The organism is Novosphingobium mangrovisedimenti (assembly GCF_025153475.1).
Classification (GTDB): Bacteria; Pseudomonadota; Alphaproteobacteria; order Sphingomonadales; family Sphingomonadaceae; genus Novosphingobium; species Novosphingobium mangrovi_A.
Genome location: NZ_JANZXA010000011.1, coordinates 57,199 through 169,142, shown reverse-complemented (window position 1 = coordinate 169,142; position 111,944 = coordinate 57,199). Strand labels below are relative to the sequence as shown.

Here is a 111,944-nt window from a genome sequence, read left to right as displayed (position 1 = left end):
CGTGGCCGGCCGACAAAGAAAGGAAATCCTGATCCCGAATACGGCTGATCACCGACCGTCCTGAACCGCCAGCATAGGGAATTTTAAGCGCCCACATCTGCGGAAACTTCGGTGCCCATTGACAGCTGATCGCGCTGACCGCCGAAGGTATGCTTTTTCCGCGCCCGTCGGACGGCAAGATGATGGTCTCCTTCGATTGGGTTCCGATCCGTTATCGCAACGTCATTAGCGTCCTCAAGAACCCGTTCTACGCCGGTGCCTATGCCTATGGCAAAACCGAGAAGCGCACCCAGATCGTCGATGGCCGAGTGGGCAAGAGCTATGGGCATCGCAAGTCGCCTTGGATAATGATTCGACTCTCGTCGCGCGTGAGCTGCGGAAGGGCACACCGATCCTCTACGGTGACGCTGCCAGTCGGTAGCTGTTGCGTCGTCTCGGTATCGCTTCGGCCCAAACTCTCGTCGTGACGATGGCCAGCCCGCCCGTGGTGGAGTCGGTGGTCACGGCTGCGCGTGCCGAACAGCCCGATCTGGTCATAGTTGCACGCGCCCGCGATGCCAAGCACGCGGCCCGGCTCTATGATCTGGACGTCACCGACGCCGTGCCTGAGGCGATCGAGGCAAGCCTCCAACTGTCAGAAGCCCTCCTGGTCAATATCGGCATTCCTATGGGGCGAGCTATTGCTTCCATCCACGAAAAAAGGGACGAATTTCGAAAAGCTCTTCAGGGACCTGACAAGCATGGCCGCACGCGCCGAGCGATCCGCACCTCCTCTATGCAAACCGGACGCGAGGTTCGTCCCGATCACAGTGAAGGGTGACAGCAGCGTTCGGAGCAATGAGCGCCTGCGAAGTGTCGCCCGCGTCTACGAGCCCAACCACGTTGTCCTGGCAATTTTTGGACCTGCTGTCCACAACCTGCCAGCTGCCCGGCCGCGACAACCCGTCACGACCGCTTTACTGCAGGTGAGCAATTCGGCATGTGGCGCCGCGCCCCCTCGTGGCGGCTCTGCGCCCCGCCCACTTGTGCCGGGCCGCACCTCGCCTATGGCTCCGCTCTTAATCTGGAGAACGGGCAACAGCTGCGATCCACGCGTCGATTTCCGCCTCAACCCACACCGCACATTTGGAACCGAGCGAGCGGGATTTGGGAAAGCGCCCTTCGCTCATCCGCTGATAGATGGCCGAACGACGCAGGCCGACGCGGTCGATGACTTCGGGCAGCCGCAAGAGCCGAGCTGGCGGGGGGCTTAGTAGCGAAGCCTGGTCAGCGTTTGCGCCGTCCTCGGTAGGCTGGGGCTGTGCATTCATGATCGTTCCTGTTGGGTCAATTTCTCGGTCCCCTCCGAGGTGAATTGGATCAGCGCGGCAGCGACATCGAAATGTCGCGGTTGGCAAAATCATCGATGTGCTTGGCAAGCATGCGGGCGACGAGCTGTGAAGTGCCGTTCGCCCACCGGGGTCGCAAATCTTCGACGCGTCGCCCAAGCGTTCGTTCGAGCTGACCTGGCAAGGCCGTGAAGAAGTCCTCAAGAAACTCCCCCATTTCGCTGCGCATCCATTCGCAGGCGAGATCCTCCTGACCAGCCAAGGCCAGGATCATGCTGGCGCGGGGAAAGGCGCCGCAGACATCGAGAACGCGCGCGGCTTCATCAAGGCCGATCGGCCGATCGCCGCGCATGACACGAAGCAGGGTCTCGCGGTGGATCCCGACTTCTCGAGCGATCTGGTGCTTGGGCTTGTCAGACGACTCGATTGCATGGGCAAGAATGTGCGCGAGGCTGGTGTTGGCTTCGCCTCGGAATGGCGCGGGCTGATGCATCGACAAAAACTCCAACGATGAGGAACTGAGTCGTAGCCATATCGCGCGCGGTTGATGTAGGAAAACGAAAAGAACATTTACGGAACATCTCGTTTCTAGGCGAATCATCCCCTAGGCCCGAGTCGCCGACAATCACCCCCACTTTTGTCGGAATTCGTCGACGTTGATTACCAGATAAGCCGCTGTTTCTGCGTATTATCGCCGACGCCGGCCAATTGATGCGTCCATATCCGTCCGCCACTTCAGCCCCAGCGGCAATCCGACTTTCCTACATCGATTTCCTAGATGCATGTGGAACACACAGCGAACGAAAAAAACGCTGGGTTCACCCCCGCCAGATGGAGCTCCATATGCAGTCTCTCACCCTCTCCCGGCGTTCCGGCGCCATTGATCAGAACCCCTCGAAGTTCGGGCGGGCCATGACATTCGCGGTACCGCTTGCGGTCGCAGCACTGGCCGCCAGCGCTGCCTACGCTGGCGCCGACACGACCTTCACCCCTGCCCTCACGAAATTTACCTACATCGGATGTTCTATATATGTTCTTTCCCGATTCGACACCAAAGGATTCGGGAATGAGACTGAAATGGGCAGTAGTTGCAGGGGCAACGACAGGACTTGGGTCCGTCCTCCCCGCTCACGCGCAGGAGATGGAGCCCCCTCAGATGACCGTTGCCTCGGAGTTGACGACCGACGGCTTCCGCGTTGCAGAAGGGACTGATGGCTTCCTTCTCGTCGAACATGGCATTTGGAGAAAGCCTCCAACGGTCTCGTCCGAGCCGCCGGCTACCGATACGGGTCGAACCTATCTGCCCTATCGATATCCAAAGCCCCAAGGCAGCGCGCCATCGGGATTCCGTCGGGCAAGCTACCTTCCTCATGTTTACGCTGCTGAGGCTCAATACTCGCTACCAAGCGGCCTTCTCGACGCTCTTGTCTGGACGGAATCGCGGTATAATCCTTTGGCGATCAGCAAGGCTGGCGCCGCCGGTCTGGGTCAGCTGATGCCGGGGACCGCGCGGGACCTTGGCGTTTCAAATCGCTTCGATCCGATGGCGAACATTTTCGGTGCGGCCAAATATCTACGCCAGATGCTCGACAAGTTCGGGGTAGTTCATCTGGCCCTCGCTGCCTACAACGCAGGTCCAGGTGCCGTCGAGCGCGCAGGCGGTATTCCTCGCAATGGCGAGACGCCGGCCTATGTGCGTGAAGTGCTGCGCCATTGGCGTTTTTAAGCGGGGGGCATTGTGAGTGCGGGTCGAATACGTGTGTCGGGGACATTAAGCCATGGCAGGCGCGGAATGATCCTGACTACTGCTGCTGACGATGTCTGGATTATCGAAGGCGATGATGTCGGTGAGGACTTCATCGGATCTACAGTGACCGTTGATGGCGTTGTCGCGGGCATGGATCGAATACGCGCCGACTGGCTCGGGGTGGAGAGTCATTCTTCCTGACTGTCCTGCGGCGGATACTTCGCGACGAGCATTAGAACCTCCTTGCCCCACAGCGCGAGAGCTTCGCGTTTTTCATTCGTGTACTGATGCCGATGATAGACCCCGGCGACACCAGCCATTGCCGAGCCGGACTGATGATTGAGAACGGCCTCTGAAACGACCAGTGGTATTCCAATCCTTTGCAGTCCGGTCGCCACCGTCCGGCGAATGTCATGCATGGTGAAATGAGCGGCTTCATAGCCGAGTTTCTCGTCCACCCTTGCCCTTATCCGCTTCCAGGCCTTTGACAGCCCACTGACACTGTTTGTGCTGGTGACCTTGGATGCCAGTAGAATTTGGGATTGCTTATGAGCATCTTCAGGCGCGATCCCGGCGGTCGCGAAGATGTCGGTGACGACCTCGAGGGCCTGTGCGGATAAAGGCACCACATTTGCCTTGCCGTTTTTCGCTCTATCTCCTGGTACAGTCCAAACTTTCCCCTTGAAGTCGAACTCGTCGCAAGTGGCGTCGAGCACCTCTCCCCGGCGCTGGGCTGTGAGAATTAACATCTGCACAAGATGGCCAAACGGATAGCCATCCTCGACGGCGGCTTGCCACAGTGCAGCGACCTCTCGATCGCTGAGCACCCGGTCGCGAGGCTCGCTCCGTTTTGGGCGCCAGGCGTCCCGGCACGGATTGGCTGGCAGATTTTCAAGTCTGGTGAGCGCCCATGAGTAAAACGTCGAAAGGTGCCGATAAACGATGCGAGCCATCGTCAGGGTTTCCTTGCCCCGCTCAAATGCGATCTTCTCCACGAAGCGGCTGACGTCGCTTCGGGTGACCGAATCGGCGAGGCGGTCGCCTAGCTCAGGTTCGATGTACTTGCGGAAAACCCGGTCGAACTCATTCGCGCTCCGCTTTTTGCCGACGATCTGTTGAGCCAGGTATGTCTCGTATAGTTCGGCGACGGTGCCGACACCCTTCGCCCCCTTCCTCTTAGCTCCCGGCTTTCTGGCGATGCTTTTGCCTTGCTCAACGTCGACGAGCAGGTCCCGCGCCTTCCGACGGGCGTGTGCGAGAGTGAAATTCGGGCCATGCCGCCCGATAGTCACGTTCAACCATTTACCTTGAACGCGCTTACGCAAGATATAAGTTTTGGTGCCGCTCGCTCCCATTCGGAGCCGCAGACCGGTCACGATGCCATCAGCGACCTCAATTTGCCCGCTTGCAGGCGCTTTCAAACCTGCGATCCGAGCATCCGTCAAACCAACTTTGTTCGCCATATGTCCCTGCTACCTTAGGTAGCTTTTTGTAGTGGATACTGGCGAACATTTCAAGAACAATACGGACTATGAATCGCGGATTTCAGCCGTTTTTGGACGCATGCGGAAGCGTAAGGACCCTCTGATTTCAGCTCTTAATCAGCGGGTCCTAGGTTCGAGCCCTAGTGCGTCCACCACCCTTTCTTCGAAAATCCATTCATTCCACGCGCCGAGGTTACTCACCTGGGCCGTCAGGCGCGTCGGGTTCGGGCACTCCTGTTGCGGCGATTCGGTCGTCTATCTCCCTGGCCGTCTGGGTGACTTTTGCGCTGGCCGCCTCGTAACGCTCATTGAAGTCGGGTTCGCGCTTGCAGGCCGCGAGTGTCAGCGCGAAGGTCAGGGCCGCCAGTGTCGCGCGCGCTCGATAAGCGAGCCTGCGCATCAGTAGTCCTTCTTGATGCGCAGGTTTACCTTGTTGGCGCCCGAGCCGCCCGCCTGGCTGAGCACGGAGAGCCACTTGGTCACGCTCACTTCCAGCTGCGTCGCGGTGAAGCCGCGCGCGTCGGTGATCAACTCGACGTAGATATCGTCGGTCAGATACTGACCGGCAGCGACCGCGGTGCCGCGTCCGGTCTTTTCGTCGGCGCCGAGGATGCGCAGGCGGTCGATCCCCGTGGCAGACGTCAACTTGCCAAGCGGATTGAGCCCGCCGCCGCTTGCGCGCAGCGAATTGAGCGAGCTGGCCAGCTGCACCGCCTGCAGCGCGGACAGGTTGGCCACCGAGCTGCCGAAGAGGATGCGCGAGAGGATCTCGTCGTCGGGCAGCGATGGCGCGGAACTGAAATCGATCTGGGGGTCCATGGCGCGGCCCGACACGTTCACGCTGACGTCCACGTCTTCGACGGTATCTGTCGCAGTGATGGCGACGGTGGGATCGATGGCCGGCCCGCCGGTGAAGGAGATCAGGCCATTCTCGATCGTGAACGACCGACCGGCAAAGCCCAGCGTGCCCCGAACGAGCTTGACCTCGCCGGTGAGTCTCGGCGCCGCGCTCGTGCCGTCCAGATCGAAGTCCGCACTCCATTCCGATTCGAGCCCCATTCCCGAGACATAGAGCCGGTCGGGCGCTTTCAGATGCAGGTCGAGGCGTATCCGCGAGAAGATTCTGGACATCGACGGGGCTGTCTCGTCCCCCGTGATGCGCACAGGGCCCAAGGGAGGTTTGAAGCGCACCCCGGCAAGGCGAGGTACCTGTGCGGCCCCCTCGCGCACGATCTGGTATCGCGTTTCGGGCAGGCGCAGGTCTCCGCTCAGCAATGCGGTCTCGCCAGCGGCCTTGGTCAGGCGCAGCGTCCCGGAGGCCGTCGCGGCAAGGGCATTGCTCCTCGCAAGCCGGGCCTTGTCCAGTTCGACCGAGATGTCCATTGGATAGCCGCTCTCGGCCGCGAGGCTCATCTTGCCCTTGGCACTGACGCTGCCATCCCCGGCCTTTGCCGTGAGCGTGGTCAGCTCAAGCGAATCGCCGCTGAACTTGCCCGACATGGTCATCTTCGTGAGACGCGTACCGTAAGCCAGGTTTTCGTAAGTCATGTCCTTGCCTTGCACGAGGCCGTTCAGGCACGGGTCGGACAAGTGGCATGAAAAGTCGGCGGCCATGCCCACGGAGCCCGTAAGCGCCTGTCCGGCCAATCCGGCGAAGGAGAACAGGGTGTCAGCAGGCCCGTTGTAGCGGACGCCGCCGCTAAGCGGCGCTTCGAACAGGCGTGCCAGCCAGGGGGCGTCGCCCGGAGGTACCGGCTTCAGGTTCGCCACGAGGCGGCCAATCACGGATCCGCGCTGACGGATGACCGCGTGCGCCTCCCCTCCGTCGGGCAGCAGCTTGCCTACCAGACTGACATCTACCGGCTTGCTGATCGTCGTCGCGCTGGTGCGCGTGAAACCGTCGAGCGTGAGCCGGGCATCGGCGCGGGGGAAGGCCCCCGGATCGCTCTGTTCGAAATCGAAGCTGCCATTCGCCTTGCCGCCGAACCCCAGGCCGGGCGAGAAGGCGTCGATCAGAGCCAGGTCGACGCCTTCGAGGCGGCTCTGCAGTTTGAGACCGGGCCCGTATGTGCCCGCGAGCCTTACCGTCCCACCCGCAAGGCTGACAGTCGTGGGCCGCAGCTCGTAGCCTTCCGCCCCCGGCACGATCCGCGCCGGACTGACGGTCTTGACCGTCTGCCCGCGCACCCGCCCCTGAAGCGCGACGCGCCACAACTCGGGCGTCATGTCGGCGTTGAAGCCGAGACGGAACGGGACCCCGCTGATCCCTTCTATCAGTCCCTTGGCCTTGCCGCGCCCGTCACGATAGTCGATCAGCATGCGCCCGGCGGCGAGGTTGAACGACCCCAGATAGGTATCGGAAAGTTCTGCATCGGCAACCAGCGTGGGCTGGTCGTACAGCACAACCCGGCCGTCGATCCGGGCCGAACCTATCACCAGCTGGGCGGGGCCCTCGAACACGGTCTTGTTCGCGCGCAGATTAAAATCGGCCGCCTGGTATTCGCCTTCGGCATCAAGCCTGAGGACACCGCCGACGCCATTGCCGAGCGCTGTCAGTTCGCCCGCGAAGGGGCCTTGCGAGGTCTGGACGAGATCGCCCGCGAAGTTGATGCCGGAAAGATTGGCACTGTTGACGTGCAGCGACGTCGGGGTGCGGGTGCCGAGCGTCACGTCGGCCTTGAGCGGGCCGTAGTCGGTATCGCCGGTAAGGCCGAGGCGATAGCCTCCCTCCGCGCCGGTGACACGGGCATCGAGGTTGGCAAGGCCGATGCCCAATCCGGGATGTTCGGCGGTCAGGTGCGCGTCGGGATCGGCCACGGTGCCGGAGACGCGCACGCCGATCGCGCCATAGCGATCCGAGCTGCCATCGGCGGTGAAGGCGATGCGTCCATTCGGCGACCAGCTTCCCTGCCCGTTGGTCACGCGCAGGTCCGGCGCCGTCAGACGCAGGTCGGTGAAACGCACCAGCCCGTCGGATGTGTAGCGAAGGTTCGTCGATGCCGCGAAATTGCCGCCGAGATAGCCTTGCAGGCTGTCGTTGAGCAGCTTCTTCGAACTCGCCTTCACCGTTCCTTGGAGCGCGAAGCCCCTGGCCTCTGTCTTGAGGTCCATGTTGGTGCTGACGGTGAAGATGCCGACGCTGGCGAGACGGTAGTTGTCCACCCGTCCGTCGATCGTCCCGGTATAGAGCCCCTTGCTCATGTCGGCGACGAGGATCAGTCCGGCATCGATGCGATCGGACCGGAGCCGCATGTTGTCGGAGAGCAGGCGCGTGCCTTCGATGGCGATGTCTCCGTTCAGCGTCACGTTCGGCAAGGTTCCGCCCGCAGCGGTATCGAGCCCGGTCACGCGTTGCACTCTTGCCGAAACGGGGATCATGACGTGATTGCCATCGACCCTGGCCGCGCCTTGCGCCTTCAGGTTTTCGAGACCCACGCCGTTCATGACCAGCCGCTTGGCATCGATCTGGTAATCGACGGCGGGCGAGGTGAAGGCACCGTCCAGCGTCAACAGGGCTCGCAGCCCCGCGCCGCTCAGGTTCGGAGCCATTGCCGAAGGCTTGAGCAGCACGAAGGCGAGCTTGAGCTGCTCAAACCGGTTCTCGGACAGATCGACAATGCCATTGGGCGTAAAGTCGAATGCATCGCTGGACATCATGCCCGAAAGCGTGGCGCGCCGTTCATCCAGTGCCGCGGACAGATCGAAATTGGTGATGGGACCGAGAAGCCCCGCCGTCGGCCCGGTGAAGAGGCGCGCAAGGTGCGTGGGCCCCTTGATGGCGAACGTGCCGTTGCGCGCGGTCAGCGCCAGACGCGCCAGTTCGTTCTTGCCGAGGTCTGCCCGGAACGTTCCGTTCCAGGCCGCCCAGTCACCCTTGCCTGCAATCTTGAGCGTCATCGGCTGGTCGAGGCCCGCCAGCGAGGCGATCAGCCCTCCTCTCGGTGCATCCATGTCGAGATCGATGCCCAGCCGATTCTTCGATGGAACCGCATCGAGCATGAGGGTGAACGTGTCGCCGCCCTCCTTGCCTGCGATGGCGATCGTGCTCCCCCTGGCATTCACTTGCGCCCGGCCGTCGGCGATGTGGGCGCTGCCGTCGATCGAGACGATGCGGCGTTCGCCCGAAACCGGCGGCTCGGCGATGAAGCGGTCGATGCGCAAGGTACCGACGTCGATGTCGAGATCCGGCAGAAGCGGTGCGTCGCTGGGCGGTGTTTCCCTAAACTTCGGCGCGCGGCGCAGGACCATCCGTGCCGCGGTGGCGCTGCGTACGTCGACGTGGTCTCGCAGGTAGGCGAAGGGCCGCCAGTCGACGTGGATCTCCGGCGAAAAGAGGAATTCGCCCTTGGGGTCGCGCACCGAAAGGTCGTGCAGCGTCATCTTGCCGTAGAGCGACCCCTCGATGCGGCCGACGGCGATGCGCATGCCATTCTCGAAGCTGAGCCCGGCGATCTGGTTCGCCACGAAGCGGTGCCCCGGGCCGGTATCGATGCCGAAGATGATCGCGACGACCAGCGCGACAAGCCCGAGCAGTCCGAGCACGACCGTCTTCAGGGCCCGCACCTTGACGCGGTACCAGAGCGAGGGCCGTTCCGTCGCGGTCTCCTCGATCGCGGTTTCCGTTTGGTCTTCTCCGCTCATCAGAACGCCTGCCCGATCGAAACGTAGACATTGATCCGCGATTCACCCGGCTTTCGGCCGAGCGGTGTCGCCACGTCCAGGCGAAATGGGCCGAAGTTCGTGTAGAAACGGCCACCGATGCCCACACCGTACCGCAAATCCGAGAACTGGGGCATCGTCTCGCGATAGGCCTGGCCGACGTCGACGAAAGCGACCACGCCGTAGTTGCCGAAACGGTAGCGTGTTTCGAACGAGGCTTCGTTGAGGCTGCGCCCACCGACCGGCTTGCCGTCCGGTGCCTGTTCGCCGAGGCCCTGATAGGCATAACCGCGCACCGATCCGCCGCCGCCCGCGTAAAGGCGCCGCGATGGTGCGATGTCGAACAGGCCGACCCCTTGGATCGTGCCGAAACGCACCCGGCCCGCAAGTACCAGGCTATCGCTCACCGAGTAGTAGGTCGATGCATCGAAACGCGCACGGACGTAGGGATGGAACCCTTTGTTGACGGTCGTCTCAGGCTGGACGAGCGCGGTCAGGCGAAAGCCGCTGGTGGGGTTCAGGAGATTGTCGGTCGTGTCGAAACCGAGCTGTCCGTTGATGCCGGCGATGTAGTAGGTACGGCGATTGCGGTCGCCGGTTTCCGCATTGTAGTCGGTTTCGGCCGTGCCCAGCAATTCGACGCCATAGCCATATGTGTAGCGCTTCTGCCAGAGCGGCGTTGAATCCCGGCTGATGTGGGCCGCGAGGCGGCCTGTATAGGCGCTGTAGGCGTCGTAGTTGTTGTGAAATGCCTCGGCCGATACTTCGAACGTGCGATCGCGCTTGCCCGCGTTGGAGCGGCGGAACGTCGCGCCCACGCCCTGCTGCTGGGTGCCGGCTGTCGCATGGCCGATCAGTGCGCCTTCGGGCGGGAAGAAGTTGCGGTGCGTCCAGGACGCATCCGCCGTAAGCCCCTCGCCTGCCGCATAGCCGAGCGAACCGGCGATGGTACGCGGCGGCCCGGCCTCTTGCCGCACATGAAGCGTCACGTATTCGGTGCCATCGTCCGCGGTCTCGCCGCTGCGGACAGGCTCGACCGATACCGCGTTGAAGAGGTTGGTGGCGACCAGCGCCTTGCGCAGGTCGTCGACCTTGCGACTGTCGTAGATTTCGCCGCGCTTGAAGCGGGCGAGGACGCGGATGTGACGGGCATCGAAAGCCTGGTCGCCGTCGGTGGTGAAACTGTCGAACCGTCCGCGCGGACCGATGTCGACCGGAAGCGTATAGACGCCGTCGCCGGTGCTCTTGTCGAGCAGGATGTCCCGGTCGCCCAACTCCACGAATGGGTAGCCGTTCTCGGGCAGTGCCACGGCTACTTGCGCCTCGGCACTCTGGACCTCGTCCGCGATGATCGGACTGCCGACCTTGAGCGCGAGGTTGTCGGAAATGAGATTGGGCGGCTCGGTCGGGTCGGCCTTGATGACGATATCCGAAAAGACGTAGCGCTTGCCCGGATCTACCGAAAGCATTGCGGCCAGCGTCTTGTCCTTGTCGTCGCGCGACGGCCTGAGCCGCGTGCGCACGCTGGCCGAATACCAGCCTTCGGAAGCCAGGATGGTTTCGAGAAGCTGGCTGTCTTCCGCAAGTCGGGCGCGCACCATCGCGGCGTTCGATGCCTTGCCACGGCCTTTCCTGAGAGCCGACAATGAATTGAACGTGCCCTTGAGGCTGGTGGCGCTTTGCTTGTCGGCCTCGTCCAGTCCTTCGATGTCCACCCGATAAGCCACTTGCGCGCTCTCATCGCTGTCCGCTGCATCGTCGGCAAACTCGATCGGGGTCACTTCGAATTGTTCGATCGGGGGCAAGGGCGCGGCAAGTTCGCTGTCGACGACGGGAGCCTCGCCGGTCTTCTCTGCCTCCTCGCTGTCCACCTTGGCGGCCGTGTCAGATGTCGCAGGCTGCTCCGCTTCGGTCTGTTCGCCCATCAACCTGCGCTGGAACGCCTCGATCGATTCGAGAGGCTTGTCGAGTTCGGCATCGTCTCCGGGCGCCAGCGCCGGGATCTTCGAATTGAACTCGGTATCGGAAATCACCGGCACGACCTCCGGCAGGTCGATGTCTGCGGGCGGCGCGGGCACGGCAACGTGCCCCGCCTCGAGCGGATCCGCTTGCGACTCATCCGCGGCGGAATCCGTCGTGGTATCCTGAGCGAGCGCGGACGTTCCCGGCAATGCGAGCGCGAGGGACAGTGCAAGAAGGCCAACGCCGCCGCGACAGCGATGGGAACAAGCCGGTGGGTAATCGATTAGCCAGGACATGGGCAGCGAGACGAATCACCCCTTTGAGATCACGGGAAACATCATCCTTCCTGAACAAACCTATCGCATTGCAACAGTGAAAGTTCCCGTGCAGATTTGCTCCCATGACGAAAAGTGACGCTTCGGCACCCGGACTGCCTCCCGGAGCCAACGCCAGTGCGCCCTGGTCGATGCCCTGGGCAGGCTGGTACAACGCCTTGAGGCGCGTCTGGGTGATGAAGGGTTTTCACGAACTGGGGCTGTTGTCCGCAGGCCTTGCGTTCTACGTCTTTCTGGCGCTGACACCGCTGATCGCGGCGACGGTAATGGTCTATGGACTCGTCGGCGATGTGGACACCGTGAGCCACCAGATGGAGCGGCTGACCGACGTTCTCCCGCCCGAAGCGGCAACGATACTGGAGTCGCAGCTTGTACGGATCGTTTCGACCAGTTCCGGCGTGACTGGCCTCGCGCTGGTGATCGCGCTGTTTTTCTCGATCTACGGCGGGATGCGGGCCGCCAGTGGCATGATCAGCGCGCTGAACATCATCAACGACGAACATGAGACGCGCGGATTCATCGCCCTGACCCTGCGCGAGACGGGCCTGACCCTGGCAGCGGTCCTGATCGCGCTGACAGGCGTGCTGTCGGGAGGCATTTTCGCCTGGCTGCAGACGCAGACAAGCGTGTACCTGGGTGGCGCCACGCAGTTGCTGTTCAAGTTCCTGACATGGGGGCTGGCCGTCGGACTTGGAACCGGCGGTTTCGCGCTGATCATGCGCTACGGGCCCGATCGCCGTCCTGCCCAATGGCGATGGCTGCTGCCCGGATCGGTGCTGGCGACGTTGCTATGGATCGCCGTGTCCTTCGGTTTTTCGCTCTATGTCGCCTACATCAGCGACTACAATGCCACCTACGGTTCGCTGTCGGCCATCGTCGTGTTTCTGATGTGGCTGTACTTGTCCGCCTATGGCGTCCTGCTCGGCGCCCTGCTCAATGCAGAGATCGAACGACAGGTTCATGCCGACACCACGGCGGGTGCGCCGCGACCGCCCGGAGAACGCGGCGCGGTGCTGGCAGATGTCATCGAAGCCGCCATACCGACATTGCATGATCTCGAACGGCGCAAGCGCCAACGCGCGGATGCCGTTCGCAGACAGGCCGAGAAAGGCTGAATTTCAGCGGAGGCGGCGGATTTCGACCGGGCACCGCCTTGCGTCCAGCTGGACGACCAGATCGGCACGACCGGGCATTTCGCCAAGGATGTGGCAGGTCAGGCGCTCGTAGTGTGCTATGAACCGGGCGATCGCGGCCTCGTCCATGACCCGGTCGGCCGGGGCCGCGTGTTCTGCAAGGTCCCGTTCCTGTTCGAGACGCCAGCCGTACACGACATCGAATCCGGGCGCGGCGAGCAGAATCAGCCGATCGATCCGCGCGAACAGCGACTGATAGGGCCCTGCCAGCGCGGTGTTGGCATAGCTGCGCCACACCGCATCGGCATCTTCCCGGGCCTCGAGGGCGTTGACCGGCTGCGCCAGATGCTCCGCCGATTGCGCACGCGCGCCCACGCACCAGCCTTCGAACAGCAAGACCTCGCATGCGCGCGGCGCCAGCGGCCATTCGCTCTCTGGCGCCCTGTCGTCCCGGGCCTTGTCGAAGCGTGGCAAGCGAGTGCCCTGCCCTCGTTCCAGCGTATCGATCACCGAAAGCCCCAGAGCGACATCATGCGTTCCGGGAACCCCGCGGGTTGCCAGCAGCGGGTGAACGTCCTGCGCCAGTGCCTGCCGCTCCGCGCGGGTCAGATAGAGATCGTCTATCGACAGCATGGCGGCACGAAGGCTCTCGTCCGAACAGGCCGCGAGCACGGCGCGCGCCAGTGTCGTCTTGCCTGAACCCTGCGCTCCGCACAGGCCGATGACCACGGGGCGCCTCCCGGTCTCGGTAAGCGCGGCATGCACCTGCGCCATGACCGCAGCGACGACCCGGGGATCGGCCTTGCTCATGCCTCCACCATCACGGCGTGAAGCAGGCCGCCTGCCCGTGGCGCCTTCCGCTCTCGTCGATCAGGTTCCACACTACCGCCGGTCCGATACGAAAACGTCGCCCCCTGGCGCTGATGCGCACGCCCGCATAGTCGTCGATGAACCCGTTCGCCGTCACGCGGTCCAGCAGGGCCTGACGTTCCTCGCGCAAAGGCGCTTCCGCCGACAACCGGGACGGCATTCGCGTGAAAGCCTCGACATCGGTTTCGAACGCCGCGAGCGCGGCCTTGTTGCCGAAGAAGAACACCGGATCCTGCTCCGTCCCGTGCGCGAGGATGGCGAGCGGCGAGTCCCACAGTGCCGCTACGACGTCGTCTGCCGGCCCGCTCAGGGGACGGCCCAGCAGGCGTGCATGGCTATCTGCGATCAGGGCAATGCGTGCCGCCCGTTCCGGCTCGCGGTAGAGCGATGGCACCGCCATGGTCACGCCTGCCGCATAGCCGCCGGGATCGGCTCTCCGGCACGCCCGGCGGAACGCACTGAACGCAGGGCGAACCCGGTGTAGAAATCGGTCAGCGCTTCCAGAGAATATTCCGCCATGGCATCGAGCGGCGAGCCGTCTTCGTGGCGGTACCAGTCGGCGCCGGTATTGAGCATGCGCATGATCGTGGAAATCGTCAGGTAGCTGTCGATCCCCGCGTGGAACAGGCCTTCCTCCACGCCTTGCTCGAGCACCGCACGCCAGGCCTCGAAAGCCTCCTTGCGGGCCTTTATCAGGTAGAGAAAATCGGGGCTGCGGCGAAAGAACTTTCGCTCGTTGAAGATGATCGCATAGGCCTCGATGCGTTCGGCCAGAGCGGACAGCTCCTCACGGATCAGGGTGACGAACTTGGTCTCGGCATCGAGCCTCGAAGCGGCGATGCGCTGGGCCCGTTCGCGCTGGTCGAGGACCGCGCCGCGCACGATCTCCCCCAGCATTTCCTCCTTGGTGGCGAAGTGATGATAGAGGCTGCCGGACAGGATGTTCACGTCGTCCGCGATCTGGCGAACGGTCGTCGTCTCGAAACCGAATTCGGCAAAGCGCCGCGCCGCCGCGTCGAGGATTACCTGACGGCGATCCACACTCTTCTTGTGCGTGCCACCCTGCCTGCTTGCCACCTGAGAACCTTCCGCCGTTGTGTTCCAGCATCTGCCCTAGCAAGCGCGCGCCGGCAATGCGAGCGGGCGAGATACGATTTACAACGGATCAAAACGCCTTAGACAAGGCAATCGAACAATTGGGCAAACAATTGAACGAACAACCGGGAAGGGAAGCGGAATGAGGCGCAAGGTCCTGCCGTTGATGGCCGCCACGGCATTGGCACTTACCGGCGTGCTTCCGGGATGCTCTGGAATGAACGGCGGTTCCGGGAGCACGGATGCCGCTACCGGCGCCGGAGATGACTGGAAGGCGGTTGGCGGCGGCTTCGACGAAACCAGCTATTCCCGCCTCGATCAGGTTTCGACAGGCAACATCGGCAAGCTGGGCCTTGCCTGGTCGCTGGATTTGCCGGGCGAGGTCACGCTGGAAGCCACGCCGATCGAGGTGGACGGTACGATCTATTTCACCGGTAGCTACGCCAAGGTCTACGCGGTGGGGGCAAAGACCGGGGCGATCAGGTGGACCTACGATCCCGAGACATGGAAGCACGATCCGTTGGCCATGCATTTCTCGTTCGGGGCCAATCGCGGCGTCGCCTATGAAAACGGCAGGATTTACGCAGCCTCGCTCGACGGACGCCTGTTCGCGCTCAATGCCCGAACCGGTAAGGAGTTGTGGGTAACGGAGACTGTACCCCAGGGTGTAAACGCGATCGTCACCGGCGCTCCCACAGTGATGAACGGCAAGGTCATCATCGGCAACGGCGGTGCCGATTTCGGGACGCGCGGCTTCGTCACCGCCTACGACGGCGCGACAGGCAAGCCGCTCTGGCGCTTCTACATCGTCCCCGGCTCGCCAGAGCAGAACGAGGGCGATCCGGCGATGGAAGCCGCCGCCGGGACCTGGGAAGACGGGTTCTGGAAGAAGACCGGCGGCGGCGGCGGTCCGTGGAACGCCATGACCTTCGATCCCGAGTTCGATCGCGTCTACATCGGCACCGGCAATGCCGCGCCCTATGACCAGGAAGCGCGTGGTCCGGGCGGCAACCTGTACACGGCATCGATTGTCGCGCTCGATGCCGGCACGGGCAAGTACGTCTGGCACTACCAGCCGGTGCCGGGCGATTCCTGGGACTACGACAACACCTCGCAGATGGCGCTTGCCGATCTCGAGATCGACGGGAAGTCCCGCAAGGTGCTCATGCAGGCGCCGAAGAACGGCTTTTTCTACGTGATCGATCGCGAGACGGGAAAGCTGCTCAACGAGCCCGGAAAAACGACGAAGATTACCTGGGCTTCGCGCGTCGATCCCAGGACCGGTATTCCCGAGGTCAGTCCGGAGGCGCACTACGCGACGGGAGCATCCATCGTCTGGCCGGGCGGGGTTGGCGGCCACGACTGGCAATCCATGAGCTACAGCCCGCGGACGGGACTGGTCTACATCCCGGTGCAGCAGATCGCTCAGCGCTTTTCCCGCGAGGGCGGGCCGGAGGATGCCTTCGACGTCATGGGCGTGTCGGTCAGCGCGCTCAGGCGGGACCCCGACGACGGCCACGGCTATCTCGTGGCCTGGGATCCGGTCGCACAGAAGGAAGTCTGGCGCGTGCGCCACAAGGGATTGTGGAACGGCGGCACGCTGGCAACCGCGGGCGGGCTCGTGTTTCAGGGCACAGCGACCGGCTATCTCAAGGCCTACGATGGCAAGTCGGGCAAGGAACTCTGGAAGTTCAATGCCGGGCTGGGCATCGTCGGCGCGCCGATGAGCTACAAGCTCGACGGGACGCAATACATCTCCGTCCTGGTCGGCTACGGCGGCACGACGGCCGCCTACGGCCAGCTTATGGACATGGGCTACAAGTTCGGCAAGCAACCGCGCCGCTTGCTGACGTTCGCCATCGGCGGCGACAAGGCCCTGCCGCCCTCCCCGCCGCCCGACTTCACGGTCCATGCGCTCGACGATCCGGCACTCAAGCTCGATGAGGCCGACGTTGCCGCGGGACGGGCACTTTCGGTGCAGTGCGCAGCGTGTCATGGCGTGGGGCTGCATGCGACGGGAACGCCTGGACCGGACTTGCGGGAATCGGCCATTGCGCTTGACCTTGGCAGCTTCCGCGAACTCCTGCACTCCGGCTCGCTGATGGAACTGGGCATGCCGCGTTTCGAGAACCTGACCGATACCCAGATTCGGCAGATTCACGCCTATATCCGAGCGAGGGCGCGAGAAGCGCTGGGGAAGCGTGAAAAGGACGACCGGGCGCCTTCTGCAAAGTTGTAGGCAAGGTCATCGTGCCAGCGATCAGCCCGGTTGGCAGTTGAAGCGAAGGGCACTCCCCGCCTAGCTACCGCACACGTATTTGGGGGCCGGTTGCTGCGCGCCGCGCCCGAGAGAGGAAGGACGGGAAAATGAGTGATGTTCTGGGCTACAAGGGTAAGCGCGTCATCGTCAGTGGCTGCTTCTCGGGCATGGGCGAAGCCACGGCCAAGCTGCTCGTGGAGCTCGGCGCCGAAGTCCACGGCTTCGACTTCAAGGAAAGCGCCGTTCCCATGGCGTCCTTCACCCAGATCGACCTGCGCGATCCGGCTACCATCGAAGCGGCCGTGGCCGGTGTTGGCGGCAAGGTGGATGCGCTGTTCAACTGCGCCGGCCTGCCGGGCGGCGGCGGCTTCCCGCCGATGGACGTGATGAAGGTGAACTTCCTCGGCACCCGGCACCTGACCGAGCAGGTCATTCCGCTGATGGGCGACAAGGGCGCCATCGTGTCGATCGCCTCGACCGGCGGCCTCGGCTGGAGCCGCCGCATCCCCGTGCACATGCAACTCATGATGACGCAGGGTTTCCAGGCAGGGCTCGAGTGGTGTGAAGCGAACATGGATCAGGTTTCGGAAGGCTATGCCTTCTCCAAGGAAGCCGTGATTGTGTGGACCCAGTTCATGGGCGCCCAGCTCATCAAGAAGGGCATCCGCATCAACTGCTCGCTGCCCTCGCCCACGCAGACGCCGATGATGAAGACCTTCCACGAGACCTCGGGCAAGGACGTCGTCGATGCCGCCGCCGAGCCGCTCGGCCGCTACACCACCCCCGAGGAACAGGCCGGCCCGCTGGTTCTGATCAACTCGGACCTCGCCAGTGTTGTCAACGGCATCGTTATGCCTGTCGACGGCGGCTTCATGGGCGGCCTTGCTACCGGCCAGGTCGATATCAGCAAGATGATGGGCGGCGGGCGGAAGAAGGAAGCCTGAGTCGCAACGACGCGCACAGCAGTTTGAAGGGGGCGGGTCGCGAGGTCCGGCCCCTTTCTCTTTATCAACATTCTGTTCTCAATCGGATTCTTGAACAGCTATTGCATTGTGGTGTTCGACAGATGTATCGCGTTCACATCAGAATGTGACAATGGATGCTGAAATGTCTACCAATGTGATCGAAAAGGTCCGCAAGCTCGTTTCCGACGGGGGAATGAGCAAGGCTGGTCTCGCCCGCGCTGCAGGGCTCCACGCCAATACCCTGCGCGACTGCACGGAGCCGGGCTGGAATCCGACCGCCGACACGCTCGGCAAGCTGGAGCGCGTGCTGTTCTCGAACGACGATCGCGAAGTGCTCGTGCCGATCGAGGAAATCATCGACGAAGCGCGAAACGGCCGCATGTTCGTGCTGGTGGACGACGAGGACCGCGAGAACGAAGGCGATCTTGTCATTCCCGCGCAGATGGCCACGCCGGCCGCGATCAACTTCATGGCCACGCACGGGCGCGGCCTTATCTGCCTCACGCTCACCGGCGAGCGGGTCGACCAGCTCGGTCTCGACCTGATGAGCCAGAACAACGGCACCCGGCACGAGACCGCCTTCACTGTCTCGATCGAGGCCCGTGAAGGCGTCACCACCGGTATTTCCGCCGGCGACCGCGCGCGCACGGTTTCGGTCGCGATCGACGGTAGCAAGACGAAGGACGACATCGTCACCCCCGGTCATGTCTTCCCGCTGCGGGCACGCAACGGCGGTGTTCTGGTTCGGGCCGGCCATACCGAGGCCGCCGTCGACATCTCCCGCCTTGCTGGCCTGAACCCGTCCGGTGTGATCTGCGAGATCATGCGCGATGACGGCACCATGGCCCGCATGGACGATCTGATCAGCTTCGCGCGCATGCACGATCTGAAAATCGGGACGATCCGCGATCTCATCGCCTATCGCCGCAAGCATGACAGGATGGTCGAGAAAAAGGCGGAACTCACCTTCGAGAGCCGCCACGGCGGCCAATGGACCGCCTATACCTATTTCAACAAGGCTACCGGCGACGAGACCATGGCACTCGTCAAGGGACGCATCGACCCCGACAAGCCGACCCTGGTGCGGATGCACACGCTGTCCATCTTCGCGGACATCCTCGGTGAGACCGTGGGTGATCGGGCCGACATGTTGCGCCGCTCCATGGAGATCATCTCCGAGGAGGGCTCCGGCGTGATCGTGCTCATAAACCGGCCGATGGGTCAGCTCATGTCGCGTACGATCGACATCAAGCATCGCGTGCGCGCCGGCGAAAATCCCGATCTCGAGGAACTGCGCGACTATGGCGTGGGCGCCCAGATTCTGGCGGAACTCGGCGTTCACGACATGGTCCTGCTGAGCAATACCCATCACTCGCTCGTTGCACTCGAAGGCTACGGCCTCAACATCGCCGGCGAACGCGCAATAGTCGGCGACGACGCCGAGGGAGTACACTGACATGGCCCGCTTTCTGATCGTCGAAGCCCGCTTCTACGAGCACCTCAACGACATGCTGATCGAGGGTGCCAGGGCCGCATTCAAGGCGGCCGGACACAAGGTCGACGTCATCACCGTACCGGGCGCTCTGGAGATTCCCGCGGCCATTTCGCTCGCCGATGCAGCCGGCGAATACGACGGTTACGTCGCGATCGGCATCGTCATTCGCGGCGAGACCTATCATTTCGAGATTGTCGCGGGTGAAAGTGCGCGTGGGGTCATGGCACTGACCATGGACGGCATTGCCATCGGCAACGGCATCCTTACCGTGGAGAACGAAGCGCAGGCGCTCGTTCGTGCGGATCCCGCGCAAAAGGACAAGGGTGGCGAAGCCGCGAAAGCCGCCATGGTCTTGCTGGAATTGAAGGAAAAATTTGGTGGCTGACTTTTCTGGCGATCATCCGGCCCTGGCGGGCATCCCGCTCGTTCTGGGCGGCAACGTTTTCGGCTGGACGATCGACAGGGACGCAAGCTTCGCGGTCCTCGATGCATTCTTCGAGGCTGGCGGACGGATGATCGATACCGCCGAGGGCTATTCGAACTGGGTTCCCGGCAACAAGGGTGGCGAATCCGAAGCGATCATCGGCGAGTGGCTGGAAAGTCGGGGTGTGCGCGCCGACATGCGCGTCGGCACGAAAACAGGCCAGGGCGGGCCACCGGGCGCGCTCAAGCCCGAAGCGGTTGCGAAGGCGCTGGAAGGCTCGCTCGAACGTCTTCGCACCGACTATGTCGATCTCTACTATGCCCATCGCGACGATGGGACGACGCCCCTCGATGAAGTGGTGCAGGCCTATGACGAAGCCTTCCGATCCGGCAAGGCGCGGGAACTGGGCGCATCGAACTACAGCACCGGACGCCTGGCCGACGTGCTGGCCTCTGCCGATCGTCTCGGCGCACGTCCCTTTTCGGTCATGCAGCCGCTCTACAACCTTGTCGCGCGGAAGGTTTACGAAGGTCCCTTGCAGGACCTGTGCGTGGCTCGCGGCATTGCGGTGTTGCCCTACTATGGCCTGGCGTCCGGCTTTCTTAGCGGCAAATACCAGAGCGCTGAGGACTGGGAGGGATCGAGCCGCGCCTTCTCTCTCGACGAAGCTGCGGCAAACGGCGGCTGGAATGTCCTGCGGGTCCTGCGCGAGATTGCCGGAGAACTCGGCGCCGCACCGGCCCAGGTCGCGCTTGCGTGGCTCAACAGCCAGCCCGGGGTTGCCGCCCCGCTTGCCAGCGCGACCAGCCCTGAGCAGATCGCCAGCCTCGTCGGCGCGGCACGCCTGCAATTGGCGCCCGATCACATCGCCCGCCTGGGCGAAGCCCTCGCAGGCTAGGCGCATCCACTGCGCCTGTATCGAAGGAAAGAGCCTGGGCCATTGCGTCCGGGCTCTTTCGTTCATTGCCCGGCAATTTCCATGTAACTAGTTCAGGCTTACGACTTATTCATCACTTGTGTGTTAGAAGTAAAATCGATTTCAATCCGAATGCCTCCATCCGGTTATCAAGCGATGATGGTCGTGTTTGATCCAAATCGGATACTGTCACTCGGTTTCAGGCACCTGCATGGGGTGGGTTGTAGGACGCCCATCGATGCAAGTTCCGAGCACGCAGGGAATATCGCCTAACGGAGAGTACTCGGGTGAGCAAAGCCGATATTGCGAAATCTCTTGTGGCAGAATTGGAAGCCGTGCTTCCCAGAATCGAGGCAATTGACGCGCTCCTTGCCGCTGCGCACCTCGACGCTGCCATCGATGCGTTGTGCAGCGAGTTCGACATCGCAAGAAACATCTCCGATCCGGACTAACCTTCACGCGACGTTGCTGAACACGCCTGCCAATACTGCTACCGTATTGGTGCGAGAGCCTGAACATTGATCCAAGTTCAATCGCGAATTGCGGTGAAAATTTCGGCCACCTTGCCACCACAACTCTAGTTGTCGCCACGAAACGCACAGCGGAATCCCATTCCCACCGAGCGTATATGTGGCCAGGCAGTGGTGATACCGGCCTATGGCGAACACAGACCAGTTGATGCGAAACAGGACGAAAGCCATCCGTCTCATCGGAGTCGCCAACGAGCTTCTGGCGATGGCCCGGGAACTCGAAATCGGTGAGAGCATATCGCAGATTCAGCAGGCGCTGATCGGCAATTCCAACGATCAGGACGTCCAGAACAGTCCGGTAACTGCCAGGGACCACCCGGTATGGGGCGAACTGGCCCGGCAGACATACGATGACCGGCGCCGGCGGGCCAAGATTTTCAGGTCCGAGGATCTGTTCGGCGAACCTGCCTGGGACATTCTTCTGGACCTGTTCGTTGCCGCCAAGGAGCGCCGCCGCCTTTCCGTGACCAGCGCCTGCATCGGCGCCGCCGTTCCGTCGACCACGGCGCTTCGCTGGATCGCGATCCTGGAGAAAAAGGGCCTGCTCGTTCGCGAGGCAGACCCTGGAGATGCCCGGCGCGTCTACGTCAAGCTGAGCGCGCATGGTTATGGCGCAATGCTGGAATATTTCTCTTCCGCGTCCCGTTCCGTGGTTTTGCTGGATGAGCAGTCCGTCCAGCCAATGGTGGTGCGATAGCACTCCAGGTGTGCCGGCTGCGCCTTCTCATCCCCGTGAACGGCTGAATGGCCGCCCCCGTTTCCGGAGGCGGCCAAGCCGCTCACATCGTGGCGTCTTGTCTCAGAGGAAGGCCTTGACCTTCTCGAGCACCATGCCCGCGTGTTCTTTCCGGCAGATCAGCAAATCAGGCATGTAGACATCCTGCTGGTTGTAGACCAGCGGGCTGCCGTCGATGCGGGACGCATGGAGCCCCCAGCCCAGCGCGACCGCGGCCGGTGCGCAGCTGTCCCATTCGTACTGACCGCCAGAGTGCAGGTAGATGTCCGCTTCGCCGCGCAGGATCGCCATCGCCTTGGCACCTGCCGAGCCCATCGGCACCAGCTCGCCGCCGATTGCGTCGCACACGCCGGTGGCTTCCTTCGCGGGACGCGTCCGGCTGACGACCATGCGCAGCTTGTCGGGGGCGGCCGGGATTTCTCCCGGCTGATCCGAGCGCAGCACCACGTCGAGCCCCGGCAGCGCGACCGCGCCGAGAGCCGGCACGCCGTTTACCGCCATGCCGACATGAACCGCCCAGTCGGTGCGTTCCTCGCCATATTCGCGGGTTCCATCGACCGGATCGACGATCCAGACGCGTTCCTTGGCGAGGCGTTCGGCGTTGTCCTTCTCCTCTTCGGAGAGCAGCCCGTCATCCGCGCGCTGCTGGCGCAGCGCGTGGACGAGGAACTGGTTGGCGGTCTGGTCCCCGGCCTTGCCGAGCGACTTGCCCTCGAACATGCCCGATGCGCGGACCTGCAGAAGGATTTTGCCCGCCTGATCGGCCAGGTGGGCGGCAAGATCACCGTCCGTCATGCTCATCAGGCGTCTCCCAGCAGTGTGTCGACGATAAGGTTTGCGGCCTCCTCGGGCGACAGCTTGGTCGTGTCGATCCGGATCTCTGGACTGCGCGGCGCCTCGTAGGGGCTGTCGATGCCGGTGAAGTTCTTCAGTTCACCCGAACGCGCCTTCTTGTAGAGGCCCTTGACGTCACGCGCCTCAGCCACCTTCAGCGGCGTGTCGATGAACACCTCGAAGAACTCGCCCTCGGGCAGCATCGACCGTACCATCTCGCGGTCCGCCTGGAACGGCGAAATGAAGGCGGTGATGACGATGAGGCCGGCATCCGCCATCAGCTTCGAGACCTCGCCGACACGGCGGATATTCTCGATGCGGTCGGTCTCGGTGAAGCCCAGGTCCTTGTTGAGCCCGTGACGCACGTTGTCGCCGTCGAGCAAGAAGGTGTGCCGGTTCATTCGGTGCAGCTTCTTTTCGACGAGGTTGGCGATCGTTGACTTGCCCGAACCCGAAAGGCCCGTGAACCACAGGACCGCCGGGGTCTGGTTCTTGAGCGCGGCGTGCTGCTTGCGGCCGATGTCCAGTGCCTGCCAGTGCACGTTCTGCGAACGGCGCAGCGAGAAGTTGAGCATGCCGGCCGCCACCGTGGCATTGGTCATCTTGTCGATCAGGATGAACCCGCCAAGCGCGCGGTTTTCGGAATAGGGCTCGAACACGATCTGCTTGTCGGTCGAGACTTCGGCCACGCCGATGGCGTTGAGCTCCAGCGTCTTGGCCGCCAGATGCTCCATCGTGTTGACGTTAACCTCGTACTTCGGCTCCTGAACCGTCGCCGAGACCATCTGCGTGCCCAGCTTGAGCCAGTAGGCCCGGCCCGGAACCATGGCGTCGTCGGCCATCCAGACGATCGTTGCCTCGAACTGATCCGCAGTCTGCGGCGGATTGTCGGCGACCGAGATCACCGAGCCGCGCGAGCAGTCGATCTCGTCCTCGAAGCAGACGGTGACGGACTGGCCGGCCACGGCTTCGTCGAGTTCGCCATCGAAGGTTACGATCTTGCTGACGGTGCTGGTCTTGCCCGAGGGCAGGACGCGGATCTTGTCGCCGGGCTTTACTTCGCCAGTGGCGATCAGACCCGAGAAGCCGCGGAAGTCGAGGTTAGGACGGTTCACCCATTGCACCGGCATGCGGAACGGCTTGTCGGCGTCAACCGAGCTGAGCACTTCCACCGTCTCGAGGTGCTCGACCAGCGACGGCCCCTTGTACCAAGGCGTGTTCTCGGAGAGCTTGGTGATGTTGTCGCCCTTGAAGCCGGAAATCGGCATCGGGGTGAAGCTCTCGATTCCGATAGAGTCCGCAAACTCGGTGTAATCGGCAACGATCTTGTCGAAGACCTCCTGCTTGTAGTCGACAAGGTCCATCTTGTTGACGGCCAGCACGATGTTCTTCACGCCGAGCAGGTGGCACAGGTAGCTGTGACGGCGGGTTTGCACGAGCACGCCCTTGCGCGCGTCGATCAGGATCACCGCGAGGTCGGCGGTCGAGGCGCCGGTGACCATGTTGCGGGTGTACTGTTCATGCCCCGGGCAATCGGCAACGATGAACTTGCGCTTTTCGGTGTTGAAGAAGCGATAGGCGACATCGATGGTGATGCCCTGCTCGCGCTCGGCGGCGAGACCGTCGACCAGCAGCGCGAAGTCGATGTCCTGGCCCTGCGTGCCGACCTTCTTCGAATCCGAGGTCAGCGCGTCGAGCTGGTCTTCGAAGATCATCTTCGAATCGTAGAGCAGGCGGCCGATCAGCGTGGACTTGCCGTCATCGACGCTGCCGCAGGTGATGAAGCGCAGCATCGTCTTGTGTTCGTGCTGTTCGAGGTAGGCGTCGATGTCCTCCGCGATCAGGCTATCGACGACGTAGACGGGTTCTTCAGTGGTAGTGTCTTTTGTCATTTGCACGTCATCCCAGCGAAAGCTGGGATCTCCCTCGTTAGGTTCCGTGTTGTGGCACGAGACCCCGGCCTTCGCCGGGGTGACGAACAGAGTTCGTCAGAAGTACCCCTGCTGCTTCTTGACTTCCATGCCGGCGCCGCCGGCATCCTTGTCGATGGCGCGGCCCTGCCGCTCGGACGTGGTGGTGAGCAGGGTTTCCTGGATCACCTCGGGGAGAGTCTTGGCCGTGCTCTCGACGGCACCCGTCAGCGGGTAGCAGCCAAGGGTACGGAAGCGGACCGAACGCATCACCGGCTTTTCACCGGGCTTGAGCGGGAAGCGGTCGTCGTCGACCATGAGCAGCATGCCGTCGCGCTCCACGGTGGGGCGTTCCTCGGCGAAGTAGAGCGGCACGATCGGAATGTCGTTGAGGTGGATGTACTGCCAGATGTCGAGCTCGGTCCAGTTCGAGATCGGGAAGACGCGGATCGATTCGCCCTTTGCCTTCCTAGCGTTGTAGAGGTTCCACAGCTCTGGCCGCTGGTTCTTCGGGTCCCAGCCATGCGACTGCGTGCGGAACGAGAAGATGCGCTCCTTGGCGCGGCTCTTTTCCTCGTCGCGGCGGGCGCCGCCGAAGGCAGCATCGAAACCGTACTTGTCGAGCGCCTGCTTCAGGCCTTCGGTCTTCCACAGGTCGGTGTGGAGCGAGCCGTGGTCGAAGGGATTGATGCCTTTTTCCTGCGCCTCGGGGTTGTGGTAGACAAGCAGGTCCATGCCGGAAAGCTCGGCCATCTTGTCGCGCAGGTCGTACATCGCCCTGAACTTCCAGGTCGTGTCGACGTGGAGCAGCGGAAACGGCGGCGGCGACGGATAGAAGGCTTTGCGCGCAAGGTGCAGCATGACGGCGCTGTCCTTGCCGACGGAATAGAGCATTACCGGCTTTTCGGCTTCGGCAACGACTTCCCGGATGATGTGGATGCTTTCAGCTTCCAGCCTCTCGAGGTGTGTCAGGGTCTTCATTGAGCTTCCCTTTGTTTGGGTTGGCCCCGTTTTTTGGGTCGCGACTCTCTTTGCAGGGATGACTTTTACACAAACCTCCCATATGGGAGGGTTATGGCACTAACAAGCCGAGACGAGACCGATCTGCTGCTCCCGCTCTTCCGCGGTCTGTCCGGGAATGAGGGGTTTTCCGCATTTCTCGAAACACTTAGGCGTCGAACCCGGGCCGAATATATCGGCCTGATCCAGCGAACGGGAAATGGCGCGCACGCCCGGATTCATGAATATCATGCGGGAATCGACCTTCGTGCGCGGGCTCAGCAGAGCGATCCGCTCGATGCACATGCGCTCGACCGCTTCCATTACGACGGACTGAGGCCGGGTCGCGTCTATTCGATCGCGGAGTTCACCGATCACGATCCGGTGTTTCGCATCGAACGCGCACAGCGCATGCAACGCCTGGGCATTGCGGACGAACGCGTGGTGCGGATTGCCGACATCGGCGATGTGAGCACTTGGCTCATCATGGCCCGCGCAAGGTCCTGCAGCGCCGCGGACAGCGCGCTGCTTTCCAATCTTGCGCCCTATGTGGAGGAAGCGCTCAAAGCGCGCGTCGAGTTGGAAAAGAACCGTGTGCGGGCGAGCGTCAGCGTGCAGGGACTGGCCCGTTCGGCCACGGCATGGATGGTGCTGGACCGGGATGCGCGCCTGCTTTCCATCGATCCTCGCCTGGATACCTGGATGCAGGAAACCCTGGGCTACCGGCCACGCATCGGCGAACGCCTTCGCGACCTGGGCGTACAGGCGGAACGCGAGCTCATGGCTGCGGCCGCCCATTTCACCAGCGACGAGCCTGGATCGCCGCGCCCGCTTCTGCTGTTCGACGACCCGCGCCTCGAAGCCTTGCTGACCTCGACCACCGACATGCCGCAACGCTCGATGCTGGTGCTGTGCCGCCTGCCCAATGCCCGCACCAAGGAAAGCGTGGAGCGCCTTGCCCACCTCTTTGACCTGCCCAGGCGTGAGGCCGAACTGGCTGTGGCGCTCAACAAGGGTCTTTCCATCGCCGAAGCGGCAGAAAGCATGGGACTGACCCTTGAAACGGCCCGCAACTATTCGAAACGGCTCTACGCCAAGCTGGGCGTGCGCGGTCAGGCGGAACTGGTCCGGCTCGTAAGCGATAGCGTGGCCGTGATGGCCTGAAGGCCACGCTGCCGTCGTCCCCGACTGTGCGGGGACGACGGGTAATCAAAGGGTGTTATTCAGCGCCCTCGCCCAGCTGTGCTTCCGCAGCAGCGATTTCGGAGCGGAGCCACATCGTTTCGCTCAGGTTCTTGCCTCCGCAACCCGCCAGTAACGCCTGATTGGCATCGCGCTTCACTTCGAGCGCGGAGTGGCAATCGGGTTCGGCACCCAAGGCGATGTCGGCGAGGTGTATGGCTTCCAGTGCCTTGCCTTCATCAAGCTTTGCCTTGGCCCGCGCCGCCAGCTTGTCCGCTCCGCCTGCCAGTTCGGCCAGATCCGCGTCCACGCTCGAACGCGGCACGCCGTAAAGCGCCGTGGTCCCGTCCTCGTAATGCAACCAGCCCGAATATTCTCGCCAGATCGACTTGACCGCCCAGCTCGCCTTGCCGTGGAATTCGCCGATTTCCAGCCCTTCGGGCCAAGCGAATTCGCGCATCAGCGTGTGGACGTCCTTGCCTGCCTTCATGCCATCAAGCGTGTAGTCGCGCACGTAGCTGACAGCGGCATGGAGCTTGTCGAGATCCGCCTTGATCCGGTCCTTCCCGATGATCGCATCGCCGTGGCCGGTGACCACGATTTCGGCACCCAGATCGCGGATGGTCTCCAGCGACTTCAGGTAATTGCGCACCAGACGCGGCTTGTCACCGCGCAGCGTGTTGAGGAACGGCATCGAGAGCCAGACCGGCCCGAAGACATTGCCCGTGAAGGCGACCTTTTCCTTCGGCATCCACACGGTGAGCGAATCGATCGTCTCGCCCTCGGGCGTGGAGATGATCTCGAAAGTCCGACCGCCCAGTTCGAGCGTCAGCTTGCGGTCGACGAGGATGTCGGGCTTCACGTCCGGCGGCGGTTTGGGCGAGCTGCCGCGCTTGAGTGTCGAGCCCCAGAGCTTGCCGCTGCGCGGACCGAAAAAGGCCTGCAGTCCCATCATGTCCGCAACGGCCTCGTTGAAACCGGGACCACCGATTATCTGGGTGCCTTCTTCCAGGAAGTCGGGCACGCCGCCATAGTGGTCGGCATGGCTCTGCGTCAGGATGATGAAGGCGAGCGGGCCGGTGCGATGCGGGGCCAGCAGGCGCTTGGTCCGCTCCACATTGTCCATGAAGCCGGTGTTGATCATCACGTCGCCCTCGCTGGTCGTCACGAGGTAGGCATTCGAGACATCGTTGGCCTGGAAGATGAAGTCGGTGATGGCGATGGCATCGGCCTGCTCGTCGCCCGAGCGGACGAGACCCGCAAGCTTCGGGCCGGCATCCTTGGTCTCTGCCATGGTCAGTCCTCCATCTCGATCATGACCTTGGCCGACTGCGGGGTCGCCGCGATCTCGAGGCCCTTCATCACATCGGTAAAAGGCAGCTTGTGGCTGATCATGGCCGCGATCTTGTCCTTCAGGCGCGGCATGGCCGCGATCACGTCGGGCATCTCGGTCGGATAGCCGACAGCCGTGGTAATGGTCATTTCGCTGGTCAGCATCCGGCCGACGGGGAACTCGATCGGCTTCATGTAGGCCGCCGTGATCACCATGCGCGCATGGAACTTGGCCATCATGATGACTTGCGAGAGAATGTTGGGCGCGCCGGCGGCATCGATGAACGCATCGGTGCCGACGCCCAGGCGGCCGTAACTCGGCACTTCGCCGTGAAGCCTTGCAAGCTCAGCGCGCAGATCGACCTTGGTCGGATCGAGCGCAGCCTGCACGCCGATCGCCCGAGCCCGTTCGAGCCGCTCTTCCGCGAGGTCGAGGGCCACTACGTCGGTAATCCCCCGATCGTTGAGCCAGAGCAGCATGCCCAGGCCAATTGGGCCGCAGCCGAACACCACGACCTTGTCGCCCGGCTTCACTTCGGCGCGGTTGACGCCGTGCATGGCAACGGCCAGCGGCTCGCACATGGCGGCGACGTCGTAGTCGACACCCTCGGGAATTGGCAGGATCGAGTCGCCCAGCCGTGCCTCGCGCACCAGCAATTCCTCGGTAAACGCCCCTTCCGAGCCGCCCGAACCGATGTTGCTGGGCGTCATCATCGGATTGATGATCACCGGATCGCCCACGGCGATGCCGGATACGTCCGAGCCGACCTGCAGCACCTCGCCCGCGCCCTCATGACCCAGAGCGGTCTGGCCGCCCGGTTCGGCCGGCATGCCGCCGACCTTGATGTAGGACAGGTCACTGCCGCAAATGCCGACAGACTTCATGCGCACGACCACGTCGTTCGGGCCTGCCTCGGGCCTTTCGTAGGGATCGAGCCGGACATCGCCGACGCCGTGAATGTTCAGACGCTTCATTTTCTCTCTCCTCGTCCCCGGTCTGTTCTGGTTACGGGCGGACCATGTAGCCGCCGTCGATGGTGACGGTCTCGCCGGTCATGAACGAGCTGGCGTCCGAGCACAGGTAGGCGCCGATGCCCTCGAAGTCGGCCGGGCGGCCGCAGCGCTGCATCGGGATGGTCGGCGCGAAATGCGCGGCCACGCCTTCGGCGCGGGCGCCCTCACCCATCATCGGCGTGATGATGAGGCCCGGCGCAACAACGTTGGCGCGAATGCCGAGCGGCGCGAGTTCGATGGCAAGGCAGCGGATCGTCGCTGCCACCGCGCACTTCGAGGCGGCATATTCCATCTTGCCCGGCAGGCCCTGGAACAGCGAGAGCGAGCCGCAGGCGACGAGGCTGCCGCCGCTGGCATCCCCGCCCTCTACACGCTCCTTCATCAGGCGCGCGCCCTCGCGCAGCGTGAAGAAAGCGCCGTGCAGCGCGGTCTTCTGGAAATCATACCAGTGCTCGGTCGGCATATCGAACACCGAGTTGTAGCGCGGTGAAGCGCCCGAGTTGGCGAACACGCAGTCGACCCGGCCGAAGTCTTCCATCACCTTCTTGTAGCCTTCGGTGATGTTCTCTTCCTCGGAGACGTCGACCTGATAGGCGATGACCTTGCCTGCGCCCGCCGCTTCGAGTTCGGCCTTGGCCTTGGCGCTCTTTTCCGCGTTGCGCGCCCAGATCGCGACATCGCCGCCCATCTTGGCGACGCCCATGGCAAAACCGAAGCCGATGCCGCCGTTGCCGCCGGTCACCACAGTTACTTTGCCCGTGCAGTCGAAAAGGCCGTTGGCCATCGTCGTGTCTCCTCAATCCCGAAAACGTGCGCCCACAGGAGCGCGGTTATGCCTCAGAGGTTTCGGCGGGCACGGCTTGCCTATCAAGGGTAGCGATAATAGAAATCAGGCCCAAGTATGCCATCAGGGACACAATTCTGGCCGCCGGCCAGCGACCGGAGATCAACCTTGCCCGACAGCGTAGCGCAACGCCCGACCATATCCGTCGATGCCGAGCTGAACGCTCCCGGCATCGTCGCGCAGATCGTACGCTTCGCGATCCCGGAACCGACGGCCACGCTCCACGAAGTGCCTGACCGCTACCACGTCAATATGTGCCTGACGCCGCGTCCGCTGAATTCGCGTGGCGGTTTTCGGGACCGCTGGGGGCCGCACCGGTTCGAACGTCTGGGCGACATCTTCATGCTCCCGCCGGGCGAGGAACTCTACGTCAAGGGCGAAAGCGGGCGGCAGGCTTCGCTGATCTGCAGCATCGATCCGGCGCTGGTGCACGAGATCGTGGGGCGCGATCTGGTGTGGGACGACCAGCACCTTGCCGCGACACTGGACATTTCCAGCGCGCAGGTGCGTGCCCTGCTCTTCCGGATAACCGCGGAAATCCGCCATCCGGGCCTTGCCGCCACGAAAATGCTCGAGCTGCTGGGGGCCGAACTGGCCATCGAACTCGGCCGCTACTGCTACGAAGTGGCGGAGCGGTCCGTGACCGGCGGGCTGGCCGGATGGCGTCTCCGGCTGATCGACGAACGCCTTGCGGACAGGCTCGAGGCACCATCGCTCAAGGAACTGGCTGAACTGTGCGGGCTGTCGGTCCGTCAGCTGACGCGCGGCTTTCGCGTCAGCCGTGCCTGTTCGATCGGGGACTATATCGAACAACGCCGGATGGAGGCCGCCAAGCGCCTGCTGATGGAAGGCGAGAGCGTCAAGACCATTGCCTTCACGATGGGCTTCGCCTCGCCTTCCAGCTTCACCTTTGCCTTCCGTCGGGCGGTGGGCACGAGCCCGACCACGTTCCGCCAGCGACAGGGACGCGTGCTGAGTACGACGCCGGCAGATGCCGGGTATTGACCCAATTTCCATGTAATGACCTGAATTATATCCCCTGGTGCATTGCCAATGCACGGCTGCAAGGCGTTATTTCGGCGCCTACGCAATGGCTGCCGATGCAGTCCGAAAGCACAATCCAACGGGACAGAGGATAGAGCACGCATGACCGAGCTTCTGGTCGCCGACGCCCTCATCGAACAGGCGATGAAGGAAACCGGCATCGACACCTTCGACAACGACACCTACCGCGAAGGCCTCGACGTCTTCATCGCGTCCTTCAATGAAGGCATCGAAAAGGGCTGGATGAACGAAGGCGGCACCGGCCGCGCGAAGAACGATACGCAGCACTATCTGCGCGGCCGCCTGAAGGTTTCGCAGTATCTTCGCGAGAACCCGGACCTGCTCGACCGGCCGATCGAAAAGCCCGTCTTCGTCATGGGCGTGCCGCGCACCGGCACCACGCTGATGTCGAACCTGCTTGCCGCCGATCCGGCGCGCCGTTCGCCGCTGACCTGGGAAATCGACGATCCGGTGCCGCCGGTCTCGTCGAAGGACATGCTGATCAACGACCCGCGCGCGCAGGGTCGTCTGGCTCAGGAAAAGGCGATGCTCGAAGCCAATCCGGAGATGGGCAAGTACTATCGCGGATCGGCCATCTACCCGAACGAGTGCGTGTTCTTCATGGCGCACGATTTCAAGACGCTGATGATCGAGTCCAAGGGCAAGCTGCCGCTCTACAAGGACTTCATTTTCTCGTGCGACATGACCAGTGCCTACGAGTACCACAAGAAGTTCCTGCAGGTGCTGCAGCACCATGCCGGCGGCGTGTGGAACGTGAAGAAGCCGAGCCATGCGCTGTGGCTGGAGACGATCTTCAAGATCTACCCCGATGCCCGCGTGATCTGGACGCACCGCGATCCCTTCACCGCGACCGGTTCGCTGTGCTCGATCATCTCGCTCAGCCACATGGCGCACATGGGCAAGATCGACACCGAGTGGCTGAAGGAAGACTACGTCTGGCAGGCCGCAGAGCACGCCAACCGGATCATGGATTTCCGTGACAAGTTCGGCGAGGACAAGATCATCGACGTCCACTACGCCGATCTCGTCGAGGATCCGGTGGGCGAGACCAAGAAGCTCTACGCCAAGCTGGGCGACGAGTGGACCGCACAGGCCGAGGCCGGCATCCAGAAGTGGGTGGACGACAACCCGCAGAACAAGTTCGGCAAGCACGAATACAAGCTGGCCCAGTACGGGATCACCAAGGAAGAGCTCGAGCCGCTCTTCGAACGCTACCTTTCGCGCTACGACGTCGCGCGCGAGGGCTGATACATATCGGGGGCGAGGCTGAACAGCCCGCCCCTTTCCACATGGGGGAGAGACACATGCTCGAAGGCATGCACTACCAGAACGCCTATATCTGCGACGATCTCGAAGCCGGGATCGATCTGTTCCGGGGCCGCGGCCTCACCAAGGAGCCGATCATCATCCCCGTCGACCAGACGGTGCTGACGCCTGAAGGGCCCAAGCGGCAGAAAGGCCGCATCTGCTTCATCTGGATCGGTGACCTGCAGTACGAGCTGATCGAAAACGAGATCGACGAAGTGGGCATCTACGCAAACTGCCTCTCGAACGGCGGCCCGTTGCGCTTTCACCATATCTGCTTCCGCATCGACGACTGGGATGATTTCCGCGCTCGCGCGGACCAACAGGAGTTCCCGGTAGCGATGGAGCGCGACCTTTCCGGCGACGCCGACGGCACCGGGCTGAAGTTTCTCTACCTCGATGCCCGCAAGGTCTTCGGGCACTACCTTGAATACACTTGGATGCCCGACGCGATGTGGCAGCAAATCCGGGCGATGTGACGGCCGATCAGGCGATTAATCGTCAAAGGAAATGACCTGCCAGCCCCGGGCCCGGGGCTGGCAGGTCGTCTTCAGGCACTGCGGTTCCCGAGCAGGCCACAGCTTCTGGTGCGACCCGAGGGCTTGCGGCTTGCGTGTCAGGCGCCGGAGGGAGGAGGAGGAGGGCGGCGCCCGTCGCATTGCAACTCTGGCCCAATAAGTGTCGCCGGTTTCGCGGACGAGTCCCGCACTCACGGGACACGCGTTTGCCGCAGGGGGCTTGGCAGCAATCGACGACAGTTGCTCTGATATTCTTCCATTTCCGTCACGGGAATTGGAATGCAGTCTCCTTTCCTTTAAAGGGAGAGACAGAAACCCGACTTGCCATCTTGAATTGCGCCTTTTGATTTGCTCTTATTGCAGTGCTTCGAGCGACTACGAGACCAGTCTGTTTTCCAATGTATTGTGCGGGACACGAACATGCCTGCGATAATGGAAAAAGTATTACGCAGCAGAAGTCTGCCGGACCTTCTCGAGGTCATGCCCGCATATTTCGAGGAAAACGGGTTCTCTTCCTGTTTCTACTTCTCGGCAGCTCCGGGAACACGGGGAAATGCGCCGGAAGGACTGATGGAACCGATGCACCACGGATTTAGCCCGGAGGTCGTGAGGACCTATCTGGCTGCCAATTTCCAGCGACTCGACGTAGTGCCGCGAACGGCGATGGCGCTCGGCGTTCCCGTTCGCTGGACCGAGGCCTGGGCATCCGTGGATGCGACGCCCGAGGAGCGCGGCTTCCTCCAGTTGATGCGCGAACTTGAGATCGGCGATGGCTTCACGATGCCGTGCTATGGGCCCAACGGCCGCGACGGTTACGTCGGTATCGGGAGAATGGCGGAGAACGCGCGAGTCGACGAGGATGCCCTGCGAGAAATGCACATGGCCGCTCAGGCCATGCACCTGCGCATCTGCGAATTCCTGGCCGGCCGGCAGGCCGACGACAGGCCTCTGTCCGGGCGAGAAAGAGAGGTGCTCGATTGGGTGGCCCGCGGCAAGAGCAACAGTGTCATAGCCGAAATTCTCGGTATTTCCGTGGGGACTGTCGATACCTACCTGCGCCGCATCTACGACAAGCTGGACGTGACAGACCGGACGTCCGCCGCAGTACGCGGGATCGGCATGGGCCTGATCGCGGCCTGATCCCCACCCGGTCAGGCCACCTCGCCCGTCAGCAACGATCCGGCCACGTTCGCGTACAGCGTGGTGCGCTGCTTTAGCTTGCGCCCCACACTTTTCGCCGCCTTGCGCAGTTCGTCGACGCCTACTTCCTGGCCGTGCGACGCGCCTGCGGCCCGGCTGATGCTTTCGTTCATCAGCACGCCGCCCAGATCGTTGGCGCCCGCCGCCAGAACTGCGGCCGCTCCCTCCATGCCCAGCTTCACCCATGAGCACTGGATCGAGTCGATCGCGCCATGGAGCGCGAGGCGCGCAACCGCGTGCATCAGCACCGTTTCGCGCCAGGTCGGCCCCTTGCGGCTCTGCCCGCGCCTGTAGAATGGCGCTTCCATGTGGACGAGTGGCAGCGGGACGAACTCGGTGATACCGCCCGTATCGAGTTGCAGGTTCCGCAGCGCCAACAAGTGGCGCGCCCAGTGCCCGATCCCTTCGAGGTGGCCGAACATGATCGTGGACGTCGTCGGCAGGCCCACGCGATGGGCAGAGCCAACGACATCGAGCCATTCCTGCGTCGTCAGCTTGTCCGGGCAGATCTGCGCCCGGATGTCGTCGCACAGGATCTCCGCTGCCGTGCCGGGCAAGGAGCCGAGACCGGCATCACGCAGCATCGCAAGATAGTCCGCAACCGGCATATCCAGCGTGCGCGCGCCCTGGCTTACCTCGAGCGGCGAAAAGGCGTGGACGTGCAGGTCCGGGCAGGCGTCCTTCACGGCGCGCAGGATCGCCAGATAAGTCTCGCCGGTATAGCTCGGGTGAATGCCGCCCTGCAGGCAAACCTCGGTGGCACCCCTGTCGACCGCCTCGCGGGCTCGGTCGGCGATTTCGTCGAGGTCGAGATTGTAGGGCTTGTCGCGGAAGCCCGCCTTGGTGCTGGTCTTCGAAAAGGCGCAGAACGAGCAGGCGTGCGTGCAGATGTTGGTGTAGTTGATGTTGCGGTTGACGACGTAAGTCACGTCAGTGCCGCGCACTTCGGCCCGCAAGGCGTCGGCTGCTTCCACCACCGCTTGCGCAGCGGAACCGCGCGTGGCGAAGAGCGTCACGATCTCGTCCTCGGACAGCGAGGCACTGTCGGCGGCACGGTCGAGGATACGATGAATGCGCGATGCCACCGGCCCCTCGTACCGTCGTCCCAGCGGCAGCTGCACGCTTCCCGGCGCCGGATCGGCAACACCGGGGCTCCACTGACTGTCCCTCCCCAGCCCTTCGGCATCGGCCAGTTTCAGGACCTCCGGCCGGATCGCGGGGTCGAGCCATTCACTGTCCGTCGCACCGATGTAGCGCGGATAGATCGTCAGGCGCTCGACCAGCGGCAAGCCGGCACGTGCGCACACGGCCTCCAGTCGTTCGATTTCCGGCCAGGGTGCCTCCGGGTTCACATGGTCGAGCGTGACCGGCGAAATTCCGCCCCAGTCGTCTATGCCGGCGTCGATCAACTCGGCAAGCCGCTCGTCGTTGAGATTGGGGGGAGCCTGCACGGAAACCTCATCCGGCATGACAATGCGCGCGGCGGCGATGGTTCGCAGGAAATCGTCTTCGCTGGCCTCGGCTGCGCCGGACATCTTGGTGCCGGGCTTGGGGCAGAAGTTCTGGACAATCACTTCCTGCAGGTGGCCGTGGCGTCCATGCAGGTCGCGCAGCGCAATCAGCGCTTCGATACGCTCCTGCGGCGCCTCTCCGATACCGATCAGCACGCCGGTCGTAGTCGGCACCCGCGCGCGTCCCGCCGCATCGAGCGAGGCGATGCGCAACTCCGGCACCTTATCGGGCGAACCATGGTGGCACATGCCCTTTTCGAGCAGGCGCTCCGAGGTGCTTTCCAGCATCAGTCCCACCGAAGCCGCGACCGGGCGCAGCATGCGGTAGTCCTCTTCGCCGAGGATGCCTGCATTCACGTGCGGCAGCAGGCCGGTTTCCCTGAGGACCAGTTCCGCGCAGTGCCGAACGTAATCGATCGTGCGGGAAAAGCCGTTTTGCACCAGCCACTCGCGCGCCGCTGCGTATCGCCTCTCCGGCGCATCGCCGAGCGTGAAGAGCGCTTCCTTGCAGCCCGCCGCAGCCCCGGCGCGGGCGACCTCCAGCACCTCTTCCTCGGACATGTAGGGCGCTTCGAGCCGTGAGGGCGTCGTGGCGAAGGTGCAATAGTGGCACACGTCCGCACACAGGCGCGTAAGGGGAATGAAGACCTTCGGCGAATAGGTCATGCGGGCGGGACCACGCATGTCCCGGCGCGCGCAGGCTTCGGCGAGCAGGTCTTCTGTTGGCGTGGAAAGGAGACGCGTTATCAATGCGCTGTCGTCGCGAGCCATGTTTATCCTGTTTCGATACGGGCTGCGGACAGTGCTACGCGCGCAAGCCGCTCCCGATCATCGGCATCGCACATGACTGTTCCCGTAATCGTGACCGAAAGGCCCGCCCCGCGCAACCCCTCGGCATCGGCGGCATCGGCGTTGTCTATCACCAGATGATCCAGAAGATCGCCGTAGTGATCTGCGATCGCAGCATTGGATACGGGTTGCCCCAGCTCTCCCAGCAGCTTTGCCAGAGGCCCCTTCAACGCGGTTCCGCCCACCAGCGGCGAAACCGCGATCAGCGGCACGCGGCGGCCTTCGAGCGTCGCCCTGACGCTGTCCACCGCCAATATCGGATCGACACTGAGATACGGATTCGAGGGGCATACGACGATCGCGCAAAGGTCTTCCCGGGCCAGCGCCTCGGTAAAGGCCGGGGACGGCGCCGCGCCCGGAATGCCGGCGAAGCGGATGCCCGTTGCCACCGGCCGGCATTGCTCGGCAACGAAATAGCGCTGGAAGTCCAGCCATCCTTCCGCCGTTTCGACCTGCGTGCGCACGGGCGTGTCGCTCATGGGAACTATCGCGTGCACGATACCCAGTTCGCGGGTCAGCCTGGCCGTTACTTCCGACAGGCTCTCACCCGCGCGCAGACGCCAGCTTCGGGCGATATGCATAGCCATGTCCCGATCGCCGAGGTTGAACCAGTCCGCCTCGCCCAGCGCCTTGAGCATCCCCATGGCCTGCCAGGTCTCGTCTTTCACGCCCCAGCCCCTCTGCGTGTCGTTGAGACCGGCGAGCGCATAGGTGACCGAATCGATGTCGGGACAGATGGTCAGCCCCAGATGCTCGAAATCGTCCCCTGTGTTGACGACGATGGTCAGGTCTTCTGGAGGCAGCACAGCCGCCAGCCCCGCCGCCAGCTTGGCGCCGCCGACACCACCCGAAAGCGCGAGCACGTGTTGTGCCTTCATCGAAACATATCCTGCTCCATCGGTCGCAGGCCGCTCGCCGCTCCCGGACCGTCTTCCGCGCCGACCCAGCGCCCGGCGCCCCGCACGAGCGCGACCGGGGTGCCTTCGGCCCCCTCGCCCATGGCCAGCGTCCCCATGGCGGCGATCGAGTCCGCTACGGCGATCACGGTTGCCTGCAAGGTACGGCCGAAGAGGTCCTGAGCCCTGCCCCGCCGGTCTTCCAGCACGGTCAGGCCCGCGCACCCTATGGCGGTGCCCACTGTTCCGATCCGCCATGCCCGGCCCATCGAGTCCGCGATAACCACGCCTGGCTTTATGCCGGTGGCCTTTTGCAATTCGGTCCGGATTGCCCGCGCCGAGGCGTCGGGGTCCCTGGGCCAGAGCAGCACGGTGCCATCCTCCGCGCCCTCGACATTCGAGGCATCGATCCCGGCATTGGCCAATACATGCCCGCTGCGATGACGCGCGACGATTGCTGCAGGTGTCGCCCGCAGGATTTCGGCGCTTTCATCGAGGATCGCCTGGGCCATGGTCGGTTCGCGGTCCGTAAGACGAGCCAGTTCCTCCGCTTCGGTTCCCGGGGTGAAGGCATCCAGTTCGACCGCCCTTCCTTCGACCTTGGAGACGATCTTCTGGGCGATCACACAGATATCGCCATCGCGTAGGTCGTCTCCTTCGCCGCGCAAAACCGTGCAAATGGCTTGCGCTATCGACATTCCGGGGGCGAACATGGGCAACCCGGCGAGCGGGCGCACGGTCATTTGTGCAATCGGGTCCATGGGTCCTAATAGGTCCGCCTCGTCGTTCAGGACAATCGCCTCAGACAAGAATTCGCGGGAGAGATAGACAAATGGCAGCCATTGCAGTGATCGGCGGAACCGGCGCACTGGGTAAGGGAATCGCGCGCCGCCTTATCAAGGCTGGCCATGACGTGACGATCGGTTCGCGCTCGGCCGAAAAGGCGCAGGTCACTGCCGAGGAACTCGGCGCATCGGGTTTTGCCGCCAATGCCGACGCGGCGAGTGGCAAGGACGTGGTGATCGTGACCGTGCCCCATGCCTCGCAGGGCGACACGTTGGCGCTCATCAAAGGCAAGGTCGGCGATGCCGTCGTGGTCGATACCACGGTGCCGCTAGTTCCACCCAAGGTGATGCGCGTGCAGCTTCCCTCGGAAGGGAGTGCCGCGATGCAGGCGCGCGCGCATCTTGGTCCGGACGTGCGCCTCGTCACCGCGTTCCACAACGTCTCGGCCCACCATCTCGACAGCGACCACGCCATCGACTGCGACGTGCTGGTGTTCAGCGACGATGTGGAGGCGCGCAAGATGGTGATCGAGCTGTGCCCCGGCATGGGCCTGCGCGGCCTGGCGGGCGGAGCGCTCTGCAATTCGGCCGCTGCCGAAGCCCTGACCTCGATCCTCATCTACATGAACAAGACCTACAAGGCCGATGGCGCCGGCATCCGCTTCACCAGCCTGACGGACGCTCCGCCGATTCCATGAGCGTGTCCGCGAACATATGGGCACTTATCCCGATCAAGGCTCGTGGACAGGGCAAGTCCCGCCTTGCCGTCACCCTGTCCGACGCGGAGCGGGATGCGCTGGTCGATGCCATGTTGCGCCATGTTGTCGATGCGGCGGCCGATGCAAAAACGGTCGCGCGCACCGTGCTGGTCGGCCCGTCGCGGCATGGAATGGATGCCGGCATACCCTTGATCGACGAGCCTGGCAGCGGTCTCAATGACGCGTTGGCAAAGGCTCTCGACGAGATTTCGAATGCCCGGGGCAGGCCGGATCGGCTGATCGTGATTGCCGCCGACCTACCCTGCGTGACGGCACTCGATCTCGATCTGCTGGCCGAAGCCCCGCATGGCACGATCGCCATCGCGCCCGACCGGCATGGTACCGGAACGAACGCCCTGTGCCTCCCCTTGCCCGAGGCGGCAGGCTTTCGCTTCCACTACGGCACTGACAGCGCCGCCCGCCATCGCGAGGAAGCGGAAAGGCTGGGGCTCAGCGTGGAGACGATCCTCAGCGAAGGATTGGAGAAAGATATAGACGAGCCATCTGATCTGGTTGATGCTGGACAGGTGTATACAATCAAGCACTAGGCAGCGCATGCTGCCAAAGATGCCGAAGACGGCACAAAACGGTGGAGAGGATTTTGCAGGCAAGCGACATCGACTTGACGGGACAGGTGGCTTTCATCACCGGCGGCGGCGGCGGAATCGGTCGCGCAACGGCTCTGTGCATGGCTGACATGGGAGCCGACATCGCCATCATCGAGGCCATTCCCGAGCGCTGCGACCAGGTGAAGGGGATGGTCGAGGCACGCGGCCGCAAGGCGCTTTGTATCCCCGGCAACGTGATGGACGTCGAAGCGCTGCAGAATGCCGTCGCGGCCGCAGCAGACACATTCGGACGGCTCGACATTCTCGTGAACAACGCTGGCGGCGTGACGCGTCGCAACTTCCTCGACCTCCAGGAAAAGAACTGGCGGCGTCACATCGACCTCAATCTGGTGAGCAACATCGTCGCCACGCAGGCGGCCGTTCCGGTCATGATCGAGGGCGGCCGTGGCGGTTCGATCATCAACGTGACCAGCATCGAGGGCTCGCGCGCGGCGCCGGGCTATGCCGTCTATGCCGCGTGCAAGGCCGGCATCAACAACATGACCCGCACGCTTGCACTTGAATTCGGCGAATACGGGATCCGCGTCAACACCATCGCGCCCGACTATACCGTCACCCCCGGCACGCGCGGTCAATGGACGGGCCCGGTCGACGAGAGCAAGTGGTGCCAACCCACCGAAGCGCAGATTGATTCCGTCCGCCGCCGCATCCCGGCCGGCCGCGCCGGGATCGACGAGGAATGTGGCCGCGTCGCGGTATTCCTGGCCTCACCGATGGCAAGCTACGTCAACGGCACGATCATCCCTGTCGATGGCGGCTCGTGGGCCTCCAGCGGCTGGGTGCGTGACCACAACGAAACCTGGATCCTTCCTCCCGAAGTGATCGACTGACCTTCCCCGGATCAAGACAGAGCACGACTATGACCTTCACACTCAGCACCAGCCTGCCCTTCGACCATGTGGAACAGGGTGACGAATTCGTCTCGATGCAGGCGCTTCACGAGATCGCCCGCGCCTTGGAAGACGCCGGTTTCTACGCCGGTTCGGTAACCGATCACCCGGTCCCTTCCGCCCGTTGGCTCGACAACGGCGGCCACTATGCGCAGGATCCCTTCGTGATGCTGTCGATGCTGGGGGCGGTCACGACCAGGCTGCGGCTGCAGACGAACATCATCGTCCTGCCCTACCGCAACCCGTTCATCACCGCGCGCGCGGTATCCTCGCTCGACCACTTCACCGGGGGGCGTGTGATCCTGGGTATGGGCGCGGGATACATGAAGGCGGAGTACAAGGCGCTGGGCGTCGACTTCGACACCCGCAACGACCTGATGGACGAATACATCAAGGCGATGAAGCTGGCCTGGACCGGCGAGGACTTCACTTTCGAGGGCACCGGCTACACAGCACTCGGCAACCGCGTACGGCCCACGCCGATGCAGAAGCCCCACCCGCCGCTGCTCGTCGGCGGCAACTCGAAGCGCGCGCTGCGCCGCACGGTCGAACTGGGTGATGCCTGGCACCCCTTCTTCGTGCCCAAGACCATTACCGACACCGCCCGCACCGCCAGCATGGAAGACGACGAGGACGTGAAGGGCGCGATCGCCTACATGCAGGAGCATTGCGCCAAGGTCGGCCGAGAAACGCCGCCCAAGGTAATCGCCTCGTCGACCTATTCGGTGAAAGCCGGCTGGAACGCCCAGGAAGCGCTCGATCACTTCGCGCACCTCAAGTCGATCGGCATCGATGCCTCGGGCGCGACGATCTACGCCGAGACGCGCGGCGAATATTGCGACCTGGCCCGCCACTTCGGCGAAGCGGTCATCGCAAAGATCGATTTCTGATCCGGCTGCAGGCCTTGGGAGGGGCTGGAGAATGAACGAACCGGCAACCGCGAGCGAGGAGTGGCGCAGGTACTGGCCCACTGTGCTCGCGGCGATGGTCGGGATGTCGTTTTATACGGTCATCACCTATTCGCTCAGCACCTTCATCGGGCCGCTGGAAAAGGAATTCGGATGGAGCCGTACCGCCCTCTCCTCGGGCCTGACGATCTTTGCGGCGATCTCGATGCTCGGCGGCCCGTTCGTCGGCATGGCACTCGACAAGTTCGGCACGCGTCGGCTGGCGATCGTGGGCATGGTACTGACGGGCGGCGCCTTTACCGCGTTCAGCACGCTCAGCGGTTCGATGACCCAGTGGATCGCTCTTTACGTGATCTATGGTGTCTTCGCACTCGCCATCAAATCCACGGTGTGGAGCGCTGGCATTTCCAGCGTTTTCACCCATGCCCGCAGCCTCGCGCTGGCGGTCGTGCTGAGCGGGTCGGCGATAGGGCAGACCCTTGCGCCTCTTGCGGCGAACAAGCTGATTAACGCCTTCGGCTGGCGTGAGGCCTACATATGGCTCGGCCTTGGCTGGGCGGGGCTGGCCTTGATTCTCCTGGTCCCGTTCTATTTCGACGCCCATGCCCGCAAGGCAAGGGCAGCCGACAAGGGCGGAGCGACCACCACCGTTGTCCTGCCGGGCCTCACCATTCCGCAAGCAATCCGGGATATCCGTGTGATCCGGATCGCGGTCGCGAACCTGCTGATGTCGATGGTGGGCTCGGGCGTGTCGGTGCACCTGGTCCGCATCGTCTCGGAAAGCGGGATTGCGATGGATACCGCAGTGGAAATCGCGGCCACGGCGGGCCTTGCCGGGCTGGTGGGCAAGCTCGGTGTCGGCTGGCTCCTGGACCGGATCCAGGGCAGCATAATTCCCTTTTTCGGCTTCGCAACGGGTGCCTTTGGGCACTTCCTGCTCATCGGCCTCATTGCCGGACCATCGCCGCTCCTGATCGGCGCCATGTGCATCGGCTTCGCGTCGGGTGCAGGGCTGCAGATCTCGACCTATCTGGTTTCCCGTTATGCGGGCTTGCGAAACTTCGGCGCGATCTTCGGCACGATCAGTTCGATGATGATGGCGGGCACCGCCGTCGGTCCGCTCATTGCCGGTGCCGTGCACGATCTCACGGGCAGCTACGACATGCTCGAGATGATCGCCGCGCCGACGATGCTTCTGTGCGCCTTCCTGTTCGTTGGCCTCGGTCCCTATCCGGAGTTCAGGGCTGCCGAGGAAAAGTGACGATCATGCCGGCGCATGCAGCCCGCCAGAAAGGTCCTCAATGCACGATACGAAAGACAGGCTCTCCATCGAATTCATCTGCGTGCTCGGAATGCCGCCGGTGGATTTCATCCGACTGGCCCGGGAACTGGGCGTATCGGCCATCGGTCTGGCCCCGCAGCCCATCACCGCCAACCCGCACGGCTATCCCGCCTGGAACCTGCTCGAGGACGCCGCGCTCGTGCGTGAAGCCAGGGCTGCGCTGGCGGATAATGACGTGCGTGTCGCGCTCGGCGAAGGCTTCCTCGTGCGTGACGGCATGGACTTGACACAATTCGCGCCGATGCTCGACCTCTTCGCCGACCTGGGCGCACCTGCCGTGAATGCCGTGAGCATGGCAGCCTCTCCGGAAACCTTCGGTGCCTTTGCACAAATGGCCGGAGAACGCGGTTTGCGCGCCACGGTTGAGTTCCTGCCGCTCATGCCCCCGGCCTCATTTGCTGCAGCACTCGACTATGCCGCGGCTTGCGGAGCTGCCAACGCACAGGTTCTGGTCGATGCCATGCATTTCTTTCGTGGCGGCAGCACCGTGGCGGAGCTGGCTGTGGCCGATCCCGCGAAGATCGGGCATGTGCAGATCTGCGATGTGCCGATGCCCGCAAGGACTGACGACTATGGCCTTGAGGCACGCGAAGAGCGGCTTGCGCCCGGCGCCGGCGACCTGCCACTCGCCGATTTCCTGAAGGCGCTGCCGCAAGGCGTGACGATCGGACTGGAAGTCCCGGAAACGGCCAAGGCATACGCGGGCATCGGCCCTCTCGAACGTCTTGGTCCCGTCGTCGAAGCGGCGCGCGGTCTTCTCGCGCGGATTTAGGACATCGCGCCTTTCATTGCCGCATGGAAGGCCTTTACCGCCGCTGCTTCGTCGCCGTTCCACACGGCACCGCTCACGGCGAGGAAATCGGCACCTGCCCTGACCAGCGGTGCGCAGTTTTCGGGCGTGATGCCGCCGATAGCGACGCAGGGGATTTCGAACAGGGCCTGCCACCATTCCAGCAGGTCCAGCCCGGCGGTATGCTTCACGTCCTTCGTGGTGGTCGGGAAGAAAGCTCCGAACGCCACATAGTCGGCGCCCGCTTCACCGGCCTCCATCGCAAGATGGCGGCTGTTGTGGCAGGTTACGCCGATCTGCGCATCGCGTCCCAGAGCCTGTCGCGCTTCCTCGACGGTCCCGTCTTCCTGCCCCAGATGTACCCCGTCGGCGCCGATACGCCTGGCTAGGCTGATCGAGTCGTTGACGATGAACGCAACCTCGCGCTCCGCGCAGATCGCCTGCAATGGCTCGGCAAGCCGGGCGGCCTCATGCTGGTCGATGTCCTTGACCCGGTACTGAAACGCGGCAACCGGCCCCGCATCGAGCGCACGCGCAAGCCGATCCGGAAAGGACCCGCAGACATCGAGCGGAGAAATCAGGTAAAGCTGCGTCGGTTCACGCTCGACTTCGGTCTGGACGTTTTCATCGGTCATGGCCGCGCTCTAGAGCCTGTTCAGCCTTGGTGGAAGTGCCGTGTTTGCAGGCGCGGTCGCGGCGGCCCGCCATTCCGGAACCGTTCAGGCGTCCCGATGCTTTCTGCAGGCATGAGAAATCACGCCCTGCCCTTCATCGCCGCATCGCTTGGTCTTGCCGGTTGCGCGATCATCCCGTCCGCAGCGCCGCCGGAAGCGCAACCGGCGCCTTACCAGTCGCAGCCCACTGCACCGACCAAGCCCCCACCGCAGCCCGAAGCACCGCTTGCCTATGCGGCGCTCGGACAGACCGTGATTGTCGACGGGCCTAAAGTCACACCATTGGCGATACTGGAAGACAGCCGCTGCCCGATGAACGCCCGCTGCGTCTGGGCGGGGCAGGTTCGCCTTCGCATTCGCGTCGATCTCGGCTCGGGCAGCAGGACGATGGAAATCACGTCGGGCGAGCCGATCCAGGTCGCCGATGGGAAACTCGATCTTGTGACCGTCCAGCCCGACAAGCTTGCCGGTCGAAACGGCGGCACCATAGAACCGGCATCCTATCGTTTCGGCTTTCGGTTCATGGGCGGTCTGTGAGGGGCCGCACGGTGCCGCGGTAATGGTTGCCTATCGGTCGACGACCGCGGAGATGCGGTGAAAGAAAGGATGGTGCGGCGTGGCTCCGACATCGATGTCGTGAAACATCCCCATGGCGAGCGTCGGCAGCATTTTCTCGAGCCCCACAACGTCCTCGCCATTGCGGACATCGATATGCACGCGCAGCTTTCCGTCGAACTCGAAGGTGATCCTGGCGTCGCGCGGAGAGACATCGCGCAGCATGGCTAGAATTCTCGTCAGTTCTTCGGACACCATGTTCGATTTCTGGCTCGGAAGATGCTCTACCGTTTTCCTCTGCCCCTCGATCTCGCTCATGATGATAGTTTCTCCACAACGCAGAGCGTCGCACCCTGGACCCGTCAGTTACCGCATCGGCCCGCCATATTGAAGCGCCGCGACGCCAACGTCCGCTTCTAGCACATCGTTCCTTTCACAGGCCAACGACAAAGCCCAACGAAAAGGCGGCGCCCGATCCGGACGCCGCCCTTTCAATTCGAACAATGGAGGTTCGATCAGGCTGTTGCGGCCGTCTCGATCTTCTGCGTTGAACCCGCGTAGATCTCGTCGATCGCGGAGCCGAGCGAGACGTTGAACTCGGCGTCGCTCATCTTCGAACGCAGGTCTTCCAGCAGCGCACGGCTGAAGCTGGCGATGATGCCCTTGTTCTTCGACAGTTCCACGCAGGCCTCGGGGCGCTTGTAGCCGCCCGAAAGGGCGACGACGCGCAGAACCTTGGGATGCTCGACCAGAGGATCGAACGTGCCCGGCACCACCGGCAGCGACAGCTTGAGCATGACCTGCTGCCCCTCGGGCAGCTCGTCGAGGCTCTTGAGGATTTCGGCGAGCAGGATCTTGTCGCACTCGGCGCGGGTCTCGCTCTTGATGTTCACCTCGGGCTCGATCATCGGCATCATGCCGTGGCCGAGCACCTGCTTGCCGATCTCGAACTGCTGCTTGACGACGGCGGCAATGCCTTCGGCATTGGCCGAATTGATCACCGAGCGCTCCTTGGTGCCGAACACACCCAGCGCCTTCGAACGCTCGAGCAGGGCATCGAGGGTCGGCATCGGCTTCATCAGCTGCACGCCATTGGCCTCGTCCTCGAGGCCCTTGTCGATCTTGATGAAGGGGACGATGCCCTTGTTGGTCAGCGCGGTCGGCGTCGGCACGCCATCGACCTGGCCGTCCATGGTCCGCTCGAACAGGATAGCGCCGATCACCTTGTCGCCGGTGAAGACGGGCGAGGAGATGATGCGCGAACGCATCTGGTGGATCAGGCCGAACATCTCTTCTTCGGTCGACCAGGCACCTTCTTCGATACCATAGCCCTTGAGCGCCTTGGGCGTAGAGCCACCGCTCTGGTCCAGCGCGGCGATGAAACCGTTACCTTCGGCCATCTTTGCCGCCATATCCGAATACTGCATGGGTACTCCTCCTGCCTTGTTCGATAACTTTAACGTGACGTTATCCGCCGGTCGATCTCTTCGCAACTGCGGTACAATCCGCCTGGTGTGCCATGTCCGGACACTGCCCCAGGTCGCCCCCGCGCACACGAACGCACAGCCCTGCCGACCGCGAAATGCCGCATGGCCAGGGATACCGCACCCGATCCAGGCACGATATCCCTCATGTCTCAGGCGGAAAGCGCCGCGACGCCGGGAAGTTCCTTGCCTTCCATCCATTCGAGGAAGGCGCCCCCGGCCGTCGAGATATACGTGAAGTCCTGCGCCACGCCCGCATGGTTGAGCGCGGCCACGGTATCGCCGCCACCGGCAACCGAAATCAGTGAACCCTCGGCGGTCAGCGCTGCGGCCGTCTTGGCCAGCGCCACGGTAGCGGCATCGAACGGCTGCATCTCGAAGGCGCCCATCGGGCCGTTCCAGACCAGCGTCCGGCAGGTCTTGAGCACGTCACCCAGTGCCTCGGCAGCCGTGGGCCCCGCATCGAGGATCATCTCGTCGGCTGCTACTTCATGCACGTTGCACGTGCGCAGGCTCGGCGGATTGGCGGCGAATTCCTTGGAGACGACGACCTCGTAAGGCAGGTGCACGGTGCAGCCCGAGGCATCGGCCGCGTCGAGGATTTCGTTCGCGGTACCGGTCAGGTCATGTTCGCACAGCGACTTGCCGACATCGACGCCCTTGGCGGCGAGGAAGGTGTTGGCCATGCCGCCGCCGATGATGAGGTGATCGACCTGGGTAACAAGGTGCTTGAGCACGTCGAGCTTCGAGGAAACCTTGGCGCCGCCGACGACCGCGGCAACCGGCTTTTGCGGCGTGCCGAGCGCCTTGTCGAGCGCTTCCAGCTCGGCCTGCATCGACCGGCCGGCATAGGCGGGCAGGACCCGCGCCAGCCCTTCCGTGGTGGCGTGCGCACGGTGCGCGGCCGAAAAGGCATCGTTGACGTAGAAGTCGCCGTTTGCGGCGATGGCCTTCACCAGTTCGGGATCGTTCTTTTCCTCACCCTTCCAGAACCGCGTGTTCTCCAGAATGGCGATGTCGCCCGCGCGCAGGATACCCACGGACTGCGCGACGACGTCGCCTGCAATCTCGGGCACGAACATCACTTCCTTGCCGAGCACTTTCTCGACCGCGCCAACGACCATCGACAGCGACATCGTCGAGACGCGCTCACCCTTGGGCCGGCCGAAGTGCGCCAGCAGAAGGACCTTGGCGCCTTTCTGCGACAGTTCGAGAATGGTCGGAGCCGCCGCACGGATGCGGGTCTCGTCGGTGACCACGCCGTCCTGCATGGGCAGGTTCAGGTCGACACGGACCAGTGCCACCTTGCCGGTCACGTCACCAAGATCGTCGAGGGTCTTGAAAGCGCTCATTGCTCGTTCCTTGCTTCGCCGCTGCGGATACGACACGCCGCGAAAGCCGGGTGGGCTCTCGCGGCGCATGTATGGCGACGGACGGAGTGGTCCGCCGCCGGGTTCACGTTCAGAGGAACTTCGCCATCGCGCCCGCGGTGTCGAGCATGCGGTTCGAGAAGCCCCACTCGTTGTCGTACCAGGACACGACGCGCACGAACTTGCCTTCCATGACGGCCGTTTCCAGGCTGTCGACGGTCGAGCTTGCCGGGTAGTGGTTGAAGTCCGACGAAACCAGCGGCTGATCGGTGTAGGCGAGAACGCCCTTCATCGCGCCTTCCGAAGCGGCCTTCAGTGCGGCGTTGATCTCTTCCTTGGTGGTTTCGCGCTTCGGCACGAAGCACAGGTCGACCAGGCTGACGTTCGGGGTCGGCACGCGGATCGACGACCCGTCGAGCTTGCCCTTGAGTTCCGGCAGCACGAGGCCGACCGCGCGGGCGGCACCCGTGGTGGTCGGGATCATGTTGGCGGCGCCGGCACGGGCGCGACGCAGATCGGAGTGGATCTGGTCGAGCATGCGCTGGTCGTTGGTGTACGAATGAACCGTGGTCATGAAGCCACGCTCGATGCCGACGGTGTCGTTCAGAACCTTGGCGACGGGGGACAGGCAGTTGGTCGTGCACGAAGCGTTCGACACGACGATGTGATCGGCGGTCAGCGTCTCGTGGTTCACGCCGAAGACGACGGTGTTGTCGACGCCGGTGGCCGGAGCCGAGATCAGAACCCGCTTGGCACCCGCGTCGAGGTGCGGCTGCGAGGCTTCCTTCGACTGGAAGAAGCCGGTGCATTCGAGCACGATGTCGATACCCAGGTCCTTATGCGGCAGCTTGCCGGGATCGCGCTCGGCCGTGACGACGATGTCCTTGCCGTTGACGGTGATCTTGCCTTCGCCGGCCTCCACCGTGCCGGGGAAACGGCCGTGGGTGCTGTCATAGGCAAAGAGGAGCGCGTTCGACTTGGTGTCGGCCAGATCGTTGATCGAAACGAGATCGAGCCCGCAGTCCGGGCGCTCGAGGATCGCGCGCGCTACAAGGCGCCCGATACGTCCGAAACCGTTGATCGCAACCTTGGTCGCCATGTTCAATACTCCTCCTTAGGCGCTGAGTTTGTCGAGAATCTTGGGCACGATGGCTTCGACGGTGAAACCGAAACGTGCGAACAGATCCTTGGCCGGGGCCGACGCACCGAAGCGGTCCAGGCCGATGTTGAGGCCGCCATTGCGGCTGATGGCAGTGTAACGTTCCCAACCCATGGTCGATCCCGCTTCGATCGAAACGCGCAGAATCGAAGGGTCGTGCGGCAGGATTTCGTGCTTGTAGGCTTCATCCTGCGCTTCGAAAAGCTCCATGCACGGCATCGAAACGACATCGGCGCCGATGCCCTGCCCGGCAAGCGTGTCGCGCACGTTGCAGGCCAGTTCGACTTCCGAACCGGTGGCGATCAGGATCACCTTACGATCGCCCTCGGCGTGGCGCAGCACGTAGGCACCGCGTGCCGAAAGCATATCGCCCGACTTGCGCAATTGCGGCAGGTTCTGGCGGGTAAGCGCCAGTACCGACGGCGTGACGGACGCTTCCAGCGCGAGGTTCCAGCACTCGGCGGTCTCGACCGCATCGGCGGGGCGGAACACGTTGAGGTTCGGGATCAGGCGCAGACTCATCACCTGTTCGACAGGCTGGTGCGTCGGTCCGTCCTCGCCCAGACCGATCGAATCATGGGTCAGGACATAGATCGCGCGGGCCCGCTGCAGGGCCGACAGGCGGATTGCGTTGCGGCAGTAGTCCGAGAAGATCAGGAACGTGCCGCCATAGGGGACCACGCCGCCGTGCAGAGCCATTCCGTTCATCGCGGCGGCCATGCCGAATTCGCGGATGCCGTAGTACACGTAGCGGCCCGCATAGTCCTCGGAGGTGAACGGCGCCTGGCACTTGGCCTTGGTATTGTTGGAGCCGGTGAGGTCGGCCGAGCCACCCACCATCTCGGGAATGGCCGGAGCCAGCACGTTCAGCCAATTCTCGGAAGCCTTGCGGGTCGCGACGGTCGAATCGCCTGCGACCCATTCGGCGAGCGCCTGGCGGATCGGTGCGCCATCGGGCAGTTCGCCCGCCATGCGGCGGCTGAACTCGGCGGCGTCTGCACTGTCAGACAAGCGCGCATCCCACTCTGCCCGCGCTTTCGCACCGGCCGCGCCCAGCGAGCGCCAGTCGGCGAGAATTTCAGCAGGCACCTCGAATGGCGCGGCGTTCCAGCCCAGATATTCGCGCGTGGCGGCAATCTCGTCGGCGCCGAGGGGGGCGCCGTGAACGTTGTGGCTGCCCTGCTTGTTGGGCGCACCCTTGCCGATCACGGTGCGACAGGCGACCAGCGTCGGCTTGTCCGAAGCCGCTGCTTCAGACAGCGCACGTTCGATGTCGGCGAAGTCATGCCCGTCGCACGAGAAGACATCCCATCCGGCAGCGCGATAGCGTGCGGGGATGTCTTCGCTGGTCGAAAGCGAGGTGTCGCCATCGATGGTGATCTTGTTGTCGTCCCACAGGACCTTGAGCTTGCCCAACTTCAGATTGCCGGCAAGACCGATGGCCTCGTGGTTGATGCCCTCCATCAGGCAGCCGTCGCCCGCGATGACCCAGGTATTGTGATCGACCAGGTCGCTGCCGAAGGTGGCATTGAGATGGCGTTCGGCCATCGCCATGCCAACGGCCATCGCCAGGCCCTGTCCAAGCGGCCCGGTGGTGCATTCCACGCCCGGAATCAGGAAGTTTTCGGGGTGGCCGGCGCAGGGGCTGCCAAGCTGGCGGAAGTTGCGGATGTCGTCGATCGTCGGGCTTTCGTAGCCGGTCAGATAGAGCAGCGAATAGATAAGCATCGAACCGTGACCGGCGGACAGCACGAAGCGGTCGCGGTCCGCCCATTCGGGGGCGGCGGGATCGAACTTCAGGAACTTGGCGTAAAGCACAGTGGCGACATCGGCCATGCCCATAGGCATGCCGGGGTGGCCGCTGTTGGCTGCCTGAACCGCATCCATCGATAGCGCCCGGATGGCGTTGGCCATCGGCGCGAGACGGTCGGGGGCAAGGGTCATGGATTAGCTCCGGGTACGGGTATTTGCGGGACGATTCGGAAATTTGCGCCACCCCTTTAGGGAGAGGCGGCCTCCCGTCAAGTTCGGCACCCCATTTCACGCGCTTACGTACAGCGGGCGGCGACCCGCCCGCAGGTCCACGCGACTGTGAACAACCCGGTCCAACTGCTTGCCTTGTGACGATAATACGATAGCCATGGCGCCATGGAAGAGGTGCCGATCGTCAAGGCGGTTGAAAGGATCGAAGCAGCGCTGGCACGCGTCGAGGCGGCCTCGCGGGAAGCGGCGGACCTTCGCAATCGACACGAGCGGCTCAAGGCCTCCGTCTCCCGCTCTCTTGAAGATCTGGACAGGCTGATCGCGGACCGGACGGAATGAGCAACGTCACGCTCTCCATCGGCGGCCGCAGCTTTACCGTCGCCTGTGCCGACGGCGAGGAAGACCATGTCGCGGGCCTCGGTAAGTTGATCGACGACAAGGTGTCCGAAGCCGGTGCCACCGGCCAGACCGAGACCCGCATGCTGCTTTACGCCGCCCTGCTGCTGGCCGATGAAGTTCACGACCTGCAGGGCCGCAAGAATGCAGGCGCCGTGCCTTCCGGTCTGGCAGCACGCCTTGTCACGATCGCGGAGCGGATCGAAAATCTTGCAGACCTTCTTGAGAGCGACGCATCGAACGCCTAGATAGCACGTGACGGGATCTGCCCGGCACGAGCCGTTCGAACATCCCTGAGGCTATAAGCAATCCAAGGGGGCTGTCCCTGCCCGGATCGTGGTCCGACGTACATGGCTCCCACCTGACGTGAAGGCGTCAGAGGATTTCTAGGAAAACGACCCAAGGTGGACCCGTCACCCCCGATGTCACCCGCTGAAGAGAAGACAGCCCTGCGCAAGGCCTACCGCAAGGCGCGCGCCGATCATGTCTCGGGCCTGCCGGAAGGCCTGCGCGCGCTCGTGCTCAACCGGCCGCCGGCGCCAGTGGTGGCGAAGATACCTGAAGGTGCCACGGTCGGCCTCTATCATCCCGCGGGTACGGAAGCCCCTGCCACGGGCTGGGCGCGCTGGTTCAGCGAAAATGGCCGCCGTATCGCCCTCCCCTGGTTCTCCGCGCGCGATGCCGCAATGGAATTTCGGGCCTGGGCCAATCCCTGGGACGAAACTGGTCTCGAACCCGGTCCCTGGCGCGCCCTGCAACCGCTGGGCGACGATGGCCCGGTCATTCCCGATGTCGTCGTAGTCCCTCTGCTGGCCTTTACTGCCGCCGGGCACAGGCTGGGCCAGGGTGGCGGGCATTACGACCGCTGGCTGGACGCACATCCTCAGGTGCCCGCAATCGGGCTTGCATGGGATTGCCAGATCGCCGAGGAGCTGCCGCACGAAGCCCATGACCGCCCCCTTGCGGCCGTGGTGACGCCGACGCGAATCTATGAAGGACATGACTGACATGCGCGAAGCCCCGACATGGCGGATACCGATCGGCGTCCTCCTCCTCGTGCTTGCGCTCGCGCTTTACGGCATTGCGGTCGCCAGTTTCGTGCCCCCGCTCATCGGTGAGTGGAATGCGCTTGCCCAGACGCCGGTCTACGTGGTGCTCGGCCTCGTCTGGATATTGCCCCTGCGACGTTTCCTGATCTGGATGGAAACCGGCCGCTGGGGCTGATCGCGCCCCTGGCTTGAGAGCGTTTCCACATGGCTGGAAATGGAAAAGGCCGGGACAAGCCCGGCCTTCTTTCGTGCTGCGTGGCCACTTCGTGGGAAGTGGCGCGAGTGACGGGGCTCGAACCCGCGACCTTCGGCGTGACAGGCCGACACTCTAACCAACTGAGCTACACCCGCACAGCAATGTATGTGGTCAGGCAGGGCCTGGCCGTCCGCAACCCTGCCGGTTTCCCGGTAGAGATCCCAAGTGGCGCGAGTGACGGGGCTCGAACCCGCGACCTTCGGCGTGACAGGCCGACACTCTAACCAACTGAGCTACACCCGCGTACTTTGCGGTGCGTCCGCTTGGGAGCCGCGCCACTAAGCCAGCCTCGGGGACCTGTCAACTGCCTTGCCGGGGCTCGGCGGATTTTTTGCGTGAGCCCGGACCGCTGCGTCGTGATGAAGCTGCGTTAACCATATCTTGGCGACTGCGGGCGCATGTTCCCAGCAGGCCCATGGAGGGCCGTCATGAGGGAAATCAGTGCGTCCGAACCGGCATATCCTTTTCGCAGCTGTGCTCGCGTCGGCAACGGCTCTCGCCTTGCCCGCCGGTGCTCAGGGAACCGCTTCCGTCGCAACCGACAGCGCGGTCTATGTCGAGAGAATCACGCGCGAGACCAACCGCCGCCTCGAACCGGCACGGCGGCTCGTGCGTGGGGACCGTGTGGTAACCGTCGTCAGGTGGTATCGCATGGGTGGCGATGGCGGCTTTGTCATCACCAACCCGCTTCCCGCCTCGCTCGCCTATCAGGAGAGCACCAACGAAAGGCAGGAGGTCTCTGTCGACGGTGGCCGCACGTGGGGCAACCTTGCCAACCTGCGCGTCGGCAGCCGCGCCGCGACGCCAGAAGACGTCACGCACGTTCGCTGGCGCATTCCTGCAAGCAGTGCCGCACGCGGCCAGGGCGAGATCGCTTACGCCGGGATCGTCAAATAGGTCCGGGCGCGGACCAGTCCGCCGCCCCTACCCTGCCAGGATCAGCGCCGGAGCCTCGATCAGCTTCTTGAGGTCCTGCGCAAAACTCGCTGCATCCCAGCCGTCCACAACGCGGTGATCGCAGCTCATGGAAATGTTCATCAGCTTGCGCTTCTCGATACGCTCCGTGCCGCTGGAATCGCGCACGAACATCGGCCGTTCGACGATGCGGTTGGGGCCGATGATGGCCACTTCAGGGCGGTTGATGACGGGGGTCGTCGCAACGCCCCCCATGGGCCCGAGCGACGTCACCGTGATTGTCGAGCCCGACAGTTCGGCCGATTTCGCCGATCCGTCGCGCGCGGCGGCGGCAAGCCGCGAGATCTCGGTCGCGAGTTGCCACAGGTTGCGGTCCTGCGCGTCGCGGATCACCGGAACCATGAGCCCTGCCGGCGTCTGCGCCGCCATGCCCAGATGCACCGAGCCATGGCGTGTGACCACGCCCGCCTCGTCATCGTAATGCGCATTGAGCATGGGGTAGTCCGGGATCAGCTTGCAGATCGCGCTGATCAGGAACGGCAGCATGGTTAGCTTGGGCCGTTCGCCCCGCCCTTCATTGAGCTGCGCGCGCATCTCCTCGAGCGCGGTGACGTCGTATTCCTCGACATAGGCGAAGTGCGGAATGTTGCGCTTGGACGCTGCCATGTTTTCGGCGATGCGGCGGCGCAGGCCGATGACGCGGATCTGCTCGTCCCGTCCTTTGCGTCCGGCCGGCTGAAAACCGCTGGCCGAATTGTAGGCAAGGAACGCATCGAGATCGGCATGACGCACGCGTCCGTCTTCGGCGGGCCGCAGCTCGGACAGTGCGATCCCGAGGTCCTTCGCCCGCTTGCGCACAGCAGGACTGGCCATGACTTTCGCCGATGGACTGCCGGCAGGCGCGAGCGCGGGCGGCTCCGCCGTTTCGGCCCGGACTACTACCGAGGCCGGCTGTGGTGCTGGCTCAGGAGGCGCTGCAGGCATTTCCGGTTCGGGCTCGCTGCGCGTCTCCTCGGTAACGGCGGGAGCATTGGCGTGGGCGGCAGGCATGGCAGCCCCGGCGCCTTCGTTGCCCTCGCCTTCCACCTCGATCACTACGAGCGGCGAACCGATGGCAATGACATCGCCGGTCTCGCCCGCGACCTCGATCACCTTGCCCGCCACCGGGCTTTCCATTTCGACCGTCGCCTTGTCGGTCATCATGTCGGCAAGACGGCCGTCTTCCTCGACCATGTCGCCGACCTTCACATGCCAGGCAACGACTTCTGCTTCGGCAATGCCTTCCCCGATGTCGGGAAGGCGGAACGTGTAGCGCCCCATCTGATCAATCCTTCATCAGCCGGTCCACCGCTTCGCCGATGCGGACGGGACCCGGAAAATATGCCCACTCGAGGCTGTGCGGATACGGCGTGTCGAAGCCGGTCACGCGCTCTATGGGCGCTTCGAGGTGATAGAAGCAGCGCTCCTGCACGAGCGCGACGAGTTCGGCGCCGAAGCCGGAGGTGCGGGTTGCCTCGTGTATCACCAGGCATTTCCCCGTCTTCTCGACAGACTTTTCCACAGCCTCGATGTCGAGCGGCACCAGCGTGCGCAAGTCGATGATCTCTGCATCGACGCCCTTTGCTTCCAGCACCGCCTCCGCCACGTGCACCATGGTGCCGTACACCAGCACGGTCAGCGCGGAACCTTCGCGCACCGTGCGCGCCTTGCCGAGCGGAATCGAATAATAGCCTTCGGGCACTTTGCCGCCGGGATGCGCCTTCCAGGTCCTCGAAGGGCTGTCGTAGTTTCCATCGAATGGGCCGTTGTAGATGCGCTTGGGCTCGAAGAAGACCACCGGATCGTTGTCCTCGATCGCGGCGATCAACAGCCCTTTGGCGTCGTGCGGCGTCGAGGGAATCACGGTCTTGAGGCCGGCGACGTGCGTAAACAGCGCCTCCGGGCTCTGGCTGTGCGTCTGCCCGCCGAAGATGCCGCCGCCGAATGGCGAGCGAATCGTGATCGGCGCGATGAATTCTCCCGCCGAACGATACCGCAGGCGAGCAGCTTCCGAGACGAGCTGGTCCAGGCCTGGATATATATAGTCCGCGAACTGGATCTCGGGCACCGGCCGAAGCCCGTAGGCGGCCATCCCGACAGCGGCCCCGACGATACCGCACTCGTTGATCGGCGAATCGAACACCCGGTTCATGCCGTACTTTTTCTGCAGGCCCGCCGTGGCCCGGAAAACGCCGCCGAAATAGCCGACATCCTCGCCCATGATCACGACGTCGGGATCGTGAGACATCATGATGTCGAGCGCATCGTTGATCGCTTCGATCATATTGAGCGAGCGGGTCGGCGCCTCGTGGAGGCTGACGGGTTCCTCTTCCAGCATATCCCCTACTCCTTCCACTCCGGCCATTTCGTCCGGCGCTCGCTGATGGCCTGTTCGGCCTGCTCTTCCAGGTGCCAGGGCAGTTCCTCGAAAACGTCCTCGAACATCGTATGGAACGGATGATGCAGACCGTGTCCCAGGATGCCGTTCTTTTCGGCCTCCTTGGTGGCCGCGCGAACGTCCTCGGCCAGCACGCGGTCCATCTCCGCATGCTGTTCCTCGGACCATTCCCCCATAGCCACGAGGTGATTCTTCAGGCGCATGATCGGATCGCCGAGCGGCCATTCCTCGGCTTCGCGCGCGGAACGGTAGGCGCTCGGATCATCCGAGGTCGAATGGCCCTCGGCGCGATAGGTGAAATGTTCGATAAGCGTCGGCCCCTTGTTGGCCCGGGCGCGGTTGGCCGCCCAGTCCATCGCCGCATAGACCGCGAGCGCATCGTTGCCGTCGACTCGCAGGCCCGCGATTCCGTAGCCTGCCGCGCGTGCGGCAAACGTCGTTCGCTCAGCCCCGGCAAAGCCGGAGAAGCTCGAAATCGCCCACTGGTTGTTCACCACGTTGAGCACCACCGGCGCGTTGTAGACGGCAGCGAACGTCATCGCCGCGTGGAAATCTCCCTCCGCGCTCGATCCCTCGCCGATGAAGCTGGTCGCGATGCGCGTATCGCCCTTGATCGCACTCGCCATGGCCCAGCCCACGGCCTGCGGGAATTGTGTGGCAAGGTTGCCGGAGATCGTGAAGAATCCATAGTCCTTTGCCGAATACATGATCGGCAACTGCCGCCCTTTCAGCCGGTCGGCGCGGTTCGAGTAGATCTGGTTGATCATCTCGACGAGAGGATAGCCGCGCGAAATCAGGATGCCCTGCTGGCGATAGCTGGGAAATACCATGTCATCGCTGGCAAGGGCAAAGGCGCAGGCCACGGAAATCGCCTCTTCGCCAGTGCTCTTCATATAGAAGCTGGTCTTGCCCTGCCGCTGGCCACGATACATGCGATCGTCGAAAGCACGTGTAAGCGCCATGGTGCGCAGGATGCGGCGCAGCGTTTCGGCATCGAGGCCGGGATTCCACGGGCCGACGGCGTGATCCTCGTCATCGAGAACGCGGATCAGGTCGGACGTCAGCGGCCAGGTCTCGCGGGCCTCGCAAGCCTCGTCGGGCCGACGCACCGTTCCCGCTTCGGGGATCTCCAGATGCGAATAGTCGACAACGTCACCCGGCCGGTAACAAGGCTCGGGAACGTGAAATTCCAACGGCGGCAAATTTCCGCGCCGTTTGTCCGAAGGGGCCTGACCTGTGGTCATCTTGTGCTCTCCCGCCATGATCGGGTCGCGAGAACCCTGAGCATCAATATTCTGCGTGAGAGTTATAATATTACTCACTGCAGCAATGTCAATCGCTCAGTGCCACCCTTTCGCGCCCGGGCTATCCCTTTATAAACGCCCGGCATCCGGCAAAGTTTGACACGGGCGCCATAACGTGCGCGCACGTACTACGTGGATATGCCCCGGCCCGAAATACACCGCGACACCGCACATGCGGCGTCACACGGCGACGGGGGCGGCTATGTGAGGGTGTGGATCGTAGTCGAGCACCTCGAAGTCCTCGATCCGGTAATCGAAGATCGTGTCGGGCTTGCGCTTGATCTTCAGGACGGGATGGCTGCGCGGCGTGCGTGCGAGTTGTTCCTGCACGAGATGTTCGTGGTTCAGATAGACATGCGTGTCGCCGCCGCTCCAGACCAGTTCGCCGGGTTCGAGATCGCATTGCTGCGCCAGCATCCGCAACAACATCGCTGCCGAAAAGGCATTGAACGCAAAGCCCAGCCCTAGATCGCACGATCGCTGCCACAACATGCCCGACAGCCGGCCGCCGGCGACATGATACTGATAGGTCATGTGGCAGGGCGGCAGGGCCATGCCGCCAAGCTCTGCGACATTCCAGCCAGTAAACAGGAGGCGGCGCGATGTCGGATTGTGGCGAATATCTTCCACCAGCTGCGCGATCTGATTGATCGGCTTTCCGCGCCGGAACAGCCCCTCGCCGGCAGGCTCGTAAGTATCCCAGCTTACCCACTGCTTGCCGTAGACCGGCCCGAGATCGCCCCAGCGTTCGGCGAACGAATCGTCCTCGAGAATGCGTGCTTCGAACGCATCGCGATCTATCTCTTCACCCGTTTCGCGCCGAAAGCGGTCGAGCGGCCAGTCGGTCCAGATATGGACTTTCTGACGGACGAGTTCGCGAATGTTCGTATCGCCGGTCAGGAACCACAGCATTTCGCGCGCAGCGGTCTTCCAGGCCACGCGCTTGGTCGTGAGCAGCGGTACGGCATCGCCGGAAAGATCGAAGCGCATGGATGGTCCGAACAGCGAACGGGTCCCTACGCCCGTGCGGTCGCGCCTCTCGTCGCCATGTTCCCACACTTCCCGCAACAGGCCGAGATACTGGTACTCGTAGTGCGGAACGGAACTCGACGGCATGAATGTCCCTCCAGGAATGACGTGAGCCCCTCTCGACAAGGCCTGCAGCACGCCCGTGCAATATAGAAAGGGACCTAGCCCTCGCCGGCCGCGAGGAAAAGAACCGGGAAAGAGTTACGCCCGACTGGAATCCGTCCGCAAAGCCAGCCCTGTCCCCTGCTCCTGGGATAGCGCTGATCACAGAAGCCGGTGCCTAAATCAGCGTAAGTGAAAAAGGGTTGCACGATTTGCACATTGTTCCCTTGCCACCTTCTGAATCGCTCTCTATAGGCGCGCTCCTGCCTCGGGCCGCTTTAACGCGGCACGATCGGTCGGGGAGTAGCTCAGCCTGGTAGAGCACTGTCTTCGGGAGGCAGGGGCCGGAGGTTCGAATCCTCTCTCCCCGACCATTTTACGCATAAAACACCATACATCACCACCGCGCGAATGGGCGCATCGTGGTGGTGCGTGCGCGGCGGCGATGCGCCCATTCAGTCCTGACACCCATCTCTGAACCTGCGAATCGCGCGTGCCCACTGGGCGGGCCTCCTGACATCGCCGTTCGCGCCGATGGATCGAATGGCTGAATTGGCGATTTTCGCCCTTCCAGAGGGCGTTTGCGGTGCACTTCTCTCCCGATCCGTTGCCGCGAAGTCACTATGTATCGCTGGCGCGTAATCTTCGCACGAGACACGTTGACACAAAACTGAGGCGGTTTCAGTTCCTGCGCGCAAGGAACATTCAGTCCTGACACCATCTCATGGGAGAGAATATGCGTCTTCTTTCGACTCTGCTGCTGTGCTCTGCGAGCGTGGCAGCTCTTTCAACGCCCGCTTTGGCTCAGGATGCCGACACCGAAGCCAGCACCGAATCCTCGTACACCGAAAACGTCATCATCGTTCAGACGCGTCGCCGCGCCGAAGACGTGCAGGACGTTCCCGCTGTGATCGACACCGTGTCGGCCGATCAGGTCAGCAAGCTGAACATGCGCAGCTTCCAGGACGTTGCTGCTATCGTCCCGGGCCTGCAGATGGACACCGAATCCAACGGCGTGGGCGGTGGTGCCAAGCTGCGCGGTGTCAATTTCGACGTCAGCGCCAGCGGCAACAACCCGACCGTCGAATTCTATTTCAACGACGCGCCGATCACGGCCGGCGTTATCCTTCAGCAGATGTATGACATCGGCATGATCGAAGTGCAGCGCGGTCCGCAGGGCACCCTGCGCGGTCGTGCATCCCCCTCGGGCTCGATCACGGTCACTGCCAAGAAGCCCGACCTTTACGAATACGGCGGCTTCGCGGACATGACCGCGAACGACATCGGCACCCTCAATTTCAAGGGCGGCGTCAACATCCCCGTGATCGAAGGCATTGCGGCCATCCGTGCTGCCGGTGTGTGGGACGAGAATGAAGGCGACCGCGTCCGTTCGATCTATTCCACCAAGGATCCCTTTTCGCGAACCAAGAGCGGCCGCATCTCCATCCTCGTTCAGCCGACCGACTGGCTGAAGCTGGAAGGCATGTATCAGCGTCTGGACCGCACGGCCCGCGCCTACACGCAGGTCGCCTCTTTCAGCGAAGTGAACCCCGATGCGGGCGCCAGCCCCGTCTACATCGCGTCGTCGGACCGCCTCTCCAACATGGAGCATGGCCTGGATACCCGCCAGATCTACAACATCTACAACTGGCGTGCCGAAGGTTCCGCGCTGGGGCAGGTGCTCATCTACCAAGGGCAGCACTACACCCAGGAGATCTGGGGCCATGAGAACCAGGACAAGGGCAACTTCTTCTCGGGCGACATCTTCCGCGACAATTACTCTGACGTTTCATCGACGTCGCATGAAGTTCGTCTGCAGAACGATGCCCGACTGCTCGAAATGTTCGACTACGTCGTCGGGTTCTTCGACTACAAGAGCACCACGCCGACCGACCTGGTTAGCCGCACGATCCTTGGCGCCCCCAATCCGTATAATCCGGATAGCGGCATTTTGGGATCGAGCTTGGCGCCCGGCCTCACCGATTACGTCGTCACCGACATCGAACGCACAGGTCATTCGCACGAGCAGTCGTTCTTCGGTAACCTGACCGCCCACATCGGCGAGAGCACCGAAATTGCGGGCGGCCTTCGTCATATCGACTATCGCGACGTGAATGGCCTGGTCGTTGGCGGCATTACGGTCTCGTCCGATGGCCAGAATGCGAAGAAGTGGATCTACAGCGCTTCCGTGAAGCACAATTTCACGCCTGACCTGATGATCTATGCGAGCACGGGCAGTTCCTGGCGTCCGGGCCTGAACGTCGTGGGTGACTTTAGCCTCAGCCAGTCGGCTCTGGAACAGAGCCTCCTGAACCTTCCGGCCGAGACGTCGAAGTCTTACGAAATTGGCCTGAAGAGCACCATTCTGGGCGGTCGTGCCCACCTGAACCTGACGGCCTACCACCAGAAGTTCAACAACTACCCCTACCGTGTGCCGGGCCAGGGCGTGTATTACGTGAACACAGCGTATGACCGCACATCGGGCACCACCTATCAGGAAGTCGCCCAGTTCAATTTCGTCGGCGCTGTGCCGGTGGAAGTGAACGGCGTCGAAGGCGATCTGTCTGTGGCCGTGACCGACAATTGGGACGTCGGGCTCACTGCCGCCTACTCGATCGGCAAGATCAAGAACGGTACGATCCCGTGCAACGACCTCAACGGCGACGGCGTGCCTGACGGCACGACCTCCGCCCCGAGCCTTGCCGAACTTCAGGCCGTGGTGGGCAGCGACAACCTCTCTGCTTGCACCGTCTCCCAGCGCTCGGGCTTCCAGTCCCCCTTCAGTGCAACGCTGACGTCCGAATACCGGTACGAGGTTTCGGATGCGGTTGAAGCTTATGTCCGCGGCCTGGTGAACTTCAACGGCAATTCCCGCGCCGACCCGACCAACATCTACGATGATGTCGGCTCCTATGGTCTGGTGAACCTGTACACGGGTATTCGTTCACCCGATGGTGCATGGTCGATTTCGCTGTTCGCGAAGAATCTGCTCGACACCACCAAGACCCTGACGCGCGGCGACCCGCTGTTCACGTCTTATCGCAACCTCGCTGCGGGTGGCGCTGCGGCCACCTACACCAGCAGCTACACGGCGGTAACTACCACTGCGCCGCGTGAGTTCGGCCTCAACGTGCGCTACGCCTTCGGTTCGCGCTGATCGGCTCAAACGGCAGCGTAGCCAAGCCAATGACCGGGCGGGGGATCGAAAGGTCCTCCGCCCTTTTTCGTGGCGCGGATGTCAGCCGCCGCGCAGGAGTTGCACGCCCCAGTCGCGTTCGAACAGATAGAGCAGCAAGCGTGCCGCTTCTCCGCGCGGTCCGGACAGCCCGCCATCGCGTTCGATGAGCAGCCGTGCATCGTCATGGGCCAGCGGGAGCAGCTTCTGGATCTGCTCGAGACTGGCGATGCGGAACGGCGTATCCCCCGATTGCCGCGTACCCAGCAGTTCACCGCCGCCGCGCAGTTCCAGGTCCTCTTCCGCCAGCCTGAAGCCGTCCTGCGTCTCGCGCATCAGGGCCAGGCGCTGGCGCGCGGTTTCGGACAAGGATTGCCCGCGCAGCAGCAGGCACGTAGATTTCTCGCTTCCGCGCCCCACCCTGCCGCGCAGTTGATGAAGTTGAGCGAGACCGAAGCGCTCGGCCTGCTCGATCACCATCAGCGTGGCGTTGGGCACGTCCACGCCGACCTCGATCACGGTCGTCGCGACGAGCAGCTTCGCTTCACCCGAAGCGAACCGTTCCATGGCCGCGTCCTTCGCCTCGGGGCGAAGCTGGCCATGGACCAGCACCACGCCTTCGCCGAACCGCTCCTTCAGTGCCGCAAAGCGGGCCTCTGCCGCAGCGAGGTCGTCGTTCTCGCTTTCGTGTACCATCGGGCAGACCCAGTAGGCCTGCTGCCCGGTCTCGAAATGCCGGGCCAGCGCGCCAGCAACATCGCCGATCCGCTCGACCGAGACCACCCGCGTATCGATCGCCTGTCGACCGGGCGGCAGCTCGTCGAGCCGGGATACGTCCATCTCCCCATACTGCGCGAGCGTGAGCGTGCGCGGGATCGGCGTCGCCGTCATCGCCAGCGTGTGCGGCGTGCGGCGCCCCTTGCGCGCGAGCATCAGGCGCTGGCCGACCCCGAAGCGGTGCTGCTCGTCGATCACGACCAGTGCGAGGTTCCTGTACGCCACCGTGTCCTGAAAGATCGCGTGCGTGCCGACCACGATGTCAATCGAACCGCCGACGAGGCCCATAAGGATCGCTTCGCGTGCCTTGCCCTTGTCACGTCCGGTAAGGAGCGCGATTTCGACCCCGGTCCCTTCCAGCATCTTGCGCAGCGTCTCGAAGTGCTGTCGGGCGAGGATCTCGGTCGGGGCGAGCATGGCCGCCTGGGCCCCCGCCTCCACCGCGATCAGCATGGCCGACAGCGCCACCACCGTCTTGCCCGAGCCGACATCGCCCTGCAGCAGCCGCAGCATCGGTGCGGCCTGCGCCATGTCGCCTTCGATTTCCGCGATGGACCGTTTCTGCGCCCCCGTCAGCGTGAAGGGCAGCCGCAGCTTGCCGCGCAACGTTCCGTCACCGGCCAGCGGTGTGCCGTGCTGCGCGCGATTGCTCTGGCGCACCAGCATCAGCGCGAGCGCATTGGCCAGCAGCTCGTCGTAGGCAAGCCGGTCGCGCACCGGGGCATTCGGCCCCTTGTGCGCCTCGCGCAGCGCCTCGCGCCAGTCCGGCCACTTCGTGCGCTGCAAAAGGCCCGGCTCGATCCACTCGGGAAGCTCGGGCAGTGCCCGCAGCGCCTGCTCCGCCAGTCCGGCGATGCGCCCCTGCGTCAGCCCTTCGGAGAGCGGATAGACCGCCTCGCGCAATTGGCCGAGCGGAGCGGCGGCGCTTTCCGAGACATGCTCGGGGTGCACGATCTGCAGCATCTGCCCATACTGGTCGAGCCGCCCGGCGACCCAGCGCTGCTCCCCTACCGGAAGCTGCTTTTTCGCTGTGTAGGAGGCCCGGCCGAAATAGGTCAGTGTGCAGACATTGCCGATCTCGTCCTCGGCCAGCACGCGGAACGGCCCCCGCCCCGATGGCGCGCGATGTTCGCGCACCGTCAGCGAGACGATGATATTCTCCCCAACGCCAGCATCGTCGAGATTCGTTACCGCGCGTCGCTCCACGAACCGATCGGGCAGGTGATAGGCCACGTCCTTGATCCGTGCGAGGCCCAGCTTTTCGAGCGGGCGCCGCAACTTGGGGCCGACACCGTCGAGCGCCTCGACTTCGACGAACAGGGAATTGAGCGCTTCGGGCCGCATGGTGGCCTCTTAGCGCGGTGTTTCGACACTTGCCATGGCGTGTGTGCACGCTTACCGCGCGGGGCCATGACCGAGCTTTCACCCCGTCTCGCCCGCCTGAAGTTCCGCGCCTGGCATCGCGGCACGCGCGAGGCCGACTACATGATCGGCTGCTTCTTCGACCGTTTCCACGCCGACTGGTCCGAAGCCGACGTCGACCTGTTCGAGAAGCTGATCGAGGAAGAGGACGTCGACATCATGGCCTGGGCGCTCGGCACCCAATCCATTCCCGAGGAATACCGGGGGCCGCTGGTCGACCGCATGATGAAGCTCGACTACGTCGAGATCCCGCGCTGAGGCGGAACTTCACGAAGTTTGTCCGCACAGCGCATAGGCAAGTTTTCGGGTTTTCCTTTTGAAACATGGGGTTGTCTGGCTGCGTTCTTCACGCCGCCCATGGTATTCGCCAACGATGTCAAGGAGCGCGGCCTGCACGAGGACCGCGGGAATTCTGACAGGTCGCGGCGATGTAGGAAAACGGCACGGTGCATTTCACGCATCGGGCACCGGTATCCTGAGACGCGCGGAAAGCCCCCCCGAACGTGAAGGCGCGAAGGCGATGGCACCATGGAAATGCGTCATCAGACGATGCGCCATCGGGATGCCCAGGCCGAACCCGGCCGTGTTGCGTGCACGGGCTTCGTCGAGGCGGAAAAAGGGATCGAGGATGTCCTCGTAGTACTCGGGCGGTATGCCCGGTCCGTCGTCCTCGATCACAATCGCCCACTGGCCGTTCTCGTCGGGTTCGATGTCGACCGAAGCGTGGGTGCCGTATTGCACTGCGTTCTGCGTGACGGCAGCAATGGCCAGCGCCAGAGGCTCAGGATAGGTCCGAATCTCCGGCGAAGACCTGGCACGAATTTCGACGCGGTCCGCGAACGGCGCGACAACGCCATGGATGAACGGAAGCAGATCGACGGTTTCGGGCGTCGCAACCATATGTTGTACCCGCAGGAACTGCTGTAATGACGCCAGCAGGGCTTCCATCTCGTCCACATTCGCCAGCAGCAGTTTCGAAAGCTCCTCGTCCTCGACGAGTTCCGCCGCGACCTTCTGGCGCGCGAGCGGCGTACGCAAATCGTGGCTGATCGCCTCGAACGATTTCGTCTGGTCCCGCAGGAGACGGGCGATGCGCCCCTGCATCAGGTTCATCGCATGTGCGAGGTCGCGCAAGTCGCGGGGGCCTTCCTCCCTGATGGCGACCTCGCGGCCGTGCCCGATCAGGTCTGCGGCAGCCGTCAGCCGTCGCAGCGGCCGTGCCAGCAGCAGGAGCATGCGCAGGCCGATGGCCAGCAGGACCACCGAAGTGACGAAGGTGGTGACGATGGCTCTCGAGGCTATCGGCCACATCGACGCGATATCGATCGAGCGGAAGTTGAGCCAGTTGCCCTCCCCCAGCCAGATCGATCCCACCAGATCCTCGCCGCCGTTCTGGCCCGTGACCCGTGCGAGACTCAGCGAGCGTCCAGCCAGAGACGGCTCCCAGAGCACGATCTGCCGGGCGATTTCCTCCAGATCGCCGTTCATCGCACCGGGCGCGATGGCCGGCACGGACGTGACGTCCGCGTGCAGGTAGCGCGTACTCATGGCATCGGAGAGTTGTTCCGGGGTGATCGCGTGAAGCCGGTCGCTCACCACCAGCAGTTCGGCAATGCGCCGCGCATGATCGTCCTTCAGGGTTTTCCTGTCGATCGCCTGATAGAAAAGCAGGCTGGCGGTCAGTTGCACCGCGACCAGCGCAACGAACACGACCGCCACATACGCGACAAAGCGGGGGGTGTGCGGATGGGACAGAATCGAGGCACCTCTCGTCGAATGGCCGGGGTTGGTCTCCGGTCCGGGCAGCCCTTCGTTTTCATCAGCGCCCCGGAAGGTCAATTGCCTCCCGCCACCGGGCAACACTTTGAAACGATGGATGGCTGGCAACAGCAGACCTGGGACTTCGATCCATTGCGTCGGATATCCCGGCCCCAAGGCGATTGAATTTCCCGCGCAAACCGCTATCTCGCGCGCTTCCCACCATGCCCGACATTCAACGCATTCTCTCGGCCACGACGCCGCTGACGCTGGCCTCGGTAACGCGCGGCGCGCAACCGCTCGTCATGGCCGACCTTGCCCGCGCCGCGAAAGGTCGCGCCGTCTTCATCGCCGACAACGAAGCGGCGATGAGCGCGGTTGCCGAAGCGGCGAAGTTCTTCGCGCCCGAACTGGACGTGGTGGAATTTCCGGCATGGGACTGTCTGCCCTATGACCGTGCCAGTCCGGCCCTTTCGGTCAGCGCGCGCAGACTGGCGGCGCTCTACCGGCTGCAGGCGAAACGCAGCGGGCCGCAGCTTCTGGTCACCACTGCCAACGCCGTGTTGCAGCGCGTGCTCACGCCATTCCGCATCCGGGAATCGGTGCGGCTTATCAAGCCGGGCATGGAAATCGGCCACGAAAGCCTGATCGCACTGCTGCGCCGTCAGGGCTACCAGCGCACCGACACCGCCATCGACGCGGGCGAGTTCGCGGTGCGCGGCTCGATCTTCGACATCGTGCCTTCCGGTCTCGATGCCGGCCTGCGGCTCGACTTCTTCGGCGACGAGCTGGAAACGCTGCGCCTGTTCGATACCGGCACCCAGCGGTCGACCGGAACGCTTGGCGAATACCTGCTGCTGCCCGCAGGCGAAGGCCTGCTCGACGACGATACGATCAAGCGCTTCCGCAGCCGCTACCGCGAGATGTTCGGCGCCAATGCCACGGGCGACCCGCTTTACCAGGCCATAAGCGACGGCCGCCGCCTTGCCGGCATGGAACACTGGCTGCCGCTGTTCGAGGACCGGCTCGTCACCCTGTTCGACCATCTTTCTGACGATGACCTGATCGTGGCCGACACGTCCGCGATCGGGGCCGCCGAGGAACGACTGGGCGACATTGCCGACTATCACAAGGCCCGCCTCGACACGTCGGGCCAGAAGGCCGGAAGCTACCGCCCGCTGGCGACCGATGCGCTCTATCTGGCGGAAGCGGAATTGCGCCAGACGCTGTCCGGATTCCCCGTCCATCAGGCGGACGCCTTCGCCAAACCGGAAGGCGCGAAAGTCATCGACTTCGGTTTCGGCAACGCGCGCGATTTCACGCCGGAACGGGCACGCGGCGACAATGCCTACGATGCGGCAGCCAAGCATCTTCACGATGTCGGCAAGGGCGGGCGCAAGCCTATCCTTGCCGCCTATTCCACCGGCAGCCGCGCGCGCCTCGTCTCTATCCTGGGCGAAGCGAGTCAGTCGCACAAATGGGGCCCCGAACCGCGCCTTGCCGACACCTGGCAGGAGGCGCTCGGGCTGGCCGTGCAGGGCCGCTCGGCCGCGCTGGTGCTGCCGCTGGAGACGGGCTTTTCGAACGATGCGATCGAAGTCGTCACCGAGCAGGACATTCTCGGCGACCGCCTCGTGCGCCGCAAGAAGAAGCGCAAGGATTCCGATGCCTTCCTAGCCGAACTGGCGGCGCTGACGCCGGGCGACCTGATCGTCCACATGGACCACGGCATCGGCCGCTATGAAGGCCTGCAGTCGATTCCGGTGGGCCAGAGCCCGCACGACTGCGTGATGCTGACCTATGCGGGCGGCGACAAGCTCTACATCCCGGTCGAGAACCTCGACGTGCTTTCGCGCTACGGCAGCGAGAGCGAGGGCGTCGCGCTCGACAAGCTGGGCGGCGAAGGCTGGCAGAAGCGTCGCGCCCGCCTGAAGGAACGCATCCGCGAGATCGCAGGCGAGCTGATGAAGACGGCGGCCGAGCGCGCCCTGCGCAAGGCGCCGGTGCTGGTGCCCGAAGGCTCGGCCTACGACCAGTTCGTCGACCGCTTCCCCTGGCAGGAAACCGAGGATCAGGACGCCGCGATCTCCGACGTGCTCGACGATCTTGCCGCCGGCAAGCCGATGGACCGCCTCGTGTGCGGCGATGTCGGCTTCGGCAAGACCGAGGTCGCGCTGCGCGCCGCCTTCGTTGCTGCCATGGCCGGACAGCAAGTGGCCGTCGTCGCGCCGACCACCCTGCTCGCCCGCCAGCACTATGCCGGTTTCGCCGAGCGCTTTGCCGGCTTCCCGCTCAATGTCGGCCGCCTCTCGCGCCTCGTGCCCGAGAAGGAAGCCCGGACCACCCGCGAGGGGCTGGCGAGCGGCACGGTGGACATCGTCTGCGGTACCCACGCGATCCTGTCGAAGTCGGTGCAGTTCAAGCGCCTCGGCCTTGTCATCGTCGACGAGGAGCAGCGCTTCGGCGTCAACCACAAGGAGAAGCTCAAGCAGCTTCGCACCGACGTGCACGTGCTGACGCTCACCGCCACGCCGATCCCGCGCACGCTGCAGATGGCGATGTCGGGCCTGCGCGAGCTGTCCACCATCCAGACCCCGCCGGTCGACCGCCTGGCGGTGCGCACCTACGTGATGGAATGGGACGACATGGTGATGCGCGAGGCGCTGCTGCGCGAACACCATCGCGGCGGGCAGAGCTTCATCGTCGTGCCGCGCATCTCGGACATGCCCGAGATCGAGGAATGGCTGCGCACCCACGTGCCCGAGGTCAAGTGCATCACCGCGCATGGCCAGATGGGCGCGGGAGAAGTGGAAGAGCGCATGAGCGCCTTCTACGAGGGCAAGTACGAGGTTCTGCTCTCCACCACCATCGTCGAGAGCGGCCTCGACATTCCGCGCGCCAACACGATCATCATCCACCGCGCCGACCGTTTCGGCCTCGCCCAGCTCTATCAGTTGCGCGGCCGCGTCGGCCGCTCCAAGCTGCGCGCCTATGCCTACCTGACAACGCCGGCCAACACGCAGCTTTCCGAAGTCGCGGAAAAGCGCCTCAAGGTGCTGGGCGATCTCGACAGCCTTGGCGCCGGCTTCCAGCTCGCCAGCCATGATCTCGACATCCGCGGCGCGGGCAACCTGCTGGGCGACGAGCAATCGGGCCATATCCGCGAAGTCGGCTTCGAACTCTACCAGTCGATGCTCGAGGACGCGATCCTGGCCGCGCGCGCCGGTGGCGCCGGGCTGGAGAAGGACACCTCGGGCCTGTCACCCGCCATCACCGTCGATGCGCCGATCATGATCCCGGACGATTACGTCCCCGATCTGGCGGTGCGCATGGCGCTCTACCGCCGCCTCAACGATGCCGACAGCCAGCAGGAAATCGAAGCGCTCTCGGCCGAGATGATCGACCGCTTCGGCGATCTGCCCGCCCCCACCGCCAACCTGATCCAGCTCATCCAGATCAAGCGGCAGGCGATCGAGGCGCACATCGCCAAGATCGACGTCGGCCCGCGCGGCACGCTGGTGAGCTTCCACAACGACAGCTTCCCCAACCCGGCCGGGCTGATCGCCTATGCTGAGCGGCTGCAGGGCACGGTGAAGTTGCGTCCGGACAACAAGCTGGTGCTGGCCCGCGCATGGGGCGATCCCAAGGCCCGGCTCAATGGCCTGTTCCAGCTTACCAGGGGCCTCAGCGCGGTGGCGCGCAAAGCGGGATAAACCGGGGGCGGTTCAAGCTCCCGCCAGCTTCAGGAACTTTGCCCCGCTCATCGGCTGGGCACGCAGGAAGCCCTGATAGTAGGCGCAGCCTTCGCGGGCGGCGACGTCGCGATGGGCCTCGTCCTCGATGCCCTCGGCGATGACCTCGAGATCGAGCGCCTTCGCCATGGCCACGATCGCGCGCAGCACGGCCACGTCGCGCTTGTCGCTCGTCACGCCCTCGATCATCGAGCGGTCGAGCTTGAGGTAGTGCATGGGCAGCACCTTGAGGTAACGGAAGTTGCAGAAGCCCGCGCCGAAATCGTCGAGCGCGATGCGGATGCCCTGCGCGGAAAACTCCGCCATCATCTGCGCGGCGAGCGTGACGTCGCTGATCAGCGCCTGCTCGGTGACTTCCAGCGTGAGCTGGCGCGGCGGGAAGCCGCTTTCACGCACGAGGTCGAGCATCTGGCGCACATAGCTGCCGAAGGCGAGATCGGCGGGCGTCACGTTGATCGAGAGGCGCAGCTTGCCCGGCCACTCACAGGCCGCCCACAACGCCTTGCGGGCGATATGGCGCGACAGCGGCGCCACATGGTCCGCCCGCTCGGCGATCGTGAACAGCGCCCCCGCGCCGATCCTGCCAAGCTCGGGGTGGACCCAGCGCGCCAGCGCCTCGGCACCGGTCAGGCTGTCGTCGGCAAGGCTGAACTGGGGCTGGAACAGGATCTCGATCTCGTCGCGGTCGATCGCACCCAGCAGGTCCGCTTCCAGCTGCGCGCTGGACCGTCCTGGCGGCGTCACCTCGCCATCGGCCCAGGCGAGCCGCCCGCCGTGCTGCCCGCTGGCCTGTTCCAGGGCATGGCTGAGCCGGTCGAGCATCGATTCGACGCTTTCGCCGTCGACAGCCCGGATCAACGCGATACGGGGCGACAGCCGCAGGACGCCGGTGGGAACCGAAATGGGGCGCGCGATCAGGTCGGCCATCTGGTCGGCCACGAGCTGCCAGCGCTCGCGGCTGCAGGCCTCGCTGGCAACGAGCACGAAGGCGCCCCCGCCCGCGCGGGCGAGCTGCCAGGGACCATCGAGTTCCTCGCCGGCGAAATGGACGATGCGGGCCGCCACTTCGTCCAGTGCGCCATCGCCCGCGGCTTCGCCATAGGCGATATTGATGGCCTCGAACCGGCGCAGCCCCAGCAGCATGGCATGGACATGGGCGCCGCCCGGCGCGCGCCCGGTGTCGGCCTGCCAGGCGGCCACGCGCTCGTGCACGGCCTCTATACCCGGAATTCCCGTCAGACGGTCTTCAAGCCGCTTGGGATGACCCTGCTTTTTTTCTCGTTGCGATGCGCCCATCCCCCGCCCTTACCCCAAAGGCCTTGCCAAAGCGTTCAAAATTCGACAGCCCAAGCACGTAAGCTGCAATCTGGCCGGGGATTTCATGAACGACGATCCGAAACTGGCATTGATCGTATCGGACAGCGCCAAGGCCCAGGCCGGAGCCAGGGTGTTCCGGGATTCGTACCCCTGGGTCTCGCCCGAGGAGGCCGATGTCCTGGTGGTCCTGGGCGGTGATGGCTTCCTGCTCCATGTCCTGCACGAGATGCTCCACTGGGACGTGGTGAAGCCCGTCTACGGCATGAACCTGGGCACGGTCGGCTTCCTCATGAACGGTCCGCACGACCACGTGCCGATTGCCCGCCGCGTGACCGATGCGCATCGCGTGCCCGTGCGCCCGCTGTGCATGGAGGCGACCACCCAGGACGGCGAGGAATTCAGCTTCTACGCGATCAACGAAGTCTCGCTGCTGCGCGAAACGCGCCAGACCGCCAAGCTGGAAGTGCGAATCAACGGCCGCGTGCGGATGGAAGAACTGGCCGGCGACGGCATACTCATCGCCACTCCGGTCGGCTCGACCGCCTACAATCTCTCGGCGAACGGCCCGATCCTGCCGCTGGGATCGCGCATGCTCGCGCTCACCCCGATCAGCCCGTTCCGCCCCCGGCGGTGGAAGGGCGCGATCCTGCCCGAGAGCGCCGAGGTCGAGTTCCGCATCCGCGAACCGGCCAAGCGCCCCGTTGCCGCCGTCGCCGACCAGAAGGAAGTGCGCGACGTATCCACGGTGCGCATCGCCGCCTCGGCCAAGAAGGAGCTGACGCTGCTGTTCGACCCCGGCTACACGCTGGAGGAACGCATTTTCGCCGAGCAGTTCCAGGTCTGATCGCCGTCTTCGGCACGCCTGGATCATTTTGCGCAAAATTTCCGTCAGATCGGGGTTGCCAATCCCGACGGCTCTGCATATAGGCGCACCCCTGCCCCGCGGTGGAGACACTGCAGGGCTGCTCCCCGATAGCTCAGCGGTAGAGCATTCGACTGTTAATCGAATGGCCGTAGGTTCGAATCCTACTCGGGGAGCCACTTTCTTCTTCCGGGCGCGCACGAAGCGCCGGCATCCGGAAGCACTTTCCAGAAATATCCGCGATTTGCCCTGTTGGGGACGTACGACGTGCGTGTTATCCCAGCGTCAGGTCGCCGTTCTTGTCGAATCCCACCGTTATGCCCACGGCCCTGAGGTCGTTGAGCGTGACGAGCGAATCCGCATCGGGGGAATTGCGCAGACGCGCATAGAGCGCGGGATCCATATTGGGGCGCAGCACGTCCAGCAGGCTGGCCAGGCTCACCCGGAACTCGCGATGCACGATGTCCGCGTGATCGGCCTTGGCACCTTCGATCAGCAGGGTGATCGATCCTGCGCGAACGCCGTGGACACGCAGTGGCAGTTCCACCTCGATGCCGGCTGTCGTCTGCCTGTAGGAGGCGGCTGCGGGCGCCGCACTGACCGCTACGGGCTGATCGGCCGCGACGGGCTTATGGCTCTCATCCCTGGACATGTTTCCCACCGGAAACGCCTCCCTGGCGGCGGGGGCGAGTTGCGATAGCACCTGACGCTGCGGCGCATCCGTCACCTCTTCCTCCGCAACGGGTATCTGCAGGGGAATGCTCGCTGCCTCGAGTCCGGCTGCCGATTCGGCCTCGCGGGGCGCCAGGGATTGCTCAGCGGGAGCGGCACCCGCGACGGACCGGGTCGCTGCAACCGCGCCGCCGAGAGCGGCGGGCGTCGCCGCCACATCGACGCCCATTTCATCCGTCGGCCTGCTCCCTGCCGTTGCGAGCGAAGCAGCAGGCTTATCGACCACGCCTGTCGGTGCAACCTCACGCCCGTCGACCAGAACGACGTCTGCCTGCTGGCGCCCGAAAATGCGCGAGTCCTCTTCGGACGTGCCGTCAACGATCCACCTGAGCGCATCGGAACTGACGCTTGGGGTACGCCCGATCTTGCCGTGCGGCGGGGGCGCTGTCGGGGTGACGATTGCCGGCGGCGGCTGCAGTGCCATCGCCGTGGCTGAATCCGCGAGAATCATGGCACCCTTAGCGGGTGTATCGGAGCGGGGCCGAAATTCGATCCGCGGCGAGGCCTCCGGCGCTGCAATCGCGAGGGAGGCCGGCTTCGGCATGTCCGCGCGGAGCCTCTTTTCCGCCGTGTTCGCCGCGACCAGAGTCGCTTTAGGAGGTACTGCTACCTTTGCGGCAATCTCGGGCACCGCGGGTGCAAGAGCACCGGAATTCGGTGTCACGACATCAGCGGCGGGAGCCGGGGTCGGCTTCGTCGCCACCGGCGATTGCCTGACCGTCCCGACCTTGGGAGAAAGGTCCGGCATCGCACCGGCAAGAAAGGCCGCCTTCGGTGCCACGGGAGCGGGCACAAGGTCTGGCTTCCCTGTTCCTGCCGGGACCACGATGCTTTCGCTCTGCGCCGCCCCCGAAGCCACCTTGTCGACAGCCGGTCGCGACAGGCCCTGAACCACCTCTCCTGCCGACACGGCCTGACTTGCATCTCTCGGCGTGAAATCGCTGGCAGGTTCCATTGTGGGCAGGGCCACGGGCCGCATGGTGGCCGCAGTCGTCGATGGTTCGAGACGTGCCGCCTGCGGTTGTGCCGGGCGGGACTTGGCAAGCCCCGGTTCCAGTGACTTTGCCAGGAGCGTTTTCGCCGGCAATCCGTCTATCCGCAAAGTGCCGACATGCACTGTCTGTGCGTTCGGCCTGAAGTGCCTCTCGGGATCTTTCTGCAGGACCGTTGGATTGATCGTCAGGGCAAGGCCCGTGACGAACGCCACGGTAACCCCCATCATGGCGGGCTGCAGGGATGCGCCCTGCTGTCCGTCCATTCTGCCTCTGACGACAAATTGCATGCCCATTGCCTTCAACGGTTGCCCGGCTACTGGATCAGCAGGCGCTGTTCAGTATTCAGTTAACCATAAATCGCAGCAGCATTCCACCTTACCGTGCAGATTCCCTGCCGGTATCCTCAGCTTTTTTCAGAGTTGCGAAGTTCGCAGATGAAAAAGCGCGCACAATCGCGAGGTCTACTTCCCAAGTTACCTTGGGTATGGACCTGAAATTGTGCGCACTTCCTTTTAGACGAGCGCGCCGTGACAGTGCTTGTACTTGTTTCCTGAACCGCATGGGCAAGGGGCATTGCGGCTGATCGGCAGATCCGCATAGGGGTTCTCTCCCGAGCCGCCCGGGCTCGCAGTGGCCTGCGGGCTGCCGGCGAGCGAGCCGAACAGCGCTGCCTGGCCTGCCGAACCGTCGCCATCGTCCGAATTGTCGAATCCGGTCAGCGGATCGATATGGCCGGTCAGAAAGTCGGGCAGTTCGGGCAATTCCGTCGGTTCCGGAATGCGCAGTTCGCTCACCGAGAGAATGCGGGTCACGTCCTCGCGGATGGTTTCGAGCATGCGCTCGAACAGGCCGAAGGCTTCCTGCTTGTACTCGTTGATCGGCGTGCGCTGTGCGTAGGCGCGCAGGAATACCACCTGTCGCAACGCGTCGAGCGTCGCGAGGTGTTCCTTCCAGTGATGGTCGAGCCGGTCGAGCAGGATCGACTTCTCCACCTGGCGCCAGATCGCCGGATCGTCCTTGGCCATCTTGGTTTCCATGTGCGCGTCGGCCAGTTCGGTGATGCGCTGCTCGACGAGTTCGGGGTCGATGCCGTCCTCGTCGACCCAGGTCTCCACAGGGACGTCGACGGCCAGGACGTCCTTCACGCGTTCCTTCAGGCCATCGACATTCCAGTGCTCGGGGTAGGAGCCTTGCGGGCAGGCATCGGCAACGAGCGCGTTGATCGTGTCGTGGCGCATGTCGAGCACGACATCGTCCACGGCCTGCGAATCCATGATGTCGGCGCGCTGTTCGTAGATCACCTTGCGCTGGTCGTTCATCACGTCGTCGTATTCGACGACTTGCTTGCGAACCTCGTAGTTGCGCGCCTCGACCTTCTTCTGCGCGGTCTCGATGGCCTTCGAAAGCCACTTGGACCCGATCGCCTCGCCATCGGCGAGGTTGCTGTTCATCATCTTCGAGAACAGCGTATCGGGCCCGAAGATGCGCAGCAGGTCATCCTCGAGGCAAAGGTAGAACTTCGACAGGCCCGGGTCGCCCTGACGCCCCGAACGGCCGCGCAGCTGGTTGTCGATGCGGCGGCTTTCGTGGCGCTCGGTGCCGATCACGCAAAGGCCGCCGGCGTCGAGCACCTTCTGCTTTTCCTCGGCCACTTCCATCTTGATCCGGGCGATCGCTTCTTCGCGCTCGGGACCTTCGGGCATGTCCTTGAGTTCGTCGTCGATACGAAACTCGATATTGCCGCCAAGCTGGATGTCGGTGCCGCGGCCGGCCATGTTGGTGGCAACGGTAACGCCGCCGAGACGGCCCGCCTGCGCGACGATATGGGCTTCCATCTCGTGGAAACGGGCATTGAGCACCGAGTGCTTCACGCCTTCCTTGTTGAGGAAGTCCGAAAGCAGTTCCGACTTCTCGATCGAGACGGTGCCGACGAGCACGGGCTGGCCCTTCTCGTGTTTCTCGCGGATGAGCCTGGCGATGGCACCGAACTTGTCCATCGTGTTCTTGTAGAACTCGTCTTCCTCGTCGACGCGCATGATCGGCAGGTTAGTCGGGATGGTGACCACGTTCATCTTGTAGATGTCGTAGAATTCCGCCGCTTCGGTCGCCGCCGTACCGGTCATGCCCGAAAGCTTGGGATACATGCGGAAGTAGTTCTGGAAGGTGATCGAGGCGAGCGTCTGGTTCTCCGGCTCGATCTTCACGCCTTCCTTGGCTTCCACCGCCTGGTGCAGGCCATTCGACCAGCGGCGGCCGTCCATCATGCGGCCGGTGAACTCGTCGATGATGATGACCTTGCCGTCTTTCACCACGTAGTCGGTATCGCGCTTGAACATGACCACGGCTTTGAGCGCCTGGTCGAGGTGGTGAACCACCTGCGTGTTCTCGACGTCGTAGAGGTTGGAGCCGACCAGCAGTCCTTCGGCTTCGAGGATGCGCTCGGCCTTTTCGACGCCGTCTTCGGTCAGCGTGATGTTCTTGGTCTTTTCGTCGGTCTCGTAGTCCTCCGGAACGAGGCGCTTCACGACGTTGTCGACGGCGATGTAGAGTTCGGACTTGTCGTCGGTCGGGCCCGAGATGATCAGCGGCGTGCGCGCCTCGTCGATCAGGATCGAGTCGACCTCGTCGACGATCGCGAAGTTGAAGGGGCGCTGCACCATCTGATCGCGCTCGTGCTTCATGTTGTCGCGCAGGTAGTCGAAGCCGAACTCGTTGTTGGTGCCGTACGTGATGTCGGCACCATAGGCCTCGCGGCGTTCGTACTCGTTGAGGTTGGGCACGATCACGCCGACCGTCAGGCCGAGGAAATTGTGCAGCTTGCCCATGTGCTCGGCGTCGCGGCGGGCGAGGTAGTCGTTGACGGTAACGACGTGGACGCCCTTGCCTTCCAGCGCGTTGACATAGGTCGCGGTGGTGGCGACCAGGGTCTTGCCCTCGCCGGTGCGCATCTCGGCGATCTCGCCGCGGTGCAGGACGATGCCGCCGATCATCTGGACGTCGAAGTGGCGCATGCCGAACACTCGCTTGGATGCCTCGCGCACCGTGGCGAAAGCCTCGGGCAGAATGTCGTCGAGCGTGGCGCCATTGGCCAGCTGTTCGCGGAACTTGACGGTCTGGGCCGAGAGGTCCTCGTCGTTCATCGCTTCGAGTGTGGCTTCGAAGGCGTTGATCTGCTGGACGATCTTGTCGAGCGACTTGACGTAACGGTCGTTGGACGAACCGAAGATGGATTTGACGATGGCACCGAGCATGGCCGGAATTCCTGTTTCTTGTGAATGCGTGTGAGTTCGGATGCGCGCCGGCGGCAAGCGCGGGCGCGTCAGGAAATTCGCCGGGAAAGCGAAGGAATGCGGGCGCCGCCGCTATTCGCGGGCGCGGTCTATTCCGGTCAGAACCCCGGGCACCATGCGCAAGACCGGGGCCGCGGTGCGCGCGGGCGCATGTCGCCGGGTATTGAGCAGGCCGGGCTCCGGAAGGCGCGCCAGCGCCACCGGCGCACGCGGCGCCTTGGCCGAGGAGGCTTCGCCCAGCACCGTCACCTGCATGCTGGCAACCTGCGACGCACGTGCGTGGGCCGGTCCGATCTGGGCGGACAGGCCCGTCAGCAGGGCAAGCAGGGTCAGGAGCAGGCGATTGGCCATGAAAGGTCAGATAGGAGGCGCAAATCGATTAGTCCACCGGGCATGTAGGCCTTCCGGTGATTCCATCCCCATACCTGACGCTTGACCTGTCACATCGAAGCGCTAGGCGCTGAACGCATGGACCATCCTGTCTCCCCTCTCGCCAAGCCCTTCCCCGCCATGCCGCAGATCGCCGGCGTTGTCCCGCACGTGGTGCGCGCGGGTTACAAGGACTGGGGGCGCTGCGACCTGACTTATGTCACGCTCGAACCGGGCACCGTGGTCGCCGGCGTGTTCACTCGTAACCTGTGCTGTTCGAGCGAGGTCGAGATCGGTCGCGAGAACGTGAAGCAGGGGCAGGCCCGCGCGCTGGTGGTCAACGCTGGCAATTCCAACGCCTTCACCGGCTATCGCGGGCGCGAGGCGGTCGAGCAGATCATGGCTCAGGTGGCCGATTACCTCGGCTGTCCCAAGGAACAGGTCTTCGTCTCCTCGACCGGGGTGATCGGCGTGCCGCTGCCCAAGGACAAGGCCCGCGAAGGCGTGGACAAGGCGCTGACCGCCGAGCCCTGCTCGTGGGAAGACGCCGCCAACACCATCGCCACCACCGACACTTTCGCGAAGGGCGCGACGGCAACCGCGATGGTGGACGACACCAAGGTCACCATCAGCGCGATCATCAAGGGGTCGGGCATGATCGCGCCGGACATGGCGACGATGCTGGGCTACCTGTTCACCGACGCGGCCGTGGAGCCCGCGTTCCTGCAGGAATGCCTCTCGGCCGCCAATGTCCGCACGTTCTCCTGCATCACGGTCGACTCGGACACCTCGACCAGCGACACCGTGCTCGCTTTCGCGACGGGCAAGGCCGGCAACGTCCCCCTCGCCTCGTTCGGCAGCCCCGGCGCCGATGCCTTTGCCGCCGCGATCCACGACGTATGCCGTCAGCTCGCCCATCTCGTCGTACGCGACGGCGAAGGGGCGCAGAAGTTCATTGCCGTTACTGTCACCGGCGCGGTCTCCGACGAGAGTGCCCGCAAGGTCGGCATGGCCATCGCCAACTCGCCGCTGGTGAAGACCGCCATCGCGGGCGAGGACGCCAACTGGGGCCGCGTCGTCATGGCCGTGGGCAAGGCGGGCGAACCGGCGGACCGCGACAAGCTCTCGATCGGGTTCGGCGGCGTGTGGGCCGCGCGCGAGGGCCTGCCGCTGGCAGACTACGACGAGGCCCCGGTAGCCGCGCACCTCAAGGGCCATGACGTGACCATCGAGGTCGATCTCGGCCTCGGCGAGGGCAGTGCCACCGTCTGGACCTGCGACCTCACCCATGGCTACATCTCGATCAATGCGGATTACCGCAGCTAAGAGGCCCGGCCGATGACCAAGCCCTTCTTCACCCTCTGGGGACGACCGAACTCCCACAACGTCAAGAAAGTGGCCTGGTTCGCGGTGGAACTCGGCCTCGATTGGCAGCGCCACGACATCGGTGGCCAGTTCGGTTATACCGGGGATTATCTCGCCAAGAACCCCAACCGCCTGATCCCGACGATCGAGGACGGCAAAATCGTGCTCTGGGAATCGAACGCGATCTTGCGTTACATGGCGGCCGAATACGGCGGCGAGCGCTGGTTTCCCGCCGATCCCATCGACCGCGCGCTTGCCGACCGCTGGATGGACTGGCAGATCACCTATGCAGATGCCCAGCGTGTGCCGTTCCTGAACTTCGCCCGTACCCCGCGCGAGCAGTGGGACATGGCCGCCATCGAACAGGGCATTGCCGCCTGTGCCAGTCACCTTGCCGTGATGGAACGCTACCTTGGCGAAAAGCCCTGGCTGTCGGGCGGCCAGTTCGGCATCGGCGACATCCCGATGGGCGTCTATGCCTACACGTGGTTCAGCCTGCCCTTCGACAAGCCCGCGTTTTCCGCCATTGCCGACTGGTACGCGCGCATCAGGGAACGGCCCGGCTTCGCGGAACAGGTCATGATCCCGCTGACATGATTACGCCCGCGCTCACCCGCGCCGTCGAAGCGATCATGCGCGAGGCGAGCGAGCGTGCGATCCTGCCGCGCTACCAGTCGCTCTCGGCCGCGCAAATCGATGCCAAGGCGCCCGATGACGTGGTGACCGTGGCAGACAAGGATAGCGAGGCGCTGCTGGCCGAACGGCTCTCCGCCCTTCTCCCCGAGGCGGCGGTCGTCGGCGAAGAGGGCGTTCACGCGGACCCGGCGGCGATGGAGTGGCTCAGGGACCGGCTGTGTTGGATCGTCGATCCGCTCGACGGCACCAACAACTTCGCAGCCGGCAAGCCGCCGTTCGGCGTTCTCGTGGCGCTGGCCGACAAGGGCGAAACGCTGGGAGGCTGGATTCTCGATTGCCTGACCGGCCGCTTCTGTCATGCCGGCATCGGCACCGGCGCCTGGATCGATGGCGAGCGCGTGACCGCGATGCCAAGCGGCGAGACACTGCCCGTCGCGGCAATTTCGCTGATCTTCATCGAAGAGGCCCGGCGCGAACAGATCCGCCGGCACATCGCCCCGTACTACCGCCTCGTCGACATACCGCGCTGCGCTGCTGAGCAATACCCGCGCCTGGTTCTGGGAACCAACGACGTCTCCATGTTCGAACGTACCCTGCCCTGGGACCACGCGGCGGGCGCGCTGTTCCTCAACGAAGCGGGCGGTTTCTGCGCGCGGCTCGATGGCTCGCCCTACCGTGTCGACGAGTTCGAACGGCGCGGGATGATCGGCGCGTCGTCGAAAGCCCTGTTCGAGGAACTGGCGGAACGACTGGTGGCACTGGGCTGAAAGCGTTGGTCCGGCCTCAGAATCCGTAGTCGAACGTCGACAAGTCGCGCTCGTAACGCTGCCGGACGCGCTCCGTCAGGTCGCTCGAATAATAGTCCCGACAAGACGACCGCTCGCTCTTCAGGAGATGCGGTAACGACACGTCGGACCCGATCCGCTTGCGGACGATCTCGAAATCTTCGGACAACCGCTCGAAACGCCCGATGAAATCGACCGCCATGCGTCCCCTGCCGTCGATCAGGAAGGTATATTGCGAGCGCCAGTGCGGGTCCGCATCGATGTCGGGGATGGCTATGGCGGCCAGCGCAAACTCCTCGAAGCTCATCTCCGCATGGAAGACCCCGAACGGTTCCAGCACCTTGCTGATGCCGTTGACGAAGTTCTCGCTATCACCGTCGGGCCGGATCTTTTCCGAATAGCACGAAACGAGCCGGTCGAAGGGATTGCGCACGAAGGCAAAGCGCCAGCGGTCGGCCAGAGCCAGCGCAGCGCGCTTGGTGATCACCCGGTGCCTGCGATCATAGAGATGGTCCCACTTGTGGGTCTGGAACAGTTCAGGCGCCCATTCGTCCTCGGGAAATTCGACGCCGATCACGCCGACCAGCGCGGCCATGATGCTGGAGCATGCTACCTTGGGGATCGCGAAATATTGCCAGTCCGCAAAATCGATGATCGTTCCCGAGTGACGATCGTTCAGCCACCTCTTCCCCCCGGCAAGATTGCGCAACCACCGCATAAGACACGACCCGAAGCATTAAAATTTTGTAATATCCTATGGAAGCAATGGCGCTGACGCAAACAATAGAAACGCCAAGCGTGTCCAGAGAATATCCGGACACCCCACGTTAAAATGCAACTATTTGTTGAAAAAAACAAAACCCCTCCCGCATGTTGCGGAAGGGGTTTTTCGGTCTGACGACTGTGTGCCGTCAGGCGATCATCGCTGGACGATCAGAGAGCGCCTTCGATCCATCCCTTGAGCGCGCTCTTGGGTGCGGCACCGAGTTTGTCGGCCACCTTCTCGCCGTTCTTGAACAGCACGAGGTAGGGGATCGACTTCACGCCGAACTGCATGGGCGTGTCGGTATTGGCCATGATGTCCATCTTGGCGATGGTGACCTTGTCGGCCAGTTCCTCGGAGATTTCCTCCAGAGCCGGGCCGATCATCTTGCACGGACCACACCAGTCCGCCCAGAAGTCCACGAGGACGGGCTTGTCGGCCTTGAGAACGTCATCCTCGAAGCTGGAATCGGTGACGGCGATAGTGGACATGTGAAAGACTCCTCGGATCTGGGTTACGCGTAATCTAGAGATGAAACGGGCAGGTGCAACGGGCGAACGCGATAGCATTACTCGCCGGGCGCCAAGTCGGGCTTGTGCGCGGACAGAACATCGGCCGGAACCGCGATCAGGCGCGGCGCGGCGGTATAGAGCAGCGCGACCTCGACCGTACGGCCCGGAAATGTCGTTTCCAGCGCGGCGGCATAGGCCGCCATCTGCCGCAGAACGCCGCGCGGCACCTGTTCGAGCGATTCGGGCGGGCGGCGCGCGGTCTTGTAGTCGACAAGGCGCACCCTGTCCGGTGCGACCACCAGGCGGTCGATCGTGCCCGCCACCACCTGCCCGCCGACCACGGCGGCAACGGGAACTTCCGCCAGACTGCCCGGCGCGAAGAGATCACCCCAATCAGGATGCGCCAACACGCGCAGCGCCGTGTCGAGCATGGCATCGCGCTCGGGGGCTGGCAGGTCGGCCGCATGGCGTTCCAGCCAGTCGCGTCCCGCCGCCACGCGGTCGTCGCCCGCCACTTCGGGCAGGCGTTCGAGCAGACGGTGCACCAGCGTCCCGCGCCGCGCCGCCGCGCGCCCCGCACCGGGCGGGAACGGGGGATCGGGCGCATCTTCCTCGCCCAGCGCCGAAGGCGCCAGCGGGCGCGGCGGGCGCGGCTCGGCCGGCGGCGCACGCTCCAGCCACGTCGGCAGCGGTTCGCGGAGCGGCAGTTCGGGGGCGGCGGCCTCGACGGGAATCGGGCGCGGCGCATTGCCATGCTCGCAACGCGCGCCCCAGATCGGGTCCGCGATTTCCGCCTCGGGCGGGAACAACGCGCGCAGGCGGGCGTACCAGCTCTTTGGCGGTGGCCCTTCCCTGTCCCGCGCACCCAGCGCACCGCCGACGAACAGCGATTCCTCGGCCCGCGTCATCGCCACGTAGAGCAGCCGCCAGTGTTCTTCCTCGTCGGCCTGCCGGTTGGCTTCGATACGTTCCGCGATGCGCCCCTGCTTCTCTTCCCTGGAAAGCGGCGGCAGAGGGATAGCCCGTGCCCCGTTGGCGGGATCGGGCAGATCGATGCCCCGTTCCCGGGCACTTTCGGGATTGCCCGTGGCATCGGCCAGAATGACGATCGGCGCCTGCAGACCTTTAGACCCGTGCACGGTCATCACGCGCACAAGACCCGCGGCATTATCCGCCTCGCGCTTCAGCTCGCCATCGCCGGCATCGAACCAGGCAAGGAAGCCGGCAAGACTTGGCGTGTCGGTCGCGACATAGGCTTTTGCGGCATTGATCAGCTCGTCGATCGGGTCATTCGCCTCCGTCCCGAGCCGCGCCACGAACCTGCGCCGCCCCTGCCACGGCCCGACCAGCAGCCAGTGCAGCAGATCCTGCGGCGGTTCGTAGTCTGCAAGCGCCAGCAGATCGCCCAGTTGCTGCAGCACTGCCGCAACATCCGGCTCGCGCGAACGGCGCAGGTGTTCCCACAAGCGCGTGTGCTTGCTGCGATAGCCATGTTGCAGCAATTGCTCCTGGCTCCAGCCCACGAGCGGGGACACGAGCAGGCTGGCAAGATTGAGATCGTCGAGCGGCTGCACCGCGAAGCGCAGGGCAGCGACAAGGTCCTTTACGGCCAGCGGTGCGCCCAGACGCAGACGGTCGACACCCGCCACCGGCACGCCCGCGGCATGGAGCCGCGCCACGATCAGCCCGGCCAGCTCCTTGCGCTGGCGTACCAGCACCATGATGTCGCCCGCATCCGCGCGGCGCGGCCTGCCCTTGACCAGCGAGAACCCATCCCCCAGCGGGTCGAGCCAGGTCCTGACCTGCTGCGCAATGTTGTCGGCCATCCGGCGGTCAGGGCGCGAGAGCCAGGTCTGGCCGGTGCCCTCCTCCTGCTCCTCGACCTCCTCGTCTTCCTCCGCAGCGCCGCCGATCGGCTGCCACAGGGCCACGTAGCCGGGACGGTCCTGCCCTTCGTGGCGTTCCGGCGCTTCGTCGAGGCCGAAGTTTTCATGGCCGATCCCGGCAATCGCCCGGTCGACGAAATCGAGCACGTCCTGCGCGGTGCGGAAGCTGCGGTCGAGACCCAGCTCGATCAGGCGCCGCGCGCGTTGGTTGCTGCGCAGCATTTCCACGTTTTCCGCGGCCTGCAGCATCTCGCGCCGCACGCGATCCGCCGCCCGGCGGAAATTCTCGGGGCTGGTGCCCTGGAAACGGAAGATCGCCTGCTTGTAATCGCCCACCACGAAGAGCGTGCGCATCACTTCGCCGCGCTGGCCGAGCCCGGCCCAGAACTCCTCGGCCATGGCGAAGATGATGTCCCATTGCGCGGCATTGGTGTCCTGTGCCTCGTCGACGAGGATGTGGTCGAAGCGACGGTCGAGCTTGTAGCGGATCCAGTTCGCCTGCGCCTTGTTGCCCAGCAGGTCGGCGGCGCGGCGGATCTGGTCGTCGAAGTCGATCAGGCCCTCGCGCTGCTTGGCCTCGTCCCAGGCCAGCGCGAAAGCCCGTCCGAGGCGCAGCGCGGGGACGAGCCGTTCCGCCAGCGCCAGCAGCGACGCCGCCGCGCGGACACGGCCAATACACTCGACCACGCGCGTGCTGTAATCGCGATAGGCGGGATCGATCTTTTCCTGCGACGTGCCCGAACGCGGTTCGCCCTTCTGGGTCAGGAATACGCCGGAGAGCGCATCGATCGCCTCGACGCGCTGCGCAGCATCGCCCAACAGCCACTCGCTGATCGCATCGACCGCGGCAAGGCCGGTCTTGGTGCCCCACTCGTGGTTGATCTCCATGCAGCGGTGGAGCGACTGCAGGTCGAATTCCCCGTCGCCGCACATGGCGGCCAGCCAGTCCGCATCGGCATCGCCTGGCAGGCCGAGCAGGCGCAGCACGTTCGCGCGCATGTCACCTGCCTGCCAGCTTCCGGGCCCGATCCAGGCCGCGCGCGCGGACGCACAGCGCAGGAGAAAGCCCTCCACCGCGTCCGGTCCGTGGCGCAGCGACAGCTCTTCCACCGCCTTGAGCAACTGCGGATCGCCCATGGGATCGCTCTCTGCGTGGACCAGCAGGTCGGCCAGCACCTGCCGCGCCAGCAGCACGCGCTCGCGGTCTTCCATCGGCCGGCTTCCGGGGATGAGGTCCGCCTCCAGCGGAAAGGTCGCCAGCAGCCATTGCGAGAACGCATGGATGGTGTCGATCCTGAGGCCGCCCCCCGGGCAATCGAGCACGGCGGCGAACAGCGTGCGGGCATGCGCCATCGTGCCCGCATCGGTCGGCGCGCCGATCGCTTCCAGACGCGCGAACAGGTCAGGATCGCCGAGCCGCACCCATTCTGCCAGCGTTCCGTTGATGCGCGCGGCCATTTCGGTCGCGCCGGCCTTGGTGAAGGTCAGGCACAGGATCTGCGAGGGCTCCACCCCCGGCTGCAGCAAGAGCCGCAGCACGCGCGAGGACAGCACCTGCGTCTTGCCCGTGCCTGCCGACGCGGAAAGCCAGACCGTTTCGCCCGGATCGACTGCACGGCGCTGGTTGCCATGAAGCGGATGGACAGTCGCCGCGCCGCTCATGCCCTGTCCTCTTCACCGGGATCGCCGAGCGAGGTGAGCCATTCGTCGAGCCGCATCAGCTGATCGTAGTCGGCATAGCTGCCCAGCTCCGGATTGAGCCGCGCCGTGAAAGGCTCCGTGCCCAGAATCCAGCGGTCGAGCGCATCGTTCAGGTAGACTTCGGTGGTCGAAAGGAATTCGCCGCGCGAGATTCCAGACTTCTTGCGGCCTTCGCGCACCGGTTCGAACTGGTAACCCATCGTCCCATCCTTGGCCTTGGCCATCGACCAGTATTCGAAACCGGATACCTTGCCGTCGATGCCCTTGAAGCCGTCGGCTTCGGCGATCAGGCCGATGAGCCCGAGTTGCAGCGCGAAGCCTTCCTCCACGCGCTTGCCCGAAGGTGGCTGCCCGGTCTTGTAGTCGACCACGGCCAGCGTGCCGTTCGCCTTGCGGTCGATGCGGTCGGCGCGCCCGTGGATGCGCACGTCGCGGTAGCGCATGTCGCCCCACTGCTCGACGCCGAGCACCTCGCGTCCGTCTGCCTTGGCATCGAGGATCATCCGCTCGAAGGTCTCCAGCGCGGCGGAGAGGCGCGGCCACCACAGCACGCGCATGAGCGGGTGCGCGTTCTCTTGCGAGAGCACTTGCTGCGCAATGGCGTGAAGCCCGCCGGGCGGCTCGCCCGCTTCGTGCCAGCGCTGCATGATAAGGTGGGCGACCTCACCCTTCCACGCAGCGCTCGGTTCGGCATCGAGTCCGTCGAGCGCGCGCAGGTGCAGGATCGCATTGGCGTAGAACTGGTAGGGATCGCCCCGCAGACGATCGAGCCCGGTCACCGAGACGTCGACCTTGCGCTGCTCGGCCGAAGGCATCGGCTGTGGGCGCGGATGCGACGGGACCGGGAGCGCCTCATCGAGCTTGCGCGCCAGTTGCAGCGCTTCCGTTTCGTGGTGCCGGGCCACCTGATCGCCCAGCATGGCCCGCACGCGCAGGACGAAGCGCGAAGCGATTACCGGTCCGCCCTCGTCGCGCTGCGCCCAGCTGAGCATGACTTCGGGCGCACCCAATGCCGCGGCGAGGTCGTGCGCGGCAAGACCAATGCGAAAGTCCGCCCCCGGCACGCCGAGCGCGCGCAGCACGGCCGGAGGTAGCAGCGAATCCTGCGCCGGACTGGCCGGCCAGACACCTTCGACGAGTCCCCCGCAAATGACGAGGTCGGCGCGGCTCATGCGCGCTTCGAGCAGACCGTAGATCGCAACGCGCGGATGTCCGCCCCAGGGCGGGCGAACGGAGACCCGGTCCATCGCATCGCGCAGCACGGCATGAAGGTCGCGCGGATCGAGCAGGGTTCCGGCGGCATCGGCGGCCTCGCGCAAGTCCTCCACGAAGGCGCCCAGCGCGCGGCCGTCCGGCCCGGCCCAGAGCGCCTCGCCGCACAGCGCCTCCGCAGCATCGGCAAGCACACCGAGCGTTGCGGACAGCGGCTCCGCCTCCCCCAGCGTGAACAGCGGCGAGAGGATGCTCTCGATACGCTCCCACCATTCGCCCAGCTTGTGTTCTTCGGCCCTGGCGGCAAGCGGCGCAAGACCTGCACCCGGACGCGGGCCGCGCAAGGCAAGATCGAGCTTGCGGGCATTCTCCAGCCATTGCGCGCGCCCTTCCCCGCCGCCCGCCAGCGGGTGAACCAGCAGCGCGACGAGCGGGACCGGCGCGGCCTGTTCGCCGACCGCTTCGGCCAGCAGGAGGAGAAGGCGTCCCGCCGCGGTCTGCGGCAAGGGGCGGCCTGCCGTATCGTCGGCCTCGATACCCCAGCGCTGCAAGTGCGCGACAACCCGTGCCGCCAGCCCCCGGTCGGGTGTGACGAGCGCAACGCGCCGTTCCGGCACTTCCAGCGCCTGACGGATCAGCACGGCAATCGCCTGCGCTTCCTCGCCGGGATGCGCGCATTCCATCAGGCGCACGCCGGACAAGCGACGGTGCTCGGGCTTGAGCCCTGCCCAGGCCGCCGAAGCGCGCGGCGGCAGGAACAGGTTGGATATAACTTTGCTGCGCAGCGACGGTGCAGCAGACAATCCCGCCCGATGCCATGGCTGCACCTCCTCGCGGGCGATGCCCATGCGGTGCAGCAGTAGCTTGAGATGGTATTGCGGATGCGTGACCGCGTCGTGCCTGCCGAAGGGCGGGTCGTCCTTGTCGGCGGGCGCGCCGGCGGTGCCCAGTTCGTCCCAGACATCGGCGGCAAGCGAGAGATCGAGATCGGGCAGGATCACGCTGCCCCGTTCCAGTTCGCTCACCACGCGCAGCAATCGCGCCAGTGCCGGCGATGCGCTGGTCACACCCGCGGCGACAACGGGATGCGGCGGCGGCGCCTCGCGCCAGCGCCGGGCCGCGTGTTCGAACAGGCGGTTGCGGCGTTCCGGCGCGTCGATCTCGCCCCGCCCCGCCAGTTCGGCGATCCAGTATTGCTGCACCATGAGGAAGGCGCGGGTATTGTCGCTCCAGTGCCCGGCCAGATCACCGACGATGCCGATGACCTTTTCGGACATCAGATCGATCGGCGCGATCCCCTCGACCAGCAGGCGATCCATGCTGCGCCCGATTTCCCATGCGCGGCGCAGCAGGCCCGCCCCCTTCCCCGCCTTGTCGCCCTCGACCTCGCGAAGGTAGTGGGCAAGGCGCAGCCAGCGGCGCGTCTGATCGGCCGCGGGCGGAATATCCGCCGCGCCAAGCGGATCGAGCAGAGGGCCCAACGTCTCGTCGAGATCGAGGTCGCCCACCACGACCATGCGCGGCAACAGCAGGCCCTGGCTCGAATGGGCTCCGGAATGGCGCACGAAGGCCTCCGTCACCGTGCGCACGGTGCGACGACTCGGCAGCAGCAGCGTCAGGCGGGCAAGGCCCAGTTCCGGCTCGGCGTAGCGCGGCGCCAGCCCCGCCACGAGGGCATCCGCGAAACCGCGATGGGCGGCAATCGAGTAAACCCTGGGCCCTGCCCGTTCAGGCACGGGTCAACCATTCCTCGGTGGGTTTGATCGCGCCCGGATCACCCACTTCGAACCACAGGCCCATATGCGAAATGCCGTAGAGGCGGCCTTCCTCGATCGCGCGGGTCCACAGCAGGTTCGTGGAGAACGGCCCTTCCGGCGCGTCGCGCAGCAAACGGTGCGAAACGAGCTGGATGCCGGTGTAGATGAACGGCGCGACATACCCGCGCTTGCGGCGCGTCACGCGCCCCTCGGGATCGAGATGGAAATCGCCGTCGCCGCGATAGTTCATGGCGCGCGGATGAGGCACAAGCAGAAGCAAGGCGTCCATGCGCTCCGGGTCCCAGGCCTGCGAAAGCTCGCTGAACACGTCATTCGGCCCGTCGAGCCAGATATTGTCGCTGTTGAGGCAGAAAAACGGATCGGGCAGCAGCGGCGCCGCCTTGACCAACCCGCCGCCGGTCTCCAGCAACTTTTCGCGCTCGTCCGAAACGACCACCTGCGGCGCCCTTGTGCGGGCCTTGAAGTGCCCTTCCAGCGCATCCGCGAGATAGTGCACATTGACCACCGCATGGTCGATTCCCGCTCCTTCCAGCTTGTCGAGCGCGTGGTCGATCAGCGACCTGCCAGCCACGCGTACGAGCGGCTTGGGCTGATGCGCGGTGAGCGGGCGCATGCGCTTGCCCAGCCCGGCGGCCAGGATCATCGCGGTATCGCTCGCGAGCGGTTTTCCGGTCATAGCTCGAAGCGCCCCCCATTGGCCGCGCGCAGTTCGGCGGGAATATTGGCATCGAACCATGCTGCGACCGGCGCCAGCGCGGGGTGCGCGAGATCGCGTTCCAGCAGCGCCCAGACGCGCGGAATCAGGTCGAGGTAGCGTGCCTTGCCGTCGCGCCGCCAGAGCCGCACGAAAATGCCGATGATCTTGGTGTTGCGCTGCGCACCGAGGCGTGCGTAATCGGCCAGGAAAGGTTCAGCGTCAACGCCGGACGCGCGCACGTAGCGATCGAACATCTTCAATTCCAGTTTGGGCGAGACATCGCGCCGGGCATCCTGCAGCAACGACACCAGATCATAGGCGGGATGGCCGACGAGCGCATCCTGGAAATCGAGCAGCCCCTGCCGTTCCAGGGAACCCAGCAGCATGATGTTCTCGGCATGGTAGTCGCGCAGCACCGTAACGCCGGGGCGCTGGCGCGGCAGCATGTCACCCAGTGCCGCTTCCCACGCCGCGACGAAGCCGGGGGCATCCACGTAGAGGTTGCGCGCGGGGCAGTACCAGTCGACGAACAGCCGTGCCTCGCGCTGATATTCGCTCATCGAATAGTCGCGGAAAGGGCCGGGCGGCAGGCCGTGCAGGTTCACCAGCGCATCGACCGCGCCGGCATAGACGGCCTGTTCATCGGCCGGCCACTCGTCGAGGTAGTCGCGCATGCGCGCGGTCCCGAAATCCTCGAGCAGCACCAGCCCCCGGTCCGCCTTTTCGGCGAGGATGCGTGGCGCGCGCATGCCGTTCGCCTCGAGCCAGCGCGCCGCGCGCAGGAACGGACCGGGGTCCTCGTTCGGCGGCGGGGCATCCATCAGCATGGCGGTGTCGCCATTCACCCGGCGGATGCGGAAATAGCGGCGGAACGAAGCGTCGCCAGGCAAAGGCTCGATCAAGGCCCCGGCCCAGCCGGCCGTTGCGAGAAAGGAATCGAGGTCTGCGGGCAGATCGGGCGGAGTCGTCATCGTGGCAATCGCCCTAGCCAATCGGCCCCGCCTTCGACAATGGCGATCCTGCCCTCGTCCGCAACTTCGAGCGTGACCGAAAGGCAACCCGGCTCGTGCGCGAACCCGCCGGCGTGATCGGGCCATTCGGCGATCAGCGCAGCGCCCTCGCGATAGTCGTCCAGCCCGATCTCCCCGGCTTCCTGCGGATCGTTCAGACGATAGAAGTCGGCATGGACCAGCGGAAGGCGAACCGCGGGCGGATCATAAAGCTCGACGATCGCGAAGCTGGGGGACGGCACCTCGCCCTCGTGTCCGAGCCCGGCGATGATCGCGCGCGCCAGCGTCGTCTTGCCGGCGCCGAGACCTCCGGAAAGCGCGACCACGTCACCGGGCCTCAGCCGCGCGGCGATGTCCCGGCCGAGGCACTCCATCGCCGCCAGGTCTGGCAGGTCGATCGTCACGGCAGTTCGATGATCGCGCTGGTGCCCTTGCCGGGTTCCGACACCAGCTTGAGCGTGCCGCCGTGGGCTTCCACCAACTGGCGCGCCAGCGGCAGGCCCAGCCCCTGCCGGCGCTCGACGCTCTTGCCGTCGGCGCTCACCTTCATCCCTTCGAGCGCGCGGGCAAGGCTCCGCCCATCCATGCCCTTGCCCTGATCCTGCACGAGTATCCGCACCAGATCGGCATCTCCCGCCTTGCGCCGCGACACCTGTACGAGGATGCGGCTTCCGCGCGGGCTTGCGGCAATCGCGTTGTCGACCAGGTGGCCGATCGCGCGGGCGAGCCGCCGGCGGTCTGCCGACAAGGTGCGGATCAGCCCGTTCGCCTGCAGGTCCAGCGTCAGTCCGGCCTTCCCGATCCGTACCGCGCGCTCTTCCACGACGCCGCGCACGAAGGGCATCACGTCGATGTCTTCCTTTTTGAGCGGAAGCATCCCCGCTTCGCTCTGCGAAAGGTCGAGCAGGCTGTCGATATGCTCGCCGAGCTGTGCCGAGGCTTCGAGGATCGAGCCGACGTAGTCCTTGCCGGATTCGGAAAGGTCCCCGCCCAGCCCCGCCTCGAGCATCTCGGCAAAGCCACCGATGGAATTGAGCGGATTGCGCAGCTCGTAGCTCATGTTGGCAAGGAAGCGGGTCTTGATCGCGTCGGCCTCGATCAGCGCCGCGTTGCTTTCACGCAGGGCGTCCTCGGCCTTTTGCGAGGCGGTGATGTCGAGCACTGCCAGCAGGCCGTTGCCATCGGGCAGCGGCACGCCCGCGAATTCGAGAATGCGGCCGTCCGCCAGCGCGATCCGACCACCCTTCTGCGTGCGGTCGAGCGTGGCGGCGCGCACGACATTGCCCACAGTCTCCGCCTCGACCGGCCGCTTGAGGCGCGAGGCGATCTTCTTGAGCAGGCTTTCGACATGCGGATGCGTGTCGAGAAACTCGCTGTCGAGGCCCCAGTCGGCCGCGAAGCGCCGGTTCCAGGTCTGCATCCGCCCGTCGGGCGCGAAGACGGCAATCGACTCGAACAGGCTGTCGAACGTCGCGGTACGGGTGCGCAGCATGGTGTCGCGGATCGCCGAGAGCCGCAGTTGCTCGGTGCGATCCTCGACGATCAGCAGCAGTCCGCCATCGGGCAAGGGCTGCGCGACGATGCGCAAGTGCGTGCCATCCGCCAGCGACCAGGCTTCCTCGTGGGTGTCTCCGGTCGAGAACCATGCTCCCTTTTCGCGGCGCCACGCCGGAAAGTCGCGCACTTCGGGCACGCGCCCGACATCGCGCGCGGCATCGAGCAGGCGCTCGAAGGCCGGCGGGTCCTTCAGGCTGCGCGCGGAAAGGCGGAACAGGCGCTGGAAAGGCTGGTTGGCGAACGCGAGCCGCTTCTTCGCATCGAACTGCGCGACACCGGCGGAAAGCTGGTCCAGCATAGCCCGCTGGGCATCACGGAACGCGCGGAACGAGCGGGACATCTCCTCCATGTCCTCGATGTCCACCGCGTAGCCGGCAATACCGTCTTCGCCGAGCGGCAGGTCGCTGACGCGCAACGCCCGGCGCTGTCCGGCAATCGTGGTCTGTACGATTCGCTCGATCGGAGCGCCCTTCGCGACGGCCTGCCGCGCCACTTGCGCCGGCGTCACCCCGTCTGCCGCCTCGATCAGTTCCACCCCGCCGGCGACGACCTTTTCGGCACTTTCCGCACCGACGGCCGCGACATAGGCGGAGTTGACCAGTTGCAGTTCACCGTCGGGACGGCGGAACCACATCGGCATCGGCGCAGCCTCGATCAGCGAAACCAGCGCATGGAAGTCGCCCTGAGCCCGCGCCGCTTCCTCGCGCAGGCGGCTGAGTTCGGTCTCGCTGTCGCTGAAATCGAATATCCACACCAGCGCGGCGCCGCCCGGGGAAACCTGAGGGTCGGCGAGATGCCCCCGCAGCGCCAGGCTGCGCGTCGAGCCCTCGGGCGTCACCACCATGCGAAAGGGCACCGCCGTCTTCTGGCAGCGCCGGACCGCCTCGGTCAGCTCGTCCAGCTTGTCCTTGGGCAGACCACGGCCTTCGCCGTCGAGTTCGGAGAGGTATTGCGGCACGGCATCGATCCCGAGCCACTGCGCCAGACGCGGGCTCGCCTCGATCCGACCGTCGGAGCGCACCAGCAGCGGCAGCGCCGGCGATTCCTCGATCATGCGGGCGAGACGCCGGGCCGAACGCAGCTGGTTTTCCGTCCGCTTCTCCCGCGCGCGCGCCGAAAGCACGGCCCAGGCCGCCACGAGCGTCCAGGCCCCCAGCAGCAGTCCGATCAGCAAAGGCAGGAAACGGTCCAGGTCCATCGCCACCGGCTATGGTGCCGCAAGCGCGGCATGACAATGGGGGGAACGCGGATCGCGGTGCAAATTCCCCGCGAGAAACGGCCGTCATCCCGGGACGGCCCCGGGATGACGCCATGATGCCGGGATCAGTAGCGGTAGTGATCCGGCTTGAACGGGCCTTCCTGCGGCACGCCGATGTAGTCGGCCTGACGCTTGGAGAGCTTGGTCAGCTTCACGCCCAGCTTGTCGAGGTGCAGCGCGGCGACCTTTTCGTCGAGGTGCTTGGGCAGCACGTAGACGCGATTCTCGTATTCGGCCGACTTGGTGAACAGTTCGATCTGCGCGAGCACCTGGTTGGTGAAGCTCGAGCTCATCACGAAGCTGGGGTGACCGGTGGCGCAACCCAGGTTCACGAGACGGCCCTTGGCTAGAACGATGATCTGCTTGCCATCGGGGAACGTGACGAGATCGGTGCCCGGCTTCACTTCGTGCCACTGGTAGTTGTCGAGCGCCGAGATCTGGATCTCGGAATCGAAGTGACCGATGTTGCAGACGATGGCCTTGTCCTTCATCGCCTCCATGTTGGCGCCGGTGATGACGGCCTCGTTGCCCGTGGCGGTCACGAAGATGTCGCAACGCTCCACGGCCTCTTCCATGGTGACGACTTCGTAGCCTTCCATGGCGGCCTGCAGCGCGCAGATCGGATCGACCTCGGTGACCATGACGCGAGCGCCGCCGTTGCGCAGCGAAGCGGCCGAGCCCTTGCCGACGTCACCGAAACCGGCGACGCAGGCGACCTTGCCGGCCAGCATCACATCGGTGGCGCGGCGGATCGCGTCGACCAGCGATTCGCGGCAACCGTAGAGGTTGTCGAACTTCGACTTGGTGACGGAGTCGTTCACGTTGATCGCGGGGAACGGCAGCTTGCCGTCCTTGGCGATGTGGTAGAGGCGGTGAACGCCGGTGGTGGTCTCTTCCGAAACACCCTTGATGGCGAGCACCGAACGCGACAGGTAGCCCGGCTTGGCCTTGACGAAGGCCTTCAGAGCACGCTGGAATTCGATCTCTTCGGCGTTGGCCGGATCGGGCAGTTCCTCGCCGGCCTCGATCCGGGCACCCCACAGCGCGAACATGGTGGCATCGCCACCGTCGTCGAGGATCATGTTGGCGGTGTGCTCGTCGCCCCAGTCGAAGATCTTGCCGACGTAGTCCCAGTAATCGGCCAGGCTTTCGCCCTTGATCGCGTAGACGGGGATGCCCTGTGCGGCGATGGCGGCGGCGGCGTGATCCTGCGTCGAGAAGATGTTGCAGGTGGCCCAGCGCACGTCGGCACCGAGCGCAACGAGCGTCTCGATCAGGACGGCGGTCTGGATCGTCATGTGCAGCGAGCCGGTGATCCGCGCGCCCTTTAGCGGCTTGGACTCGCCGAATTCCTCGCGCAGGGCCATCAGGCCGGGCATTTCGGTTTCGGCAATGCTGATCTCCGCCCGGCCGTAGTCGGCAAGCGAGATATCGGCGATGACATAGTCGTGTGCGGCAGTCTGGGCAGTGGCCACGGGCGCGAACTCCTGGGTAGGTTACGAAACAGCGCCGCGCCTCCAAGGGGAGGACATGCACGGCACCGGCAATGGGCCGTCCCTAGCGATTCCGCCCGATCGACGCAAATATAAAGATATCTTTATATGGTGACCGAAAGGCGCGACCTGACGTTTTCTGGCTCCGGCACGGGCGCGGCGCGGGTATATGGGGATCAGGGTGCCATGAATCACCGGCCGGCGTGCAATGGGCGTTGCCGAGGCCCGGTCAGGCCCTATATCTGCGCCCGTTGCGATTCACTTGCAGGAAAGGATGCATCCCATGACCATCGCCGTTGGAGACAAGCTGCCCGACATCAAGCTGATGAAGGCTGGCGAAAGCGGCCCCGAACCGGTCCAGACCGCCGATTACTTCGCCGGCAAGAAGGTGGCACTGTTCTCGGTCCCGGGTGCGTTCACCCCGACCTGCTCGGCCAAGCACCTGCCCGGCTTCGTGGACAAGGCCGCCGACCTCAAGGCCAAGGGCATCGACGAGATCGTCTGCACCGCCGTCAACGATGCCTTTGTGATGGGTGCCTGGAACGTCGCGTCGGGCTCGTCCGACGTGACCATGCTGGCTGACGGCAATGCCGAACTGGCGAAGGCGCTGGACCTCGTCATGGACGGTTCGGGCTTCGGCATGGGCACGCGCGGCCAGCGCTTCTCGATGGTCGTCAACGACGGCGTCGTCGAAAAGCTCAACGTCGAGGCGCCCGGCACTTTCGAAGTCAGCTCGGCCGAATACATGCTGGGCCAGCTCTGAGCATAGAGCCGACGGTCCGCAGAAAAGGGCGGTCTTCCCACGGGGAGGCCGCCCTTTCTCGTTCTGCAGAACATCGGCGGGGCGTTGGCGCGGCTCCGCTGCTTGCCCCGCTCCACCCGTCAAGTTAGCCTCGCGCCAAAGCAAGGAGATTTCATGGCACGTTCGGTTATCGTCACGGGTGGTTTCGGTGTCCTTGGCCAGGCAGTGGCGGAAAGCTTTGCCGCCGCCGGCGACAAGGTCGCCCGCATCGACTTCGCACCCGAAGCCAGAACGCCGGTCGCGGACGCGCTCGACATCGGCGGCGTTGATCTGACCGATGCGGATTCCACGAAGGCCGCGCTCGACAAGGTCGTCGCGGCTCATGGCGGCATCGACGTGCTGGTCAACGTCGCCGGCGGTTTCGCCTGGGAGACGCTCGAAGGCGGTTCGATCGACACCTGGGCGCGGATGCAGGCCATGAACCTCATGACGGCCGCCACGATTACCAAGCTCGCGCTGCCCGAACTCAAGAAATCGGCTGCGGGACGGATCGTCAACATCGGCGCCGGCGCGGCAATCAAGGCCGGTATGGGTATGGGTTCCTACGCTGCCTCCAAGTCCGGCGTCCACCGCCTGACCGAAGCGCTTGCCGAGGAACTGGCCGGCACCACGGTGACCGTGAACGCCATTCTGCCGAGCATCATCGACACGCCGACCAACCGCGCGGACATGCCCGATGCCGATTTCTCGGAATGGGTCCAGCCCGCCGCCATCGCCGATGTCATCGACTTCCTGGCGTCCGATGGCGCGCGCTCGGTTACCGGCGCACTCGTTCCGGTAACGCGCGGGGCCTGAGCGCCTCGCGCTTGCGCGGCACGTAGGCGACAATTCCATCACCCGCGTAGATGCGCCGCCAACGGCGGCTGCGTGCCAGCTCCCGGGCGATCGGTGCATTGTGGTGGGCATTGAGAACGAAGGCGGCGGGCCGCCATTTCCGCTCCACGTCGACAAGCGGGACGAATCCGTTCTCGATACCGCCATTGTATCGCCACTCCTTGCTGGAATAGCGATAGTAGCGCCCGTCGTAAGCCACGTGCCAGGCGGGATAGCCGACATCGATGATCGCGCCGCCGAACGGGAAATCGCCATAGACGGTGCCCTTCACGTTCTCGCGCTTGAGCCGCTCCAGCGCCGCCAGCGGGATAGTCGGCATGAAACGGGTCGGCAGCAGGATCGGCCCCAGCACGGCAACGGCAAGCACGGACATGACCAGTGCGGCGCGCCGCGGGGTGATGTTCTCCCTTGACGGTTCGTCCGACGTATCGATCCGCGCCAGGACCGGCACCATCGACACGGCCCAGAACAGCACGAAGCGGTAAGCCGTAACCGTCATCAGCAACAGCACCAGCGCCACGGCCAGCTCTCCTGCATCGACACGGTCGCGATGACGCAGTGCCAGGCCGAGTGCGATCAGCGTGACCGCCATGACGGGCAAGGCGTTGACGTGGTTGGCCGGGATCCACAACGGCAGCCATTCGCTGGCGCCGATGGCGATACTCGCCTCGGCATTACGGGCGGATACGGCCAGCACAGAGATGCCATCGGGCGTGGCGAACATCGCCGCGCAACCAATCAGTGCGAGCCCCGTCGGTGCCCACGGGGCCGAACGCCTGCGGTCGCGCAACCAGCGAAGCCAGCCGACAACCGCCGTCACGCCCATCGCCAGAACGCCCACGCTTACCGAAGGATGCAGGTTCTGCCACAGGACCAGCAACGGCGCGCCGAGCGCGAGCGTCACCAGCACCCTCAACTCGAGCCGCTGGAGCGCCAGCAGCAGACCGAAGCACAGTACCGCAAAACTCTGCGGCCGGATGCTCGCCGTGGGCAGTGCCGCATAGAACGCAAGTGCCAGTGCCAGCATGATCGCGGCAATCGTCGCGCCGCGGGCACGGCAGGCTGCAGCGGCGGCCCAGAAACCGCCCAGCCAGCACAGGGCATCGAAGAGCCGCAACAAGGCCCACCCGCCAAGGAGGCGGACGCTGGCCATTACTGCCTGCCCCAGCCACGCCACGGCGGGCAGAGGATCGCCCAGATGTAACGCCGAAAACGGCTCGCCGCGCACCGGTCCGTGATGGGCGAGGATCAGTTCTCCCAGCTTGAGCTGCCAGAAGATGTCGACATCCCAGACGCGCCGCGCCAGCAACGAAAGCAACATCGCCGCCGGGATCAGGGCCAGCAACAGCGATGCAGGACGTGACAGGGCGGAGAATCGCCTCGAAAGGCCTCCTTGCGGCTGATCCCCGTTCTGCAAGAACACCCCCTGCTCTCGTAGCCCCCGCCGATTGCGCGAGCCCGGCGAGACGCAACAGCAACTGCGGGGGGAACTCAAGAGCCCGAGGAAAACACCTCGGGAAAAGCGATCAATAGCCCATCAGGCTGAGCACTTCCTTGCGTGAGCGATCGTCCTCGAGGAACGTGCCCATCATCCGGCTGGTGATCATGCCAACGCCCGGTGTGCGCACGCCGCGCGCGGTCATGCAGGCATGGCTCGCCTCGATCACGACGGCAACGCCATGGGGCTGGAGATTGTCCCAGATGCACTGCGCGACTTCGGCCGTCAGGCGTTCCTGGATCTGCAGGCGGCGGGCATAGCCGTGCAGCACGCGCGCCAGCTTGGAAATGCCGACCACGTGATCGCGCGGCAGATAGGCGATCGCCGCCTTGCCGATGATTGGCGCCATGTGGTGTTCGCAGTGCGACTGGAAGGGAATGTCCTTGAGCAGGACCACCTCGTCGTAGCCGCCGACTTCCTCGAAGATGCGCGACAGATGGATCGCCGGGTCTTCCTGGTAGCCCTGGCAATATTCCAGCCATGCCCGCGCCACGCGCTTGGGCGTGTCGATCAGGCCTTCGCGCGTCGGATCGTCGCCGGCCCAGCGGATCAGGGTACGGATTGCCTCCTGCACGTCTTCCGGAACGGGTGGCTTGCCAAGCGGGTTGTCTTCGTCGGGACCAACCAGGCTGCTCATCCCTTCTTTCTCCTTCTCAATCTTTGCATCAGGCGCATTCGCATGAGCTGTCCCTTGCGGCGGAACAACCCGCGCGTCTCGATAGGCTCGAACATTTCGCCAGGGCGTTCCGGATCGAGGACGCCACTCGTGCCGAGCGCTCTTTCAGCTTCCGACAGATGTTTCAAGGGCAAGGGTTCCAGACGCCTGCCGGAAACCGACAGCGAATCGATCATCGCGGCAAGACTTCCATGCCGCGCGATCCCCGACGCCACGGTTTCCGTGGTGACGCCGCAATGCTCGGCGAGAAGACGCAGGCGCAGGCGGGTAATGCCCGGGCCGGCGTGGGCATTCGCGGCGCGCGCGGTGTCGATGAACACGTCGCATTCGCTGTCCAGCCCCATCGAGCGGTTGTTCATGTTGGCAGAGCCCACGCGCAGGATCTCGTCGTCGACGATCATCAGCTTCGAATGGACGTAGATCGGTGTGCCGTCGATCGCCAGCGGGTGATAGATGCGAAAACGCCCGGCATGATCGGCGTGCTGCAGCGTTTCGATCAGTTCCACCCGCGCCGTGTCCATCGCCGCCTGTTCCAGCCAGCCCTGGGCGGTCAGCGGGTTGACGATCAAGAACTCGGGCGGGTCCTGCTCCAACAGGCGTTCGCAGATCACTTCGGCGATGGCGCGCGAGGCGAAGTACTGCGTTTCGATATAGACGAAGCGGCGGGCACGGCGGATCTGCTCTATGAAGAGGTGCTCGATCTCGCAGACTTGCGGCGTGTCGCCGTATCTGGCGCTGGTCCGGGCAATGCCGATCTCGACGTCCTCGAAGTCCGCGTCGAGGTCTTCGGGCCAGGCGCTGGCCTCCTGCGGCGCGCAGGGCGCCAACCTGCGCCCGCCGGCGACGCGCCAGCGCTCGCGCCCGAGTTCGCCGAGCGAGACAGCGACATCGCCCTCCATCACCATGGTCACGTCATGCCAGGGGCCATAGGGCCGCCCGGTAGGATGGCGACGGCGCGGATCGTGCGGAAGGTGCTGCGGCGTGTCCCACCGGTCCGACGTCATGTCGATGCCGCCGCACGCTGCGAACGCGTCGTCGATCACCACGATCTTCTGGTGATGGCTGCAGCCCACCGGATGGGCCGAATCGAACTTGAAATCGATTCGCCGGCGCAGCGCCCAGCGGACCAGGTCGAACAGCATGGTACCGCGGAACAGGTACTTCACCATGGCGAAGTTCCACTTGAGCAGCAGCACCTCCAGCCGTTCGTTCCGCTTCACCAGCCAGAGAATGTAGGAGCCCAGCCTGGCCGGGAACCTCTTCCTGCGGCCCCGCTGCCACCAGCGGCGGCCGTAGGGCAGCAGGATGCGCGAATCGAAGTCCCACCCGATCAGGAAAATGCGCTGCCGGGCCAGATCCATCGCCTCGCGGATGATGCCGAAGTAGTCCTCGGCGTCGATCGCCAGATGCGCGCGACGGGCCATGGCGTATCGCCATACGGACGCCGGAACCTCCACGTCGCCTTCGGCCCCGTTCGCGCTGACTTCGTTCATCACCTGCCTTGCTGGATCACCTACCGTGCAGGATCAAGCCCTTAGGCCGCGCGTTGTTCCCGCGAGAAACGGGCCGAGCTGAACGCCCGGATTATCCGTCAGCGAGAGAAACTCACGGATTCGTATTACCGTATCACAACGCGAAAAGTGGCTTAATTACCCGCTGAGCACGGAAAACTGTCATTTCGCCGTTGATCTGCGGCCGTTCAGCCGTCATTCGTCTACACGCGTGTAATAATCGCGAACTAGCCGCTCGCTTCATTCCTGCGTCTTTGCGCATGCGAGTGATCCTCGGTCCACCGGGCCGGGTCAGCCGTCCGGAACATGCTCCGGACCACCTTTCACGCCCCCTTCGGGTTCCGGGGGCAGTATCGGGATCGCGCTGTGGTCCCGCGCCAGAAGGAGAATTGTATGAAGAATTCGCTCATCGCCGCCGCGATTGCTGCAGCGAGCCTTGCTCCCGTCGCCGCATGGGCACAGGACGCGGCCGCCTCCGCCGTCGCCCCGACGGTGGGAGCCAAGGTCTTCGGCCCCGAAGGTAACGAGGTGGGTACGGTTGAATCGGTGCAGGCCGGTGTCATCACCGTCTCGACCGGTGCTGCCCGTGCGGGCCTGCCGGCCAGCGCATTCGCCATGCGCGAAAAGGGCCTGACCATTGGCATGACGAAGGCACAGCTCGAAGCAGCCGTGAACGGCGCCAAGGCTCAGACCGATGCAGCCAAGGAAGCGGCCATGGTCGTCGACGCACCGGTCAAGAGCAACGACGGCGTCGTGCTCGGCACGATCTCCAAGATCGAAGGCGACGACGTAACCGTTCTGTTGAGCAACGGCGCCTCCGCCATCCTGAAGAAGTCGTACCTCGGCCTCGTCGACAATGCACTGACGCTGGGCATGACGGCAGAGGCATTCGCCTCGCAGACGCAGGCAAGCGCTCCCGCGCAGGCGAGCAGCGATGCCGCCGCACCGGCATCGGGCGAAGCCGCGGCGACCGACCAGTAAGGTTCATCGCCACTACCGTCTTGAACGGTTGAACGAGGGTCGGGACGCGCATGGCCGTTCCGGCCCTTTTTCATGCCAATCGTCTGCCTGGCATGGCCGTGCGGAAGGCAAGACGCGGCGGAGCCGGATTTTTCCGGGGAAAAGCCTTGCCCTCGCCCGCCGCCTTGGCGCAATAGGATTTCAATTCCTCTGCGTCTTCCGACGCTTTTCCACGTCCCAACCCAGCGAGCGATACCGGCCTTGACCTCCCAGGAGAGAATTAAAGCCCTGTTCGAGGCTGTCCCCGGCCTCGACGATTCCATGGATGCTGCGCGCCGCCGCGCGGCGACCGCGATAGGCGCGATTTCGCTGGGCCTGATCGCCATCATCTTCGCCTGGCTGGGCGACAAGGCGCAGCAGATCTTCAACCAGTTCCAGTCCCAGAACCCCTATGCGCCGCTGGTTCTGACGCCGGCCGTCTTCGTTGCCGTGGTGTGGATCACCAATCGCTGGACGTCCGATGCGCGCGGTTCGGGCATTCCCCAGGTCATGGCAGCCGGCAAGGATCTCGACCTCGCCTATACGAAGCTGCTCTCGATGCCCACGGCGCTTGCCAAGCTCCTGCTGACAGTGGCCATGCTTCTTGCGGGCGGTTCGGTGGGCCGCGAAGGCCCGACCGTTCAGGTTGCCGCGGCTGTCATGGTCACTTGCCACCGCCTGTTCCGCGTACCGATGACCGCCGGCGTGCTGATCGCGGGCGGCGCGGCGGGTGTCGCGGCCGCATTCAACACGCCGCTTGCCGGTGTCGCTTTCGCCATCGAGGAACTGGCTGCGGCTTTCGAACAGCGGGTCGCGGTGCTGGTGATGGGCGCCGTGGTCGTCTCGGGTCTGGTCAGTCTCGGCCTGTCGGGGGACTACGTCTATTTCGGCATCATGCACGAGACGCTGAAGGTCAGTTCGGTCGTGCTGATCGCCCCCGTTGCCGGCGTCGTGGGCGGAGCGCTCGGCGGCCTGTTCTCGCGCACGCTGCTGGCTTTCGCACGCAGCGGCCATTCCTGGTTCGTCATGGTTCGCAAGCGCCCCGTGCTCGTCGCGTTCGTCTGCGGGCTGCTCGTCGCGGTTCTCGGTCTCGTGACCGGTGGATCGACGTGGGGCACGGGCTACGAGGTGACCAAGCTGATGGTCGAAGGGCACCAGAGCGCGTCGCCCTGGTTCGGCCCGGCCAAGTTCCTCGCAACGGCCGCCACGGCCGTTTCGGGCGCGCCTGGCGGCATCTTCGCCCCTTCCCTCTCGGTCGGCGCGGGCGTGGGCCAATTGCTCGCGTTCTGCTTTCCCGACGATCCTATGCCGGCGATAGTCCTGTTGGGTATGACCGGGTATTTCGTCGGTGTCGTGCGCGCGCCGCTCACGGCGGTCATCATTCTCATGGAAACGACCGCAAGCCGCGGCATGATCCTGCCCCTGTTCGCGACGGCCATCATTGCCGACGCGGTCAGCAAGCTGGTCTGCCGGGAAAAGCTCTACCACGGTCTTTCCCGCAGCTTCTCTTCACACGGAGAAGCGAAGGCCAAACAGGCATAGGCTGCCAGACCTTCGCGCGGTCCGTCACGCGCCCTGGAAACGAAAAAGCCCTGCCGCGATGGCAGGGCTTTTTCGTTTCCAGGGAGATGATGGCGCGCCCGGAACGATTCGAACGTCCGACCCTCAGATTCGTAGTCTGATGCTCTATCCAGCTGAGCTACGGGCGCGCAATGCCCATCTCCATCCCTCAGTCCGGTCCAAAGACCAGAACGAAGAATGATGGCGCGCCCGGAACGATTCGAACGTCCGACCCTCAGATTCGTAGTCTGATGCTCTATCCAGCTGAGCTACGGGCGCGTTGGAGGTGCGCCAATAGAAAGGGATTCGAGTCCGGTCAACGCCTATATCACCTCAATGCCGAGGAATATGCGTGGATATGACGATGCAGTGCCTCCGCCAGCGGATAATCGAGGGGCGGCATGGCCAGTTCCGTTATCGCTTCCGGCGCGTGCCAAGCAATCGCTTCCGCCTCTCTGGCCTGCGCCACGCCTTGCCAGGCGCGTGCCGCGTAAAGAAGTATGACAAGCGGCCGTTGCGGCGATTTTCCGCCTTCGTCCGGCCCTGCCGTCAGCCCGCTGGCGAAACCGACCGGCTCCATTTCTTCGGCATCCACACGCACGCCCAGTTCCTCCTCAAGTTCCCGAATCGCGGCAAACTCCGGCGTTTCGCCGGATTCGACCTTGCCGCCGGGAAATTCCCAGAGCCCGCCATGCACGGCGGAAAAGCAGCGCTGCTGCATCAGGACAGTCCCGTCGGGCGCGATCAGGGCCACGGCTGTCACGAGCAGCGGTGTCAGGATTTTTTCCAGTTCAGTTCTTCCCATTAAAGACAAATTAACGCGCCCATGAGACTCCGGGCCAACCTGAAGCGAGTTGCAAGGTGATCATGGCACGCTTTCGAAACCTTTCGAACATCCTGCGCGATACCAGAGGTGCGTCCGCCGTCGAGTACGGGCTCATCCTCGCGATGATCGTCCTGGCCATGTTCGCGATGCTGCAAGGTGTGGCCAGCGAAGCCATCGGCATGTGGAACGATGTCGCCACCAAGACATCGGACGCGACCGGCGCAACACCGTAAGCTCCGCAGAAAACTTAAGCATTTCGCAAGGATTGTTCCGTAGTCACCGACAAGTCCAAAGCGTCGAAATAGAATTGAAGCGCAGCGGACCGGGTACTGAAGACTGCTTTTAATCAGGAGACACATCATGAAGTTTCTCGCCAAGCTGCGCCGCAATGAAGAAGGCGCGACCGCAATCGAATACGGCCTGATCGCTGCTCTCATCGCGGTTGCCGCGATCGCCGCGATGCAGGGCATGGGCTCGCAGCTGACCTCGACCTTCTCGAAGACCTCGAGCGCGATGGCCAGCACGAACACCACCACCACGCCGTAATTCGTCCTCGACGAACCAAACGATTTGGGGCGGCAGGGAAACCTGCCGCCCCTTTTCTTTTACCGTCCCGAGATGGCAGCGCAGGCGAAAATCCCCGAATTCGGCGGAATTCAGCGCATCTCGCGCGCGTCCCTCAAACGACTTCTCCAATCCTGCTTCCCGCTGACCACGTCATCCGCGGACGGACGGTCCCAAAGACGCTCTGCACGCACCGCTTCGTAATCAGTGTCGCTACAGCTTACACAAACCGATCCGGCACGACCGCCCACAATGCGCTGAACACGTCATGCGCATGACTACGTTTCCGTCGTGACCGCGCCGCCGCCCAGCGGATGACGGGCATTCACCAGTGCTACGAGTCGCGCGCTGTCGACATGCGTGTAGATCTGAGTCGTGGCGATGTCGGCATGCCCCAGCAGCATTTGCAGCACCCTCAGGTCCGCTCCGCCCTCCAGCAGATGCGTGGCAAATGCGTGACGCAACACGTGTGGCGAAACGCGCTCCGGATCCAGTCCGGCGCGGGCCGCCAGCGCCCGCAGAAGCTGGAACAGTCGCACGCGCGTGAGATGCCCGCTCGCGCCTCTGGAGGGAAACAGGAATTTCGAGCCGCCGGGGCGAACCGCAAGCCAGCGCGAGAGTACCGCGCATGCACGCGTGCTCACCGGCACCATGCGTTGCTGTCCACCCTTGCCCGTCACGTGAAGGAACGGCGCATCGCGCGGCACAGCCGCAACGGGAAGCGAAACCAGTTCGCTTGCCCGCAGTCCCGAGCCGTACAGCAATTCCAGCAGCGCCAACGTACGGACCGCTTCGGGCTGCTCGCCGGAGGCCTCGTCCTCCGCACGGGCCAGGAAACGCTCGACTTCCTCGCGGCCCAGCAGCCGCGGCAGTGGTCGCCGCGTGCGCGGGCGGGGCAAGGCGCCGGACGGATCATCTTCGCGCAGGCCTTCGTCGACGAGGAAACCATAGAACTGGCGCAGTGTCGAACACCTGCGGGCAAGACTCGAGGCGGCAAGGCCGGCCCATGCCTTGCCCAAGGCAGCAAGTGCAGGCCCGTCTGCATCCGCGGGATCGCCCAGCACGTCGCGCGCCGCATCCAGATCGCGGCGATAGGCGGCCAGGGTATTGGTCGCGGCTCCGCGTTCGACCGCCATCATCGCGAGGAAGCGTTCGGCGAGGTCGTCGCCCGCCATCGGCTTGTCAGACCCGGGCGACGGCTTCCGCCGCGATCATGCGCGCCTCGCCCTCGAAGCCGACCTGCCGCAGCGCCGAGACGATATGGAACAGATACCGGGGCGTCATCCTGCTCCAGTTCGATCCCTGCATGCCAAAGCCGGCCAACAGCACCACACTCGCGCTATCGCCGCGCTGCGCAGCGGTGTCGATCGCGCGCGTCCAGCGCGTGCCTTCCACCAGCCCCAGAGACATGTCGTTCGAGTAGCGCTCGACCTCGTCGGCACCGAGCCGGTCGAGCCCGGCCAGCCCCGCCACGAGAAAGGCCGCCCTGCGCTTGCCCGCACTGCCATCCTCGTCGATGAACTTGTCGAGCGAACCGGTTTCGACCGGGCTGGTCCGTCCGGGCGCGGCAAGTGCCAGCAAGCCCCAGCTTTGGCCTCCCGACGGAACGACCGGGGCCCATCGCATGGCGTTCGCGTCGAAACCGGCGGACAGCATCGAGGCGATGAGCGCAGGTGCGTCGTCGGCCAAGTCCTCGCCGGCCGGCATGCGCGCAGCGGCGGCAGCCGTCAGCACTTCGCGCGCATAGCGTTCGGACGGGCCGCCGGCACTGTCCCACAAGGCCTTCATCGCGGCGAAACGCGCCTGCGGATCCTCCAGCGTATAGGCATCGCGCAAGCTTTCCGCCCGCTCCTGCCAGTCGCCGGTCACCCCGGGATCGGAGTAGATCTGCGAATAGAGATCGACCATCGCGGCATTGGACAGCACACCCGCGGCCCCCGCCCGATCGGCAGCGGCGGCCCGGCGTTCGAGGCCGACCATCGGCGCCAGCGCGGTCACGTAGCTGTACCCGGGACCGGCGGCGTCCATCAGCCGCGCCGGCGGCTCGATGCCCACGCCGATCGCCAGGCCATAGCGCCAGGGCGTCATCGTCGAGACGTTGTCCCACTCGATCGTCACGGCGCGGCGCGCCTTGCCGGCCGCGCCAGCATATTTCTGGGCCAGCAGGAGATCGACCTTGGGCGTCTTCCCGCGCGCCATCTCGCGATCGAGCTTCGACAGCGCGACGGCGCTGTTGCCGCGAAATGCCTCGCAGATCGCCTTGGCGAGATTCCATTCCGTGCCGTCCTGCAGGCTCCCCTGCGTGGCCATGACAGGGCACAGGCCGGTGAAGTCGGCCGTCTTCTCATAGACGCCGAGCGCAACGCTTCCGACGGCAGGCGTATAATCGGCGATGTCCATGTCCTGCAGCACGGCGCGGGCCGCGTCGGTCTCGCCCATGCGCAGCAGCAGTGCGACGCGCAGCGCAAGAAAGTCCTGCGGGCTCATTCCTTCCGGCGGCACCAACCGGGACACGAGCATCCGGCGCAGCAGGATGTGGCCCCAGCGCGAAACCAGCCTGCCCTTGTTCTCGGACAGGGCGAGTTCGATCAGCCTGGCATTCTGTCGTGCCAGCGAATCCGCAGGCAAGCCGCCTTCGCTCTCGCCAAGCAACCCAGCCCGCTCCATCGAACGGCGAGCCTGGGGCGGCATGTCGAAAACGACGTTGCTGCCAAGAAGGTCGGCGAATTCATCCGGCGACATTTCGGCCAGTTCCTCCAGCGTCGGCACACGCTTGAGCGAAAAGCCCCCTTCGCCCCCTTCGCCGGCGGCGTGGTCCGCGGCGGCACCCTCTCCGGGCAGCGCCTGCACGACCGGCGTTGCAACCGCAGCCGGGCGCGCTGCGTCTGCCGCAGGCCCTGCCGGGGCAGCCGGTCTCGGAGCCGCCGTTCTTGTCGGAGAAGGCGTCGGAGCCGGTTCCTGGAACATCTTGGGAAGCAACGATTCCGGTGCATCCTGGGCGACGGCCCATGCCGAGGACACCGCCAGTGCCGCACCGGCCAGCAGATATGCCGCCCTCATCGCGACGACTCCGGCACGGCAACGCTAACCACGATCTCGCGAACCGGCTGTCGTCCGGCATCGACCCACGCCGCGACGCCCAGGGCAACGACGGCAAGCGGAACGGCCAGGGCGATTACTGTCGGCAAACCGCGTCCGCGCATTTCGATCGTCACTCGCCTTCCTTCACCGATGCTTGCGCTGCGACCTAGCGCAACTATAGGCTTGGGGGCAATGGACGTTCAACAAACCCACTTTTCCGCGCAGGAAATCGCAGCGCTGGCGCGGCGAATCAACCGCCCGATCGTGCTCGTGGGCATGATGGGGGTCGGCAAGTCGAGTGTGGGAAAACGGCTCGCATCGCTGCTGGATTGCGCCTTCGTCGATGCCGACGAGGAGATCGAACGCTCCGCCCAGATGACCATTCCGGAGATCTTCGATGCCTTCGGCGAAGCCTATTTCCGCGACGGCGAACGGCGCGTGATCGCGCGCCTCATGAACGAGAGCGCCGGGGAACCCGGCGGGCGCATCGTCATAGCCACCGGCGGCGGCGCCTTCTGCAATGCCGAGACGCGCGCGGCAATACTCGACAAGGCCATCACCATCTGGCTCGACAGCGAGGTCGACACGCTGGTCGAGCGCACCGCGCGCAAGGACAACCGTCCCCTGCTGAAGCAGGGAGATCCGCGCGAGATCCTTGCCAAGCTGCGCGCCGAGCGCGAACCATACTATTCACAAGCGCCGATCCACGTGGTCAGCGGCAACGGTCCCCACGTCCAGACCATCAACAAGGTTCTTCAAGGAATTTCGCAATGGCTGTGATCCCGGTCGCTATCGCCGGCCGCCCCTACGAAGTCCGCGTAGGCGCAGGCCTTCTCGCCGAACTGGTGCCACAGTGCCGGGGGCGCCTGCGCAAGCGCGCCGTGCCGATCGTCACCGACGCCAACGTGCATGCCGCCTGGGGAGACGTGGTCGAGGCAAGCCTGCGCGACAATGGCCATGAACCGCACTGGCGCATCCTGCCGCCGGGCGAGCAGACCAAGTCCTGGGAGGAACTGGCCGCCACCGTGAACTGGCTGCTGGCTCTGGAAGTGGAGCGCGGCGATCACGTCATCGCGCTTGGCGGCGGCGTGATCGGCGATCTGACGGGCTTCTGCGCCGCCGTGCTCAAGCGCGGCTGCAAGTTCATCCAGGTGCCCACCACCCTGCTCGCGCAAGTCGATTCGAGCGTGGGCGGCAAGACCGCGATCAACACGCCCGCAGGCAAGAACCTCGTTGGAGCCTTCCACCAGCCCTCGCTGGTCCTTGCCGATCTTTCGGCGCTGGAGACGCTGCCCGAGCGCGAACTGCTCGCCGGTTATGCCGAAGTCGTGAAATACGGCCTCATCGACGATGCCGACTTCTTCTCCTGGTGCGATGCCAACGGCGCCAAGATGATCGCAGGCGACAGCGCCCTGCGCGAATACGCCGTCTCACACTCGGTAGCGGCCAAGGCACGGATCGTGGCCGAGGACGAATTCGAGACCACCGGGCGGCGCGCCCTGCTCAATCTCGGCCACACTTTCGGCCATGCGCTGGAGGCCGAGACCGGCTTTTCCGCAAGACTGCTGCACGGCGAAGGCGTAGCGCTCGGCATGGTCCTGGCCGCGCGCTATTCAGCGCATCTCGGCCTGATGGCGCGCACCAGCGCCGACCATGTTGCGCAGCATTTCAGCGCCGTCGGCCTGCGCGCCAACCTGACCGAACTCGGTCTCGACTGTGACGGTGCCGGACTGGTGCGCCATATGCTGCACGACAAGAAGATGGATGCCGGCGCCCTGCCGTTCCTGCTGATGAAGGGCATCGGCCAGACCTACCTCGCGAAGGATGTCTCGCTCGACGATGTCGCGACATTCCTCGATGGCGAACTGGCGGCCGGCGCGAACTGAAGCCGTCCTCGGCACGCGGCGGGACCGGCGAATCCGACATACCGTGCCCTGCTCGGGTCCGGATGCCGCGAATGTCGGGATGAATGTCATGTCCCGCGCGTTCAATCGCGGGCGTCTTCCGTTTTTCCGATTGTGGGAAAGGACGGGGACCGATGATGTGCCTCCTGCGAACCCCCGGGCACAATGCTGGCGGCAGGCAAACGAGCCTGCCGCCTTTTTTCCGCATGCTCGCCTGCCGAAAATTGACGGCATGACCGCGACGTGACATTGCTTGACCGCGTGTCTACGTTACGCAAACAGACAATAAAATTACGGGTCCGGAGAGAGCGATCGCCATGACAACAGCCGAAGCCACCCCCGAGCTGGATTTTCCCGAACACCTTGCGGCACACGATCGCGCCTTCCTCGGTCACCCCAAGGGACTGGGTTTTCTCGGCTTCGTCGAGGGCTGCGAGCGGTTCTCGTACTATTCGATGCAGACGCTGCTGACGCTCTACATGGTCAAGTATCTGCTGCTGCCTGGCCAACAGGAACACGTGATCGGGCTGGCATGGCTCAAGACCCACGTATTCCCCGGGCTGGAAGGGCAACCGCTCGCCTCCGAAATCTTCGGTCTCTATACCGCCAGCGTCTACCTCACCCCGATTCTGGGCGGCATTGCCGCAGACCTCCTGCTGGGGCGCCGCGCCGCGTTGATCGCGGGCGGCCTCGTCATGTCTCTCGGCCATTTCCTCATGGCGTTCGAGGGCGCCTTCCTCTTCGCGCTGATCTCGCTCGTCATCGGTGTCGGCCTGTTCAAGGGCAACATCGCCAGCCAGGTTGGCGAACTCTACGGCCCCAAGGACAACCGCCGGGCGATGGCGTTCCAGATCTTCTACATCTTCATCAACGTCTCGGTGATCATCGCCCCGCTCGTTTCGGGCACGCTGGGCGAAAAGGTGGGATGGCACTGGGGCTTCGGTACGGCAGGCGTGGTCATGGTGCTTGGGCTCCTGATCTATCTCTACGCGCGGCCTTGGCTGCCTGCGGACAACGGCACACCGGGCAAGTCGGCACAACCACGCGCGAAATTCGAGCCGGGCGACGGGCCGCGCCTGATCGCCGTGCTGCTGCTGGTGCCAATCATGGGCATCTCGCTGCTCACCAATCAGGAGATCTTCAACGCCTATCTCGTCTGGGCCGACCAGCAGTTCCAGCTCACCTTCATGGACACCACGCTTCCCACCAGCTGGATGATCACGATCGACGCAACGCTCAGCTTCTCGATGCTCGTGGGCGTCGCTGCTTTCTGGGCCTGGATCGGTGCGCGCACCGGCAAGGAGCCGGACGATCTGAGCAAGATGATCATCGGCTGCTTCTTCATCGTCGGCGGCGGCCTGTGTCTCTACATCGCCGCGCTTACGCAGGGGACGGGCAAGATCGGACTGTTCTGGCCGGTCATGTTCCACCTCGTGAACTCGATCGGTTTCGCCCATCTACTGCCAGTCAGCCTAGCGCTGTTCACCCGGCTCGCCCCGCGTGCACTCAACGCGTCGATCGTCGGGATCTACTACCTCTCGTTCTTCGGAGCGAACCTGGCGGTGGGCAAGATCGGCACGCTTTTCGAAACGATGCCCACGCCGCAGTTCTGGCTGCTCCACGTCGCATCGGCCGTGGTTGCCCTGATTGCCTTCGGTGGTTTCAAGCTGTTCCTCGCGGACAGGCTGATGGGCGAGGAAGCGGCCGATTGACCCCGGGTCAGCCGAACAGCGCGACCGACTGCATGCCCGCCATCACCGGTGCGCCATCGGCGTTCCAGATTGCCATGCGCTGGCTGGAACAGCCTTTCTCGGCATAGTCGCCGACGGAACGCAGCAGCCACCAGCCTTCGCGCGTAGCAGGCGCCGGCGTCAGCAGGTTGACCTGCCAGTGCATGGTCGAGACCGGCACGGCGGCATGCATCATCGGCATGACGCCGGGCGGCAGGGCATCGCCGATCAGCAGCATCGCGACCATCGGATCGAGCCCCAGCCCTTCGGCGAGCCTGACCCAGCGGCACATTTCCGGGCGCTTGTCCTCGACGGGTGGCACGGCGTGGCGCGTTTCGAAATTGTTCGCGAGAAAGGCGGGTGTGTGCTCGGTATAAGTTACCGCGCGCGCCTCGTCGCAGGGTACGAGCCCCTCGGGCACCGGCCGCTCGTTGATGTGGAGCGCGCTTTCGACTGCGCCCATGAAAACGAAGCTGGCCGTGAAGGCGAGGCCCTTCGCGCCATGAACTTCCGCCGCGATCCACGTCGCGTTGCGCCCGGCACGTTCGACGCGGGCCCGCGCCTCGACGCGGCCGTTGACCGGCGCCATCATCGCAAGCTGCGCCGAGCGGAGCGGCGGCAGCCCTTCGCCGCCGACCTTCTGCGCCACTGCAAGGGCCAGCGCAGAGGAAAAGCCGCCATAGGCCGTGCGGCCCTGATGCCATGTCTCGGGCACGTCGAGCGTGAGACCGTCATCGAGGCCGTGCGCCCCGGCCAGCAACGCCGCGAAACCCGTCATCAGAACAGCCGCGATCCGTCGGGAACCGGCTTGTCTGGCGAGAACAGCGTCACCCTGCCCTCCTCGTCCGCGAAGCCGAGCGTGAGCACTTCGGACAAGGCCTTGCCGATCTGCCGCTTCGGGAAGTTCACCACCGCAGCAACTTGCCGGCCGACGAGGTCCTCGGGCGAATAGAGCGCCGCCACTTGCCCGACGCTCTTCTTCTCGCCCACGCCGGGACCGAAATCGATCCGCAGCTTGTAACTGGGCTTGCGCGCGCCCTCATAGACTTCCGCCGCCACCACGGTGCCCACACGGATATCGACTTTCAGAAAGTCGTCGAACGTGATTTCCGGGCAAGCGGCGGCGGCGGGATCGTGGTCTAGATGCATTTATTCCAATTCGAGGATAATTGCATCGACTGCAAGGCTTTCTCCGGCCTTGGCGCTGACGGACTTCACCGTGCCTGCCTTTTCGGCGCGCAGGATGTTTTCCATCTTCATCGCCTCGACCACTGCCAGCGGCTGACCGATCTCGACCTTGTCGCCTTCGCTGACATTCAGCGAAACCAGCAGGCCCGGCATCGGACAGATGAGGAAGCGCGAAAGATCCGGCGGAATCTTTTCGATCATGTGCTTGCTCAGCGCGGCAATGCTGGTGGGCAGGCAAGTGATCTGGTGGATCGCGCCGCGCGTGGTCATCTTGAAGCCGGTGCGCGTGGGTTCGACCTTGATGGTGATGTCCTCGCCATCGACTTCGGCGTCGATGAAGCGGTCACCCGGCGTGTATTCCAGCTCGAGTTCGACTTCGGCGCCGTTCACGGTGACCATGTCCTCGTCGATCACGACTTCGAACGCTTCCTTGCCGATCGTCACGGTCCATTCCGCCGGCGGATCGAGCGGCGTGGCCAGCTGGCCATCGACGCGGCGCGCACGGTCGGCGCGGGCAGCAGCGACGAACCCGGCAACCGATGCGAGCTTCACCTTCAGCTCGTCCGACGCGGGCGCGCCGTGGAAGCCTTCGGGATATTCCTCGGCGATGAAGCCGGTGGTCAGCTCGCCCGAGCGGAAGCGCGGGTGCTGCATGATCGCCGAGACGAAGTCGATGTTGTGACCGAGCCCTTCCAGCTCGAAGGCATCGAGCGCGGCGATCTGCTTGTCCGCCGCCTCGTCGCGGGTCTCGCCCCAGGTGATCAGCTTGGCGATCATCGGGTCGTAGAACATCGAGACTTCGCCGCCTTCATAGACGCCGTCGTCCACGCGCACGCCGTCGATACCGCGACGGCCGTTCGCGGCACCATCGTCGGTCCAGCCATCGACCGGCGGCTGATAGCGCACGAGGCGGCCCGTGGAGGGCAGGAAGCCGCGATAGGGATCTTCGGCATAGACGCGGTTCTCGATGGCCCAGCCATCGATCTTCACGTCGTCCTGCGTCATTTCCAGCTTTTCGCCAGCGGCCACGCGGATCATCTGTTCGACGAGGTCGACGCCGGTGATGCACTCGGTCACCGGGTGCTCCACCTGCAGGCGGGTGTTCATTTCGAGGAAGTAGAAGCTCTCGCCCGTCGGATCGGCGCCCGAGACGATCAGTTCGACCGTACCGGCCGAATAATAGCCTACCGCCTTCGACAGCGCGACGCACTGCTCGCCCATGGCCTTGCGCATCTTGTCGGTGACGAAGGGCGACGGCGCTTCCTCGACAACCTTCTGGTGACGGCGCTGGATCGAGCATTCGCGCTCGTTGAGGTAGAGCACGTTGCCGTGCTTGTCGCCGAGGATCTGGATTTCGATGTGGCGCGGGTTGAGGATGAACTTCTCGATGAAGACGCGGTCGTCACCGAAGGAGTTCAGGCCCTCGCGCTTCACGCTCTCGAAGCCCTCGCGCACG

General features: G+C 64.3%; 98 protein-coding genes and 7 tRNA genes (1 of these 105 running past the window's edge). 48 read left to right on the top strand and 57 right to left on the bottom strand.

Annotated elements, in window-relative coordinates:
- The first annotated feature begins 125 nt into the window (after positions 1-125).
- Positions 126-467, top strand: a complete 342-nt coding sequence (locus NZK81_RS16160; RefSeq protein WP_311202103.1) for a recombinase family protein — start codon at positions 126-128, stop codon at positions 465-467.
- The gene (locus tag NZK81_RS16155) at positions 425-820 is read left to right on the top strand and encodes an NAD-binding protein (protein WP_229710617.1); all 396 of its coding nucleotides are present in this window, start codon (positions 425-427) and stop codon (positions 818-820) included. The genes NZK81_RS16160 and NZK81_RS16155 overlap by 43 nt, the downstream gene beginning before the upstream one ends.
- 238 nt (positions 821-1,058) lie before the next feature.
- Here the strand turns inward: NZK81_RS16155 and NZK81_RS16150 are convergent, their stop codons facing one another.
- Both NZK81_RS16150 and NZK81_RS16145 read right to left on the bottom strand, forming a co-directional pair.
- Positions 1,059-1,310, bottom strand: coding sequence for an AlpA family transcriptional regulator (locus NZK81_RS16150; RefSeq protein ID WP_188822938.1), 252 nt, complete (start codon positions 1,308-1,310; stop codon positions 1,059-1,061).
- Between the two features lie 49 nt (positions 1,311-1,359).
- Complete coding sequence (locus tag NZK81_RS16145; RefSeq protein WP_067187099.1) at positions 1,360-1,821, bottom strand: transcriptional regulator; 462 nt, start codon at positions 1,819-1,821, stop codon at positions 1,360-1,362.
- A gap of 573 nt (positions 1,822-2,394) precedes the next feature.
- On the opposite strand from NZK81_RS16145, the gene NZK81_RS16140 reads away from it, so the two are divergent.
- A complete protein-coding gene (locus NZK81_RS16140; RefSeq protein ID WP_260047095.1) occupies positions 2,395-3,054 on the top strand; it encodes a lytic transglycosylase domain-containing protein in 660 nt (219 codons plus the stop codon).
- A 12-nt stretch (positions 3,055-3,066) separates the two neighbouring features.
- The gene (locus tag NZK81_RS16135) at positions 3,067-3,276 is read left to right on the top strand and encodes a DUF5818 domain-containing protein (RefSeq protein ID WP_311202101.1); all 210 of its coding nucleotides are present in this window, start codon (positions 3,067-3,069) and stop codon (positions 3,274-3,276) included.
- Here the strand turns inward: NZK81_RS16135 and NZK81_RS16130 are convergent.
- Positions 3,264-4,538, bottom strand: a complete 1,275-nt coding sequence (locus tag NZK81_RS16130) for a tyrosine-type recombinase/integrase (protein WP_260047094.1) — start codon at positions 4,536-4,538, stop codon at positions 3,264-3,266. The two genes, NZK81_RS16135 and NZK81_RS16130, sit on opposite strands and share 13 nt — an antisense overlap.
- Positions 4,539-4,632: 94 nt before the next feature.
- Between NZK81_RS16130 and NZK81_RS16125 the strand changes: the two genes are divergently transcribed.
- Positions 4,633-4,714 (top strand) — tRNA-OTHER (locus NZK81_RS16125).
- A 38-nt stretch (positions 4,715-4,752) separates the two neighbouring features.
- Here the strand turns inward: NZK81_RS16125 and NZK81_RS16120 are convergent.
- Genes NZK81_RS16120 through NZK81_RS16110 form a run of 3 tightly spaced genes read right to left on the bottom strand, consistent with a single transcriptional unit; the run spans position 4,753 to position 11,476 of the window.
- On the bottom strand, positions 4,753-4,959 hold the full coding sequence (locus tag NZK81_RS16120; protein WP_260047093.1) for a hypothetical protein: 207 nt from the start codon (positions 4,957-4,959) through the stop codon (positions 4,753-4,755).
- Positions 4,959-9,200 (bottom strand): translocation/assembly module TamB domain-containing protein, encoded by a 4,242-nt coding sequence (locus NZK81_RS16115; RefSeq protein WP_260047092.1) that lies wholly within the window; start codon positions 9,198-9,200, stop codon positions 4,959-4,961. Before NZK81_RS16115 ends, NZK81_RS16120 begins: the two co-directional genes overlap by 1 nt.
- On the bottom strand, positions 9,200-11,476 hold the full coding sequence (locus NZK81_RS16110) for a BamA/TamA family outer membrane protein (RefSeq protein WP_419181698.1): 2,277 nt from the start codon (positions 11,474-11,476) through the stop codon (positions 9,200-9,202). The genes NZK81_RS16115 and NZK81_RS16110 overlap by 1 nt, the downstream gene beginning before the upstream one ends.
- A gap of 104 nt (positions 11,477-11,580) precedes the next feature.
- On the opposite strand from NZK81_RS16110, the gene NZK81_RS16105 reads away from it, so the two are divergent.
- Positions 11,581-12,630: a YihY/virulence factor BrkB family protein gene (locus NZK81_RS16105; RefSeq protein WP_260047090.1), complete on the top strand. Its 1,050-nt coding sequence runs from the start codon at positions 11,581-11,583 to the stop codon at positions 12,628-12,630.
- Positions 12,631-12,633: 3 nt separating this feature from the next.
- Here the strand turns inward: NZK81_RS16105 and NZK81_RS16100 are convergent, their stop codons facing one another.
- The 3 genes from NZK81_RS16100 to NZK81_RS16090 are packed head-to-tail and all read right to left on the bottom strand — an operon-like array spanning position 12,634 to position 14,595.
- Positions 12,634-13,458 carry a kinase gene (locus tag NZK81_RS16100; protein WP_419181696.1) on the bottom strand — a complete coding sequence of 275 codons (825 nt, stop codon included), beginning with the start codon at positions 13,456-13,458 and terminating at the stop codon, positions 12,634-12,636.
- 10 nt (positions 13,459-13,468) lie between these two features.
- Positions 13,469-13,918 carry an MEKHLA domain-containing protein gene (locus NZK81_RS16095; protein WP_260047089.1) on the bottom strand — a complete coding sequence of 150 codons (450 nt, stop codon included), beginning with the start codon at positions 13,916-13,918 and terminating at the stop codon, positions 13,469-13,471.
- Positions 13,919-13,920: 2 nt separating this feature from the next.
- Positions 13,921-14,595, bottom strand: coding sequence for a TetR/AcrR family transcriptional regulator (locus NZK81_RS16090; RefSeq protein ID WP_311202100.1), 675 nt, complete (start codon positions 14,593-14,595; stop codon positions 13,921-13,923).
- Between the two features lie 160 nt (positions 14,596-14,755).
- On the opposite strand from NZK81_RS16090, the gene NZK81_RS16080 reads away from it, so the two are divergent.
- The 7 genes from NZK81_RS16080 to NZK81_RS16050 all read left to right on the top strand — a co-directional run bounded on the left by NZK81_RS16080 (position 14,756) and on the right by NZK81_RS16050 (position 21,900).
- A complete protein-coding gene (locus NZK81_RS16080; protein ID WP_260047088.1) occupies positions 14,756-16,852 on the top strand; it encodes a PQQ-dependent dehydrogenase, methanol/ethanol family in 2,097 nt (698 codons plus the stop codon).
- A 128-nt stretch (positions 16,853-16,980) separates the two neighbouring features.
- Positions 16,981-17,817, top strand: a complete 837-nt coding sequence (locus NZK81_RS16075; RefSeq protein ID WP_260047087.1) for a coniferyl-alcohol dehydrogenase — start codon at positions 16,981-16,983, stop codon at positions 17,815-17,817.
- A 163-nt stretch (positions 17,818-17,980) separates the two neighbouring features.
- A complete protein-coding gene (gene ribB / locus NZK81_RS16070; protein ID WP_260047086.1) occupies positions 17,981-19,294 on the top strand; it encodes a 3,4-dihydroxy-2-butanone-4-phosphate synthase in 1,314 nt (437 codons plus the stop codon).
- A gap of 1 nt (position 19,295) precedes the next feature.
- Positions 19,296-19,718, top strand: coding sequence for a 6,7-dimethyl-8-ribityllumazine synthase (gene ribH, locus NZK81_RS16065; protein WP_260047085.1), 423 nt, complete (start codon positions 19,296-19,298; stop codon positions 19,716-19,718).
- The gene (locus NZK81_RS16060; RefSeq protein WP_260047084.1) at positions 19,711-20,655 is read left to right on the top strand and encodes an aldo/keto reductase; all 945 of its coding nucleotides are present in this window, start codon (positions 19,711-19,713) and stop codon (positions 20,653-20,655) included. Before ribH ends, NZK81_RS16060 begins: the two co-directional genes overlap by 8 nt.
- Positions 20,656-20,960: 305 nt before the next feature.
- Positions 20,961-21,125 (top strand): hypothetical protein, encoded by a 165-nt coding sequence (locus NZK81_RS16055; RefSeq protein WP_260047083.1) that lies wholly within the window; start codon positions 20,961-20,963, stop codon positions 21,123-21,125.
- A 205-nt stretch (positions 21,126-21,330) separates the two neighbouring features.
- Complete coding sequence (locus tag NZK81_RS16050) at positions 21,331-21,900, top strand: helix-turn-helix domain-containing protein (RefSeq protein ID WP_260047082.1); 570 nt, start codon at positions 21,331-21,333, stop codon at positions 21,898-21,900.
- Between the two features lie 102 nt (positions 21,901-22,002).
- Here the strand turns inward: NZK81_RS16050 and NZK81_RS16045 are convergent, their stop codons facing one another.
- The 3 genes from NZK81_RS16045 to cysD form a co-directional block, all read right to left on the bottom strand.
- Positions 22,003-22,740: a 3'(2'),5'-bisphosphate nucleotidase CysQ gene (locus NZK81_RS16045; RefSeq protein WP_260047081.1), complete on the bottom strand. Its 738-nt coding sequence runs from the start codon at positions 22,738-22,740 to the stop codon at positions 22,003-22,005.
- Positions 22,740-24,665, bottom strand: coding sequence for a sulfate adenylyltransferase subunit CysN (gene cysN / locus NZK81_RS16040; protein ID WP_260047080.1), 1,926 nt, complete (start codon positions 24,663-24,665; stop codon positions 22,740-22,742). Before cysN ends, NZK81_RS16045 begins: the two co-directional genes overlap by 1 nt.
- Positions 24,666-24,761: 96 nt before the next feature.
- Complete coding sequence (gene cysD / locus NZK81_RS16035; RefSeq protein WP_260047105.1) at positions 24,762-25,724, bottom strand: sulfate adenylyltransferase subunit CysD; 963 nt, start codon at positions 25,722-25,724, stop codon at positions 24,762-24,764.
- 33 nt (positions 25,725-25,757) lie between these two features.
- Here cysD and NZK81_RS16030 point away from each other — a divergent pair, with 33 nt between their 5' ends.
- On the top strand, positions 25,758-26,846 hold the full coding sequence (locus NZK81_RS16030; protein ID WP_260047079.1) for a helix-turn-helix transcriptional regulator: 1,089 nt from the start codon (positions 25,758-25,760) through the stop codon (positions 26,844-26,846).
- Between the two features lie 55 nt (positions 26,847-26,901).
- On the opposite strand, the gene NZK81_RS16025 is transcribed toward NZK81_RS16030, so the two are convergent.
- From NZK81_RS16025 to NZK81_RS16015, 3 genes are read right to left on the bottom strand one after another with little or no spacing between them, the layout of a single operon-like run.
- Complete coding sequence (locus NZK81_RS16025; protein WP_260047078.1) at positions 26,902-28,158, bottom strand: MBL fold metallo-hydrolase; 1,257 nt, start codon at positions 28,156-28,158, stop codon at positions 26,902-26,904.
- A 2-nt stretch (positions 28,159-28,160) separates the two neighbouring features.
- Positions 28,161-29,171, bottom strand: a complete 1,011-nt coding sequence (locus NZK81_RS16020; protein WP_260047077.1) for a zinc-dependent alcohol dehydrogenase — start codon at positions 29,169-29,171, stop codon at positions 28,161-28,163.
- A gap of 31 nt (positions 29,172-29,202) precedes the next feature.
- Positions 29,203-29,994 (bottom strand): SDR family NAD(P)-dependent oxidoreductase, encoded by a 792-nt coding sequence (locus NZK81_RS16015; RefSeq protein WP_260047076.1) that lies wholly within the window; start codon positions 29,992-29,994, stop codon positions 29,203-29,205.
- Between the two features lie 168 nt (positions 29,995-30,162).
- Here NZK81_RS16015 and NZK81_RS16010 point away from each other — a divergent pair, with 168 nt between their 5' ends.
- The 4 genes from NZK81_RS16010 (at position 30,163) to NZK81_RS15995 (ending at position 34,082) form a co-directional block, all read left to right on the top strand.
- Positions 30,163-31,059 (top strand): helix-turn-helix domain-containing protein, encoded by an 897-nt coding sequence (locus NZK81_RS16010; protein ID WP_260047075.1) that lies wholly within the window; start codon positions 30,163-30,165, stop codon positions 31,057-31,059.
- Between the two features lie 141 nt (positions 31,060-31,200).
- Positions 31,201-32,367 carry a sulfotransferase family protein gene (locus NZK81_RS16005; RefSeq protein ID WP_260047074.1) on the top strand — a complete coding sequence of 389 codons (1,167 nt, stop codon included), beginning with the start codon at positions 31,201-31,203 and terminating at the stop codon, positions 32,365-32,367.
- Positions 32,368-32,423: 56 nt separating this feature from the next.
- Positions 32,424-32,903 (top strand): VOC family protein, encoded by a 480-nt coding sequence (locus NZK81_RS16000; RefSeq protein WP_260047073.1) that lies wholly within the window; start codon positions 32,424-32,426, stop codon positions 32,901-32,903.
- A gap of 459 nt (positions 32,904-33,362) precedes the next feature.
- The gene (locus tag NZK81_RS15995; protein ID WP_311202102.1) at positions 33,363-34,082 is read left to right on the top strand and encodes a helix-turn-helix transcriptional regulator; all 720 of its coding nucleotides are present in this window, start codon (positions 33,363-33,365) and stop codon (positions 34,080-34,082) included.
- An 11-nt stretch (positions 34,083-34,093) separates the two neighbouring features.
- On the opposite strand, the gene cofH is transcribed toward NZK81_RS15995, so the two are convergent.
- Genes cofH through cofE form a run of 3 tightly spaced genes read right to left on the bottom strand, consistent with a single transcriptional unit; the run spans position 34,094 to position 38,111 of the window.
- Complete coding sequence (gene cofH, locus NZK81_RS15990) at positions 34,094-36,424, bottom strand: 5-amino-6-(D-ribitylamino)uracil--L-tyrosine 4-hydroxyphenyl transferase CofH (protein WP_260047072.1); 2,331 nt, start codon at positions 36,422-36,424, stop codon at positions 34,094-34,096.
- 2 nt (positions 36,425-36,426) lie between these two features.
- Complete coding sequence (gene cofD, locus NZK81_RS15985) at positions 36,427-37,380, bottom strand: 2-phospho-L-lactate transferase (RefSeq protein ID WP_260047071.1); 954 nt, start codon at positions 37,378-37,380, stop codon at positions 36,427-36,429.
- Positions 37,377-38,111, bottom strand: coding sequence for a coenzyme F420-0:L-glutamate ligase (gene cofE / locus NZK81_RS15980; protein ID WP_260047103.1), 735 nt, complete (start codon positions 38,109-38,111; stop codon positions 37,377-37,379). Before cofE ends, cofD begins: the two co-directional genes overlap by 4 nt.
- Positions 38,112-38,230: 119 nt before the next feature.
- Between cofE and npdG the strand changes: the two genes are divergently transcribed.
- Genes npdG through NZK81_RS15950 form a run of 6 tightly spaced genes read left to right on the top strand, consistent with a single transcriptional unit; the run spans position 38,231 to position 43,482 of the window.
- Positions 38,231-38,881 (top strand): NADPH-dependent F420 reductase, encoded by a 651-nt coding sequence (npdG, locus tag NZK81_RS15975; protein ID WP_260047070.1) that lies wholly within the window; start codon positions 38,231-38,233, stop codon positions 38,879-38,881.
- Positions 38,878-39,489 (top strand): 2-phospho-L-lactate guanylyltransferase, encoded by a 612-nt coding sequence (gene cofC, locus NZK81_RS15970; RefSeq protein WP_260047069.1) that lies wholly within the window; start codon positions 38,878-38,880, stop codon positions 39,487-39,489. The genes npdG and cofC overlap by 4 nt, the downstream gene beginning before the upstream one ends.
- Positions 39,490-39,530: 41 nt before the next feature.
- On the top strand, positions 39,531-40,400 hold the full coding sequence (locus NZK81_RS15965) for an SDR family NAD(P)-dependent oxidoreductase (RefSeq protein WP_260047068.1): 870 nt from the start codon (positions 39,531-39,533) through the stop codon (positions 40,398-40,400).
- Between the two features lie 29 nt (positions 40,401-40,429).
- Positions 40,430-41,350, top strand: a complete 921-nt coding sequence (locus NZK81_RS15960; RefSeq protein WP_260047067.1) for an LLM class F420-dependent oxidoreductase — start codon at positions 40,430-40,432, stop codon at positions 41,348-41,350.
- Positions 41,351-41,381: 31 nt separating this feature from the next.
- Entirely contained in the window at positions 41,382-42,629 is a 1,248-nt protein-coding gene (locus tag NZK81_RS15955) for an MFS transporter (RefSeq protein WP_260047066.1), read from the top strand.
- Positions 42,630-42,669: 40 nt separating this feature from the next.
- Positions 42,670-43,482 (top strand): sugar phosphate isomerase/epimerase family protein, encoded by an 813-nt coding sequence (locus NZK81_RS15950; RefSeq protein ID WP_260047065.1) that lies wholly within the window; start codon positions 42,670-42,672, stop codon positions 43,480-43,482.
- Here the strand turns inward: NZK81_RS15950 and thiE are convergent.
- Entirely contained in the window at positions 43,479-44,135 is a 657-nt protein-coding gene (gene thiE, locus NZK81_RS15945) for a thiamine phosphate synthase (RefSeq protein ID WP_260047064.1), read from the bottom strand. The two genes, NZK81_RS15950 and thiE, sit on opposite strands and share 4 nt — an antisense overlap.
- Before the next feature lie 96 nt (positions 44,136-44,231).
- Here thiE and NZK81_RS15940 point away from each other — a divergent pair, with 96 nt between their 5' ends.
- On the top strand, positions 44,232-44,711 hold the full coding sequence (locus NZK81_RS15940) for a hypothetical protein (RefSeq protein ID WP_260047062.1): 480 nt from the start codon (positions 44,232-44,234) through the stop codon (positions 44,709-44,711).
- A gap of 30 nt (positions 44,712-44,741) precedes the next feature.
- On the opposite strand, the gene NZK81_RS15935 is transcribed toward NZK81_RS15940, so the two are convergent.
- From NZK81_RS15935 to tkt, 5 genes are all read right to left on the bottom strand, one after another.
- Positions 44,742-45,047: a hypothetical protein gene (locus NZK81_RS15935; RefSeq protein ID WP_260047061.1), complete on the bottom strand. Its 306-nt coding sequence runs from the start codon at positions 45,045-45,047 to the stop codon at positions 44,742-44,744.
- Positions 45,048-45,244: 197 nt separating this feature from the next.
- On the bottom strand, positions 45,245-46,156 hold the full coding sequence (locus NZK81_RS15930) for a fructose bisphosphate aldolase (protein WP_260047060.1): 912 nt from the start codon (positions 46,154-46,156) through the stop codon (positions 45,245-45,247).
- A gap of 209 nt (positions 46,157-46,365) precedes the next feature.
- Positions 46,366-47,565 (bottom strand): phosphoglycerate kinase, encoded by a 1,200-nt coding sequence (locus NZK81_RS15925; RefSeq protein ID WP_260047059.1) that lies wholly within the window; start codon positions 47,563-47,565, stop codon positions 46,366-46,368.
- Positions 47,566-47,674: 109 nt separating this feature from the next.
- Complete coding sequence (gene gap / locus NZK81_RS15920; RefSeq protein ID WP_260047058.1) at positions 47,675-48,682, bottom strand: type I glyceraldehyde-3-phosphate dehydrogenase; 1,008 nt, start codon at positions 48,680-48,682, stop codon at positions 47,675-47,677.
- Between the two features lie 15 nt (positions 48,683-48,697).
- On the bottom strand, positions 48,698-50,686 hold the full coding sequence (gene tkt, locus NZK81_RS15915; protein ID WP_260047057.1) for a transketolase: 1,989 nt from the start codon (positions 50,684-50,686) through the stop codon (positions 48,698-48,700).
- A gap of 204 nt (positions 50,687-50,890) precedes the next feature.
- Here tkt and NZK81_RS15910 point away from each other — a divergent pair, with 204 nt between their 5' ends.
- The 4 genes from NZK81_RS15910 to NZK81_RS15895 all read left to right on the top strand — a co-directional run bounded on the left by NZK81_RS15910 (position 50,891) and on the right by NZK81_RS15895 (position 52,345).
- Complete coding sequence (locus NZK81_RS15910; RefSeq protein WP_260047056.1) at positions 50,891-51,064, top strand: hypothetical protein; 174 nt, start codon at positions 50,891-50,893, stop codon at positions 51,062-51,064.
- Complete coding sequence (zapA, locus tag NZK81_RS15905; protein ID WP_260047055.1) at positions 51,061-51,369, top strand: cell division protein ZapA; 309 nt, start codon at positions 51,061-51,063, stop codon at positions 51,367-51,369. Before NZK81_RS15910 ends, zapA begins: the two co-directional genes overlap by 4 nt.
- Positions 51,370-51,543: 174 nt before the next feature.
- Positions 51,544-52,128 carry a 5-formyltetrahydrofolate cyclo-ligase gene (locus tag NZK81_RS15900; RefSeq protein ID WP_260047054.1) on the top strand — a complete coding sequence of 195 codons (585 nt, stop codon included), beginning with the start codon at positions 51,544-51,546 and terminating at the stop codon, positions 52,126-52,128.
- Between the two features lies 1 nt (position 52,129).
- Entirely contained in the window at positions 52,130-52,345 is a 216-nt protein-coding gene (locus tag NZK81_RS15895; protein WP_260047102.1) for a DUF2842 domain-containing protein, read from the top strand.
- Positions 52,346-52,444: 99 nt separating this feature from the next.
- Here the strand turns inward: NZK81_RS15895 and NZK81_RS15890 are convergent.
- Positions 52,445-52,521, bottom strand: a tRNA-Asp gene (locus tag NZK81_RS15890).
- Between the two features lie 71 nt (positions 52,522-52,592).
- Positions 52,593-52,669 (bottom strand) — tRNA-Asp (locus NZK81_RS15885).
- A gap of 258 nt (positions 52,670-52,927) precedes the next feature.
- Here NZK81_RS15885 and NZK81_RS15880 point away from each other — a divergent pair.
- Entirely contained in the window at positions 52,928-53,323 is a 396-nt protein-coding gene (locus NZK81_RS15880; RefSeq protein WP_260047053.1) for a hypothetical protein, read from the top strand.
- A 27-nt stretch (positions 53,324-53,350) separates the two neighbouring features.
- Here the strand turns inward: NZK81_RS15880 and NZK81_RS15875 are convergent, their stop codons facing one another.
- The 4 genes from NZK81_RS15875 to thyA all read right to left on the bottom strand — a co-directional run bounded on the left by NZK81_RS15875 (position 53,351) and on the right by thyA (position 58,198).
- A complete protein-coding gene (locus NZK81_RS15875; RefSeq protein ID WP_260047052.1) occupies positions 53,351-54,661 on the bottom strand; it encodes a dihydrolipoamide acetyltransferase family protein in 1,311 nt (436 codons plus the stop codon).
- A 4-nt stretch (positions 54,662-54,665) separates the two neighbouring features.
- Positions 54,666-55,718, bottom strand: a complete 1,053-nt coding sequence (locus tag NZK81_RS15870; protein WP_260047051.1) for an alpha-ketoacid dehydrogenase subunit beta — start codon at positions 55,716-55,718, stop codon at positions 54,666-54,668.
- A gap of 5 nt (positions 55,719-55,723) precedes the next feature.
- Positions 55,724-57,022, bottom strand: coding sequence for a 3-methyl-2-oxobutanoate dehydrogenase (2-methylpropanoyl-transferring) subunit alpha (locus NZK81_RS15865; protein ID WP_260047050.1), 1,299 nt, complete (start codon positions 57,020-57,022; stop codon positions 55,724-55,726).
- 240 nt (positions 57,023-57,262) lie between these two features.
- Positions 57,263-58,198, bottom strand: coding sequence for a thymidylate synthase (thyA, locus tag NZK81_RS15860; RefSeq protein WP_260047049.1), 936 nt, complete (start codon positions 58,196-58,198; stop codon positions 57,263-57,265).
- Positions 58,199-58,510: 312 nt separating this feature from the next.
- On the opposite strand from thyA, the gene NZK81_RS15855 reads away from it, so the two are divergent.
- A tRNA-Pro gene (locus NZK81_RS15855) sits at positions 58,511-58,587 on the top strand.
- A gap of 362 nt (positions 58,588-58,949) precedes the next feature.
- A complete protein-coding gene (locus tag NZK81_RS15850) occupies positions 58,950-61,370 on the top strand; it encodes a TonB-dependent receptor (protein ID WP_260047048.1) in 2,421 nt (806 codons plus the stop codon).
- An 81-nt stretch (positions 61,371-61,451) separates the two neighbouring features.
- Here NZK81_RS15850 and recG read toward each other — a convergent pair whose 3' ends face one another.
- On the bottom strand, positions 61,452-63,509 hold the full coding sequence (gene recG / locus NZK81_RS15845; protein ID WP_260047047.1) for an ATP-dependent DNA helicase RecG: 2,058 nt from the start codon (positions 63,507-63,509) through the stop codon (positions 61,452-61,454).
- A gap of 66 nt (positions 63,510-63,575) precedes the next feature.
- On the opposite strand from recG, the gene NZK81_RS15840 reads away from it, so the two are divergent.
- On the top strand, positions 63,576-63,845 hold the full coding sequence (locus tag NZK81_RS15840; RefSeq protein ID WP_260047046.1) for an FAD assembly factor SdhE: 270 nt from the start codon (positions 63,576-63,578) through the stop codon (positions 63,843-63,845).
- A 195-nt stretch (positions 63,846-64,040) separates the two neighbouring features.
- Here NZK81_RS15840 and NZK81_RS15835 read toward each other — a convergent pair whose 3' ends face one another.
- A complete protein-coding gene (locus NZK81_RS15835) occupies positions 64,041-65,426 on the bottom strand; it encodes a sensor histidine kinase (RefSeq protein ID WP_260047045.1) in 1,386 nt (461 codons plus the stop codon).
- A 143-nt stretch (positions 65,427-65,569) separates the two neighbouring features.
- Between NZK81_RS15835 and mfd the strand changes: the two genes are divergently transcribed.
- Positions 65,570-69,058 carry a transcription-repair coupling factor gene (gene mfd, locus NZK81_RS15830; protein WP_260047044.1) on the top strand — a complete coding sequence of 1,163 codons (3,489 nt, stop codon included), beginning with the start codon at positions 65,570-65,572 and terminating at the stop codon, positions 69,056-69,058.
- A 12-nt stretch (positions 69,059-69,070) separates the two neighbouring features.
- Here the strand turns inward: mfd and NZK81_RS15825 are convergent, their stop codons facing one another.
- Positions 69,071-70,393, bottom strand: coding sequence for a bifunctional diguanylate cyclase/phosphodiesterase (locus NZK81_RS15825; RefSeq protein ID WP_260047043.1), 1,323 nt, complete (start codon positions 70,391-70,393; stop codon positions 69,071-69,073).
- 85 nt (positions 70,394-70,478) lie between these two features.
- Here NZK81_RS15825 and NZK81_RS15820 point away from each other — a divergent pair, with 85 nt between their 5' ends.
- Both NZK81_RS15820 and NZK81_RS15815 read left to right on the top strand, forming a co-directional pair.
- Complete coding sequence (locus NZK81_RS15820) at positions 70,479-71,258, top strand: NAD kinase (protein WP_260047042.1); 780 nt, start codon at positions 70,479-70,481, stop codon at positions 71,256-71,258.
- Between the two features lie 122 nt (positions 71,259-71,380).
- A tRNA-Asn gene (locus NZK81_RS15815) sits at positions 71,381-71,455 on the top strand.
- A 95-nt stretch (positions 71,456-71,550) separates the two neighbouring features.
- On the opposite strand, the gene NZK81_RS15810 is transcribed toward NZK81_RS15815, so the two are convergent.
- The 3 genes from NZK81_RS15810 to NZK81_RS15800 form a co-directional block, all read right to left on the bottom strand.
- Entirely contained in the window at positions 71,551-73,266 is a 1,716-nt protein-coding gene (locus tag NZK81_RS15810) for a hypothetical protein (RefSeq protein ID WP_260047041.1), read from the bottom strand.
- 249 nt (positions 73,267-73,515) lie between these two features.
- Positions 73,516-76,254, bottom strand: coding sequence for a preprotein translocase subunit SecA (gene secA, locus NZK81_RS15805; protein WP_260047040.1), 2,739 nt, complete (start codon positions 76,252-76,254; stop codon positions 73,516-73,518).
- Positions 76,255-76,365: 111 nt separating this feature from the next.
- The gene (locus tag NZK81_RS15800; RefSeq protein WP_260047039.1) at positions 76,366-76,644 is read right to left on the bottom strand and encodes a hypothetical protein; all 279 of its coding nucleotides are present in this window, start codon (positions 76,642-76,644) and stop codon (positions 76,366-76,368) included.
- Between the two features lie 117 nt (positions 76,645-76,761).
- Here NZK81_RS15800 and argJ point away from each other — a divergent pair, with 117 nt between their 5' ends.
- The 3 genes from argJ to NZK81_RS15785 are packed head-to-tail and all read left to right on the top strand — an operon-like array spanning position 76,762 to position 79,430.
- Positions 76,762-77,988, top strand: a complete 1,227-nt coding sequence (argJ, locus tag NZK81_RS15795; RefSeq protein WP_260047038.1) for a bifunctional glutamate N-acetyltransferase/amino-acid acetyltransferase ArgJ — start codon at positions 76,762-76,764, stop codon at positions 77,986-77,988.
- A gap of 12 nt (positions 77,989-78,000) precedes the next feature.
- Positions 78,001-78,624, top strand: a complete 624-nt coding sequence (locus NZK81_RS15790; protein WP_260047037.1) for a glutathione S-transferase family protein — start codon at positions 78,001-78,003, stop codon at positions 78,622-78,624.
- Positions 78,621-79,430, top strand: a complete 810-nt coding sequence (locus tag NZK81_RS15785; RefSeq protein ID WP_260047036.1) for an inositol monophosphatase family protein — start codon at positions 78,621-78,623, stop codon at positions 79,428-79,430. Before NZK81_RS15790 ends, NZK81_RS15785 begins: the two co-directional genes overlap by 4 nt.
- 16 nt (positions 79,431-79,446) lie before the next feature.
- Here the strand turns inward: NZK81_RS15785 and NZK81_RS15780 are convergent, their stop codons facing one another.
- The 9 genes from NZK81_RS15780 to ahcY form a co-directional block, all read right to left on the bottom strand.
- Positions 79,447-80,166, bottom strand: a complete 720-nt coding sequence (locus tag NZK81_RS15780) for a sulfotransferase family 2 domain-containing protein (RefSeq protein WP_260047035.1) — start codon at positions 80,164-80,166, stop codon at positions 79,447-79,449.
- A gap of 215 nt (positions 80,167-80,381) precedes the next feature.
- Positions 80,382-80,702: a thioredoxin gene (trxA, locus tag NZK81_RS15775; RefSeq protein WP_260047034.1), complete on the bottom strand. Its 321-nt coding sequence runs from the start codon at positions 80,700-80,702 to the stop codon at positions 80,382-80,384.
- Between the two features lie 77 nt (positions 80,703-80,779).
- Positions 80,780-84,271: a double-strand break repair helicase AddA gene (gene addA, locus NZK81_RS15770; protein WP_260047033.1), complete on the bottom strand. Its 3,492-nt coding sequence runs from the start codon at positions 84,269-84,271 to the stop codon at positions 80,780-80,782.
- Entirely contained in the window at positions 84,268-87,258 is a 2,991-nt protein-coding gene (locus tag NZK81_RS15765) for a PD-(D/E)XK nuclease family protein (RefSeq protein WP_260047032.1), read from the bottom strand. Before NZK81_RS15765 ends, addA begins: the two co-directional genes overlap by 4 nt.
- Positions 87,251-87,976 carry a nucleotidyltransferase family protein gene (locus NZK81_RS15760; protein WP_260047031.1) on the bottom strand — a complete coding sequence of 242 codons (726 nt, stop codon included), beginning with the start codon at positions 87,974-87,976 and terminating at the stop codon, positions 87,251-87,253. Before NZK81_RS15760 ends, NZK81_RS15765 begins: the two co-directional genes overlap by 8 nt.
- On the bottom strand, positions 87,973-88,968 hold the full coding sequence (locus NZK81_RS15755) for an aminoglycoside phosphotransferase family protein (RefSeq protein ID WP_260047030.1): 996 nt from the start codon (positions 88,966-88,968) through the stop codon (positions 87,973-87,975). The genes NZK81_RS15760 and NZK81_RS15755 overlap by 4 nt, the downstream gene beginning before the upstream one ends.
- On the bottom strand, positions 88,965-89,411 hold the full coding sequence (tsaE, locus tag NZK81_RS15750) for a tRNA (adenosine(37)-N6)-threonylcarbamoyltransferase complex ATPase subunit type 1 TsaE (RefSeq protein ID WP_260047029.1): 447 nt from the start codon (positions 89,409-89,411) through the stop codon (positions 88,965-88,967). Before tsaE ends, NZK81_RS15755 begins: the two co-directional genes overlap by 4 nt.
- Positions 89,408-91,762 carry a PAS domain-containing sensor histidine kinase gene (locus tag NZK81_RS15745; protein WP_260047028.1) on the bottom strand — a complete coding sequence of 785 codons (2,355 nt, stop codon included), beginning with the start codon at positions 91,760-91,762 and terminating at the stop codon, positions 89,408-89,410. The genes tsaE and NZK81_RS15745 overlap by 4 nt, the downstream gene beginning before the upstream one ends.
- Positions 91,763-91,887: 125 nt before the next feature.
- Complete coding sequence (gene ahcY / locus NZK81_RS15740) at positions 91,888-93,297, bottom strand: adenosylhomocysteinase (RefSeq protein WP_260047027.1); 1,410 nt, start codon at positions 93,295-93,297, stop codon at positions 91,888-91,890.
- Positions 93,298-93,598: 301 nt separating this feature from the next.
- Here ahcY and NZK81_RS15735 point away from each other — a divergent pair, with 301 nt between their 5' ends.
- Both NZK81_RS15735 and NZK81_RS15730 read left to right on the top strand, forming a co-directional pair.
- Positions 93,599-94,078 (top strand): peroxiredoxin, encoded by a 480-nt coding sequence (locus NZK81_RS15735; RefSeq protein ID WP_260047026.1) that lies wholly within the window; start codon positions 93,599-93,601, stop codon positions 94,076-94,078.
- Positions 94,079-94,231: 153 nt separating this feature from the next.
- Complete coding sequence (locus NZK81_RS15730; protein WP_260047025.1) at positions 94,232-94,912, top strand: SDR family NAD(P)-dependent oxidoreductase; 681 nt, start codon at positions 94,232-94,234, stop codon at positions 94,910-94,912.
- Here NZK81_RS15730 and NZK81_RS15725 read toward each other — a convergent pair.
- The 3 genes from NZK81_RS15725 to NZK81_RS15715 all read right to left on the bottom strand — a co-directional run bounded on the left by NZK81_RS15725 (position 94,875) and on the right by NZK81_RS15715 (position 98,618).
- Positions 94,875-96,296, bottom strand: coding sequence for a hypothetical protein (locus NZK81_RS15725; protein ID WP_260047024.1), 1,422 nt, complete (start codon positions 96,294-96,296; stop codon positions 94,875-94,877). The two genes, NZK81_RS15730 and NZK81_RS15725, sit on opposite strands and share 38 nt — an antisense overlap.
- A gap of 181 nt (positions 96,297-96,477) precedes the next feature.
- Entirely contained in the window at positions 96,478-97,086 is a 609-nt protein-coding gene (gene folE / locus NZK81_RS15720) for a GTP cyclohydrolase I FolE (RefSeq protein ID WP_260047023.1), read from the bottom strand.
- Complete coding sequence (locus NZK81_RS15715) at positions 97,083-98,618, bottom strand: phospholipase D-like domain-containing protein (RefSeq protein WP_260047022.1); 1,536 nt, start codon at positions 98,616-98,618, stop codon at positions 97,083-97,085. Before NZK81_RS15715 ends, folE begins: the two co-directional genes overlap by 4 nt.
- A gap of 411 nt (positions 98,619-99,029) precedes the next feature.
- Between NZK81_RS15715 and NZK81_RS15710 the strand changes: the two genes are divergently transcribed.
- Positions 99,030-99,617 carry a hypothetical protein gene (locus tag NZK81_RS15710; protein ID WP_260047021.1) on the top strand — a complete coding sequence of 196 codons (588 nt, stop codon included), beginning with the start codon at positions 99,030-99,032 and terminating at the stop codon, positions 99,615-99,617.
- Between the two features lie 240 nt (positions 99,618-99,857).
- Positions 99,858-101,177 carry a chloride channel protein gene (locus NZK81_RS15705; RefSeq protein ID WP_260047020.1) on the top strand — a complete coding sequence of 440 codons (1,320 nt, stop codon included), beginning with the start codon at positions 99,858-99,860 and terminating at the stop codon, positions 101,175-101,177.
- A 90-nt stretch (positions 101,178-101,267) separates the two neighbouring features.
- Here the strand turns inward: NZK81_RS15705 and NZK81_RS15700 are convergent.
- The 3 genes from NZK81_RS15700 to NZK81_RS15690 form a co-directional block, all read right to left on the bottom strand.
- Positions 101,268-101,344, bottom strand: a tRNA-Arg gene (locus NZK81_RS15700).
- 53 nt (positions 101,345-101,397) lie between these two features.
- Positions 101,398-101,474 (bottom strand) — tRNA-Arg (locus NZK81_RS15695).
- A gap of 49 nt (positions 101,475-101,523) precedes the next feature.
- Positions 101,524-102,000: an NUDIX domain-containing protein gene (locus NZK81_RS15690; protein WP_311202099.1), complete on the bottom strand. Its 477-nt coding sequence runs from the start codon at positions 101,998-102,000 to the stop codon at positions 101,524-101,526.
- Between the two features lie 62 nt (positions 102,001-102,062).
- Here NZK81_RS15690 and NZK81_RS15685 point away from each other — a divergent pair, with 62 nt between their 5' ends.
- Both NZK81_RS15685 and NZK81_RS15680 read left to right on the top strand, forming a co-directional pair.
- Positions 102,063-102,254, top strand: a complete 192-nt coding sequence (locus NZK81_RS15685) for a Flp family type IVb pilin (RefSeq protein WP_260047019.1) — start codon at positions 102,063-102,065, stop codon at positions 102,252-102,254.
- Positions 102,255-102,381: 127 nt separating this feature from the next.
- Complete coding sequence (locus NZK81_RS15680; RefSeq protein ID WP_260047018.1) at positions 102,382-102,567, top strand: Flp family type IVb pilin; 186 nt, start codon at positions 102,382-102,384, stop codon at positions 102,565-102,567.
- 296 nt (positions 102,568-102,863) lie between these two features.
- Here NZK81_RS15680 and NZK81_RS15675 read toward each other — a convergent pair whose 3' ends face one another.
- Genes NZK81_RS15675 through NZK81_RS15665 form a run of 3 tightly spaced genes read right to left on the bottom strand, consistent with a single transcriptional unit; the run spans position 102,864 to position 105,800 of the window.
- A complete protein-coding gene (locus tag NZK81_RS15675) occupies positions 102,864-103,760 on the bottom strand; it encodes a tyrosine recombinase (RefSeq protein ID WP_260047017.1) in 897 nt (298 codons plus the stop codon).
- Positions 103,761-103,767: 7 nt separating this feature from the next.
- Positions 103,768-105,645, bottom strand: a complete 1,878-nt coding sequence (locus tag NZK81_RS15670; RefSeq protein WP_260047016.1) for a hypothetical protein — start codon at positions 105,643-105,645, stop codon at positions 103,768-103,770.
- Complete coding sequence (locus NZK81_RS15665) at positions 105,642-105,800, bottom strand: hypothetical protein (RefSeq protein WP_260047015.1); 159 nt, start codon at positions 105,798-105,800, stop codon at positions 105,642-105,644. Before NZK81_RS15665 ends, NZK81_RS15670 begins: the two co-directional genes overlap by 4 nt.
- A 58-nt stretch (positions 105,801-105,858) precedes the next feature.
- On the opposite strand from NZK81_RS15665, the gene NZK81_RS15660 reads away from it, so the two are divergent.
- The 3 genes from NZK81_RS15660 (at position 105,859) to NZK81_RS15650 (ending at position 109,282) form a co-directional block, all read left to right on the top strand.
- Complete coding sequence (locus NZK81_RS15660) at positions 105,859-106,446, top strand: shikimate kinase (protein ID WP_260047014.1); 588 nt, start codon at positions 105,859-105,861, stop codon at positions 106,444-106,446.
- Positions 106,437-107,552 carry a 3-dehydroquinate synthase gene (gene aroB, locus NZK81_RS15655; RefSeq protein WP_260047013.1) on the top strand — a complete coding sequence of 372 codons (1,116 nt, stop codon included), beginning with the start codon at positions 106,437-106,439 and terminating at the stop codon, positions 107,550-107,552. The genes NZK81_RS15660 and aroB overlap by 10 nt, the downstream gene beginning before the upstream one ends.
- Before the next feature lie 335 nt (positions 107,553-107,887).
- Entirely contained in the window at positions 107,888-109,282 is a 1,395-nt protein-coding gene (locus NZK81_RS15650; protein ID WP_260047012.1) for a peptide MFS transporter, read from the top strand.
- Positions 109,283-109,289: 7 nt separating this feature from the next.
- On the opposite strand, the gene NZK81_RS15645 is transcribed toward NZK81_RS15650, so the two are convergent.
- The 3 genes in view from NZK81_RS15645 to NZK81_RS15635 are tightly spaced (each overlapping or abutting the next) and all read right to left on the bottom strand, a layout consistent with a single transcriptional unit that may run on beyond the window.
- On the bottom strand, positions 109,290-110,078 hold the full coding sequence (locus NZK81_RS15645) for an acyl-CoA thioesterase (protein WP_260047011.1): 789 nt from the start codon (positions 110,076-110,078) through the stop codon (positions 109,290-109,292).
- Positions 110,078-110,449, bottom strand: coding sequence for a tRNA-binding protein (locus tag NZK81_RS15640; protein ID WP_260047010.1), 372 nt, complete (start codon positions 110,447-110,449; stop codon positions 110,078-110,080). The genes NZK81_RS15645 and NZK81_RS15640 overlap by 1 nt, the downstream gene beginning before the upstream one ends.
- Positions 110,450-111,944: the 3' portion of an acetyl-CoA carboxylase biotin carboxylase subunit gene (locus tag NZK81_RS15635; RefSeq protein ID WP_260047009.1), read on the bottom strand. 527 nt of this gene lie beyond the right edge of the window; the window shows 1,495 of its 2,022 coding nt (coding positions 528-2,022); the start codon falls outside the window, past its right edge; it ends in the stop codon at positions 110,450-110,452.

Excerpts from the sequence above, each read along its gene's own strand:
- mfd (WP_260047044.1), top strand. The coding sequence starts at position 65,570 with ATGCCCGACATTCAACGCATTCTCTCGGCCACGACGCCGCTGACGCTG.
- NZK81_RS15895 (WP_260047102.1), top strand. The coding sequence starts at position 52,130 with ATGCGCGAAGCCCCGACATGGCGGATACCGATCGGCGTCCTCCTCCTC.
- NZK81_RS16005 (WP_260047074.1), top strand. The coding sequence starts at position 31,201 with ATGACCGAGCTTCTGGTCGCCGACGCCCTCATCGAACAGGCGATGAAG.
- NZK81_RS15780 (WP_260047035.1), bottom strand. The coding sequence starts at position 80,166 with ATGCGGTGGTTGCGCAATCTTGCCGGGGGGAAGAGGTGGCTGAACGAT.
- npdG (WP_260047070.1), top strand. The coding sequence starts at position 38,231 with ATGGCAGCCATTGCAGTGATCGGCGGAACCGGCGCACTGGGTAAGGGA.
- NZK81_RS16100 (WP_419181696.1), bottom strand. The coding sequence starts at position 13,458 with ATGAGCAAGGCCGATCCCCGGGTCGTCGCTGCGGTCATGGCGCAGGTG.
- NZK81_RS15820 (WP_260047042.1), top strand. The coding sequence starts at position 70,479 with ATGAACGACGATCCGAAACTGGCATTGATCGTATCGGACAGCGCCAAG.
- zapA (WP_260047055.1), top strand. The coding sequence starts at position 51,061 with ATGAGCAACGTCACGCTCTCCATCGGCGGCCGCAGCTTTACCGTCGCC.
- NZK81_RS15760 (WP_260047031.1), bottom strand. The coding sequence starts at position 87,976 with ATGACCGGAAAACCGCTCGCGAGCGATACCGCGATGATCCTGGCCGCC.
- NZK81_RS15645 (WP_260047011.1), bottom strand. The coding sequence starts at position 110,078 with ATGACGGGTTTCGCGGCGTTGCTGGCCGGGGCGCACGGCCTCGATGAC.
- NZK81_RS15670 (WP_260047016.1), bottom strand. The coding sequence starts at position 105,645 with ATGAGGGCGGCATATCTGCTGGCCGGTGCGGCACTGGCGGTGTCCTCG.
- NZK81_RS15875 (WP_260047052.1), bottom strand. The coding sequence starts at position 54,661 with ATGGGGCGCTACACGTTCCGCCTTCCCGACATCGGGGAAGGCATTGCC.
- cofE (WP_260047103.1), bottom strand. The coding sequence starts at position 38,111 with ATGTTCGCCCCCGGAATGTCGATAGCGCAAGCCATTTGCACGGTTTTG.
- NZK81_RS16120 (WP_260047093.1), bottom strand. The coding sequence starts at position 4,959 with ATGCGCAGGCTCGCTTATCGAGCGCGCGCGACACTGGCGGCCCTGACC.
- cysN (WP_260047080.1), bottom strand. The coding sequence starts at position 24,665 with ATGACAAAAGACACTACCACTGAAGAACCCGTCTACGTCGTCGATAGC.
- NZK81_RS16130 (WP_260047094.1), bottom strand. The coding sequence starts at position 4,538 with ATGGCGAACAAAGTTGGTTTGACGGATGCTCGGATCGCAGGTTTGAAA.
- NZK81_RS15730 (WP_260047025.1), top strand. The coding sequence starts at position 94,232 with ATGGCACGTTCGGTTATCGTCACGGGTGGTTTCGGTGTCCTTGGCCAG.
- NZK81_RS15950 (WP_260047065.1), top strand. The coding sequence starts at position 42,670 with ATGCACGATACGAAAGACAGGCTCTCCATCGAATTCATCTGCGTGCTC.
- NZK81_RS16045 (WP_260047081.1), bottom strand. The coding sequence starts at position 22,740 with ATGAGCATGACGGACGGTGATCTTGCCGCCCACCTGGCCGATCAGGCG.
- NZK81_RS16140 (WP_260047095.1), top strand. The coding sequence starts at position 2,395 with ATGAGACTGAAATGGGCAGTAGTTGCAGGGGCAACGACAGGACTTGGG.
- NZK81_RS15755 (WP_260047030.1), bottom strand. The coding sequence starts at position 88,968 with ATGACGACTCCGCCCGATCTGCCCGCAGACCTCGATTCCTTTCTCGCA.
- NZK81_RS16150 (WP_188822938.1), bottom strand. The coding sequence starts at position 1,310 with ATGAATGCACAGCCCCAGCCTACCGAGGACGGCGCAAACGCTGACCAG.
- NZK81_RS15710 (WP_260047021.1), top strand. The coding sequence starts at position 99,030 with ATGAAGAATTCGCTCATCGCCGCCGCGATTGCTGCAGCGAGCCTTGCT.
- NZK81_RS16075 (WP_260047087.1), top strand. The coding sequence starts at position 16,981 with ATGAGTGATGTTCTGGGCTACAAGGGTAAGCGCGTCATCGTCAGTGGC.
- NZK81_RS16145 (WP_067187099.1), bottom strand. The coding sequence starts at position 1,821 with ATGCATCAGCCCGCGCCATTCCGAGGCGAAGCCAACACCAGCCTCGCG.
- NZK81_RS15995 (WP_311202102.1), top strand. The coding sequence starts at position 33,363 with ATGCCTGCGATAATGGAAAAAGTATTACGCAGCAGAAGTCTGCCGGAC.
- tkt (WP_260047057.1), bottom strand. The coding sequence starts at position 50,686 with ATGACCCTTGCCCCCGACCGTCTCGCGCCGATGGCCAACGCCATCCGG.
- NZK81_RS15715 (WP_260047022.1), bottom strand. The coding sequence starts at position 98,618 with ATGAACGAAGTCAGCGCGAACGGGGCCGAAGGCGACGTGGAGGTTCCG.
- NZK81_RS15790 (WP_260047037.1), top strand. The coding sequence starts at position 78,001 with ATGACCAAGCCCTTCTTCACCCTCTGGGGACGACCGAACTCCCACAAC.
- NZK81_RS15840 (WP_260047046.1), top strand. The coding sequence starts at position 63,576 with ATGACCGAGCTTTCACCCCGTCTCGCCCGCCTGAAGTTCCGCGCCTGG.
- NZK81_RS15865 (WP_260047050.1), bottom strand. The coding sequence starts at position 57,022 with ATGACCACAGGTCAGGCCCCTTCGGACAAACGGCGCGGAAATTTGCCG.
- NZK81_RS16105 (WP_260047090.1), top strand. The coding sequence starts at position 11,581 with ATGACGAAAAGTGACGCTTCGGCACCCGGACTGCCTCCCGGAGCCAAC.
- NZK81_RS16000 (WP_260047073.1), top strand. The coding sequence starts at position 32,424 with ATGCTCGAAGGCATGCACTACCAGAACGCCTATATCTGCGACGATCTC.
- NZK81_RS16015 (WP_260047076.1), bottom strand. The coding sequence starts at position 29,994 with ATGGCCAACGGCCTTTTCGACTGCACGGGCAAAGTAACTGTGGTGACC.
- NZK81_RS15825 (WP_260047043.1), bottom strand. The coding sequence starts at position 70,393 with ATGGGCGCATCGCAACGAGAAAAAAAGCAGGGTCATCCCAAGCGGCTT.
- NZK81_RS15850 (WP_260047048.1), top strand. The coding sequence starts at position 58,950 with ATGCGTCTTCTTTCGACTCTGCTGCTGTGCTCTGCGAGCGTGGCAGCT.
- recG (WP_260047047.1), bottom strand. The coding sequence starts at position 63,509 with ATGCGGCCCGAAGCGCTCAATTCCCTGTTCGTCGAAGTCGAGGCGCTC.
- NZK81_RS15930 (WP_260047060.1), bottom strand. The coding sequence starts at position 46,156 with ATGCAGTATTCGGATATGGCGGCAAAGATGGCCGAAGGTAACGGTTTC.
- NZK81_RS16020 (WP_260047077.1), bottom strand. The coding sequence starts at position 29,171 with ATGAAGCGTCTGAACATTCACGGCGTCGGCGATGTCCGGCTCGATCCC.
- NZK81_RS15935 (WP_260047061.1), bottom strand. The coding sequence starts at position 45,047 with ATGAGCGAGATCGAGGGGCAGAGGAAAACGGTAGAGCATCTTCCGAGC.
- NZK81_RS15800 (WP_260047039.1), bottom strand. The coding sequence starts at position 76,644 with ATGGCCAATCGCCTGCTCCTGACCCTGCTTGCCCTGCTGACGGGCCTG.
- ribH (WP_260047085.1), top strand. The coding sequence starts at position 19,296 with ATGGCCCGCTTTCTGATCGTCGAAGCCCGCTTCTACGAGCACCTCAAC.
- trxA (WP_260047034.1), bottom strand. The coding sequence starts at position 80,702 with ATGTCCACTATCGCCGTCACCGATTCCAGCTTCGAGGATGACGTTCTC.
- cofH (WP_260047072.1), bottom strand. The coding sequence starts at position 36,424 with ATGGCTCGCGACGACAGCGCATTGATAACGCGTCTCCTTTCCACGCCA.
- NZK81_RS15910 (WP_260047056.1), top strand. The coding sequence starts at position 50,891 with ATGGAAGAGGTGCCGATCGTCAAGGCGGTTGAAAGGATCGAAGCAGCG.
- secA (WP_260047040.1), bottom strand. The coding sequence starts at position 76,254 with ATGCTCGGTGCCATCGTCAAATCCATCTTCGGTTCGTCCAACGACCGT.
- aroB (WP_260047013.1), top strand. The coding sequence starts at position 106,437 with ATGGCTGTGATCCCGGTCGCTATCGCCGGCCGCCCCTACGAAGTCCGC.
- NZK81_RS16095 (WP_260047089.1), bottom strand. The coding sequence starts at position 13,918 with ATGGCGGTGCCATCGCTCTACCGCGAGCCGGAACGGGCGGCACGCATT.
- gap (WP_260047058.1), bottom strand. The coding sequence starts at position 48,682 with ATGGCGACCAAGGTTGCGATCAACGGTTTCGGACGTATCGGGCGCCTT.
- argJ (WP_260047038.1), top strand. The coding sequence starts at position 76,762 with ATGGACCATCCTGTCTCCCCTCTCGCCAAGCCCTTCCCCGCCATGCCG.
- cofC (WP_260047069.1), top strand. The coding sequence starts at position 38,878 with ATGAGCGTGTCCGCGAACATATGGGCACTTATCCCGATCAAGGCTCGT.
- NZK81_RS16115 (WP_260047092.1), bottom strand. The coding sequence starts at position 9,200 with ATGAGCGGAGAAGACCAAACGGAAACCGCGATCGAGGAGACCGCGACG.
- NZK81_RS15925 (WP_260047059.1), bottom strand. The coding sequence starts at position 47,565 with ATGAGCGCTTTCAAGACCCTCGACGATCTTGGTGACGTGACCGGCAAG.
- NZK81_RS15745 (WP_260047028.1), bottom strand. The coding sequence starts at position 91,762 with ATGGACCTGGACCGTTTCCTGCCTTTGCTGATCGGACTGCTGCTGGGG.
- NZK81_RS16025 (WP_260047078.1), bottom strand. The coding sequence starts at position 28,158 with ATGGCAGAGACCAAGGATGCCGGCCCGAAGCTTGCGGGTCTCGTCCGC.
- NZK81_RS15955 (WP_260047066.1), top strand. The coding sequence starts at position 41,382 with ATGAACGAACCGGCAACCGCGAGCGAGGAGTGGCGCAGGTACTGGCCC.
- NZK81_RS16050 (WP_260047082.1), top strand. The coding sequence starts at position 21,331 with ATGGCGAACACAGACCAGTTGATGCGAAACAGGACGAAAGCCATCCGT.
- NZK81_RS15785 (WP_260047036.1), top strand. The coding sequence starts at position 78,621 with ATGATTACGCCCGCGCTCACCCGCGCCGTCGAAGCGATCATGCGCGAG.
- NZK81_RS15735 (WP_260047026.1), top strand. The coding sequence starts at position 93,599 with ATGACCATCGCCGTTGGAGACAAGCTGCCCGACATCAAGCTGATGAAG.
- NZK81_RS15940 (WP_260047062.1), top strand. The coding sequence starts at position 44,232 with ATGCTTTCTGCAGGCATGAGAAATCACGCCCTGCCCTTCATCGCCGCA.
- NZK81_RS15870 (WP_260047051.1), bottom strand. The coding sequence starts at position 55,718 with ATGCTGGAAGAGGAACCCGTCAGCCTCCACGAGGCGCCGACCCGCTCG.
- NZK81_RS15640 (WP_260047010.1), bottom strand. The coding sequence starts at position 110,449 with ATGCATCTAGACCACGATCCCGCCGCCGCCGCTTGCCCGGAAATCACG.
- thyA (WP_260047049.1), bottom strand. The coding sequence starts at position 58,198 with ATGCCGTCGAGTTCCGTTCCGCACTACGAGTACCAGTATCTCGGCCTG.
- addA (WP_260047033.1), bottom strand. The coding sequence starts at position 84,271 with ATGAGCGGCGCGGCGACTGTCCATCCGCTTCATGGCAACCAGCGCCGT.
- NZK81_RS15685 (WP_260047019.1), top strand. The coding sequence starts at position 102,063 with ATGGCACGCTTTCGAAACCTTTCGAACATCCTGCGCGATACCAGAGGT.
- NZK81_RS15960 (WP_260047067.1), top strand. The coding sequence starts at position 40,430 with ATGACCTTCACACTCAGCACCAGCCTGCCCTTCGACCATGTGGAACAG.
- ribB (WP_260047086.1), top strand. The coding sequence starts at position 17,981 with ATGTCTACCAATGTGATCGAAAAGGTCCGCAAGCTCGTTTCCGACGGG.
- folE (WP_260047023.1), bottom strand. The coding sequence starts at position 97,086 with ATGAGCAGCCTGGTTGGTCCCGACGAAGACAACCCGCTTGGCAAGCCA.
- NZK81_RS15660 (WP_260047014.1), top strand. The coding sequence starts at position 105,859 with ATGGACGTTCAACAAACCCACTTTTCCGCGCAGGAAATCGCAGCGCTG.
- NZK81_RS15650 (WP_260047012.1), top strand. The coding sequence starts at position 107,888 with ATGACAACAGCCGAAGCCACCCCCGAGCTGGATTTTCCCGAACACCTT.
- NZK81_RS15810 (WP_260047041.1), bottom strand. The coding sequence starts at position 73,266 with ATGGACGGACAGCAGGGCGCATCCCTGCAGCCCGCCATGATGGGGGTT.
- NZK81_RS15680 (WP_260047018.1), top strand. The coding sequence starts at position 102,382 with ATGAAGTTTCTCGCCAAGCTGCGCCGCAATGAAGAAGGCGCGACCGCA.
- NZK81_RS15690 (WP_311202099.1), bottom strand. The coding sequence starts at position 102,000 with ATGGGAAGAACTGAACTGGAAAAAATCCTGACACCGCTGCTCGTGACA.
- NZK81_RS15675 (WP_260047017.1), bottom strand. The coding sequence starts at position 103,760 with ATGGCGGGCGACGACCTCGCCGAACGCTTCCTCGCGATGATGGCGGTC.
- cofD (WP_260047071.1), bottom strand. The coding sequence starts at position 37,380 with ATGAAGGCACAACACGTGCTCGCGCTTTCGGGTGGTGTCGGCGGCGCC.
- NZK81_RS16030 (WP_260047079.1), top strand. The coding sequence starts at position 25,758 with ATGGCACTAACAAGCCGAGACGAGACCGATCTGCTGCTCCCGCTCTTC.
- NZK81_RS16080 (WP_260047088.1), top strand. The coding sequence starts at position 14,756 with ATGAGGCGCAAGGTCCTGCCGTTGATGGCCGCCACGGCATTGGCACTT.
- NZK81_RS16110 (WP_419181698.1), bottom strand. The coding sequence starts at position 11,476 with ATGTCCTGGCTAATCGATTACCCACCGGCTTGTTCCCATCGCTGTCGC.
- NZK81_RS15900 (WP_260047054.1), top strand. The coding sequence starts at position 51,544 with ATGTCACCCGCTGAAGAGAAGACAGCCCTGCGCAAGGCCTACCGCAAG.
- thiE (WP_260047064.1), bottom strand. The coding sequence starts at position 44,135 with ATGACCGATGAAAACGTCCAGACCGAAGTCGAGCGTGAACCGACGCAG.